Genomic DNA, 114401 nt, shown 5'->3' on the forward strand with positions numbered 1-114401 from the left:
GCGCTGCCCCGGCCAGGCATGAAAGACTTCTTTGCTGACGTTCCGGCGCTGTGCCGACATGGGTGTGCGCGAAGTGAAAAACGAAACGTAAGCTGTCGTAGGGGATTCTAAAGTTCGGATAAATTCGAAGTCAATAATGATTTTATGGTTTTCGAATAATGCTCCGGAATGAGGTCGCAATTATTGCTTGTTAGGCCGGTAAAATGTGCGAATTCATGGGGAAATAGAGAGGCGTTGATTGTCGAATTGAGTGAAAATCGATTGGCAATCGATGTCGGTATGGGTGATTGATTCCGAACCGGGATTGAATCGTGGCGGTTTGCCTGTCGCCGTGTCTCGGGTGGTGCAAACGAAGCCGTGGAATGTGGTGGATTCGGCAATACGGAGCGGTGAGCAATCGGCGTTCCTGGGACCGGGCTGGCGCGTGACTCCGTGAACTGGACTCCATGCGATCGCGCCAGCGGTGTCGGCAAGTTTGGTAGGCTTGGGAACCGCTTCCGTTTACCGAATTGCCGCACTCGGTCATTGATGCGATTCGACATCCGTCTTTTGCGGGACCGACGCTCTTGCGACAGAGCGCCTTTTCATCGATGGCCGACGGTGGTTGACCTCGCCTTCACCCCGGAGAATGCACCGTGCTGCACGTGTCCGACGATTCAGTGGTCGTATTGGTTGATTTTCAGACGCGGCTGATGCCGGTGATTCACGAAGGGTCATCCGTCGTCACGCAGGCTGTCCGACTTGCCCGTATTGCGCAGATACTCGGGGTGCCGGTGACGGGTACCGAGCAGAGCCCCGTCCAGTTGGGCCGGAACCTACCGGAGATCAAGGACCTGTGCTCCAGCACCGTCGTCAAGGATCATTTCGACGCATGCGCGGAGGGCCTGGTCGAGGCATTGCCGGCCGGGCGCAACAGCGTCATCGTCGCCGGTTGCGAGGCGCACGTGTGCGTGTTGCAAACGGCGCTCGGGCTGTTGCGCAGCGGCCGCAAAGTCACGGTGGTCAGCGATGCCGTGGGGTCGCGCAGGACGATCGACCGGGACGCGGGGATCGCCCGGCTCGGGGCGGCGGGAGTGCAAATCGCGACGGTCGAGATGATCGGGTTCGAATGGCTGGGCTCCAGCCGGCATCCGCGTTTTCGCGATGTGCTGCGCCTGATCAAGTGAGTCGCGGCGCGCGTGCGCTGACGGAAACAGCGTTTCGGGAGCCGGATCCGTGTACCTTGGAATGTCGGCGCATCGGCGCCGTCAGGCTTGGCCGGTCGGCTGCCGGCGGTCGTGGGCGGAATCCTCGCGTCGGCGGGCGACACGGAGAAGAATCGTGCGCGAGCGCCTGGTCGCGACCCTCCGACCGCGCGACGACCGTTCTCGTCGAACTGTCGCGCCGGCTCGAAACCTCGCCGTCGTTGGTGGCGAGGTTTCTCGGCCGCCGACGGAGCTCAGGCCGCTGCCGCCTGATGCGCCGAGTCACGCTGCTCGCCGCCCAGGATGTCGATGAGACTGGCCAGCATTCGCTCCAATTCACCGGTCATCAGCGCGACATCCGAGTCGAAGCGTTCATCGTCGTTCTGCGCGGTCGGATCCGCCGCTTCCTTGATCACGTCGAGCGGCGTCACGCGCTTGATCGTCAGCGACGGCGTCAGCACGAAGGAGATCCGGTTGTCCCAGGTCATCGCCAGGCGCATGCATTGTTTGCCGGCCTCGATGTGCCGGCGCATGTCGTTCGCTTCCAGCGCGTGGCCGACGTATCGCACCGTGGCGCCGCCTTCGCCGCTCGAGCGCAATTCGGCGTCCTGATCCACGGTGAATCCGCCCGGCGCCTCGCCGGACAACAGCCAATCCGTCATCGCGGCGACCGGCGAACGCACCACCTGAACACCGGCGAGCGGCAACTGATCGATCGATTTGACAAGCAGGCCGCGAACGTCGTCGGCAACAGCCTGTGAAGCCGCATCGATGACGAGCCAGCCGTTCACCGTATCGATCCACACGCGGGTATCGCGCTGAATGGTGAACGCGCGCGGGAGCAGTTCGTCGGTCACCTGCTCCTTGAGTTCGCGCATCTGCTTTCGCCCGACCTTGAAGCCCTGCTGCTCCTCGATTTCAAGCGCGCGTGCCTTGGTCACCTGAGTGACGACCGACGCCGGAAGCAGCTTCTTCTCCGCACGAAACGTCAGCAACATCTGCCGGTTGATCGAATACACGAGTGCGCCGTCGTCACGCGGCGACGCCCATCCGTGGCTCTGCATCTCGACGCTGGTGCCCGGCTGAAACGCGTGGGGCGCCAGCCATTTTTCCATCTGATCGGGGGTAACGGCCCAAGGTGCCGGAAGACGATGAAGCTGAAGGTTCTTGAACCACATAGGAGTACGGGCAAAGCGCACCATTCTATATGACGGTGATGCTTCGGGTGCGGATTCGGTTGCTCGAGGTGACGGTCCGATCGTTGATCGAGGTCGTGTTGAGTAGGGGGGCATCGCTCGCCAAATTCGCCACGGAACGGGAGCCGCGCCCTGCTCGAAAAGCTGCTTTGCCTTTGCCGATAGCAACGCGATTCTCCGTCCCGGCAATGCTGTACTTGTACCGGCAGAGCCTGGCGCCGGACAGTTGCACCAGCAGATCCAGCCCATCGAAGTCGGCAAGTTTGGTAGGCTTGTCGTCTGCCTTCGCTGGTCGGAACTTGATGGCATCAAGTGACACGGTGAAAAAGCGGGAATCGCCTTCGGGTGATCGAAACGATACCCGCTTTGTCACCCGCATCTCGCTCGGCCGGATGCCACTTCCGGCGAACGCAAGCGAACGGTGAAAGGGCGTAAGATGCCCGATTGGCAAGGGTGACAGGCAAGTCGCCGAACCGGAACGAACAGGAGCAACCGAAGTGATCCGTCATATCGTCATGTGGAAGTTGAAAGAATCGGCCGAAGGCGCGACGCGCGCACAGAACGCGCTGAAGCTGAAGGAAAAGCTCGAAGGCTGTCGCGATCTCGTGCCGGGCACGCTGCAGATCGACGTCGGCGTGGCGACGCCGGGCCTCGATGCAACCGCCGACATCGTGCTGGTATCCGATTTCGCGGACAAGGCCGCACTCGATGCCTACCAGATGCATCCGGTTCACCAGGAAGTGAAGAAATTCGTCGTCGCGGTGGCCGAATCGCGCGAGTGCGTCGACTACATCGTCGACAGCCCACGATGAGCGACGCGGCAACCCCGACGGACGGCCCGTCGATCGAAAGCCCGTTCGTCGACATGCTCGGCGTGCAGCTCGTGTCCGCGAAAGACGGCGCAAGCGAGATTGTGCTGCCGCTCGAAGAGCGGCACATGAACACGTGGAGCATCGCGCACGGCGGCGTGACGATGACGCTCGCGGACATCGCGCTCGCGATGGCCGCACGCAGCCTGACCGACGACGGTATCGGCGTCGTCACGGTCGAGATGAAGGTGAACTTCATGCAGCCGGGGCGCGGTGAGCTGCGCGCTTACGGGCGCGTGATGCATCGCTCGACGACGATGGCCTACTGCGAAGGCGAAGTGCGCGACAGCGACGGCAATTTCGTCGCGAAGGCGCTCGGCACGTTCAAGTACATGCGGCGGCTCGCGGTGGGCCGCGACATCAAGCGGCAACGTTCGCGCACGGCGCCGGACGCCCAGCCCGGCCCGAGCGACGCATAAGCGCCCGGACGCACGGCGGCCCTGCCTCTTCACCGGCAGGGCCGTTTTGTTTGGCGACATGCATTGCCCACCGCCCACCGTGGCATGTCGCAACGCACGGCGCATCACGCCCGCCGGACGCGTGCATGGCATCATGCACGCTTGTCCGTTCACGGTGCCCCGCAGGCGCCGTCCTCACCGATGCCGCTGAATCCGAAGATCGCCCAAGTGCTCGACATGATCGAGCGCGCGAAACGTCCGTCCTATCACCATCAGACGCCGCAGCAGGCGCGCGCCGCGTACGAGAAGAGCGCGCCGATCCTCGACGTCGCACCGGCGCCGATGCATTCGGTCGAGGCGTGCGTCGTGCCGACGCGCGATGGCCGCACGATCGGTGCGAGGCTGTACCTGCCGGTCGCGCCGAGCCTCGCGGAGCCGCTGCCCGCGCTCGTCTACTACCACGGCGGCGGCTTCACGGTCGGCAGCGTCGATACGCACGACGCGCTGTGCCGGATGTTCGCGCACGACGCGCAATGTGCGGTGCTGTCGGTCGGCTACCGGCTCGCGCCCGAACACAGGTTTCCGACGGCGGTGAACGACGCCGCCGACGCGTTGCAATGGCTGCATCGCGAAGCGGCCACGTTCGGCATCGATGCCGAACAGTTGGCTGTCGGCGGCGACAGCGCGGGCGGCACGCTCGCGACCGTCTGCGCGGTGCTCGCACGCGACGCGGGCATGCGCCTTGCGCTGCAAATGCTGATCTACCCGGGCGTGACGGGCTTCCAGGACACCGAATCGCACGCACGGTTCGCGAACGGCTACCTGCTGACACAGGACACGATCCAGTGGTTCTTCACGCAATACGTGCGGGATCCGGCGGACCGCGACGACTGGCGTTTCGCACCGCTCGACGGCACGCGCGATGCGCCGTCGTTCGCGGGCGTCGCACCGGCATGGATCGCGACGGCCGAATACGATCCGCTGAGCGACGAAGGCGCCGCGTATGCGGAGAAGTTGCGCGCGGCGGGAAACGCGGTCACGCTGGTCTGCTATCCGGGGATGATCCACGAATTCTTCAAGATGGGCGGCTACGTGCCCGAAGTGCGGGCCGCGCATGCCGACGCGGTCGCGGCGTTGAAGGCCGCATTCGACGACGTTTGACGGTGGTTGTTTGGCGGCGTACGCGCCACATGGGAGCTGCGATGACGAACGGCGTGGTGGAAACGGGCGACTGGACGGTACTCGGCGGCGACGCCGCGCGGATCCGCGACGCGGTGTTCGTGCGCGAGCAGCAGATACCGCCGGAATGGGAACTCGACGACGACGATCCGCTGTCGCTCCATGCGGTGGCGTACCGCGTCGATGCGGCGACCGGCGCGCGCCGCGCGGTCGCGACGGGGCGGCTGCTGCCGTCCGGCACGATCGGTCGCGTCGCGGTGCTGGCCGATGCGCGCGGGCAGGGCGTCGGGTCAGCCGTGCTGAACGCGCTGCTGGAGGCGGCGCGGCGCCGCGGCGAAATCGTCGTGCGGCTCTACGCGCAGGATTCGGCCGTGTCGTTCTACCTGCGGCACGGCTTCGCGGCGGTCGGTGAACCGTTCGTCGAAGCCGGTGTGCCGCACGTCGAGATGGCGCGCGCGCCGTAGCGCGGCACCTGCTCGCGGGCTCAGCGCGGCGGCGTCGCGTCGACGTCGAACGTGAGCGCGCGCTCGAACGTGCCCGGGCGAACGGTGCGGTGCGAGCCGTCGTCGTCGCAGCGTTCCTTGATCTCGACCGTCAGCCGCACACCTTCCTTCATCGTGACGCGCAGCGCGGTCGTGCCGCGCGTACCGTATTCGGGTGTCTCGATGAACGCAGCCGACAGCGCGCGCTCGCGCTCGATCGGAATGCCGGTGTGCGGCAGGGCGTCGTCGTCCGCGACATGCGGGTCGCGCATCAACGCGATCAGTTCGTCGAGCGACGGGGTGGGATTGTCGGTGAGTAGCGTGCCGAGCTCCGCGCGCTTGCGCACCACTTTCGGCCAGGGCGTATCGAGCCGCGCATTCGACAGCGCGTGCACGCCGGGCGCGATCGCGACGGGCGCGGCGACAGCACTCTCACCTTCGGGCGCGCGATTGCAGAACCATGCGAGCTCACGCCGACGCCAGTCGCCGACGAGCAGGTTGAAGCCGTTGTAGACGGCCGCATGCTCCGCGAGCCGCCCGAGATAGTCGAGCGGCGCGACGGACGGGCCGCCGAGGAAGTCGGACACGAGCTTGCCGCGGGTCGGTGCGCCCGCGCGGATGTCGAACGGCGCGCGGTAGTTCGTCAGCGCGGCGAAACGGCCGTCGCGCGACACGCCGAGCCACGTGCCGCCCGCTTCGAGATCGCGGCCGGCCAGCACGCCCGGTACATCTTCCCACCACGAGAGCGGCGCGCTGGTTCGACGAAAGAACTCGTCGCGGTTGGCGGTGAGGGTAAAGACGGGACCGGCGGCGACATCGGGCTGCCAGTCGAAGGCAATCAGACACATCGGGCGAATCTCTCGCAGGAAACATCGGGCGCCGGCTGCGACTCGCGAGCCGGCGCGCGAACGGGTTGTCAGTGCATCACGCTTCCGTCGGCCACGCGTACGGCAGCGTATCGAACGCGAGCGCCGGGCCGTCGGCCGAACCGAGGTGTACCGTGCCGCTGTCGAGCGCGGCGAGCTTGATCTCGACGAGCGCGTCGACACCGCCCGCGGGCGCGGCCGCCGCGTTGACGATCATCCCGCAGGGCTGGCCGGGATCGTCGCTGTGGAACAGCTCGACGCCGGCATGCACGGTAGCGGTCTCGCCGGCGACGTGCGCGAGCGCCGTGCGGCGCTTGATCGTGCCGCGGTACTGGCTGCGCGCGACGATTTCCTGGCCCGGGTAGCACCCTTTGCGAAAGTTGACGGCGCCGATCACGTCGAAATTGACCATCTGCGGCACGAACTGTTCGACGGCAGGCTGCGTGATGCGCGGTTCGCCCGCGCGGATGTCGAGCCAGTCCCACACGGCCGGCGACACGACCGGCAGCGACCCGCCGAGCGCGGCGATGCGCGCGTCGACTTCGGCGCGCGGGCCGATCCACAGATAACGCTTGCGGCCGGCTGCGTCGGGTACGCGGATCAGCGTGCCGGCGGGGCCGTCGACCTTCACGTGCACGCCGTCCGGCAGCGCGTCGAAGATGCCCGACAGCGCGTCGCGCACGTCGCCCGCGAAACCGACCACCGCGAGCGTGTCGCTCGCATCCGTCAGCTTCGCCTTGGCGCGCAGCACGAACATCGACAGCCGCTTCTGCACGGCGGCCTGCACGTCCTTCGACACCAGCAGGCGCACGCCGTGGCCGGCGCGCCACGCGAGGAACGAGCCGAGGAGGCGCCCCTTCGGCGAGCAGTAGCCGGACAGCCGCGCGCTCGCGGCGTCGAGATGTTCGATGTCGTTGGTGAGCTGGCTGTGCAGGAACGTCGCGGCATCATCGCCGGCCACGTCGATCACGCCGAACTGCGGCAACGGCATGCAGGCGCCCGGCGCATCGAAATCGGCGGCGGACGGGCGGGGGAAAACGGGGAGCGAGGCGGGTGCGGCCTGGACTGCCGGTGAAGCGAACGGTGTGCTCATGGAATGAGGGAACAGTCAACCCTGACTTTGACGGAGGCGAGCAAGTATTATATGGGTCTTACCTGAGTCACGTTTCCATGTCCCTACTGAAGAAATGCGCCGCGACGATCGTGGCGCTGGCCGTCGTCGTGGCCGCTGCCGGCGCGGGCGGCGGATATTACTGGGCAACCCGGCCGCTGCTGCTGGGTTCGGCATCGCTCGACGTCACGATCAAGCCGCGCAGCAGCGTGAAGAGCGTCGCGCTGCAGTTGAAGCGTGGCGGCGTGCCGGTCGAGCCGCTCGGCTTCGTCGCGATGACGCGCGTGCTCGGGCTGTCGAGCCGGCTCAAGTCCGGCAACTACGAATTCAAGACCGGCATCACGCCTTACGAGGTGCTGCAGAAGATCGCGCGCGGCGACGTGAACGAGTATGTCGCGACGGTCATCGAAGGCTGGACCTTCAAGCGGATGCGCGCGGAACTCGACGCGAACCCCGATCTTGCGCACGCGACGGCCAGCATGAGCGACGCCGAGCTGCTGCGCGCGATCGGCGCGCCGGACAGCGCGGTGCAGCGCGGCAGCGGCGAGGGGCTGTTCTTCCCCGACACCTACCTGTTCGACAAGGGCACGAGCGACCTGAACATCTACCGGCGCGCGTACCATCTGATGCAGACGCGTCTCGACGAGGCCTGGGCCGCGCGCGTGCCGGGCCTGCCGTACAAGACGCCTTACGAAGCGCTGACGATCGCGTCGATCGTCGAAAAGGAAACGGGCCATGCGGCCGACCGCGCGTTCGTCGCGGCCGTGTTCGCGAACCGGCTGCGCATCGGCATGCCGCTGCAGACCGATCCGTCGGTGATCTACGGGCTCGGCGATGCGTACGACGGCCGCCTGCGCAAGCGCGACCTGCAGGCCGACACTCCTTACAATACCTACACCCGACGCGGGCTGCCGCCGACGCCGATCGCGTTGCCGGGCGTGGCCGCGCTGCAGGCGGCGATCAATCCGGCACCGACGAGCGCGCTCTATTTCGTCGCGAAAGGCGATGGCACGAGCGTGTTCTCGGACACGCTCGGCGACCACAACAAGGCCGTGGACAAGTACATACGAGGTCAATAATGGCGAGCGGTAAATTCATCACGTTCGAAGGCATCGACGGGGCGGGGAAGACCACCCACCTGCAATGGTTCTGCGAACGCCTCCAGGGCAAGCTGGCCGCGGCCGGCCGGCAAGTCGTCGTCACCCGCGAGCCGGGCGGCACGCAGCTCGGCGAGAAACTGCGCGAGATCCTGCTGAACCAGCCGATGGATCTCGAGACGGAGGCGCTGCTGATGTTCGCCGCGCGCCGCGAGCATCTCGCGCTCGTGATCGAGCCGGCGCTCGCGCGCGGCGACTGGGTCGTATCCGACCGCTTCACCGATGCGACGTTCGCGTACCAGGGCGGCGGCCGCGGGCTGCCGCGCGACAAGCTCGAGACGCTCGAGCGCTGGGTGCAGGGCGGGTTCCAGCCCGACCTGACGGTGCTGTTCGACGTCGCGCCGCAAGTCGCGAGCGAGCGCCGCGGCGCCGCGCGCATGCCCGACAAGTTCGAGAGCGAATCCGACGCGTTCTTCTCGCGCACGCGCAGCGAGTATCTGCGGCGCGCGGAAGAGGCGCCGCACCGCTTCGCGATCGTCGATGCGACGCAGACGATTCCCGAGATCCGCCAGCAGCTCGAACGCGTGCTCGCCGCGCTGTAATTCGCAAGGAACGCACCCCATGATCTATCCGTGGCAAACCGACGACTGGAACCGCCTGCAGCAATTGCGCGCGCAATGGCCGCACGCGCTGCTGCTGCATGGCCAGGCCGGGATCGGCAAGCTGCAGTTCGCGCAGCATCTCGCGCAGGGCTTCCTGTGCGAATCGCCGCAGCCGAACGGCGAGCCGTGCGGCGCCTGCGCGGCCTGCACGTGGTTCTCGCAGGGCAACCATCCGGACTACCGGATCGTGCTGCCCGAGGCGCTGGCGGGCGAGGCGCCGGGCGCCGCCGACGACGCGAAGGCGGCCGACGCGGACGAAGGCGGCAAGAAGACGCGGGCGCCGAGCAAGGAAATCAAGATCGAGCAGGTGCGCGCGCTGCTCGACTTCTGCGGGGTCGGTTCGCACCGTGGCGGCGCACGCGTCGTCGTGCTGTATCCGGCCGAGGCGCTCAACGTCGCCGCGTCGAACGCGCTGCTGAAAACGCTCGAGGAACCGCCGTCCGGCGTCGTGTTCCTGCTCGTGTCGGCGCGCATCGACCGCCTGCTGCCGACCATCATCAGCCGCTGCCGGCAGTGGCCGATGACCGTGCCGGCGCCCGACGCGGCCGCGGCCTGGCTCGCCGCGCAGGGCGTCGAGCATGCGCCGGCGCTGCTCGCCGAGGCCGGCGGTGCGCCGCTCGCCGCGCTGGCGCTCGCGAGCGACGAGAACCGCCCGCTGCGCGACTACACGCTCGGGCAGCTCGCGGCCGGGGCGGCCTGCGACCCGTTCGCGTGCGGCGAGACGCTGCAGAAGCTGCCGGTGCCGCTGGTGCTCGGCTGGCTGCAGCGCTGGCTGTACGATCTGCTCGCGCAGCGGATGGCGGGCGCGCCGCGCTACTTCCCGATGCACGCGGCGGCGCTCGCGCGCTGCGCGGAAGCGGTCGATGCGAACGCGTTCGCCCGCTTCATGAAGGCCGTGACGCGGCAGCGGACGGTCGAGAACCATCCGCTCAACGCGCGGCTCGTATTCGAGGAATTGTTTCTCGGATATCGGGAAATGTTCGCGTGATCCGGCATTGCTTCTCGCGGGTTGCGAAACGATGACCGGCCCACGCCGCGACGCGACCGTGGCCGTCCGGCCCGCGAACGCCGCCCGTTGCCGCATGCCGGTGCGCGCATGAGCGCCCGCCTTACGTATTAGGAAACACGATGTTCGTCGACTCTCACTGCCATATCAATTTCAAGGGCCTGGCCGACCGCCTGCCGGCCGTTCTCGAGAACATGCGCGAGCACGACGTCACGCACGCGCTGTGCGTGTCGGTCGACTTCGAGACGCTGCCGGAGGTCCTGGCGATCGCGGACGCGCACGACAACGTCTATGCGTCGGTCGGCGTGCATCCCGATCACGAGGACATGCACGAGCCGACGCTCGCGGAGCTCGTCGAGCTGGCGGCGCACCCGAAGGTCGTCGCGATCGGCGAAACGGGCCTCGACTACTACCGTCTCGAAGGCCGCTCGATCGACGACATGGAATGGCAGCGCGAACGTTTTCGCACGCATATCCGCGCGGCGACCGCGACGATGAAGCCGCTGATCATCCACACGCGCTCGTCGTCGGAAGACACGCTGCGGATCATGGCCGAGGAGCGCGCGGACGTGCCGGGCGGCGTGATGCACTGCTTCACCGAGCCGTGGCCGGTGGCCGAGCAGGCGCTTGCGCAGAACTTCCATATCTCGCTGTCGGGCATCGTCACGTTCAAGAACGCGACCGACGTGCAGGACGTCGCGCGGCGCGTGCCGCTCGACCGGCTGCTGATCGAGACCGACTCGCCGTACCTCGCGCCGGTGCCGTATCGCGGCAAGCCGAATGAACCTGCGTACGTCAGCCATGTCGGACGCTTTATCGCATCCGAGCGCGGGATCGCCGTCGAGGCGCTCGCCGATGCGACGACGCAGAACTTTTTCCGGCTGTTCAAGATCGCCCGCTAACGACGGGCGCGCAGCCGACAACCCAGGGAAGGAGCCCACAACAATGACGAAGCCGACCAACCATCTGCCGAAACGCGCACTCGTTGCCGCCGCGCTCGTCGCGAGCGGCCTGTTCGCGGCAGCCGGCGCGCATGCCGAATCGCTCGATGCGATCGTCAAGGCCGTCAAGTTCGACGACATCGCCGACATCGGCAAGCAGCTCAAGAGCGGCAAGCTCGACCCGAACACGATCGCGCCGAACGGCGACCCGCTGATCGTGATCGCCGCGCGCGAGAAGTCCGACAAGGTCGCGGCGGCGCTCGCCACGACGCCGAACGTCGACCTCGAGAAGGAAGACAAGGCCGGCGAAACCGCGCTGATGCTCGCGTCGCTGAACGGCGACGTCGGCCTCGCGAAGCTGCTGATCGACAAGGGCGCAGAAGTCAGCAAGAAGGGCTGGGCGCCGCTGCACTACGCGGCGACCAACGGCCAGGATGAAGTGGTGAAGCTGCTGCTCGACCACGACGCGTACATCGATACCGCATCGCCGAACGGGACGACGCCGCTGATGATGGCCGCACGCGGCAACCATCCGTCGACGGTCACGCTGCTGCTCGACCAGGGCGCCGATCCGCAGGTGAAGAACCAGCTCGGCATCACCGCACTCGAATTCGCGAAGCACTACAACGCGCCGGACGCGATCGAGATCCTGAGCAAGCGGACGACCCGCATCGGGGCATCGACGCCGGCAGAGGCGCAAAAGAGTGCAAAATGACGGTTTTCGGTGCGGCAGACGGTGCCCGCCCGGCCGGATTCCGGCCGGAGCAGGGCGTCCCGGCGCCGCGCCGGCCAAGGTAGCAGGCGGTCTCGGGCCGCATTGACATAAGGAACCCCATGTTGCGCGCAATGTTTTGTGCCGCGGTGTTTGCCGTGCCGTTGTCGGCAGCGGCGTTCACGGGCGCTGATCTCGACCGGCTGTGCGCGAAGACGGACGTCAAGTCGCGGGCGTCGTGCGCGGCCTACATCGAAGGCGCCGCCGACGGCGTCTACAACACCATCGATGCGATCGGCGGCACGACGGGGCCGCGGGTCGGCCAGTATTTCTGCCTGCCGCCCGACATCCGGGCGCAGCAGATGACCGACGCGGTGCGCAAGTACATCGCGGAAAATCCGAAGCTGGCCGACTACAACGCGAGCACCGCGGTGTCGCTCGGTCTCGGCAAGGCGTTTCCCTGCAGGAGCGGCAGCTGACCTGACGCCGTGTCCGGGCCCGCGCGCGGCCCGGGCGTCGCCGACGCATCCAGGACGAGGCGTGCGCGCCTCATTACCCAAGGGCGCCGATGATTTCAATCGAGGAACTGCAGCGCATCACCGATGCGCCGCTGCATTCATGGCTCGGCACGCTGGCCGTGTCCGTCATCGTCTTGCTGGTCGTCACGGTCGTGCACCGTCTCGGCGCACGCATCGTCAAGCGCATCGCGCAGCCGTATCCGTTGATGAGCGCGATCCTGCGCTACATCGACAGGCCGTCGCTCGTCGTACTCGCGCTGCTGGCGCTCGAATTCCTGTGGGTCCAGGCCGACGACGGCATGTCGTTCGTGCGCGGCATGCGCACGGCGGCGGCGGTCGGCTCCATCGTTTCGCTCACGTGGCTGCTGGTGCGGCTTGCGGCCGGCGTCGGCGACGCCATCATCCAGGCCCATCCGATCGATACGGCCGACAACCTGCAGGCCCGGCGCATCCATACGCAGGCCAAGGTACTCGTGCGGACCGTGATGGTGCTGATCGTGATCATCGGCACCGGCGCCGCGCTGATGACGTTCCCGAACGTGCGCCAGGTCGGCGCGAGCCTGCTGGCGTCGGCCGGCGTCGCGGGCCTGGTCGCCGGTATTGCCGCGCGGCCGGTGCTCGGCAACCTGATCGCGGGGCTGCAGATTGCGCTCACGCAGCCGATCCGGCTCGACGACGTGGTCGTGATCCAGGGCGAGTGGGGCCGCATCGAGGAAATCACCGGGTCGTTCGTGTCGGTGCGGTTGTGGGACCAGCGGCGCCTCGTCGTGCCGCTGCAGTGGATCATCGAGAATCCGTTCACGAACTGGACGCGCAGCAGCTCGGAAATCATCGGCACGGTCTATCTGTCGGTCGATTACCGCACGCCGCTCGCGCCGCTGCGCGAGGAGCTCGCGCGGCTCGTCCACGCGGCACCGGAGTGGGACGGCCGCGTGCAGGTGCTGCAGGTGACCGACGCGACGGAGCGCACGATGCAGTTGCGCGCGCTCGTCAGCGCGGCCGATTCATCGTCGTGCTGGGATCTGCGCTGCCGCGTGCGCGAAGGGTTGATCGCCTACCTGCAGGACCGCTATCCGCAATGCCTGCCGCGCAGCCGGATGGAACTGTATCCGCACGATGCCGCGCCGGATGCGCCGAATCCCGAACGGCCGCACGCGCGCTCGCCTGCCGCCAGTACGGCGGCCAATACCGCGGCCGACCCGCAGACCGCCGAAGGCCGCTGACAGCGGCCCGCATGCTCACCGTCCATCGTCATGACCGCGCTGAACACGCTCGCCATCGCCAATTACCGCTCGCTGCGCGAGCTGATCGTGCCGCTCGCGGCGCTCAACGTCGTCACGGGGCCGAACGGCAGCGGCAAGTCGAGCGTGTACCGCGCACTGCGGCTGCTCGCCGATACCGCGCAGGGGCGCGTGATTCCGTCGCTCGCCCGCGAAGGCGGGTTGCCGTCGACGCTGTGGGCCGGCCCCGAGCGCTTTTCGCGGGCGATGCTGGACGGCGACGCACCGGTCACCGGCACGGTGCGCAAGGGGCCCGTGAGCCTGAAGCTCGGCTTCGCCTGCGACGATTTCGGCTATGCGATCGATCTCGGCATGCCGGTGAAGAACGACGCGACGCAGTTCTCGCTCGATCCGGTGGTGAAGCGCGAGTGCATCTGGGGCGGCGCGATGTTGCGCCCGTCGACGCTGCTGGTCGACCGTCAGGGCGCGCAGATCCGCGCGCGCACCGCCTCGGGCGACTGGCAGACGATTCCGCAGCCGGTGGCGAGCTTCGACAGCATGATGACCGAGTTCGCCGATCCGACCGGCGCACCCGAGATGATCGCGGTGCGCGAACGGATCCGCTCGTGGCGCTTCTACGATCACTTCCGGACCGATGCGCAGGCGCCGGCGCGACAGTCGCACATCGGCACCCATACGCCGGTGCTCGCGGACGACGGCGCCGACCTGGCCGCCGCGTTGCAGACGATCCGCGAGATCGGCGACGGCGCGGCACTCGATGCGGCGCTCGACGACGCGTTTCCCGGCGCGTCGGTCGAGATCGACAATCCGGGCGGCCGTGGCCGCTTCGACGTGCTGATGCGCCAGCCGGGGCTGCTGCGGCCGCTCGCGGCGGCCGAGCTGTCGGACGGCACCCTGCGCTACCTGCTGCTCGCGGCCGCGCTGCTGACCCCGCGGCCGCCGGCGCTGATGGTGCTGAACGAACCGGAGACGAGCCTGCACCCCGATCTGCTGCCGGCGCTCGGCCGCCTGATCGCGCAGGCGGCGCAGCGTTCGCAGGTGCTCGTCGTGTCGCACGCCGCGCGGCTCATCGCGACGCTCGAGCGCGAGGCCGGCTGCGAATCGCTGGTGCTCGACAAGCAGCTCGGCGCGACCGGGCTCGTCGATGCCGATACGCGCGACCTGCCGCCGTGGAAGTGGCCGTCGCGCTGACGGGCAAGGCGGCGGCGCGCGTTCGGGCGCGATCGGCGCATAGGGGGCCGGATCGGCCCGACAGGCGGAATGTATCCTGCCTGTAACAACACCCATAAAATGAAAGACGGGCGGTTCCGCGCGGCGGGATCGCGAATAATGAAGGGATATCCGGCCGGCGCTGCATGGGGGGCGGGGCGTGAAAGCCCGAAGGCCCGCCGGCCATGCCGCAACGGACAGGACACAGGAGACGTGGACCATGAGAATTGCCCAGATCGCGCCGCTGACCGAATCGGTGCCGCCGAAGCTGTACGGCGGCACGGAGCGCGTCGTGTCCTACATCACCGAGGCGCTCGTCGAGCTTGGCCATGACGTGACGCTGTTCGCGAGCGGCGATTCGACGACGCGGGCGAAGCTCGAGCCGGTCTGGCCGCGCGCGCTGCGGCTCGATTCGTCGATCCGCGACCGGGTCGCGCCGCACATGCTGCTGATGGAGACGGTCGCGCGCCGCGCGAAGGACTTCGACGTGCTCCATTTCCACATGGACTACTACTCGTTCTCGGTCTTCAACCGGCAGGAAACGCCCTACGTGACGACGCTGCACGGCCGGCTCGACCTGCCCGAACAGCAGCCGGTGTTCGATACGTTCAACACGGCGCCGGTGATCTCGATCTCGAACGCGCAGCGCCAGCCGTTGCCGCAGGCGAAATGGCTGACGACGGTCTACCACGGGCTGCCCGATAAGCTGTACATGCCGCAGCCCGTCGAGCCGCGCTATCTCGCGTTCCTCGGCCGCATTTCGCCGGAGAAGCGCGTCGACACGGCGATCCGCATCGCCCGCCAGTGCGGGCTGCCGATCAAGATCGCCGCGAAGATCGACGCGGCCGACGAGGAATACTTCGAGCGCGAGATCAAGCCGCTCTTCGCGTTGCCGCACGTCGAATTCATCGGCGAGATCGCCGATCACCAGAAGGCCGAATTCCTGTCGGGCGCGCATGCGCTGCTGTTCCCGATCGACTGGCCGGAGCCGTTCGGCCTGGTGATGATCGAGGCGATGTCGTGCGGCACGCCGGTGATCGCGTTCAACCGCGGCGCGGTGCCTGAAGTAGTGGACGAGGGCGTGTCGGGTTTCATCGTCGAGGACGAAATCAGCGCGGTGGCCGCCGTGAACCGGCTGCACCTGCTGCCGCGTGCGCGCGTGCGGCAGCGCTTCGAGGAACGCTTCACGTCGCGCCGCATGGCGCAGCAGTACGTCGACGTCTACCAGTCGGTGATCCGCGCGCAGAAGCGCTCGCGCTTCAAGGTGATCGACTCGACGACCTGACACGCGACGCGCACGACGCGCGCGGATGAAAAAACGGCGATGCCCGCAAGGACATCGCCGTTTGTGCATGGCCCGCGCGCGGTGCGCACGGGCGGTACGCGAGCGTCAGATCTTCAGCTTCGTGACCTTCGTGCCGTTGATCGACACGTCGCCCATCAGGCCTGCGTTCGTCAGCACGACGACCTGGACCGGCGCGGTGGCCGTGTTGGAGTCGACCGCGCCGTTCGCGCCCATCTTCACGAGCGCGACCGATGCGCCGGCGCCGGCTGCCCAGCCGTCCGAGCCGCGGAATTCGTCGAGCGCTTCCTGCGTCATGAACAGGAACACGATCGCCTTCGACTGCGCACCGGCCTGCAGGCCGACCGACAGCGACGACGTGTTGTAGTAGCCGACCGTGCTGCCGCCGACGCGCAGTGCGCCGTTGCCGGACTGGCCGCCGACGATGAAGCCCGCCTGGATGACGTCCGGGAAGACGAGCACGCCGCGCGACTTCGCGACGAGTTCGCGCGAACCCTTGACCGTGGAGTACATGCGCGACAGCGTGGCGTCGACGCTCGAGTCGATTGCCTGGCGCTTCGACGCGTTCGTTGCGGCGTTGTCCGGCTTGTCGGGGGTGGTGGTGCAACCGGTGAGCGCGAGGCTACCGACGATGAGCGCAGCGGCGGCTTTCAGCACGAGATTCCGTTTTTGCATCGTTCTTCTCCATCGGATGATGTTCGGAGTGAGTCTCGCTCAGGGAGCGGATCACGTCGGCAGTTATATCACAGCGGATTACAGCCTCTTTTCATTGCGACGTGAAAAAGCGTCAAATCGCGCGGGGATGTCGCGGCGCGCCAACGGACGAACCGGCACCCCCGCGCCGACATTGTGTCGGCATGCGGCAAACACGGGGGGCGATCTGATGTCGGCGCCTGCCGCGCATCAGTGCGTGACGGGGGGAACAGGCGGCTTGATCGGGGGACGGCGCAGCGCGCGGCGGATCAGCGCGATCACGACGCCGCAGGCGAACAGGAACGCGGCCGGCACGACCCAATAGCCGACGAACGCGTGCCACAGATAGCCGGCGAGCGTATTGCGGCGCACCACGTATTCGTCGCGGGCCGCCTGCTGGCGCGGCGCATTGGCGGCGAGCACGTCGGCAGGGCAGCCGGCCGCGCGCGCCTCGTCAGGATCCCCGTGGCACTTCGCGGCGGCGCCGGCGGCCTGCTGCGCATCGGTGAGCTGCCAGGTGGTCAGCGCGAGTTGCAGGTCCGCCTTGTTGTACGCCATCTCCTCGCGGATCTCGCGCACGGCGACGATCGCGACGGGCACGGCCCAGAATACGATCACGATCAGCCAGCGGCGGAACCAGCGGTGTTGTCTCCATGCCATCCATGCCTCCGTTTGACGCGTGTGCGCGTCTGTCTCGAGGGCGGCCCGATGGCGCTTCTTGTACTTGGATGGGCCGCGTTGCAGCCATCATAGAAGAAAACGCGGCGAATTGCCGCACCATGTGGCGGCGCCGGCACGGCGAGCCGGGGAAGCGGGGCGGGAGCCGTCACAAAAGCGCGGAAGAGGCGCGCGGGCGGGGCGCGTCGATGCGCGTGCAACGAAAACAAAAATGCCGCGCCCGCCGAAGCGGTGCGCGGCATTCGATACGGGAGCGCCGGAACTCAGGCGGCCGGCTGGCTGCTCAGGCAGCTCTTCATGAACGCCTTGCGGTCGTCGCCTTTCTTGCCGGTGGCCTGCGTGTTGCACGCCTTCATCTTTTCCTGCTGCGACATCGCCTTCGCGGGCTTCGCCGACAGGCAGTCCTTCATGAACGCCTTGCGTTCGTCGCCCGTCTTGCCGGCTGCCTGGGTGTTACAGGCCTTCATCTTGTCCTGCTGGCTGTTCGCCGCGAACGCGGGGGAAGCCAGCATGCCGCCGAGAAGCACTGCGGCTACGAGCGATTGGATTTTCATTTCGACACTCCCATGGGGTGAATTGCGTGTTATCGACGCCGTCACGAAGCACCGTGCAATGAGGATAGGGTCGCATCGCACAGCGCGCTCCGATTATGGCAAATCAATGTGAAAACACCAAAACGGCACTTTCTATAACGTTGCGGACACCACGGCCGTTGACGGCACGTGTTGCCGAACGATCGGGACAAACCATGATGCGCTGCGGCCGGCGTCGGTCGCCACGCCGGAACCTGGCCGCAAGCCTTTACAATCGCGGCCATGAATACTTCGAATTCCGCATCCCCTTCGTCCGCGGCGGCCCTGCCGCGCATCGCCGTGCTCGCCACCGGCGGCACGATCGCCGGTGCCGCGCCCGACGCGGCCAGCACGGCCGGCTACCAGGCCGGCGCGCTCGGCGTCAATTTCCTGGTCGACGCGGTGCCGGCGCTCGCGTCCGTCGCGCGCGTCGACGCCGAGCAGATCGCCAGCATCGACAGCAAGGATCTCGCGCTGCCGCTGTGGAATACGCTCGCCGCGCGGATCGACGCGCTGATGGCCGATCCGGCGGTCGACGGCATCGTGATCACCCACGGCACCGACACGCTCGAGGAAACCGCGTATGCGCTGCACCTGGTCGTCAACGGCGACAAGCCGGTCGTGCTGACGGCCGCGATGCGGCCGGCAACCGCGCTGTCGTCGGACGGTCCGCTGAACCTGCTGAATGCGGTGACGGTGGCCGCGCATCCGTCCGCGCGCGGGCAGGGCGTGCTGGTCGCATTCAACAACCGGATCCACGGCGCGCGCGACGTCGTGAAGACGAGCACCTATGCGGTCGATGCATTCCAGTCGCCGGAGCTTGGCGCGCTCGGCTGGGTGCAGGATGGCCGGGTCGAATTCGCCCGCCGCGTCACGCGTTCGCGCGACACGCCACTGGCGATCGCCACCGCGTGGCCGCCTGTCGAAGTCGTCGCGAGCTACGCGGGCGTGACGCGCACGGCCGTCGACGCGCTCGTCGCGGCCGGCGTGCGCGGTCTCGTCGTCGCGGGTACGGGCAACGGCTCGATCCATGCGACGCTGCAGGCGGCGCTGGCCGATGCGGTGAAGGCGGGCGTGGCGGTGGTTCGCGCGTCGCGCGTCGGATCGGGGCACGTGATGCGCAACGGCGCCGCGAGCGACGATGCGCTCGGCTTCGTGAGCGCAGGGTCGCTGAACCCGTTCAAGGCGCGCGTGCTGCTGATGCTCGCGCTCGCGAACGGCATTCACGGCCGCGATGCGCTGCAACGCGCGTTCGATACGCTGTGACCGGCTGATCGACGGGCGCGGTGCGGGCCGCGCGCGTCACCATGAAAAAAGGCAGGCCATCGGCCTGCCTTTCTTTGTCCGTCAGTCCGGCAACAATGCTCAGGACTGCGGCGGAATCACGAGCTTCTGGCCCGGGTAGATCCGGTCCGGGCTCGACAGCATCGGCTTGTTCGCCTCGAAGATCACCGGGTACTTGTTCGCGTCGCCGTAGACTTCCTTGGCGATCGCCGACAGCGTGTCGCCCGGCTTCACGTCGTGGTACTGCACTTCCGGATCGTCCGGCTGCAGATCGTCGTCGTTGACGCCCGCGACGCCTTGCACGTTGCCGGCCGCGACCTTGACCTTGGCCTTCGTGTCGAGGTCGGCGACGCTGCCCGACAGCGTCACGGTGCGCGATGCGCCGTCGAACGCCACGGTCAGGTTCGACGTATCGAGACCCTGCGTGTTGATGTAGTTCTTGATGGCATCGGCCGCGGTCTGGTTTGCGGCATTCGGATCTTCCGCGGCTTGCGCATCGGCATGACCCAGCAGTTTTTCGCCCGCCTCTTTGATAAACGAAAGAAGACCCATCGTTGCACTCCTTAGGTGGTTGAAAAGAAAACGCGCCGTGAAGTGGCGAAAAAAACACCGCGCTGGGCGCGGTCACCGGAGGTGAACGCTAGCGCGGCGATTTTCTCGAAAGGCGTGGCGAAAGTGTAGGCGTTCATGACGACGATTGCATGAAAAATCGCACGCTCGAACGTAAAGAAATGTAATACGCGAAATCCGACAGGCGGACACCCGACGACGACGTCTGACCGACCAAGGCTTCCCCGGCGTCGCCGGGTGCCGCTGCGGACCCCACCACGCCGCTCTCAGCCCAGAGCGGCGTTTTTCGCCCCGTCCTGCATGCCATCGGCAGTGCAGGGCGGGGCGCCCCACCGTGATGCGCAAGTGCGTGGCGCCTCGCGCATCGATGCGACCGGCCGTGCCGGTCACGTGTGTCTGTCGCGCGCGTCCGCCATCGCGGCGGAAACGCGCATCGTTGCAGCCGTGTTACGCGGCCGGCGTCTGACCGATCTCGAAGTTCGACATGATCTCGAGCGCGCGCACGAGCGCCGAGTGATCCCAGGCCTTGCCGCCGTGCGACGCACACACGCTGAACAGTTGCTGCGCGCTCGCGGTATGCGGCAGCGCGAGGCCGAGCTTGCGTGCGCCGTCGAGCGCGAGGTTCAGGTCCTTCTGGTGCAGCTCGATGCGGAAGCCCGGATCGAACGTGCGCTTCGTCATCCGCGCGCCGTGCACTTCGAGGATGCGCGACGCGGCGAAGCCACCCATCAGCGCCTGGCGCACACGCTCCGGATCGGCGCCCGAACGAGCGGCGAACAGCAGCGCTTCGCCGACCGCCTCGATGTTCAGCGCGACGATGATCTGGTTCGCGACCTTGCAGGTCTGGCCGGCGCCGTTGTCGCCGACGAGCGTGATGTTCTTGCCCATCTTCTCGAACAGCGGCCTGGCGCGCTCGAATGCCGCCTCCGGGCCGCCGACCATGATCGTCAGCGTCGCTTCGCGGGCGCCGACTTCGCCGCCGGACACCGGCGCGTCGAGGTAGTCGCAGCCGAGTGCGTTGATCTGCTTCGCGAATTCCTGCGTGTCGAGCGGCGAGATCGAGCTCATGTCGATCACGAGCTTGCCGGCCGAGAGGCCCTTCGCGACGCCGTCGTCGGCGAACAGCACGTTACGCACGTCCGGCGTATCCGGCACCATCGAGATGATGATGTCCGCGTTCTTCGCGACTTCGGTCGAGTTCGCGACGACCTTCGCGCTCGTGCGCAGGTCGTCCGGGATCGGGAACGCGCCGTTCACGACGAGCTGGTGGTCGCCCTTGAGCAGGTTGCGCGCCATGTGCGCGCCCATGATGCCGAGGCCGATGAAACCGATGGTTGCCATGTGAAAGTCTCCTATAGGGCTGAAAACGGAAAGGGCGGATCTCAGGCGGCGCGACGCGCCGAGCCCGGTGCGCAGCCGGCGACGCTGTGCAGCCAGCCGAGGCCTTCCGTCGTGGTGGTGCGGGGCTTGTACTCGCAGCCGACGTAGCCGGCATAGCCGAGCCGGTCGAGCAGCGCGAACAGGAACGCGTAGTTGATCTCGCCCGTGCCCGGCTCGTTGCGGCCCGGGTTGTCCGCGAGCTGGACGTGGCCGATCGATGCGAGGTTGCGTTCGATCGTCGCGGCCAGTTCGCCTTCCATGCGCTGCATGTGATAGATGTCGTACTGCAGGAACAGGTTGTCCGAGCCGACCGCGCGGATCACGTCGAGCCCTTCCGACGAGCGGTTCAGCGCGAAGCCCGGGATGTCGAAACTGTTGCACGGCTCGACGAGCAGGCGGATGCCTTCGCGCTTCAACGCGTCGGCGGCAAAGCGCAGGTTGTCGACGATCGTGACGAACGTCTTGTCCCGCGCCGTGCTGGCCGACGGAATGCCGACGAGGCAGTTCAGCTGCGGCACCTTCAGCGCCTTCGCGTACTCGATCGCACGGCCGACCCCTTCCTGGAACTCGCCGACGCGATCGGGCAGGCATGCGATGCCGCGCTCGCCCTGGTCCCAGTTGCCGGCGGGCAGGTTGTGCAGCACGAGGCGCAGGCGATGCGTCTCGAGCCGCTCGGCGAGTTCCTCTTTTGCGTACGGATACGGGAACAGGAACTCGACGGCGTCGAAGCCCGCGTCGGCGGCCGCCTTGAAGCGGTCGAGGAACGGCACTTCGTTGAACAGCATGGTCAGGTTTGCAGCAAACTTCGGCATGAGCTAAGCCTCTTCGGTCGGTCAGTCAAAAATGTCGTGCGGTTCAGTCGAGCATCGAGATCGCGGTCGGTGCGTGCTCGGCCTTTTCGGCGAGATCCTCGAATTCGTTGATCGCGTCGATTTCGGTGCCCATCGAGATGTTCGTCACGCGCTCGAGGATCACTTCCACGACCACCGGCACGCTGAACTCTTCCGCGAGCGTTTGCGCCTGGCGCAGCGCCGGCTCGATCTCTTCCGGCTTGAACACGCGCAGCGCCTTGCAGCCGAGGCCTTCCGCGACGGCCACGTGGTCGACGCCATAGCCGTTCAGTTCCGGTGCGTTCACGTTGTCGAATGCGAGCTGCACGCAGTAGTCCATGTCGAACGCACGCTGCGCCTGGCGGATCAGCCCGAGGTACGAGTTGTTCACGACGACGTGCACGTACGGCAGCTTGAATTGCGCGCCGGCGGCCAGTTCCTCGATCATGAACTGGAAGTCGTAGTCGCCGGACAGCGCGACGATCGGGCGGCTCGGGTCCGCTGCACGCACGCCGAGCGCGGCAGGAATCGTCCAGCCGAGCGGGCCGGCCTGGCCGCAGTTGATCCAGTTGCGTGCCTTGAACACGTGCAGGAACTGCGCGGCGGCGATCTGCGACAGGCCGATCGTGCTGACGTAGCACGTATCGCGGCCGAACACCTTGTTCATCTCTTCGTACACGCGCTGCGGCTTGACCGGCACGTTGTCGAAGTGCGTCTTGCGCTGCAGCGTGCGCTTGCGTTCCTGGCATTCCGAGACCCAGGCGCTGCGGTCCTTCAGCTTGCCGGCGGCCTTCCATTCCTGCGCAACGGCGACGAACAGTTCCAGCGCGGCCTTCGCGTCCGACACGATGCCGAGATCCGGGCCGAACACGCGGCCGATCTGCGTCGGCTCGATGTCGACGTGCACGAACTTGCGGCCCTTCGTGTAGACCTCGACGCTGCCCGTGTGGCGGTTCGCCCAGCGGTTGCCGATGCCGAGCACGAAGTCGGACGCGAGCAGCGTGGCGTTGCCGTAGCGGTGCGACGTCTGCAGGCCGACCATGCCGGCCATCAGCGGGTGGTCGTCGGCAATCGCGCCCCACGACATCAGCGTCGGGATCACCGGCACGCCGATCGTTTCGGCGAACTGGACGAGCAGGTCTTCGGCCGCTGCGTTGAGCACGCCGCCGCCCGACACGATCAGCGGCTTGTCCGCGTCGTTGAGCATCGCGAGCGCCTTCTCGATCTGCGCGCGGGTGGCCGCGGGCTTGTAGACCGGCAGCGGTTCGTACGTGTCGATGTCGAATTCGATTTCGGCGAGCTGCACGTCGATCGGCAGGTCGACCAGCACCGGTCCCGGACGGCCCGAGCGCATCAGGTGGAACGCCTGCTGGAACACGCGCGGCACGAGCGCCGGCTCGCGCACGGTGACGGCCCACTTCGTGACGGGCTTCGCGATCGACTCGATGTCGACGGCCTGGAAGTCTTCCTTGTACAGGCGGGCACGCGGTGCCTGGCCGGTGATCGCGAGGATCGGAATCGAGTCGGCGGAAGCGGAATAGAGACCGGTGATCATGTCGGTGCCGGCGGGGCCCGACGTGCCGATGCACACGCCGATGTTGCCCGGGGCCGCACGCGTGAAGCCTTCGGCCATGTGCGACGCGCCTTCGACGTGGCGTGCCAGTACGTGGCTGATGCCACCCGACTTGCGCATGGCCGAGTAGAACGGGTTGATCGCTGCGCCCGGCACGCCGAACGCGGTCTGGATGCCTTCTTTCTCGAGCACGAGCACAGCTGCGTCGACGGCTCTCATCTTGGCCATGAATGTCTCCTTGAATGGGGTGGATCTTGCAAATGGGTCTGTTGGGGACACTTTAGGGATGCAGGAAAGGTTTGATAAGATCAGCCGAAGTCGCTTTTTTCGAAACTAAAAGTATGGAATGACGGCCGGGCGGGGCTTTCCGCCGGTGCCGGCATAGAGACGGAGACGGGAGATGGATCGCTTCAAGCAGATCGAGACGTTCGTGCGGGTGGCCGATGCCGGCAGCCTCGCGGCGGCGGCGCTCGAGGAGGGCGTGTCGCCGGTGGTGCTCGGGCGGCGCATCGACGCGCTCGAAAAGCGTCTCGGCGTGAAGCTGATGTACCGCTCGACGCGGCGCCTCGTGGTCAGCGAGGAAGGCGCCGCGTTCCTCGAGCGCTGCCGCGGCCTCCTGTCCGAATGGGACCAGGCCGAGAACGAGCTGGCCGCCGGGCGGCGCGCGGTCAGCGGGCACCTGATCGTGTCCGCGCCGGCCGCATTCGGGCGCAAGCACGTCGCGCCGCACGCCCCCGGCTTTCTGGCCGACAAGCCCGAGATGCAGCTGTCGTTCAACCTGACCGACCGCGTCGTCGATCTCGTGCGCGAAGGCTACGACCTGTCGATCCGGATCGGCGGGGCCGTCGATCCGAACTTCGTCGCGGTGAAGCTCGCGTCGAACCGGCGCGTCGTGTGCGGCACGCCCGAGTATTTCCGCCGGCACGGCCGGCCGAAGTCGCTCGACGACCTGCTCAAGCACAACTGCCTGGCGTTCAACCTGCAGGGCGGGCAGAACCGCGGCTGGTATTTCCAGCGCCACGGCAAGATCGCGACGATGCGCGTGGCGGGCAATCTCGACTGCAACGACGGCGAACTGCTGCACCGCTGGGTGGCCGAAGGTCTCGGGCTCGGCTGGCGCTCCACCTGGGAGATCGCCGCGCAGCTCGAGACGGGCGAGCTGGAAACCGTGCTCGACGAATATGCGTTGCCCGACTACGACATCCTCGCGGTCTACCCGCAGCAGCGCTACGTGCCGGCGCGCGTGCGCTACTTCATCGACTACCTGCGCGCCGCTTACGCGAGCCCGGGCTACTGGAGCACCACGCCGTAACGGCGCGGACGGTCGGGCCACCGGGCTGTCCGGTGTTTTTTTACGCTTCGGGCGTGCGGCGCGGGAATAAACTCGACGCAACGACGGTAAGGTCATCGAGCGTGCACGTTGCCAGTCTGTCCGGGCGCCGTGCTCGGAACGGGCGCGGCTTCGGCCGCCGGGACCAGGGAGGCCATGTGGGGCAAGCCGGACAGGCGATCGAAGAGCGGTCGGCGGACGACGCGGTGGCGCGCGGCGAGCGGTTTCGTGCGCTGGTGCTGCCGCATCTCGACGCCGCGTACAACCTCGCGCGCTGGCTGAGCGGCAACGCCGGCGATGCGGACGACGTCGTCCAGGACGCGTGCATGCGCGCACTGCGCTTCGTCGATTCGTGTCGCGGCGACAACGCCCGGCCGTGGCTGCTGACGATCGTGCGCCACACCTGGTACACGGAATGGCGGCGCCGCACGCATGCGCACGAGGTTGCGCTGCCCGACACGCTCGACGACACCGACGTGCCCGACGACTGGCAACCCGCGACCGACGATCCGCTCGCGCACCTGCTGCGCGGCGAGAACGTGCGGCTCGTGAACGAAGCGCTCGCGAAGCTGGCACCCGAATACCGCGAGGTGCTCGTGCTGCGCGAGATGGAGGACCTGAGCTACCGCGAGATTGCGGCGATCGCGGACGTGCCGGTCGGCACCGTGATGTCGCGGCTCGCACGCGGCCGGCGCAAGCTCGCCGCGCTGCTGGGCGGCGAGCCGGCGCCGGCGGCCGCAGGCAGGCCCGGCCGTACGCCGGCTGGCGGAGCCGCATCGGAGGCTATCGATGGACTGTAACGAAGCGCGAGCGTTGCTGGACGCGGACGTCGACCGCGAGCTGTCGGCGCCCGATGCGTTGCGGGTCCAGCAGCATGTCGAAGGGTGCGAAGCGTGCCGTCGTGAGCGCGCGCGGATCGTCACGCTGGTGCAGGCGGTGCGCCAGGCCGACTACCATCGTGCGCCGGATGCGTTGCGGGCCAGCATTCTCGCGAGCCTGCCGGCAGCGGCCGATGCGCCCGTGCGCGAGCAGGCGCAGCCCGAACCGAAGTCAAGGCCGCAGGCGCGTCCGCGTGGCCGCCGCTGGTTTTCGTGGCTGACGGATCAAGGCGGGGCAGCACGCCCGGCGTCGGCCGGCATGGGGCCGCGCGTGGCCGCGCTGCCCGGCCTCGGCTGGGGCGTCGCGCTGTTGGTGGCGCTTGCCGCGGCCGGCGGGATGACGTTGTCCGCCCGCCATGCCGACACCGACCGCACGGTCGACGAACTCGTGTCGAGCCACGTGCGGGCCGACCTGTCGGCGCGGGACATCGACGTGATCTCGACCGACCGGCACACGGTCAAGCCGTGGTTCAACGGCCGGATCGACTATGCGCCGCCGGTCGAGGATCTCGCGGCGGACGGCTTCGCGCTGGTCGGCGGCCGGCTCGACTACGTCGGGCGGCGTCGCGTCGCGGTGCTCGTCTACCGTCACCGGCAGCACGTGATCGACGTCTACGTGCGGCCGGCCGGCGAGGGGCCGGGGGCGCCGTACACGACCGTGTCGCAAGGCTACGCGCTCGACCGCTGGGAGGCGGCCGGCATGACCTGGTGGGCCGTGACCGACGCCGAACCGTCGGCGCTCGCGGCATTCAGGACCGCGCTCGATGCGCGACTCGGCGTGACACGCACCGAGTGACGGCGGCGGGCGCGGCCTGCCGCTTGCCGCGCGTTTTTCCGTTCCGACCCTGATCGGGAAAAAAGCCGAAACGCGGCCGACCTGCCGGGTTCGCCCCTTCAAGTCTTTGAAAACATGGCCGAATCCGTGCACGAGCCGTCGATTGGCCTTGCACGCGCCCCGTATCCGGGTTAGAATCTTCGGCTTCTCACTTGCCACACCGGTTCAGACGCCCGGGTGGCTTTAATCCACAAGGAGTGTGTAATGCGTCATTACGAAATCGTATTCATCGTGCACCCCGATCAGAGCGAGCAAGTGCCCGCGATGATCGAGCGTTACAAGACCACGATCACGTCGCACGGCGGTCAGATCCACCGCGTCGAAGACTGGGGCCGTCGCCAACTGGCCTACATGATCGAGAAACTCGCGAAGGCTCACTACGTCTGCATGAACATCGAGTGCGACCAGACGACGCTCGACGAACTCGAACACGCGTTCAAGTTCAACGACGCCGTGCTGCGCCACCTCATCGTCAAGATGAAGAAGGCCGAAACCGGCCCGTCGCCGATGATGAAGGAAGTTCAGCGCGAAGAAGCCAAGAAGGCGGCTGCAGCTCAGCCGACCGAAGCGCAGGCTTAAGTTCGTCATTCATTAAGCCATCAAGGAGCGCGTCACTCACGTGAACAGGTTGCAATTGACGGCGAGCGTCGTCGAACGCGCACCGGTGCGATATACGCCGGCAGGTGTTCCGATCGCAAGCGCCACATTGCATCACCGCACGGAAGTCGTCGAGGCAGGCATTCCCCGTCAGGTCGAAATGACGATCGAGGCGGTGGCGGCCGGTGAGGCGAGCGGCAGGCTGGAAAGCCGTGAAATGGGCGTCGAAACGCTGTTCACGGGCTTCCTGGCAAAGAAAAGCCGCAACGCGAGAACCTTGGTGTTTCACATCACAGCATTGCAGGACATTGGAAAGGACTGAAATCATGCCCCGCCCGACTGGTAAGAAATTCGACAAGCGTCGTCAGCAACAAAACCCGCTCTTCAAGCGCAAGAAGTTCTGCCGTTTCACGGCCGCAGGCGTCGAGCAGATCGACTACAAGGACACGGAAACGCTGAAGGACTTCATCGGCGAAAACGGCAAGATCACGCCGGCTCGTCTGACGGGTACGAAGGCGCACTATCAGCGTCAGCTGGATACGGCCATCAAGCGTGCGCGTTTCCTCGCGCTGCTGCCGTACACCGATCAGCACAAGGCGTAATCAGGCGACGCAATAAGGAGAATTCGAATGCAAATCATTCTGTTGGAAAAAGTCGCCAATCTGGGTAACCTCGGCGACATCGTCAAGGTCAAGGACGGTTACGCTCGCAACTTCCTGATCCCGAACCGCAAGGCTCGCCGTGCAACGAAGGAAGCGATCGCCGAATTCGAAGTTCGCCGCGCGGAACTCGAAAAGATCGCCGCTGAAAAGCTGGCAGCATCGCAGGCAGTCGGCGAGAAGCTGAACGGCCAGTCGTTCGAAATCACGCAGAAGTCGGGCGTTGACGGCCGTCTGTTCGGCTCGGTCACGAACGGCGACGTCGCGGAACTGCTGAAGAAGGCAGGTTTCGAAGTCGAGAAGCTGCAAGTTCGCATGCCGGAAGGCCCGCTGAAGATGATCGGCGAGCACAACGTCCAGGTCGCGCTGCATACGGACGTCGTCGTCGACGTCACGATCAACGTGATCGGCGACCACGCGTAAGCGTACGCAAGCTTTCCGGGCGGCTTCCGCCGTCCGGACAAGGGCAGGCGCCCGGGCAACCGGGGCCTGCCTTTTTTATTGCTCGTTCGCCGGTGGCCGGTATGGCGCCGTCCTGTGTAATTCGCGATAATCCCAACCCATGAACGCGCCGCAAGATCCTCAAATCGAATCGCTGAAAGTCCCGCCGCATTCGGTCGAAGCCGAGCAGTCGGTGCTCGGCGGCCTGTTGCTCGACAACGCGGCCTGGGACCGGATTGCCGACTTCCTGTCGCAGGGCGATTTCTACCGCTACGACCACCGGATCATCTACGAGCACATCGGCCGCCTGATCGCGTCGACGCGCCCGGCCGACGTCGTGACCGTGTACGAAGCGCTGACCACGTCCGGCAAGGCCGACGACGTCGGCGGGCTGGCCTACCTGAACGCGCTCGCACAGAACACGCCGAGCGCGGCGAACATCCGCCGCTATGCGGAAATCGTGCGCGACCGCGCGGTGCTGCGCCGGCTCGTGTCGGTTGCCGACGAAATCTCGGCCGATGCGTTCAACCCGCAGGGCAAGGAAGTCCGCCAGCTGCTCGACGAGGCCGAGTCGAAGGTGTTCTCGATCGCCGAAGAGGGCGCGCGCGGCAACCAGGGCTTCCTCGAGATCGGCCCGCTGCTCACGCAGGTCGTCGAGCGCATCGATACGCTGTACCACACGGCGAACCCGAGCGACGTCACGGGCACGCCGACGGGCTTCGTCGACCTCGACCGGATGACGTCCGGGATGCACGGCGGCGAACTGATCATCGTCGCAGGGCGCCCGTCGATGGGTAAGGCGCAGCCGCTCGATGCTCGCGTCAGGACGCTCGCCGGCTGGAAGCGGATGGGTGAGCTGGCGGTGGGCGATCAGCTGGCTTCGGCCGATGGCGCGCCATCGGCGGTGACCGGCATCTATCCGCAGGGGGAGCGGCAGGTGTACCGCGTCCGCTTCTCGGACGGTCGTTCTGCCGAGTGCTGCGACGAGCATTTGTGGTGCGTCCATTACCGGGAGTGGGCGAAGCCTCGCATCCTGAGCACGGCGGAAATCCGTACGCTGCTGACGCGCGAGCGCTATCGCAACCGTTTGTGGATCGACATGGCGAGCGGTGATTTCGGGCATACGGAGGCACTGCCCGTCGACCCGTGGGTACTCGGCGCTTTGCTCGGCGACGGCTCGATGGGGGGTACGGCGGTGCGATTCAGCGTCAAGGCCGAGGAGACGCTGGAGCGGATGCGTGCGCGGGTCGATGCGACGCTCGAACTCGAACATGCGGGGCGGTACGACTGGCGAATCAAGCGCCGGCCGGCCGGTTCGGTATCGCGGCCGACGGTCAACCCGTTGAAGGCGGCGCTCGAGCGGCTTGGTGTCTGGGGGCGCACGAGCTACGACAAGTTCATTCCGCGCGAGTACCTCGACGCGGGCAAGGACGCGCGACTTGATCTGTTGCGTGGGTTGCTCGATACCGATGGCTGGGTCGAATCCTGGGGCACGGTGCGTTACTCGACCGCGAGTCCGCAACTTGCGCGCGACGTCCAGGAGCTGGCGCGCTCGCTCGGCGCCTGGTGCCAGATTTCGGAAAAGGCGACCAGTTTCACGTCGCATGGCCAGCGCGTGGCCGGCGTGACGGCGTACGTGTGCACGATCAGCCATCCGGATCCTCAGGATCTTTTCCTGTTCGAGGGTAAGCGTGAGCGGCTGGCGAGCGGGCGTTCGCGCCGCAAGATGCCGGTGATCGTCGGCATCGAGCCGACGCGTCGCACGGCGACGCAGTGCATTTCGGTGTCGCATCCGTCGCGCTTGTACGTGACCGACGACTATGTCGTGACGCACAACACCGCATTCTCGATGAACATCGGCGAATACGTCGCGGTCGAGTACGGGCTGCCGGTCGCGGTGTTCTCGATGGAAATGCCGGGCACCCAGCTCGTGATGCGGATGCTCGGCTCGATCGGCCGGCTCGACCAGCACCGGATGCGCACGGGCCGCCTGACGGACGAGGATTGGCCGAAACTGACGCACGCGGTGCAGAAGATGAGCGAGGCGCAACTCTTCATCGACGAAACCGGCGGCCTGAACCCGATGGAATTGCGCTCGCGCGCCCGGCGGCTGGCGCGGCAATGCGGCAAGCTCGGCCTGATCATCGTCGACTACCTGCAGCTGATGTCGGGTTCGTCGCAGGGCGAGAACCGCGCGACCGAAATCTCGGAAATCTCGCGATCGCTGAAGAGCCTCGCGAAGGAACTCGACGTGCCGGTGATCGCGCTGTCGCAGCTGAACCGCGGTCTCGAACAACGCCCGAACAAGCGCCCGGTGATGTCGGATTTGCGTGAATCCGGCGCAATCGAACAGGACGCGGACGTGATCCTGTTCATCTACCGTGACGAAGTCTACAACCCGGACAGCCCCGACAAGGGCACGGCCGAAATCATCATCGGCAAGCAGCGTAACGGCCCGATCGGCCCCGTTCGGCTCACGTTCCTGGGGCAATACACGAAGTTCGACAACTTTGCCGGGGCGCAGACGTTCTACGGCGAGTAACGCCGGTTGTAAAGCCCTAAATCGCCAAACGTTGTATCCAATCCCGGCGCGCGCATGTGCGCGCGTCGCGGCGCGACCGAAAACGGTACAATGTCGCCCGTTTTCGTGACAGTAGTTTGACAATCTCTCAGGAATCCCATGTTCGGTCGATTCATGCCCACCGAGGGCAAGTTCTTTGAACTCTTCAACGCGCACGCGAAGCACATCGTTTCCGGTGGCCGCGAGCTCGAACTGCTGATCGACAATCTCGCCGACGCCGAGATTCACAAGCAAAACGTGCAAACCGCCGAGAAGGCCGCCGACAAGCTCACGCACGAGGCGATCGATCTGCTGCACAAGACCTTCATCACGCCGCTCGATCGCGACGAGATCCACAAGCTGATCACGACGATGGACGACATCCTCGACCTGATGGAAGACGTCGCGACCGCCGTGTCGCTGTACGACGTACGTTCCGTCACGTCGGAAGCGAGCCAGCTCGCGCACATCGTCACGCAGTCGGCCCAGCACGTGCAGCAGGCGGTCGGGTTGCTGTCCGACATGAAGCAATCGGCACAGATCCTCAAGCAGTGCGAGGAGATCGACCGCTGGGAGTCGGAAGCCGATCGCGTGCTGCGCGCGGCCATGTCGAAGCTGTTCCGCGAGGAAGACGACGTGAAGACGCTCATCAAGCTGAAGGCGATCTACGAGCTGCTCGAAGAGATCACCGACAAGTGCGAGGACGTCGCGAACATCATCGAAGGCATCGTGTTGGAAAACGCCTGAGCGGACCACGATGCATTCGATACAACTCGCCCTATGGATGGTCGCGGCACTCGTGCTCGTCGCGCTCGTATTCGACTTCATGAACGGCTTTCACGACGCGGCGAACTCGATCGCCACCGTCGTGTCGACCGGGGTGCTGAAGCCCCAGCAGGCCGTCGTGTTCGCGGCCGCGTTCAACGTGATCGCGTACTTCATCTTCCACCTGAAAGTCGCCCAGACCGTCGGTAAAGGCACGATCGACCCCGAGATCGTCGACCACTACGTCATCTTCGGCGCGCTGGTCGGTGCGATCGGCTGGAACGTGATCACGTGGTACTACGGGATCCCGTCGAGCTCGTCGCACGCGCTGATCGGCGGCCTCGTCGGCGCGGCGCTTGCGAAGTCGGGCTGGAGCTCGCTGAACATCGACGGGCTGCTGAAGACCATCGCGTTCATCTTCATCTCGCCGCTGCTCGGCTTCATCCTCGGCTCGCTGTTCATGCTCGGCGTGTCGTGGCTGTATTTCCGTACCGCGCCCAGCAAGGTCGACCGGCGCTTCCGCCGGCTGCAACTGCTGTCGGCCGGGCTATACAGCCTTGGCCACGGCGGCAACGACGCGCAGAAGACGATCGGCATCATCTGGATGCTGCTGATCGCGTCGGGCTATGCGTCGGCGACCGCCGATGCGCCGCCGGCGTGGGTAATCGGCGCGTGCTACCTGTCGATGGGCCTCGGCACGCTGTTCGGCGGCTGGCGCATCGTGCGCACGATGGGCCAGAAGATCACGAAGCTCAAGCCGGTCGGCGGTTTCTGTGCGGAAACCGGTGGCGCGATGACGCTGTTCCTCGCGTCGTTCCTCGGCATTCCGGTATCGACCACGCACACGATCACCGGCGCGATCGTCGGTGTCGGCGCGACGCAGAAGCTGTCGGCCGTGCGCTGGGGCGTGGCCGGCAACATCGTGTGGGCATGGGTGCTGACGCTGCCTGCGGCTGCGTTGTTCGCGGCCGGCGGATGGTGGCTCGGGCACCAGATCTTCTGATCGCCGACGTAGCCGGATCGACATCCGATGCGCCGCCAGCCGAAAGGCTGCGGCGCATTTTCTTTTGGAACGGGGAGTTCGCGGCGGAACGGGCGGGGTGGCGGCGGATACCGCCAATGTGATTGACTGTCGAGGTTCGGGCAACCGGTCAGTAGCTTCCGTTCGCAAACCGCGCGATCGGATCGTCTGCCGTACTGGTGCGCGGGCTGACGGGCGCGGATTGCGTCGATGCGCGCCATACCTGCACAGGTGCGGGTTCGATACCGCGCGGAGACGCCGCCGCGGTGGCAGGCGGCGGTTCGGCATCGAACGCGGCGGCCTGGGCGGCCGTGAGCGCCGTCGTCGGAATCTGCGTGCCGGACTCGACCGGGGCGGCAGGCGCTGCATTGGCCGTCATCGCGGTCATCCCATCATTCACTGACGTTGCCTGTTGCTGCGCGGCCTGCCTGCGCGGTGGCGGCGGTTCGTACGGATCGGCGGCCGGGGCCGTGGGTGCGGCTGCGGCGGTCGTCACGACCGGCGCGGCAGCGATGACCGGCGCAGGTGCAGGCGCCTGCGCGGTTCTCGCTTGCGACGAGGCATAGGCAGGCGGCCGCGGCGCGGCGGCAGTCACGACCACCGGGGCCGGTGCGGCAGCCGGCGCGCTGCGCGGCTCGTCGCGCTTCGCCTCGTAGGTCGGTGCATCGAACGGCGTCGGCGCCCCGCGCGGCGGCGCGACGCGGCGAATGCCGTCGAAACGCTTGGCCCAGTACGGGTTCGTCAGGTAGTCGAGCCGAACGGTGCCGCCCGTCGACGGTGCGTTGACGAAGCGCAGCTTGCCGACATAGATGCCGACGTGCGAATGCGGCCGTCCGGTCGTATTGAAGAAAATCAGGTCGCCCGGCGCGATCTGGTCGGGCTCGATCGACACGCCGCGGCCGCTCATGTCGGCCGTCGTGCGCGGCAGGTTCACGTCGGCCGCGCGGCCGATCACGTAGCGCACGAGCCCGCTGCAGTCGAAGCCGCTCGTCGGCGTGTTGCCGCCCCAGCGATACGGGACGCCGACGAGGCTCATCGCCTGGATCGAGATTTCTTCCTGGCCGACGCTGTGATCGACGAACTTCGGGAAATTGGCGGGGGCGGGGAACGCGCGCGGCGTCGTGATCCTCATGCCTGAATCGGAGCGCGATGCCGACTGCGGCGGCACGCTGGAGCAGGCCGCAAGCAGGGAAACGACGGCGACGGGAACCCAAATTCGAAGCATGGCAAGGCGGGCAAGCGCGGCGCGCTCGCGAATCGTATGACAACAGACAGACCCGATGGTAGACGCTCCGGCGGGGCTTAAGCAACCATTCTTGAGAATTTACTCGAAGTTTCGCGCGTAAACTGCGTTGTTGCGTGACGAAGCGTTACTTACGTCTTCGACCCCAAATAAAAACGGCGCTCCTGAGAGGAGCGCCGCGAGGCGTCGACAGCCGGCCGATCGGCCGGCCAGCCGCGTTACAGGATGTCCGACGCGTAGTCGGCGAGCCGCGAGCGTTCACCGCGCGCGAGCGTCACGTGGCCGCTGTGGCCCCAGCCCTTGAAGCGGTCGACGACGTACGTGAGGCCCGAGCTGCCTTCGGTCAGGTAAGGCGTGTCGATCTGCGCGATGTTGCCGAGGCACACGATCTTCGTGCCCGGGCCGGCGCGCGTGACGAGCGTCTTCATCTGCTTCGGCGTCAGGTTCTGCGCCTCGTCGATGATCAGGTACTTGTCGACGAACGTACGGCCGCGCATGAAGTTCATGCTCTTCACCTTCAGGCGCGAACGGATCAGTTCCTGCGTCGCGGCACGGCCCCATTCGCCGGCCGCGTCGTCGGTCTTCTGCAGCACTTCGAGGTTGTCGTCGAATGCACCCATCCACGGCTGCATCTTCTCTTCCTCGGTGCCCGGCAGGAAACCGATATCCTCGCCGACCGGCACGGTCGCGCGCGTCACGATGATCTCGTTGTAGCGCTTGTCGTCGAGCACCTGCGCGAGGCCGGCCGCGAGCGCGACGAGCGTCTTGCCGGTGCCGGCCTGGCCGAGCAGCGTGACGAAGTCGATCTCGGGGTTCATCAGCAGGTTCAGCGCGAAATTCTGCTCGCGGTTGCGCGCGGTGATGCCCCACACGTTGTTCTTGTGGTGGCTGTAGTCGCGCAGCGTCTGCAGCAGCGCCGTCTTGCCGTTCAGCTCGCGGACGATCGCATGGAACGTCGGCTCGCCGTTCTGCGGCTCGAGATAGACGAACTCGTTGACGAGCATCGACGCGACGAGCGGGCCGGTCACGCGGTAGTACGTGGTGCCCGTCTTCGTGTCCTGCCAGCTCTCCATGCCCTTCGCGTGCTTGGTCCAGAAGTCCTGCGGCAGTTCGCGCACGCCGTTGTACAGGAGGTCCTTGTCCTCGAGCACCTGGTCGTTGAAGTAGTCTTCCGCGGGCAGGCTGAGCGCGTGCGCCTTGATCCGCATGTTGATGTCTTTCGACACCAGCACGACCTGGCGATCGGGCCGGTCGCGCTGCAGCGCGCGCACGACGCCGAGGATCTGGTTGTCGGCCTTGCCTTCGGGCAAGCCTTCGACGGGCGCGATGTCCGCCAGCTTCGTCTGGAAGTACAGGCGGCCGAGCGCCTCGCGGCTGCCGAGGCGCGACAGCGGGATGCCGGCCGTGATCGGGCCGGCATCGGCGACGAGCGCGTCGAGCGTGCGGCTGACCTGGCGTGCGTTGCGCGCGACTTCGGACATCCCCTTCTTGTGGTTGTCGAGTTCCTCGAGCGTCATCATCGGCAGATAGACGTCGTGTTCCTCGAAGCGGAAGAGGCTGCTCGGATCGTGCATCAGCACGTTGGTGTCGAGCACGAACAATTTCTGCAGTTCGGCTTCGGCGGGCTTGCGGCTGCGCGACTTCGTCGCGGCGCCGGTATCGCGCGCGGGTGCGGCGGCCGGTTTGTCGGCAGCCGGTTTGTCGTTGCGTGCAACGACGGGTACCGCGGGTTCGGCGGGAGCCGGCATCGGCTGCAGCAGGGCGGCCGTCTGCTTGGTCTTGCGGCCGCGTGCGGGTGCGCTCGCGGCATCTTGCGCCGAAGACGCGACGGCGCGCAAGGGCGCGGCCGTGTTCGCGGCTTCGGTCATCGGTTGGGCCACGCTCGCCGGACCAAAGTCACCGGCTGTGGATGCGTCCCCTTCGGCGGATTTCTTCGCGGCTTTCGCGGGCCGCGCTTTCGCCTTGTATTCGTCGGGCGGCAGCAGGCTGCCGAGCTTGCTGGGGGGAGTAGGCAAAGGCATGGTGTCCCTCGGGAGGAATCGTGTCGCATGGCGTGCGCCGCTGATCGCATCCTGCGTGACGTAGACGCATGCAGTTTGCGCGCGGTGGCGCACAGGAAGTTCGTCTAGCCGGTTCGCCTAAGTGTCGATCAGCTCCTTGACGCGGTGAGGGCCGGACCGAGGCCCGGCGCGCAATCCATAAAAAAAGCCGCTGCCCCGTCGATAGAGGCATGCGGCTCAGCTGATACGGTCGTAATGCGCGTCAGGTGCCGGCAAGCATCGCAACGAGCACCGGCGCAGCTACGAGAAATATGGGGCGAACTGGCATTCATTGCGGCCCAATATAACGCGCCTCAAAGCGCTTGTACAGCACTTAGCACGTCGTCCACATGACCCGGTACCTTGATGCCGCGCCATGCCTGGCGAAGCACGCCGTCGGCGTCGATCAGGAACGTGGAGCGCTCGATTCCGCGCACTTCCTTGCCATACATTTTCTTCATCTTGATGACATCGAACAGCGCGCACAGCGCCTCGTCGGCATCGGAAATCAGCGGGAACGGCAGTTCGAGCTTTGCCTTGAAATTGTCATGCGAGCGCAGGCTGTCGCGCGACACGCCGATGACTTCCGCACCGGCTTTCTTGAACTTCGGATACAGATCGCGGAACTGCAGCCCTTCGGTCGTGCAGCCCGGCGTGTTGTCCTTCGGATAGAAGTACAGCACGAGTTTCTTGCCCTTCAGGTCGGACAGCGAAATGTCGCCGCCCGTGGCCGGTGCGGTGAAATCGGGAACTTGACGGTCAACTTCGACGGACACGTGTTTCTCCTGTTGTTATGGAAAGGCGCCGCTGCGGCGGCGCGGTACGGCGGGGCGTCGCGGCAGCGCGCCGCAAGGGCGGTGCGGCGACGCCGGCTCGTGCGAACTCAGTCGGGCTGGATGATCAGTTCGCCGGAGCGGCCGGGGATTTCGCCCCACGTGACAGGGTACGATGGCAGCGAGTCGCGGTCCAGCGTCGCGTGGTAGTCGCCCATCGTCGCGAACGTGTGGCCTTGCGCGCGCCAGCCGGCGAGCAGTTGCTCGAACACGGGCGCGAGCTTCTGGCCTTCCAGCTCCGCATGCAGCGTGAACACCTGGTCGTGCGGATTGGTTTCGGTGAACTTGAGGATGTGCGCGGCGACGTTGTGCGTGTCGATGCCGTCGATGCCGAGCACTTCGTCGAGCGTCGGCAACGTGGTGGGCATCTGCACGTGCGACAGCGTGCGGCCGTTGACGACGGGCAGGTACGGCGAATGACCGCGGCCGTCGGAGGCGTAGCGCATCCCCCATGCGTCGATCTGCTCGAACGCGGAATCGTTCATCTGCCAGCCGGCCGCGCCGTGCGTGACGGGCGGCGCGCCGAAGACCTCGATGAAGCGCGCGTGACTCTTCTGCATTTCACGCGCGGTCCAGTCGCGATCGCGTGCACGGACGTTGTCCTGCCAGTACACGTGATCCCACGTGTGGATCCCGCATTCGAAGCCGGCCTCGTGGATCGCGCGCATGTCGGCGATGGCACGACGGCCGATGTCGGGGCCCGGCAACAGCACGCCGTACATCAGCTGCTTCACGCCGTAGTGCTCGACCACCGACGTGCGCGACACTTTCTTCAGGAAGCCGGGGCGGAACACGCGCCGCAGCGCCCAGCCCGTGTGATCGGGCCCGAGGCTGAAGAGGAAGGTCGCGCGCGCATTGAAGCGGTCGAAGATGCGCGCGAGGTTCGGCACGCCTTCGCGCGTGCCGCGCAGCGTGTCGACGTCGATCTTGAGGACGATGCGAGCCAAGCGGACGTCCCGATCAGCCTTGCTGTTCGACGAGCGCGCGCGCGTCGGCGACGTGGCCGCGATACGCTTCGAAGATGTTGCGCAGCGCGTCGTCGAACGTCGCTTGCGGCGCCCAGCCGAGTTCCTGCATCGTGTTGTCGATCTTCGGCACGCGGTTCTGCACGTCCTGGTAGCCGTTGCCGTAGTAGGCGCCGGACGTCGTCTCGACGAGCTTCACCTGCTTGGCCGAATCGGCGTACTCGGGGAATTCCGCCGCCAGTTCGAGCATCTTGTGCGCGAGTTCGCGAACCGAGAAGTTGTTCTTCGGATTCCCGATGTTGTAGATCTTGCCCGACGCGACGCCGTCCTTGTTCTCGATGATCTTCATCAGCGCGCTGATGCCGTCGCCGATGTCGGTGAACGCGCGCTTCTGCGAGCCGCCGTCGACGAGGCTGATGTTCTCGCCGCGCACGATGTGGCCGAGGAACTGCGTGACCACGCGCGAGCTGCCTTCCTTCGGCGTGTAGATCGAGTCGAGGCCCGGGCCGATCCAGTTGAACGGGCGGAACAGCGTGAAGTTCAGGCCTTCCATCCCGTAGCCCCAGATCACGCGGTCCATCAGCTGCTTCGAGCACGCGTAGATCCAGCGCGGCTTGTTGATCGGGCCGTAGGTGAGGGCCGATGCATCCGGGTCGAACTGCTCGTCCGAGCACATGCCGTAGACCTCGGAGGTCGACGGGAACACGAGGTGCTTGCCGTACTTGACGGCCGAACGCACGATCGGCAGGTTCGCCTCGAAGTCGAGTTCGAACACGCGCAGCGGCTGCTGGACGTAGGTGGCGGGCGTCGCGATCGCGACGAGCGGCAGGATCACGTCGCACTTCTTCACGTGATACTCGACCCACTCCTTGTTGATCGTGATGTCGCCTTCGAAGAAATGCATCCGCTCGTGGTTGACGAGGTCGCCCAGCCGATCGGTCTGCATGTCCATGCCGAACACTTCCCAATCGGTGGTTTCAAGAATGCGCTTCGACAGGTGATGGCCGATGAAGCCGTTCACACCCAGGATCAGGACTTTTTTTGCTTTCATGAATGACGGGAAGAATGAATGAACTGCGCGAATTCCGCGGGCGTCACGACGGTTTCGCTGCCGTCGCGCTGCTGCCACAGCTCGAGAATGGATAGGGCGCGGCTGTCGCCGCAGACGCCGAATAGCGCATTATCGCTTACGTGCAGGCCGGGCGGCAAATCTGCCGCGGCGGCTGCCGCCGCGCTGCCGGGCGCCGCCAGGCGCGCGCGCGCGATCACGAAACGCGTGCCGTCGACGTCCGTGAACGCGCCCGGATACGGGGGCGCGACCGCGCGCACCAGGTTGTAGACCTGCGCGGCCGGCTTCGACCAGTCGATGCGGCCGTCCTCGGGCTTGCGCCCGCCGTAGTAGCTGCCGCTCGAGAGATCGTTCGGCAGGTGCGGCGCCTCGCCCGCGAGCAGCGCGGGCAGCACGCGCCAGAGCGTCTGCTCGGCGGCTACCGTGACCTTGTCGAACACCTGCGTGGCCGTGTCGTCCGGCAGGATCGGCACCGCGGTCTGGCCGATGATCGCGCCGGCGTCGGGTTTCGCCGCCATCTCGTGCAGCGTCGCGCCGGTTTCGGTTTCGCCGTTCAGCACCGCCCAGTTGGTCGGTACCCGACCCCGGTATTTCGGCAGCAGCGACCCGTGCATGTTGTACGCGCCCTTCGGCGCGATCGCGAGCAGGTCCACCGGCAGCATGTGCCGGTAGTAGAACGAGAAGATGAAGTCCGGCTGCGCGTCGGATACCGCGCGGCGCAGCGCCGGATCGGCGGGATCGGCCGGTGTGAGCACCGGAATGCCGTGCTCGGCCGCGACGGATGCGACGCTGCCGAACCAGATGTTCTCGTTCGGGTTGTCCTCGTGCGTGACGACGAGCGCGACGTCGACGCCGCGCGCGAGCAGCACCTGCAGGCAGCGCACGCCGACGTTGTGATAGGCGAAGACGACTGCGCGCGGCTTCATTGCGCGGTACCCGTGCGGTTCGCGCCGGCCGGCACCGGCGGCACGCCGTCGTGCTGCTCGAGCACGGCCTGGATCAGGTAGCGCGGCCGTGCACGCACCTGCTGGTAGATGCGGCCGACGTATTCGCCGAGCAGGCCGAGCGCGAAGATGATCACGCCGAGCAGGAAGAACGTGATGGCGAACAGCGTGAACACGCCTTGCACTTCCGCGCCGACGATGAAGCGTCGCACGAGCAGCAGCACGAACAGCGCGGCGGAGCCGAGCGACAGGATCACGCCGATGAACGACAGCCACTGCAGCGGCACGACCGAGAAACCCGTCACGAGGTCGAAGTTCAGCCGGATCAGGCTGTACAGCGAGTACTTCGACTCGCCGGCGAAGCGCTCCTCGTGCGCGACCTCGATCTCGGTCGGTTTCTGCGCGAACGTGTACGCGAGGGCCGGGATGAACGTGTTGACTTCGCCGCACACGTTGATCGTGTCGATGATGCGGCGGCTGTACGCGCGCAGCATGCAGCCCTGGTCGGTCATCTTGATGCGCGTGATGCGCTCGCGCAGGCGGTTCATCATCTGCGACGCCTTGCGCCGCCACAGGCTGTCCTGGCGCTGCTTGCGGATCGAGCCGACGTAGTCGTAGCCCTCGCGCATCTTCGCGATCAGCTTGCCGATTTCCTCGGGCGGGTTCTGCAGGTCGGCGTCGAGCGTGATGACGATCTCGCCGCGCGATTGCGCGAAGCCGGCGAGGATCGCCATGTGCTGGCCGTAGTTGCCGTTGAGCAGCACGACGCGTGTCGTGTCGGGACGGACGTGGAACTGATCGGCGAGCATCGCCGCCGAGCGGTCGCGGCTGCCGTCGTTGATCAGGATCACTTCGTATGACGTGTCGAGTGCGTCGAGCGCCGGATACAGCCGCGCGAACAGCGCAGCGAGGCCGTCTTCCTCGTTGTACACGGGGATGATGACCGATACTTCGGGCCGGCCGGCGTCCAGGTGCCCGGCGGCCGGATGCCCGGCGCGTGCTTCAAGGTGACTCATGTACGCTTATTTTCCGTATTGTTCACAAATCTGGTTGATGGCGTCGACCACGCGACGCACGTCGCCGTCCGTCATCTGCGTGAAGAGCGGCAGCGTGACGGTCGACGCGCCGTACCGTTCGGCGTGGGGGAACATGCCCTCCTTGAAGCCGCGTGCACGGTACAGCGTGAAAAGATGGATCGCCGGGTAGTGGATGCCCGTGCCGATGCCGCGTTCCTTCATCTGCGCCATGAACTCGGCGCGGGTGATCGTCAGGCGCTCGAGCGGCAGCGTGATCAGGAACATGTGCCAGTTGCCGTTCTCGAATTCGGCGATCGGCAGGCCGACGCCGAGCTTCACGGCCGCACTGCCGTCGAATGCGGCGAAGTAGGCACGCGCAAGCGCGCGGCGCTGCGCGGTGAAGCGTTCGATGTGCGGCAGCTGGCCGAGGCCGACGCGCGCGGCGACGTCGGTCAGGTTGTACTTGCCGCCGAGCACGTCGCAGTCCATCCCGTCGAAGCCCGTGCGCGTGATGCCCTGCAGCCGGTACTTCTGCGCGAGCGTCGCTTCTTCCTCGTTGTTCAGCACGAGTGCGCCGCCTTCGATCGTCGTCAGGTTCTTGTTCGCGTGGAAGCTGAACGACACGATGTCGCCGATCGCGCCGATGCGCTTGCCGTTCCACGTCGAGCCGAACGCCTGCGCCGCATCCTCGATCACGCGCAGCTTGTGTGCGCGCGCAATGGCGTACAGGCGGTCCATGTCGACCGGCAGGCCGGACAGGAACACCGGGATGATGGCCTTCGTGCGCGGCGTGATCGCCTGCTCGAGCTTGTCGAGGTCGATGTTGCGCGTGACGGGATCGATGTCGGCGAACACGGGCGTCGCGCCCGTCTCGAGGATCACGTTGCTGGTCGAGACCCACGACGCCGGCGTCGTGATGACTTCGTCGCCGGGGCCGACGCCCGCGATGCGCAGGCCGATCTCCAGCGTGCAGGTGCCCGAATTGAACGCGCGGACCGGACGGCCGCCGCAGTATTCGGACAGCGCCGCTTCGAATTTCTGGCTCTGCGGGCCGGTGGTGATCCAGCCCGAGCGCAGCACGTCGACGACGCCCTGGATGGTTTCCTCATCGATCTCGGGGCGGGTGAACGGCAGAAACGGAGCGGTAGTCTGGCTCATGAACGCTTTGGCCTGTAATGGCGTGTAATAAAAGGGTCGGGCGATCCCGGCCGAAACCGGCATTAAACACCGGTTGGCGGAATCGCACCGTGATTTTTTGTAGGCAGACGCTTAATGCGCGCGGCGGCCGGCTCAGCTTCGCGCGAGCACCAGCACGCCGATCAGGATGATGCCGATGCCGACGAGCCGCTGGACCGACAGCACTTCGCCGAACAGGTACCAGGCCGCGAACGCGTTGACGACGTAGCCGAGCGACAGCATCGGGTACGCGATCGACACGTCGACCCGCGACAGCCCGACGATCCAGACCACGACGCTCAGCACGTAGCAGCCGAGGCCGCCGATGATCGGCAATTGGGTCGCGATCTTCAGGCCGACCGGGATGATGTTCGCACGGCTGAATTCGAAGTGTCCAACGGCGTTGACGCCGGCTTTCAGCAGAAGTTGCGCACAGGCGTTGAGCATTACGCCGGTGATGATGCAGACGAACGAAACGGGATTCATGCAGCGGGCGTCCTTACGATTGCGGTTTCTCGACGATCACGCGGCGGTTGTCGCGTGCAATCACGCGCATCGGCACGCCTTGCTTGACCAGGGTGTCGTACTCGCCGGGCGGCATGATCGCGAGCGCATGGGTTTCCTGCTTCCAGCGCGTGATCCACTCGTCGACGGTCGGAATCCACTTGTTCGGCTCCATCGAGATCCCGAACGCGAGTTCGTCCTGGCGCTGGACCATGATCGTCGTGTGGCCCATGTAGAACGGGAACGTGTGATCGAGCATCTCGATCGAGTAGAACGGCGTGTCGGCCGGCAGTTTCGCCAGTTCGGCGCGCACGGTGGGCGCGAGCAGCGCGCCGGAGCTGTAGCGCCCGAATTCGTCGTGACCGGTGCCGCCGATCGTGCCGAACGCGAGCCAGGCGGCGCCGAATGCGGCGAGCGCGGCGGCCACGCCCGCGCGGCGGTTCAGCCATGCGGCCGCGAGCGTCAGCGCGGCCGCGACCGCGAGGCCCGCGTATAGCCACATCTGGAACGCGCGGTACAGCGCGTTCGGCGTGCGGGCATCGCCCTGGTACGCGAGGAAGATGATCCCGAACGCCGCGACGACGAGGAACACGAGGTTGCCGAGCAGGTGGCGGCGGAACCGGTCGGCGCTCATCAGCGGCAGGTATGCGCCGATGATCAGCGCGAGCGCCGGCGCGACCGGCAGCACGTACGAGATCAGCTTCGAATGCGACGCGCTGAAGAACAGGAAGATGAATGCGCTCCAGATCAGCAGCACGAGCATCGGCGAGAAGCCGTTCGGCTGGCGCGGCATCCGCAGCGCATGGCGGATGCTCTGCCATGCGACCGACAGCCACGGCAGGAAGCCGACCAGCAGCACGGGCACGAAGTAGTAGAGCGGGCCCGGGCGGTTCTGTTCCGGGGTCAGGTACCGGCGGAACTGCTGGACGATGAAGAAGAAGTTGAAGAACTCGGGGTTGCGCTGCTGGACGAGCACGAACCACGGCGTGACGATCGCGAAGAAGATCACGAGGCCGCTCACCAGGTACAGGCGCTTCCACAGCGCCCAGTCGCGCGCGATCAGCGTATAGAGCACGAGCACGGCGCCGGGCAGGATCAGGCCGACGAGGCCCTTCGACAGCACCGCGAACGCCATCGCGGCCCAGCATGCCCACATCCAGCCGCGTGCCGCGGCCGGGCGCAGCCCGGGCCGCTGCGCGAGCAGCAGCGAGCACAGCGACAGCGCCATCCAGAACGCGAGCCCCATGTCGAGCGCGTTGAAGTGGCCCATCAGGTTCCAGTACGGCGACGACGCGAGCACGACGGCGGCGAGGAAGCCCGACAGCGGGTTGAACAGGCGCGCGCCGGTGTAGCCGACCAGCAGGATGCCGGCGAAGCTCGCGACGGCCGTGTAGAGGCGCGCCTGCCATTCGCCGATGCCGAACCACGCGAACGTGAGCGCGTTCAGCCAGGTCTGCAGCGGCGGCTTCTCGAAATACTTGTAGCCGTTGTAGCGCGGCGTGATCCAGTCGCCGGTGACGAACATCTCGCGCGCCATTTCCGCATAGCGACCTTCGTCGCTCGGGATCAGGTGGCGCAGCCCGAGCGGCGCGAACCAGACGATCGCGAGCGCGATGACGAGGAGGACGAGCGTGATGCGATTGAGCGGTAGCCTCGACGGCGTATCGTTCATGGATTTTCAGCCTGTTGGTTGTTGTGACGGGCCGCCGGCGGGTTGCGCCGGGGGCGGGCGGCCTGGCCGGGCCGATCCGGGGGATCGACCCGCTGCGCCGGCCCGAGTTTTACCGCATCCGGGATTAACGTTCAATTAAGAGCGCGGCGGCGACTTTGCGGCCCTCGGCCATCAGGATGTTGTAGGTGCGGCAGGCGGCCTGGAAATCCATCGTCTCGACGCCGATCCGCTTCGCCGTGAGCGCCGCGACGAGCCGCGGGTGCGGGAAGCGCAGCCGCGCGCCGCTGCCGAAGATCACGAGTTCGGGTGTCGGGTCGAGCAGCATCGCGAAATGCTCGGGCGCGAGCGCGTCGAACGACGACACGGGCCATGCCTGGACCGGCGCGCCGGGCAGCACGATGACGCTCGTTTCATGGCGTTCGAGATTGACGTCGACATAATCGGGGCCGTAGCCGGTGACGGTGTTGAGCGCGCCGCTCGTGTCCTGGTGCAGTTTCAAATCGGTATTCCGCGGTTCCGTAGGGGAATGTATCGCAGGGCCACACGGGCCCGGACGGCCGGTTTCGCTTGCCCGGGCACGCGGGACGCCCGACGGTGCGGGCCCGGCGCGGCTATGGTGCATTGCGAAAGTCAGCCAAAATCCGCTAAATTATAACTTTTTGGTCGCCCCCGGGCGCCATTTGCGTCGCGCGTCGCCACAAGCCGCGCCCGACCGCCCGCTTTTTCCCAGTCTAGACAGCGCGCACAGACCGGCCGCTTTCCAGTTTTGATCCCGTCCCCCCGGCCGCAAGGCCAATCCAGGAACCGTGTCGTCGTGAAACCGATTCAGAAGTCGAACAAGCTGCTCAACGTCTGCTACGACATCCGTGGCCCGGTGCTCGAGCACGCGAAGCGCCTCGAGGAAGAAGGCCACCGCATCATCAAGCTGAACATCGGCAACCTCGCGCCGTTCGGTTTCGACGCGCCGGACGAGATCATCCAGGACATGATCCGCAACCTGCCGACATCGTCAGGCTATTCGGATTCGAAGGGCGTGTTCTCGGCGCGCAAGGCCGTAATGCACTACACGCAGGAAAAGGGCGTCGTGGGCGTCGGCCTCGACGACATCTACATCGGCAACGGCGCGTCCGAGCTGATCGTGATGGCGACCCAGGCGCTCCTGAACGACGGCGACGAAGTGCTGCTGCCCGCGCCCGACTACCCGCTGTGGACGGCGGCGGTCAGCCTGTCGGGCGGCACGCCGGTGCATTACGTCTGCGACGAGCAGAACGCGTGGATGCCCGATCTCGACGACATCCGCCGCAAGATCACGCCGAACACGAAGGCGCTCGTCGTGATCAACCCGAACAACCCGACGGGCGCGCTTTATTCGGACGAATTACTGCTCGAACTGCTCGAGATCGCGCGCCAGCACGGGTTGATCGTGTTCGCCGACGAGGTGTACGACAAGATCGTCTACGACGGCCTCGAGCACACGGCCCTGGGTTCGCTGTCGGAGGACGTGATCACCGTCACGTTCAACAGCCTGTCGAAGAGCTATCGCTCGTGCGGCTACCGCGCGGGCTGGATGGCCGTGTCCGGCCTCGGCGGCGACAACCGCCGGCACGCGAAGGATTATCTCGAGGGGCTCGGGATCCTGTCGTCGATGCGCCTGTGCGCGAACGTGCCCGGGCAGTTCGCGATCCAGACGGCGCTCGGCGGCTACCAGAGTATCAACGAGCTGATCGTGCCGAGCGGGCGCCTGTACAAGCAGCGCGAACTCGCGTACGACATGCTCACGTCGATCCCGGGCGTGACCTGCGTGAAGCCGCAGGCCGCGCTGTACATGTTCCCGCGCCTCGACCCGAAGCTTTATCCGATCCAGAACGACCAGCAGTTCATTCTCGACCTGCTGCTCGAGGAGCGCGTATTGCTCGTACAGGGCACGGGCTTCAACTGGGCGACGCCGGATCACTTCCGCGTGGTCTTCCTGCCGAACTTCGACGACCTGACCGATTCGATCAACCGGATCGCACGCTTCCTCGACGGCTACCGCAAGCGCCATTCGGCCTGAGCGGCACGGCCACACGGACTCACTCATTCTTACTCATTCGATCACACGCAGCATGGAACCGATCAAAGTTGGCCTGTTGGGCTTCGGCACGGTGGGCAGCGGCACCTTCACGGTGCTGGGCCGCAACCAGGAAGAAATCAAGCGACGCGCGGGGCGCGGCATCGAGGTGACGCGCATTGCGGTGCGCACCCCGGCCAAGGCGCTGGCCGCGCTCGGCGGCGACGCCGGCGCCGCGCAGATCACCGACGATTTCAATTCGGTCGTCGATGATCCGTCGATCGCGATCATCGCCGAGATGATCGGCGGCACGGGCATCGCGCGCGAGCTCGTGCTGCGCGCGATCGCGAACGGCAAGCACGTCGTGACGGCCAACAAGGCGCTGCTCGCGGTGCACGGCACCGAGATCTTCGAGGCCGCGCGCGCGAAGGGCGTGATGGTCGCGTTCGAGGCGGCCGTCGCCGGCGGCATCCCGATCATCAAGGCGCTGCGCGAAGGCCTGACCGCGAACCGCATCCAGTACATCGCGGGCATCATCAACGGCACGACCAACTACATCCTGTCGGAAATGCGCGATCGCGGGCTCGACTTCGCGACCGCGCTGAAGGCGGCGCAGGAGCTCGGCTACGCGGAAGCCGATCCGACCTTCGACATCGAAGGCGTCGACGCCGCGCACAAGGCGACGATCATGAGCGCGATCGCGTTCGGCGTGCCGGTGCAGTTCGAACGCGCGTACGTCGAGGGCATCAGCAAGCTCGACGCGACCGACATCCGCTACGCGGAAGAACTCGGCTACCGGATCAAGCTGCTCGGCATCACGCGCCGCGCCGAAAACGGCATCGAGCTGCGCGTACACCCGACGTTGATCCCGGAGAAGCGCCTGCTCGCGAACGTCGAAGGCGCGATGAACGCGGTCGTCGTGCACGGCGACGCGGTCGGCACGACGCTGTACTACGGCAAGGGCGCGGGCGCGGAGCCGACCGCATCGGCCGTGGTCGCGGATCTCGTCGACGTCACGCGCCTGCACACGGCGGACCCCGAGCATCGCGTGCCGCACCTCGCGTTCCAGCCCGACAGCCTGTCGAACACGCCGATCTTGCCGATCGAGGAAGTGACGAGCGGCTACTACCTGCGCCTGCGCGTCGCCGATCAAACCGGCGTGCTCGCCGCGATCACGCGCATCCTCGCCGAATCGGGCATCTCGATCGACGCACTGCTGCAGAAGGAGTCGGAGCAGGTCGACGGTGCGAATGGCGAAACCGACATCATCCTGATCACGCACGTCACGGTCGAGAAGAACGTGAATGCGGCGATCGCGCAGATCGAGAGCCTCGCGACGGTGGTCTCGAAGGTGACGAAGCTGCGCATGGAAGCGCTGAACTGAGCTGAGGACGACATGAACTACATCTCCACGCGCGGCGCCGGCATCGGCGAGCGCCACACGTTCTCCGACATCCTGCTCGGCGGTCTCGCGAAGGACGGCGGGCTCTACCTGCCGGCCGAGTATCCGACGGTGTCCGCCGACGAGCTCGCGCGCTGGCGCACGCTGTCGTACGCGGATCTCGCGTTCGAGATCCTGTCGAAGTTCTGCGACGACGTGCCGGCCGACGACCTGCGCGCGATCACGCGCCGCACGTACACGGCCGATGTGTACCGCAACACGCGCCATGGCGAGAACGCGTCCGACATCACGCCGCTGAAGGCGCTCGGTACCGAGAACGGCGCGCCGCTCTCGCTGCTCGAACTGTCGAACGGCCCGACGCTCGCGTTCAAGGACATGGCGATGCAGTTGCTCGGCAACCTGTTCGAGTACACGCTCGCGAAGCACGGGCAGTCGCTGAACATTCTCGGCGCGACGTCCGGCGACACGGGCAGCGCGGCCGAATACGCGATGCGCGGCAAGGCCGGCGTGCGCGTGTTCATGCTGTCGCCGCACAAGAAGATGAGCGCGTTCCAGACGGCCCAGATGTTCAGCCTGCAGGATCCGAACATCTTCAACCTCGCGGTCGAAGGCGTGTTCGACGATTGCCAGGACATCGTGAAGGCCGTGTCGAACGATCACGCGTTCAAGGCGCAGCAGAAGATCGGCACGGTCAATTCGATCAACTGGGCACGCGTCGTCGCGCAGGTCGTGTACTACTTCAAGGGTTACTTCGCGGCCACCCGGTCGAATGACGAACGCGTGTCGTTCACGGTGCCGTCGGGCAACTTCGGCAATGTCTGCGCCGGCCACATCGCGCGGATGATGGGGTTGCCGATCGCGAAGCTCGTGGTCGCGACCAACGAGAACGACGTGCTCGACGAGTTCTTCCGCACGGGCGCGTATCGCGTGCGCAGCGCGGAGAACACCTATCACACGAGCAGCCCGAGCATGGACATCTCGAAGGCGTCGAACTTCGAGCGCTTCGTGTTCGACCTGCTCGGCCGCGACCCGGCGCGCGTGATGCAGCTGTTCCGCGACGTCGAGGAGAAGGGCGGCTTCGATCTCGCGGCGAGCGGCGATTTCTCGCGCGTCGCCGAGTTCGGTTTCGTGTCGGGGCGCAGCAGCCACACGGACCGCATCGCGACGATTCGCGACGTGTTCTCGCGCTACGACACGATGATCGATACGCACACCGCCGACGGCGTGAAAGTCGCGCGCGAGCATCTCGACGCGGGCGTGCCGATGGTCGTGCTCGAGACGGCGCAGCCGATCAAGTTCGGCGAGACGATTCGCGAGGCACTCGATCGCGAAGCCGAGCGGCCGGCCGCATTCGACGGGCTCGAGGCGCTGCCGCAGCGTTTCGAGGTCGTGAAGGCCGACGCGCAGCAAGTGAAGGACTTCATCGCCGCCCATACGGGCGCATGACGCACGGCCGGGCCTGCGGGCCCGGCTGCGCAGGACGGCCGGAACGCCGATTCGTCGAACGGATCGGGGTTCCGGCCGTTTCGTTTGGCAACTGCCAAGCGGCGGTCGTCACAATGCGTTCGAAACAAGTGTCAGACCGGCGCGTTCGCGCGAATCACAGTTTCCGCATGGCCGCCATATCGCGCGCCCGCGCGACGGCGTCGCTACAATGACGTATTGAATTCAACGATCCCCGATTCCATCGATGTCGAACCCGAATCCCGCGGCGCCGCGCGCGCCGATGCTGTCGACCGCCGAGGCGCTCGCCGCGCTGCTCGATGCCGCGAAGCCGTTGCCCGGCGCCGAAACCGTCGCCACGCTCGACGCGCTCGGCCGCGTGCTGGCGGCCGACGTGAGCTCGCCGCTCGACGTGCCGCCGATGCATACGAGCGCGATGGACGGCTATGCGGTGCGCGTCGCCGACCTGCTGCATGGCGAGCGGCGCTTGCCGGTGTCGCAGCGCATTCCGGCCGGTCATCCGGCCGCGCCGCTCGCTGCCGGCACGGCCGCGCGGATCTTCACCGGCGCGACGGTGCCGCCCGGCGCCGACGCCGTCGTGATGCAGGAGCAGACGTCGGCCGACGGCGATGCGGTCGAGATCCTGCACACGCCGAAGGTCGGCGAATGGATCACCGCGCAGGGCGCGGATATCCGGCAGGGTTCGGTGATCCTGCCGGCCGGCACGCGACTCACGCCACAGGCGCTCGGCCTCGCCGCGTCGGTCGGCTGCGCGCAACTGCCGGTTGCGCGGCGAATTCGCGTCGCGGTGTTCTTCACCGGCGACGAACTGACGATGCCGGGCGAGCCGCTGAAGCCCGGCGCGATCTACAACTCGAACCGGTTCACGCTGCGCGGGCTGCTGGAGCGGCTCGGCTGCCACGTGACCGACTACGGGATCGTGCCCGATTCGCTCGCCGCGACCCGCGACACGCTGCGCGCGGCCGCGCGCGATCACGACGTGATCCTGACGAGCGGTGGCGTGTCGGTCGGTGACGAGGACCACGTGAAGCCGGCCGTCGAGGCCGAAGGGCGGCTCGCGCTTTGGCAAATCGCGATGAAGCCCGGCAAGCCGCTTGCGTACGGCGCGGTGCGCCGCGGCGACGATCGCCCCGACGCGCACTTCATCGGGCTACCCGGCAACCCGGTGTCGAGCTTCGTCACGTTCCTGCTGTTCGTGCGGCCGTTCCTGCTGCGCCTGTCCGGCGTGCGCGACGTCGCGCCGCGCGCGCTGTCGCTGCGCGCCGACTTTTCGCAAAACAAGGGCGACCGGCGCAACGAATTCCTGCGTGCGCGCGTCAACGCGGCGGGCGGCCTCGATCTGTTCCCGAACCAGAGCTCGGCGGTGCTGACGTCGACGGTGTGGGGCGACGGCCTCATCGACAACCCGCCGCAGCACGCGATCAGTGCCGGCGAGACCGTGCGTTTCATTCCGTTTTCCGAACTGCTGTCGTAATGCGACGGCTTCCCGAACCATGAAGATTCAACTGAAATTTTTTGCAAGCGTACGCGAGGCATTGGGCGTTGCCGACGAGCAGGCCGACGTGCCGGACAGCGTCACGACCGTGGGCGACGTGCGCGCGTGGCTGCGCGTGCGCGGCGGGGCATGGGCCGAGACGCTCGCCGAAGGGCGCGCGCTGCGCATGGCGTGCAACCACGAGATGACCGATCCCGACACGCGGCTCACCGAAGGCTGCGAAGTCGCGTTCTTTCCGCCGGTCACGGGCGGTTGAGGCGCTGGCGATGGCAACGGTACGAATCCAGACCGACGACTTCGACCTGAACGTCGAGGTCGCGGCATTGCGCGCACGCAACCCGAAGATCGGCGCGCTCGCGTGCTTCGTCGGCACGGTGCGCGACCTGAACGAAGGCGATTCGGTGGCCGCGATGGCGCTCGAGCACTATCCGGGGATGACCGAGAAGGCGCTCGAGAAGATTGCCGCCGAGGCCGGCCGGCGCTGGCCGGGCATCGATGTCGCGATCGTGCACCGCGTCGGCACGCTCCTGCCGCTCGACCAGATCGTGATGGTCGCAACGGTCGCATCGCACCGCGGCGACGCGTTCGCGTCGTGCGAGTTCGTGATGGACTACCTGAAGACCGAAGCGCCGTTCTGGAAGAAGGAAACGACGCCGGATGGCGAGCGCTGGGTCGATGCGCGCAGCACCGACGATGCCGCGCTCGCGCGCTGGGGCATCGAATCGGGCAATACGCGGCGCTGAGCGTGGCGCCACGGTAATGCGGCGCGATGCCGCATGCGCGCGAAGCCTCGCGCGCGCCGGCGGCCCGCCGGTGGCCCGTTACGCGTCCGGATCGCTGCTGCGCCCGATGATCTTCGTCGGAAACGGCTCGCCGCGGGCGCGCGACGGCAGCGCGTGCGGATCGTCACCTGCATCGCGACGGCGCGGCGCGATCGCGTCGAGCAGCGCCTGCTGCTCGGGCGGAATATGATAGTCCCAGCCGAACCGGCTCAACTGGAGGCTCTGGGCGATCCGCAGTGCCGGCTCCATGAAGCGGATCGCCGCGGGCGGCGCGTAGCGCGCCTCGACGGTCTTCAGGAACAGCGACAGCCAGCGGCTGAAATGGGCGGGCTCGATCCCGTCGAGCGGCTGGTGCGCCTGCTGCACGTTGCCGCGATAGCCCTTGGTGCCGAGCACGAGGCTCGACCAGAACGTGACCATCTTCGGCAGGTGGTCGTCCCAGCGGCCGGCCAGCTTTGCGTCGAACACGGGCCCCAGCAGCGGATCGGCGCGTACGCGGTCGTAGAACGCGTAGACGAGATCGCGAATGTTCCCTTCGGTCGGCTCGGTGTCGCGAGGGCGGGCCGGGGCGGTATCGGGCGAGGCGGGCAGGACGGTCATGGCAAAAGGGCCGGCAGAAATAGGCAACGACAGGGGCGGCGCGGGCATCGAGTAGGACGCCGACCGAATTTTGACGCAAAATAGCGTCCAACACCCCTGAAAAACGTGCAAGTGTCACGCATCTTATTGCGCGCACGCCATCCCGGCAACCCGGGGCCGCGGAGCAGGGTCGCCAACCGGCCTCGTGCGCATCCCGGTCGGCCCGGCTCACGTAATCGGGGTACGATCGATTTTTTCCGTATTCGCCCATGAGACTCACCGACTACACCGACTATTCGCTGCGCGTGATGCTGTACCTTGCCGTGCGCGGCGAGGGGCTCGCTACGATCCAGGAGATCTCGGACGCCTACGGCATCTCGAAGAACCATCTGATGAAAGTCGTGCAGCAGCTCGGCGAGCTGGGGTGGGTCGACACCGTCCGCGGTCGCAATGGCGGGCTGCGGCTGTTCCCCGAATCGTTGCAACTGACCGTCGGCCAGGTCGTGCGTGCGACCGAGAGCGATTTCGCGCTGGTCGGCTGCTTCTCGGCCGACGACGAATCGCGCGGCTGCGTGATCGAGCCGCATTGCCGGTTGAAGGGCGTGCTGGCGGCCGCGCGCGACGCGTTTTTCGCCGAACTCGACCGTCACACGCTCGGCGCACTGATCGAGCCCGCGTCGCCGCTCGCCGCGTTGCTCGGCATTCATTCGGTCGTGCGCCTGCATGCCGAGCCTTTACCGGAAGACGCACCGGCGTCCGTCGAGCCGCCGTCGACGGCGCGCTGAGACGCGCTCGCCGCGCGTCTCGATCCGGCCGTGGCCCGTCCCGGGGCCGCTTCAAGGATATCCATCGATTTTTGCGCTGAATCAACCCGAATTTCGCTTGAAAGCCGCATAACCATCCTCATCTTGGTGTTAATCGAAAATTGGAGGTCTCGACTAAATGAGAATCGACAAGCTCACCACCAAGTTCCAGGAAGCACTCGCGGACGCGCAAAGCCTCGCGGCAGGCCGCGACAATCAATACATCGAACCCGTTCACGTTCTCGCGGCGCTGGTCGCGCAGCAGGACGGTTCCGCCCGCTCGCTGATGTCGCGCGCGGGTGTTCACATTCAGGCGCTGCAAGGCGCGCTGAACGAGGCCATCTCGCGCCTGCCGCAAGTGACGGGCACGGGCGGCGACATCCAGATCGGCCGTGAACTGGCCGGGCTGCTGAACCAGGCCGACAAGGAAGCGCAGAAGCTCAACGACACGTTCATCGCGAGCGAGATGTTCCTGCTCGCCGTGTCCGACGACAAGGGCGACGCCGGCAAGCTCGCCCGCCAGCACGGCCTCACGCGCAAGGCGCTGGAAGCCGCGATCGCCGCCGTGCGCGGCGGCTCGCAGGTGCACAGCCAGGACGCGGAAAGCCAGCGCGAGGCGCTGAAGAAATACACGGTCGACCTGACCGAGCGCGCCCGTGCGGGCAAGCTCGATCCGGTGATCGGCCGCGACGACGAAATCCGCCGTTCGATCCAGATCCTGCAGCGCCGCACCAAGAACAACCCGGTGCTGATCGGCGAGCCGGGCGTCGGCAAGACGGCGATCGTCGAAGGGCTCGCACAGCGGATCGTCAACGGCGAAGTGCCCGAGACGCTGAAGGGCAAGCGCGTGCTGTCGCTCGACATGGCCGCACTGCTCGCCGGCGCGAAATATCGCGGCGAATTCGAGGAGCGCCTGAAGGCGGTGCTCAACGACATCGCGAAGGACGAAGGCCAGACGATCGTCTTCATCGACGAAATCCACACGATGGTCGGCGCAGGCAAGGCCGAAGGCGCGATGGATGCGGGCAACATGCTGAAGCCGGCGCTGTCGCGCGGTGAGCTGCACTGCATCGGCGCGACCACGCTCGACGAATACCGCAAGTACATCGAGAAGGATGCCGCGCTCGAGCGCCGCTTCCAGAAGGTGCTCGTCGACGAGCCGAGCGTCGAGGCGACGATCGCGATCCTGCGCGGGCTGCAGGAGAAGTACGAACTGCACCACGGTGTCGACATCACCGACCCGGCGATCGTCGCCGCGGCCGAGCTGTCGCATCGCTACATCACCGACCGTTTCCTGCCGGACAAGGCCATCGACCTGATCGACGAAGCCGCTTCGAAGATCAAGATGGAAATCGATTCGAAGCCCGAAGAGATGGACAAGCTCGATCGTCGCCTGATCCAGCTGAAGATCGAACGCGAAGCCGTTAAGAAGGAGCAGGACGAAGCGTCGCAGAAGCGCCTGCAGCTGATCGAGGAAGAGATCGAGCGTCTCGGCCGCGAGTACGCGGACCTCGAGGAAATCTGGACCGCCGAGAAGGCCGCGGTGCAGGGTAGCGCGCAGTTGAAGGAAGAGATCGAGAAGGTGCGGGCGGACATCGCGCGGCTGCAGCGTGACGGCAAGCTGGAGAAGGTGGCCGAGCTGCAGTACGGCAAGCTGCCGCAGCTCGAGGCGCAGCTGAAGCAGGTCACGCAGGCCGAAGAGCAGGAGCAGCACAACCCGACGCGCCCGCGCCTGCTGCGCACGCAGGTCGGCGCCGAGGAAATCGCGGAAGTCGTGTCGCGTTCGACCGGGATTCCGGTGTCGCGGATGATGCAGGGCGAACGCGAGAAGCTGCTGCACATCGAGGAAAAGCTGCATGAGCGCGTGGTCGGCCAGCACGAGGCGATCAGCGCGGTGGCCGACGCGATCCGCCGTTCGCGCGCCGGTCTCGCCGATCCGAACCGTCCGTACGGCTCGTTCCTGTTCCTCGGCCCGACGGGTGTCGGCAAGACCGAGCTGTGCAAGGCGCTGGCGTCGTTCCTGTTCGATTCGGAAGAGCACCTGATCCGCATCGACATGAGCGAGTTCATGGAGAAGCACAGCGTCGCGCGGCTGATCGGCGCGCCGCCGGGCTATGTCGGCTACGAGGAAGGCGGCTACCTGACGGAAGCCGTGCGCCGCAAGCCGTACAGCGTGATCCTGCTCGACGAGATCGAGAAGGCGCATCCGGACGTGTTCAACGTGCTGCTGCAGGTGCTCGACGACGGCCGCATGACGGACGGGCAGGGGCGCACGGTCGACTTCAAGAACACGGTGATCGTGATGACGTCGAACCTCGGCTCGCAGGTCATCCAGGCGATGACGGGTGCGCCGCAGGAAGAGATCAAGGACGCGGTGTGGCTCGAGGTGAAGCAGCATTTCCGCCCCGAGTTCCTGAACCGGATCGACGACGTCGTCGTGTTCCATGCGCTCGACCGCAGCAACATCGAGTCGATCGCGAAGATCCAGCTCGCCCGCCTGCACGACCGGCTCGCGAAGCTCGACATGGCGCTCGACGTGTCGGAAGCGGCGCTCGAACAGATCGGCAAGGTCGGCTACGATCCGCTGTTCGGTGCGCGTCCGCTGAAGCGCGCGATCCAGCAGGAGATCGAGAACCCGGTCGCGAAGCTGATCCTCGCGGGCCGCTTCGGTCCGAAGGACGTGATCCCGGTCGACGTCCAGGACGGCAAGTTCGTGTTCGACCGCGTCGTTCACTGATCGCAGGGCTCCGGCCGCCGCCCGGTTCGCGCCGGGCGCACAAAAACAAACACCCCGCCTCGGCGGGGTGTTTGCTTATGGCGCGTCGCAACGACGCAGCGTGTCAGCCCTGCTTGTTGCCGCCGAACATGCCGGCGATCTGCGACAGCGAGCCGAGCACGTTCGACGGGTCGACCTGTGCCTGGCCGTCGGCCGGCACCGCACCGTCCGGCGTCGCGTGGTTGACGACGTGCGGCAGCACCTGCGCGAGGACGGTCGACGCCGTCGACGGATCGACGCCGAACTTGCTCGCGAGCGCACCGATCGCGTCCGAGCCGAGCACGTTCTGCAGCGTGTCCGGCGAGATCGGCTGGTTCTGGCCGTTGCCGACCCACGAGCCGATGATGTCGCCGGCGCCGCCGGCCTTGAACTTCTCGATGAGGCCGTTCAGGCCGCCCGGCTGGTTGTTGATGAATTCGAGCGCGGTCGTGATCAGCGCGCTTTGCGAGTTGCCGCCGGCCTGGCCGCCGATCAGACCGCCAACGATGTCGAGAAGACCCATGGTTCTTCACCTTTACCGATAAGGGCGCCACACAGTGGGCGCCCGTTGAACGAATGCCGCGCACACGCCGTCGCGCGCGCGGCGCACATCAGGCGCCCGACGCCGCGGCGGCGGAGGCTGCCTTGTCCTTCTTGCCTTTCTTCTTCGAACCCTTCGTCGCTTTTGCCGACGACGCGGCGGCCGGTGCGCTCGCACCCGCATCGGCGGATGCCGCCGCTGCTGCGGCCGCCTTTTCCTTCTTCGTCATGCGCTTGGCCTTGGCCGGCTTCGCCGTATCCGGCGCGCTTGCCGCCGGTGCCGGTGCGGTGGCCGTCGTGCCGGCCGTCGCGGTCGTGGACGTCGACGCCGTGCCTGCCGACGTCGTGGTCGACGTGGTGGCCGATGTCGTCGCGGCCGGCTTCGACAGCTTCACGCCCTTCGGCGGCGTCGACGCGCCGCCGATCGTCAGGCCGTTTTCCTCGAGATGCCCGACCGACTTCGTGCCGAGGCCCTTGACGCGGTTTGCGAGATCGTCCGCGTCCTTGAACGGGCCGTTCTTGGTGCGTTCGTCGATGATCGCCTTCGACTTCACGGGTCCGAGACCCTTCACGGATTCGAGCGCGGCCTGGTCAGCCGTGTTGACTTCGACGGCCGCGGCAACGCCTGCGGCGAGCGACAGCGATAGCGCGACGAACAGCATCAGCAGCTTTTTCAGCATGGCAAAGGCTCCCTGGTTCTGACGGATGAATGGCTGTTGCAACGGACGGCGGCGTGACGCCCGGCCGGACGTCGCCGTTAAGCATAGGACAAATGCGTGCCCTTTTTAAGACAGGCTGACCGAATCTTGCTGAAGGCTTGCGGCGCTGTAAAGACCGAACCCTGCGCCGGGCGGCGGTTTTGACCATTCTTTACGGTGTCGCCGGGGTGTCGCTGACGATCGTTGCACTGGCCGTTCGACAGGGCTTGACTTAGAGTGAACTCTAACTCCTAACCTTGTTGCTGCCATGTCGAACACCGTATCCCAATCTTCCTCCGCCGGCCCGCTGACGATCGGCCAGGTCGCCGAAATGACCGGCTTGTCGACGCATACGCTGCGGTACTACGAGCAGGCCGGCCTGCTGCGCGCGATTTCGCGCACGGCGGCCGGGCACCGGCTCTATGCGCCGGCCGACCTTGACTGGCTGGCCTTCGTGATGCGCCTGAAGGCGACCGGCATGCCGATCGCGCAGATGCAGGCGTTCGCGGCGCTGCGTGCGCAAGGCGAGTCGACCTTCGGTGCGCGGCGCAGCCTGCTCGTCGCACATCGCGACGCAGTGCGCGCGCATATCGCGGAGCTGCAGGCGAGCCTCGACGTGATCAGCGACAAGATCGCGTATTACGAGGCTCAGGAGCGGGATACGGCGCGACGGGCGAAACCTTCTCACTCTCCCTCGGAACAGGACGGACACAATGGAACGACTCGTTGAAGACCGCTACACGCGCGGCTGGAACAAACTGAAGGAAATCGACGGCGAAGTGGGCGAACGCGTGATCGCGGCGCTCGCGCCGATCGCACCGGATTTCGGGCGGCTCCTGGTCGAGTTCGGTTTCGGCGACATCTACAGCCGGCCGCAGCTCGACCTGAAAGCGCGCGAGATCGCGACGATCGCGGCGCTGGCCGCGCTCGGCAATGCGCAGCCGCAACTCAAAGTGCATGTCGAGGCCGCGCTGAACGTCGGCTGCACGCGCGACGAGATCGTCGAGGTGTTCATGCAGATGGCCGTCTACGCGGGTTTTCCGGCCGCGCTCAACGCGCTGTTCGCCGCGCACGAAGTGTTCACGCGGCGCGATGAGGCGGCCGGTAACGCGGCAGATGCGAACGAAGCAGCTATGCAGCCCGCATGACGAAGCACGCGCCCGCGCGTCACGCGCGGTGCGGCGCGACGATCCGGTGCTTCGCAATGCGCCGGTACAGCGTCGCGCGCGAGATGCCGAGCGCCTGCGCGGCCGCGTCGGGCCGCCAGCGATGCGCGGTGAGCGCCGCGACGATGCGGCCGCGTTCGTCGTCGGGCAGCCCGCCGGGCGACGTGCCGCCAAGCTGCGTGGCGATATCGGCCGGCAGATCTCGCCGCGTCACGCGCGCGGCGTCGCACACCGCGCACGCATAGCGCAGCACGTTGCGCAATTGCCGCACGTTGCCGGGCCACGGATACGCGGCGAGTTGTTCGGCGAGCGTCGCATCGAGCGTCAGCACGTGGCCGGTGGCCTGCGCCTCCTCGGCGAACACGGCGGCGATCACGTCGCGCACGTCGGCACGCTCGCGCAGCGGCGGCAGTTCGAACGTCGCGCCGCTCAGCCGGTAGTACAGATCCTCGCGGAACGTGCCCTCGGCCACCATCCGCGCGAGATCGCGGTGCGTCGCGCAAATCACGTCGAGATCGACGCGGACCGGCGTATCGCTGCCGAGCGGCACGACTTCGCCGTCGGCGAGCACGCGCAACAGGCGCGTCTGCAGCGCGAGCGGCATGTCGCCGATTTCATCGAGGAACAGCGTGCCGCCGTCGGCGAGCGCGATCTTGCCGCGCGCGCCGTGCTTGCGTGCGCCGGTGAACGCGCCGGCCGCATAGCCGAACAGTTCGCTCTCGATCAGCGCTTCGGGCAGCGCGCCGCAGTTGACCGCGACGAACGGCCGCGCACGCCGCGCACCGGCATCGTGGATCGCGCGCGCGAATACTTCCTTCCCCGCACCGGTTTCGCCGAGCACGAGAATCGGCAGCCGCTTGCTTGCGACACGCAGCGCGAGTTCGGCCTGCTGCGCGATATGCGCGTCGCTGCTTTGCAGAAACGGCGCCAGTGCGCCGACGTGGCGTTGCGCGCTTCCCGGGCGGCGCGAGGCCGTGCCGGGCTCCCGGCCGGTGCGCCGTAGCGGCGCACGCAGCCGTGCATAGAGCGGCGCGCCGGTCGCGCGCAGCCGCAGCGCGACGATCGCATCGAGCCGCGCGGCATCGCGCAGCGGCATCTCGGTCGCGTCGAAGATCTCGTCGATATGGCGCGGTTCGCGCAGCGCCGGCAGTGCGTCGCGCGCCTGCCGGTTCGCGGCGACGATGTTGCCGCATTCGTCGAACGCGATCAGCCATTCGGGTTGCGCTTCGACGTAGTGACGATTCGGATGACCGAACAGGATCCAGTGCTGCGCGGTGCTGTGCACGAAGTAGCCGTCCTCGATCAGCGCCGCGCTCTGCCGCACGAGCTGATAGACGAGACGCTGGCTGTCGCGGCCGTCGGGCGAATGAACGGCCGACGCGTCGAGCACGCCGATCAGCTCGCCGCCCGGCGAGAAGATCGGTGCCGCGCTGCAGGTGAGCGTCGTGAACGCCGCACGAAAGTGATCCGTCTTGTGCACGGTGATCGGCGCGAGATCGGTCAGCACGTTCGCGACACCGCAGGTGCCTTCCTCGCTTTCCGACCAGCATGAGCCGATGTGCAGCCCCGCATGACGGAAGTCGTTGCGGCGCTCGCGGTCGATCCGGTAGTCGATCGTCACGCCGTGCGCATCGGTCAGCATCACGCAGTAGTCGGCGACGCGGATCATGTCGTGCAGCCGCGTCAGGCACTGGCCCGACGCGCGCAGGAAGGCCTCTTCCTTGTCGCGTACTTCACGGAGCTCGGCTGCGGTCAGCACGCGCGGGCCGATCGACGAAGCGGGGTCGAGGCTGTAACGCTCCAGCGACCGCTGCCACGACGACACGAGGCGCGTGGAGTCGGCCGGCGCGGGCAGGCGTCCGGCGAGCGCGCCGAGCACGCGGTCGGCGTGCTGGGCCTGGGGGACGGCGTAGGGCATGGTCGGCTCCGGTTCCGTACGGCGGGGATGCGATGTTCTTGTAGCACATCCCGTTCGTCGGATCACATTGCATCGCAGCACGCGGCGGGCCTGAGACGTTCGTCTCACGGTATCGCGAGCTGTCTCGTGTCGTTGAGACGCGTGCGTGTGCGACAGGCGGGGATCGTCCGGTATGACGCGGCCTGCGCGGCGCCGCGCAATGGCGGGGGTTTGCGGGCAGGGCGGTGCGCTTGCACCGGCGTCGCGGCAGCCGTTTCGCCGTATCGACGCGGTGAGACGAGCGGGCCGAATGGCCGCGCACTCCGTCCTTCCAGCAGCGATTGCGGAACACCGGCATCCCCGTCGCTTCAGCATTCACAAGGGTTTTACGTTCATCGTATGTAGGGTGGCACGCCGCTTGCAGAGATCACGGGCAAGTCGGCGCGGTCGCGTCGACGACGATCCGCCGCCCGGCGATGGCAGCGGACGAGACAGGCAGGGCCGCGGCACGCCAACGCGCCGCGGCCGGCCAACTGGATGGAGACGAACCCGTGACGATGCCCGTTACCGTCGGCGTGATCGCGAACCCCGCATCGGGGCGCGACATCCGCCGCCTCACGACGCATGCCTCCGTCTTTCCGACGGCGGAGAAGGCGAACATGATCGTGCGCCTGCTGGCCGGCCTCGGCGCGATGGGCGTCGAGCGCGTGCTGACGCTGCGCGACCGGACGGGCATCGCGACGCTGCTGCTGCGTGCGATCGACACGCACCGTGCGGTCGCGCCGCACGAGCGCTGGCCCGACGTCGAATTCGTCGACCTGCCGATCACCGACACCGTCGCCGATACGCAGGCCGGCGCCGCGTACCTGCACCGGATGGAAGTCGCGCTGATCGTCGTGCTCGGCGGCGACGGCACCCATCGCGCGGTGGCCGCGCACTGTGGCGCGACGCCGCTCGTCGCGCTGTCCACCGGCACCAACAACGCATTTCCCGAACATCGTGAAGCCACGGTCGCCGGCGTCGCGGCAGGACTCGCCGCGACCGGCGCGGTGCCGGCCGACGTCGCGTTCACGCGCAACAAGCGGCTCGTCGTGCGCTGCGTGGCGGGCGCGCAGCCGGGGCGCGAGGAGGTCGCGCTCGTCGACGTGTGCGCCGCGCGGCAGCGCTTCATCGGCGCCCGCGCGATCTCGGGGGCCGACGACATCGATTCGCTGTACCTGACGTTTGCGGAGCCGGACGGGATCGGCCTGTCCGCGCTCGGCGGCGCGTGGGCGCCGCTCGAACGCAGCGCGCCGCACGGGTTGGCGATGCGCTTTGCGGCCGAAGGCATGACCGCCGGCACGCCGCTCGTCGCGCCGATTGCGCCGGGCCGCGTCGACCGCGTCGTGATGCGCAGTTGCGAGCGGCTCGAGCCGGATGCGTGGCAGACGATTCCGTTCGAGCACGGCACGCTCGCGTTCGACGGCGAGCGCGAGATCGAGGTCGCGCGCGGCGATCGCTACGAGATCTCGCTCGACTGGCGCGGGCCGCTGACGGTCGACGTCGGCCGCACGCTGCGCTATGCGTCGTCACGCCAGCTGCTGCGCGATGCCGGCGAGTGGCGCTATTGAGACACCGCTTTACCGAGTGACATTTCGGCATCCATAACGATCGACAAGGAGACATTGCCATGACAGCCCCACTCGAAGGACAGGTCGCCATCGTCACGGGCGGCGCGCGCGGCATCGGCCGCGGCATTGCCCTGACGCTCGCCGGCGCGGGTGCCGACATCCTGCTGGCCGACCTGCTCGACGACGCACTCGACGCCACCGCGCGCCAGGTACGCGCGCTCGGCCGCCGGGCGGCGGTGGCGAAGGTCGACGTCACGCAGGCCGCGCAGGTCGACGCAATGGTTGCGCAGGCGCTCGCGGATCTCGGCCGGCTCGACATCCTCGTGAACTGCGCGGGCGTGATCAGCATTCATCCGGTCGGCGAACTGACCGAGCGCGACTGGGATTTCGTGATGGACGTGAACGCGAAGGGCACGTTCCTCGGCTGCCGGGCGGCGCTCGCGCCGCTGAAGGCGCAGGGCCGCGGCCGGATCATCAACGTCGCGTCGATCGCCGGCAAGGAAGGCTTTCCGAATCTCGCGCATTACAGCGCATCGAAATTCGCGGTCGTCGGCTTCACGAACGCGCTCGCGAAGGAGGTCGCGCGCGACGGCGTGACCGTCAACGCGATCTGCCCCGGCATCGTGCGGACCTACATGTGGGACCGGCTGTCCGACGAATGGAAGACCGACGGCGAATCGGTCGAGGAATCGTGGCAGCGGCACCAACTGACGCTGATTCCGCAGGGTCGCGCGCAGACGCCGGAGGACATGGGCCGGCTTGCGCTGTTCTTCGCGACGATGGACAACGTGACGGGCCAGGCCGTGAACGTCGACGGCGGCTTCACGTTCCACTGACGGCCGCCGGCCGTGCAATCCGTCGCCGCGGCCCGGCCGCGGCGGCATTCGCAGTCAGACCTACCCAGGAGACACACATGACCGCTTCGACACAGCTCAGCAGGGACAAACTGCTGGACGCGTACCGGCTGATGCGCACGATCCGCGAATTCGAGGAGCGCCTGCACGTCGAATTCGCGACCGGCGAGATCCCCGGCTTCGTTCACCTGTATGCGGGCGAGGAGGCGTCCGCGGTCGGCACGATACTGCACCTCGGGCTCGACGACTACGTTGCGACCACGCACCGCGGCCACGGCCATTGCATCGCGAAGGGCGTCGACGTGCACGGGATGATGGCCGAGATCTACGGCAAGAAGACGGGCGTCTGCCACGGCAAGGGCGGTTCGATGCACATCGCCGACCTGTCGATGGGGATGCTCGGCGCGAACGGGATCGTCGGCGCGGGCGGCCCGCTCGTCTGCGGCGCGGCGCTCGCGGCGAAGCACAGGAAGACCGGCGGCGTCGGCGTGTGCTTCTTCGGTGACGGCGCGTCGAACCAGGGCGTGATCTTCGAATCGATGAACCTCGCGTCGGTGTGGCGGCTGCCCGCGATCTTCGTGGCCGAGAACAACGGCTATGCGGAAGCGACGTCGTCGAGCTGGTCGGTCGCGACCGACAACATCGCCGATCGCGCGAACGGGTTCGGGATGCCGGGCGTGATCGTCGACGGTTTCGACTTCTTCGCGGTGCATGAAGCGCTCGGCGAAGCCGTCGAGCGCGCACGCAACGGCGGCGGCCCGACGCTCGTCGAGGTGAAGTTCACGCGCTATTTCGGCCACTTCGAAGGCGATGCGCAAACCTATCGTGCACCGGGTGAGGTGCAGAAGCTGCGCGACGAGAAGGACTGCCTGAAGCATTTCGAAACGCGCGTCGTGCGGGCCGAAGCGCTGACGACCGCCGACCTGCGCGCGGTCGATGCGCAGGTGAAGGCGCTGATCGACGATGCGGTCGCGCAGGCCAAGGCCGCGCCGGTACCCGACGCCGCCGACCTGCTGACCGACGTCTACGTGTCGTACCCGTGAGCGCGGCCTGATACCGCGGCCGACACGGCGAACCGAACATTCCAGGAGACAGACATGGCAAGGAAAATCACTTATTCGCAGGCGATCAACGAGGCGCTCGCGCAGGAAATGGCGCGCGACGACAGCGTGATCGTGATGGGCGAGGACAATGCGGGCGGCGCGGGCGCGCCGGGCGAGGACGACGCGTGGGGCGGCGTGCTCGGCGTGACGAAGGGGCTGTTCCACAAGTTTCCGGGCCGCGTGCTCGATACGCCGCTGTCGGAGGGCGGCTACATCGGCGCGGCGGTCGGCGCCGCCGCGTGCGGGATGCGGCCCGTCGCGGAGCTGATGTTCATCGATTTCATGGGCGTGTGCTTCGACCAGATCTTCAACCAGGCCGCCAAGTTCCGCTACATGTTCGGCGGCAAGGCCGTGACGCCGGTCGTGATCCGCGCGATGTACGGCGCCGGCCTGCGGGCGGCCGCGCAGCACTCGCAGATGCTCACGTCGCTGTTCACGCACATTCCGGGGCTGAAGGTCGTGTGCCCGTCGACGCCGTACGACGCGAAGGGGTTGCTGATCCAGGCGATCCGCGACAACGATCCCGTGATCTTCCTCGAGCACAAGCTGCTCTATACCCGTGAAGGCGACGTGCCGGAGGAGTCCTATGCGATTCCGTTCGGCGAAGCGAACGTGATGCGCGACGGCGACGACGCGACGATCGTCACGTACGGCCGGATGGTGCATCTCGCGATGGACGCGGCCGCGAAGCTCGCGAAGGACGGGATCCAGGTCGACGTGATCGATCTGCGCACGACGTCGCCGCTCGACGAGGACACGATCCTCGAAAGCGCGGAGCGCACCGGGCGCGTGGTGGTCGTCGACGAAGCGAACCCGCGCTGCTCGATTGCGACCGATATCGCCGCGCTGGTCGCGCAGCGCGCGTTCCATGCGCTGAAGGCGCCGATCGAGCTCGTGACCGCGCCGCATACGCCCGCGCCGTTCGCGAGCGTGCTGGAAGACCTGTATATCCCGTCCGCCGATGCGATTGCGCAGGCGGTCCTGAAGACGAGGAGCTGACACGATGTCGATTCACATGATCACGATGCCCAAGTGGGGGCTGTCGATGGAGCAGGGGCAGGTCAACGGCTGGCTGAAGGCGCTCGGCGAACGCGTGACGAAGGGCGACGAAGTGCTCGACGTCGAGACCGACAAGATCTCGTCGGGCGTCGAATGCGCGTTCGACGGCACGCTGCGCCGGCAGGTCGCGCAGGAAGGCGAGACGCTGCCGGTCGGCGCGCTGCTCGGCGTCGTCGCGGCCGCCGACGCGAGCGATGCCGACATCGACGCGGCGATCGCCGAATTCCAGCGCGATTTCGTGCCGAGCGCGGCGTCCGACGAAGCCGCGGGCCCGCAGCCCGAGAAGGCGCAGATCGGCGGCCGGACGGTACGCTTCCTGAAGCTCGGCGAAGGCAGCGGCACGCCCGCCGTGCTGATCCACGGCTTCGGCGGCGATCTCAACAACTGGCTGTTCAATCACGCGGATCTCGCCGCGCACCGGCCGGTGTGGGCGCTCGACCTGCCCGGTCACGGCGAGTCGGGCAAGGCGGTCGAGACGGGCAGCCTCGATGAGCTGGCCGACGCGGTGCTCGCGCTGCTCGATGCGAAGGGCATCGACCAGGCCCACCTGATCGGCCATTCGATGGGCGGTGCGGTGGCGATGGCGGCGGCCGAGCGCGCGCCGCAACGCGTCGCGTCGCTGACGCTGATCGCGAGCGCGGGGCTCGGCACCGACATCAACCGCGCTTACATCGACGGCTTCGTCGCCGGCAACAGCCGCAACACGCTGAAGCCGCACCTCGGCGCGCTGTTCGCGGACAACGCGCTGGTCACGCGGCAGCTCGTCGAGGATCTCGTCAAGTACAAGCGGCTCGAAGGCGTGCAGGCCGCGCTGGAGAAGATCGCGCATGCCGCGTTCGACGGCGCTGCCCAGCGGCGCGTGTTCCGCGACCGGCTCGCGACGCTTGCGCCGCGCACGCTCGTGATCTGGGGCGAGCGCGACCAGGTGATCCCGGCGCAGCACGCGCAGGGTTTGCCTGACGGCGTGCGTGCCGAGGTGATCGCCGGCAGCGGGCACATGGTACAGATGGAGGCGGCCGCCGACGTGAACCGCCTGATCGTCGCGTTTCTCGGAGACTGACGATGGCCGCCGCGCTCGAACGACCCAGCCTCACGGCGCTCGGCCAGCCGGGCGCGAGAAGCCGTGACAAGCTCGCGCGCATTCCGGTGCGCGTCGAGCCCGCGGCCGGTGCGGCGTTGCCGAAGCCGCCGTGGCTGCGCGCGCGGCCGATGATGAGCGCGGCGGTCGCCGACATGGCGGCCGTGTTGCGCGACCATCGGCTGCATTCCGTCTGCGAAGAGGCGATGTGCCCGAACATCGGCGAATGCTTCGCGCAGCGCACGGCGACCTTCATGATCATGGGCGGCCTGTGTACACGGCGCTGCCCGTTCTGCGACGTCGCGCACGGCCGCCCCGACCCGCTCGACGCCGACGAGCCCGCGCGGCTGGCCGATGCGGCCGCGGCGCTCGGGCTGCGCTACGTCGTGATCACGTCGGTCGATCGCGACGACCTGCGCGACGGCGGCGCCGCGCATTTCGCCGCCTGCATCGCGGCGGTGCGCGCGAGCGTGCCGGGCATCGGCGTCGAAGTGCTGACACCGGACTTCCGCGGCCGCGTGGCCCGCGCGCTCGATGCGCTGTCGACGGCCTGGCCCGACGTGTTCAACCACAACATCGAGACGGTGCCGTCGCTGTATCGCGCGGCGCGGCCGGGCGCCGACTATCGCGGCTCGCTCGAACTGCTCGCGCAGGCGAAGCGGGCACGGCCTGAGCTGGTGACGAAATCGGGATTGATGTTCGGGCTCGGCGAGTGCGACGACGAAGTGCGCGACACGCTGCGCGACCTGCGTGCGCATGACGTCGACGTGCTGACGCTCGGCCAGTATCTCGCGCCGTCCGCGCACCATCTGCCGGTACGGCGCTACGTCAGCCCGGACGCATTCGCCGCGTGGCGCGACGAGGCGCTGTTGCTCGGTTTCAGGGAAGTCGTCGCCGGCCCGCTCGTGCGGTCGTCGTATCACGCGGCCGACGTGCTGGAAGAGACGTAACGGGCGGCGCGTCAGGCGGACGTGGAAGCGGCGGCATGCGCACGACTGACGCGGCGCAGGTACAGCACGAGCCCGGCGCCCGCGAGCATCAGGCTGATCGTGTTCGCGAACCAGAAGCCGCGCGCGCCGGTCAGCCACGCGGGCGCGATGCCGCCCACGTCGAAACCGAGCGCATAGCCGCCGCTGAGCCCGACGCCCCACAGCGCGACCGCATAGATCACGGTCGGCACGACCGCGACCTTGTAGGCGCGCAGCACGAACGCCGACGTGACCTGCAGCGCATCGAAGACGTGGTAGCACGCGACGATCGCGACGAGCGGCATCGCGGCCGCGGCGACGGCCGGGTTCGGCGTATAGCCGCCGATGATCAGCGGGCGCAGCACGAACACGAGCAGGCCGTAGGTCGCGGCAATGCCGCACGCGAAGATCACGCTGTGCCGGCCGAGCAGCCGGGCTTCCTCGGGCCGTCCGGCGCCGAGCGCGCGCGCGACCAGCGTCGACGCCGCCACGCCGATCGACAGCGGCGTCATGTACAGCACCGCGCCGATGTTGCCGGCGATCTGGTGGCCGGCGAGCGTCGTCGTGCCGAACTGCGCGATGAACAGCGCCATGCACGTGTACGACGTGACCTCGATCAGGTACGACAGGCCCATCGGCACGCCGAGTTTCAGGATCGCCTTCTGGCGCGCCCAGACCGGCCAGCAGAAGCGCGAGAAGATCGCGAGCGGCGCGAATACGTCGAGCTTCGCGAGCAGCGTGTAGCCGATCAGCGCGAGCGCCCAGTTGATCAGCGTGCTGGCGAGCCCGCAGCCGGGGCCGCCCAGGGCCGGCACGCCGAATCCGCCGAAGATGAACCACACGTTGAGCGGAAACTTGAGCAGCAGCGCGCCGATCTGCAGGATCATCGCGAGGCGCGGCTTGCCGGCCGCGTTGGTCAGCGCGTTGTAGATGCGGAAGACGAGGCTGGCGGGCAGCCCGTACGACAGGATGCGCAGGTAGTCGACGGTGCGGTCGTGCAGCGCGGCGGGCGTGTGCGCGACGCGCAGCAGCGGTTCGGGAAAATGCAGCAGGAGAAAGCCGGGCACCGCGAGCAGCAGCGCGAGCCACAGCGCCTGGCGCACTTCTTCGCCGATCTCGGCGTAGCGGCGCGCGCCGTACAACTGCCCGGTAATCGGCTGCAGCGCCGACAGGATGCCCGTCAAGCCGATATAGATCGAAATGTAGATCGACGAACCGAGCCCGAGCGCGGCGAGATCGACGGCCGAGTAGCGCCCGACCATCGCGGTGTCGATCACGCCGAACGCGATGATCGCGAGCTGGCCGACGAGCACCGGCCACGCGAGACCGACGATCCGGCGGATGTCGCCAAACATCGTCAATCGGCCGGCTGGCGGCGCGGCGGACGCCGCTTGACGGGCGTCTTCGGCCGTTCGATGCGCTCGTACAGGCGGAAGCGCTCGTCACGGTCGGCGGCGCGGCGGCCTTCCCACACGAGACGCCACACGTATTGCGACATCGAGCTCGGCTCGCCGAAGTCCGAGCGGTCCTGGCGCAGGATCACGTCGCAGTCGCCGGAGAAGTCGAAGCGCATGTTGCCGAAATACGCGAAGGTCGCGATCTGCGCGTCACCGAGCCGCACCGGCGAGATGCACTCGTAGTCGGACGGCAGGTGCACGGCGATCTGCTGCGCGACGTCGCGATAGGTCCGGCCGTAGTTGACGATCGGCAGCCACAGCGTCATCAGCAGCACCCACATCAGCGTGGTGCCGGCACCCGACAGCACGACGCTGCGCCACAGCACTTTCGGCTGCCGCGAGATGCGCCAGCGCACCAGGAAGCACCAGCATACGGTGGCGATCACCGCGCAGATGAACGACAGGATCTTGAAGTGCGGCTCGTAGCCGGGCACGAGGCGGGCGAGGTTGCGCGCGAGCGGATGCGGGAAGCCCGTGATCGAGGCGAGCCACACGAGCCACACGAAGGTGCCGAGGATCGTGAAGCTCAGCACCGCGAACCAGTCGATCGCGTTGATCGCGCCGCGCTTGAGGGTCGGCAGCGCGAACGTCGCGAGCACCGCGAGCGGCGGCAGCAGCAGCATGTACATGCGGTTCGACTGCTGGCTCTGCAGGATCACGAGCGCGACGAGCGGCACCGCGACCGACAGCGGAATCGCGATGTGCGCACGGCGGCGCATGCCGGCCCAGCTCCACCATGCCCAGATCGCGAGCGGCCACGCGGGCCACGTGAACAGCGGCAGGTTCTTCGCCGCATAGCCGAGCACCGCGGTCGGCGGGCCCGAGAAACGCATCAGGCTGCCGTGGATCCACTGGTTGAAGAACCATGCGGCATCGTCGGGCGCCGCGACGTACGCGGCCAGCGGCCACAGCGCGAAGATCGCGGCCGCGAGCGGCACGCCGATGAGCGGCAGGCGCAGGTTGCGCATCTCGGGTGTGACCAGCCACAGCACGGCCGTGCCGGCGAGCAGCGCGACGACCAGCACCGGATTGCCGGACAGCGCGACGAGGCCCATCGCGAGGCCCCACCACAGCGCGCCCTGCATCGGCTTGTCGATGCCGCGCACGATCCCGTAGACGAGCATCGCGATCCACGCGAACTGCGCGAGCTGCGGCGTCGTTTCGTGCCCGCGCTCCGCGAGGCCGAAGCAGGCGACGAGCACCAGCAGCGCGCCGTCGGCGAGCGTGCGGCCGTAGTCGCGCGGCTCGGGCTCGCCGCCGAATGCGTACTTGAACGGCTGGACTTCGGCGCGCCGGCCGAGCAGGTAGGCCGCGTACCAGACGAATGCGCATGCGACGCAGAACAGCAGGCCGGTATCGACGCGCGACGCGTTGCTTGCGTCGACCCACGGGCCCAGGCCGCGGATCGACAGCGCGCCGAGCCAGTAGCCGAGCGGCCCGTCGGTCGTGATGAACTTGCCGACCAGATTCGGCAGCAGCCAGTCGTGCCAGCCGCCCTTGGCCATCGTCCACATCACGCCAAAGCCTGCTGCGTCCTCGTTCTTCCACGGGGCGCGGCCGAACAGGCCGAACGCGGCGTAGACGAAGCAGAGCGTGAGCAGCAGCCAGCGCGGTAGCGCGCGCGTGGCGGAGGCGGTGAGACGGACGACAGGCTTCATGCAGATGAGCGATTTGTTATGGGCGGGTGGCCGGCGCGGATGCGCGCGGTCGAGCCGGTTTCGAGCATCCGGCATTGTAGACGCGCCCGCTGTTGCGCGTCAGGTCGATGCCCGGGCGCCGGCTGGCGCCTGCCGGGCGAGCAGAGACAAAAAAGGGCAGCCTGGGCTGCCCTTTTGTGCGGTACCGGTGCAATGCAACCACCGGATGCAATGCGAAGCTTACTTCGCCTTGCCGCTGGCGCGAACGCCGAACTTGTTCTTGAACTTCTCGACACGGCCTGCCGTGTCCATGATCTTTTGCTGACCCGTGTAGAACGAGTGCGATTCCGACGACACTTCGATCTTGGCGAGCGGGTAGGTCTTGCCGTCGAGTTCGATGTTTTCGCGCGTCTGGATCGTCGAGCGCGTGATGAACTTGAAGCCGTTCGACATGTCTTGGAAGACGACTTCGCGGTAGTTCGGGTGGATGCCTTCTTTCATGGTCTTTCCTTGGTGAGAGCGGTAGCCAACCCGCCGCTTGCCGTGCCGGAACGCGCATATTGCGCAAACCGGAGGACGCCAAGCCCGGCGCGAGCCACTTGCCTAAGGTCGAAAAACGGCGATTATGCCAGAAAATCAGATGGTTGACGAATAATTTTCACGGTGCGTCGAGCGCGCCGGTGCTGGCCGGATCCTGCCGGTAGTAGCGCGCGAGCAGCCGGTACAACTCCGGAAATTCGGACTCGAACGCTTTCGGCCGGACGAACAGCGCTTCGCTGCATACCGCGAAGAATTCCGACGGGTGGTCGGCGGCATAGGGATCGATCAGCGAATCCCGCTCGAAGCGCGCCCACGCTCGGTCCGGCACGGCGTCCACGCGCGCGCAGAACTGGTCGTACGCGTGCTCGAACACGTCGGCCCAGGCCTGCGCATCGAGGTGCGGCGCGTGCCAGCGGCGAAATAGGGGCGGATAGCCATCGGCCGCGCCGTTGACCATGTCGATCTTGTGCGCGAACTCGTGGATCACGACGTTGTACGCGTCGTGGCCGTCCGTCATCTGCGCGTCTTCCCAGGACAGGATCACGGGGCCGCCTTCCCAGGCTTCGCCGCTCGCATCCTGCTCGACTTCGTGCACGACCCCGTCCTCGTCCTGCACCGTCTTGCGGATCACGAATTCGCCCGGATACACGACGACGCCGACCCAGCCGTCATACAGCGACAGATCGAGATTCAGCACGGGCAGGCAGGCCTGCGCGGCGATCGAGACGATCATCGCATCGGTCAACTCGAGCCCGTGCGCGGTCGAGAACGATTTCTTCGCGACGAACAGGCTCGTCAATTCGCGCAGCCGGCCGAGCGCGTCGGGCGGCAGTGCCGCGAGGAACGGCAGGCGCTCGACGGTGTCCTGCCACAGCGCGTCGGGAATCGGGTGGCTGCGCAGCGCGCGGTTGCGGCGGCGGTCGTCGAACCAGCGGGTCAGTTTCGAGAGCATGAAGGCGGTTCGCGGAAATCCAAAGCCTGTCTTTTAACTCAATCGATCTCTTTTTGCCATGCCGCAAAAAGGCCGCCGACGAGCGCCACGCCCGCCAGGAAGTAAAAGCCGTCGAGCGACGCGAGGAACGACGCCTGTTGCGCGACCATGCGCGCGATCGACGCGATCGCGAGGCCGTGCGCCTCGTTCAACGCGTGGCCGGCGGCGGCATAGCTGCGCGTCAATGCATCGACGGTCTGCTGGAACAGCGGGTCGAACACGTTGGCACGCTCGACGAGCCGCGTCTGGTGCACGGCCACGCGGTGCTGTTCGACGATGATCACCGACGACGTCGCGACCGAGATCGTCAGTTGCCGCACGATGTTCTTCAGCCGGTAGCCGTGCGTATATTCGTCGATCGCGAAGATCCGGAACGTCAGGTTGGCCACCGGCAGCACGATGAAGAGCAGCAGCAATCCGCGCAGCAGCAGCGGGACGATCAGCGCGGCTTCGCCGACCTGCGGCGTCATCCGCGTCATCCACAGCGCGGCCGTGATCGCGATCGCGAACCCCGGCACGACGAACCACTTCTTGTGCGTGACGAATTTCGCGTAACGCAGGTACGCGAACAGCGCGGTGGCCGAAATCAGCGACATCGTGCCCACCAGCCGCCCGGCGTTCTCGACCGGATAGCCGAGCCCGCTTTCGAGAAAGCGCGACGTCAGGTAACTGAAGCCCGTCGACTCGTAGTAATAGAACATGTAGAGCAGCAGCCCGACCTGGAACGTCCGTTCGCGGAACGCGTGCAGGCGCACGAGCGGCGTCGGGTGGTTCCACTGGTGATACGCGAACCACGCAAGCGCGCCGATCCCCGCGATCGTCAGCAGGATCAGCATCGGCGAGCCGCTGTAGAGCTGGTAATGCACCTGCTGCAGCACGATCTGCAGCGCGCCTTGCGCGAGCGCGAACACGACATACGGCCAGAAGTGTCCGGAGCCGCGTTCGTCGTCGGGTGTCCGGCCCGAATCGGGCAGCGTGAGCAGCGCGAGGATCGCGAACGCGATGCCGGCCGGCGCCGAGCACGCGAACAGCGCGCGCCACGTCGAATGTGCGACGAGCAGGCCGCCCACAATTGGCGCGAGCGCGCTGCCGAGCAGGATCATGATCAGGAACGCCCGTGTCGCGGGCGGCCGTTCCTGCGGCTTGAAGCTGATCTGGATCAGGATCCGGCACGCGCCCATCATCGGGCCGATGAAATAGCCCTGAAAGCCGCGCGCGAACGCGAGTTCGAGCGACGTGTCGGCGAGCGCGGCCGCGATCGCGCCGAACGAGAACATCAGCATGCAGCCGGCGACGTAGCGGCGATGGCCTAGCCGGTCGACCCACCATTGCTGCTGCAGGATGCCGAGCACGGCCGTGACCGCGTAGGCGCTCGACGACCACACGAGTTCATCGGGCGATGCGTTGATGCCGCCGGCGATGTAGCTCGCGAAGAACGAGAAGATCGCGTTGTCGAAGTAGTCGATGCCGGTAACGAGCGCGAGCGCCCACGGGAACAGGTCCGCGCGCAGGTTCGCGCGGCTCCACAGCGGCGAGCGACCGGGCATCGCGCTCACTCGCGCGCCTTGCGCGTGCGCCGCGTGCCGGCTTCGGCTTGCCGCTGCGCGATCAGCGCATCGGCGTTTTCGCCGGCAAGACGCCGTTCGACGTAGTCGATGTCGTGCTGCAGTTCCTTGCGCAGCGCGACGGCTTCCTTCAGTTCGCGCTGGACGGCCGCGATCCGCCGGTCGAGCGTGTCGACCTGCTCGGCCAGGCCGGTGCGGATGTCGCGCAGCGACGCGTCCGAATAGCGGCGCCGGCCGTCGCCCGTTTCTTCCAGCGGGCGCTTCAGCATCTCGGTGATGCCGTGCAACGAGAAACCGAGCGCGCGCAGCCGCAGGATGCGTGAGAAGCGCTCGAGATCGGCCTCGTCGTAGAGGCGGTAGCGGCCTTCGCTGCGTGACGGCGTGACGAGCCCGCGCTCCTCGTAATACTTCAGCGTGCGCGGCGTGACGCCGAGTCGTGACGCCGCATCGCTCACGGTCAGCAGCGGAGTGGAGGTGTCATTCGGCATCGGGAGGAGGATGGGATTCGGGCGATGACGCGATTATAGATCAACCTGTACGTTCACGTTCAGGTTGACACCGAAAAACGGCCGCCGGGCAGGATGCGCGGGCGGCCGTCTTTTGGGTGCGGGGCGGGGCGATTATCCGCCGCGGCGCATCAGGTCGAAGAATTCGGAGTTGCTCTTCGTCTGGCGGATCTTGTCGAGCAGGAATTCCATCGCTTCGACTTCGTCCATGTCGTGGATGAACTTGCGCAGCACCCAGATCTTCTGAAGGATCTCGGGCTTGATCAGCATTTCTTCGCGACGCGTGCCCGACTTGTTCAGGTTGATCGACGGATACACGCGCTTTTCCGCGAGGCGGCGCTCGAGGTGCACTTCCATGTTGCCGGTGCCCTTGAACTCTTCGTAGATCACGTCGTCCATGCGGCTGCCGGTTTCGATCAGCGCGGTGCCGATGATCGTCAGCGAACCGCCTTCCTCGATGTTGCGCGCCGCGCCGAAGAAGCGCTTCGGACGCTGCAGTGCGTTCGCGTCGACGCCACCCGTCAGCACCTTGCCCGATGCCGGGATCACGGTGTTGTATGCGCGTGCGAGACGCGTGATCGAGTCGAGCAGAATCACGACGTCGTGCTTCATTTCGACGAGGCGCTTGGCCTTCTCGATCACCATTTCGGCGACCTGGACGTGGCGCGTGGCCGGTTCGTCGAACGTCGATGCGATCACTTCGCCGGCGACCGAGCGCTGCATTTCGGTCACTTCTTCAGGGCGCTCGTCGATCAGCAGCACGAACAGGATCACGTCCGGGTGGTTCTGCTTGATCGCGTGGGCGATGTGCTGGAGCATCACGGTCTTGCCCGACTTCGGCGACGCGACGAGCAGGCCGCGCTGGCCCTTGCCGATCGGCGCGATCATGTCGATGATGCGGCCCGTGACGTTTTCCTCGCCGCGCATTTCGCGTTCGAGCGACAGCGGCTTGTTCGGGTGCAGCGGCGTGAGGTTCTCGAACATGATCTTGTGTTTCGAGGCCTCGGGCGGCTGCCCGTTGACTTTGTCGACCTTCACCAGCGCGAAGTAGCGCTCGCCGTCCTTCGGCGTGCGGACTTCACCTTCGATGGTGTCGCCGGTGTGCAGGTTGAAGCGGCGGATCTGCGACGGGCTGATGTAGATGTCGTCGGTGCTCGCGAGGTACGACATTTCCGGCGAGCGCAGGAAGCCGAAGCCGTCCGGCAGCACTTCGAGCGTGCCGTCGCCGAAGATCGTCTCACCCGTCTTGGCGCGCTTTTTGAGAATGGCGAACATCAACTCCTGCTTGCGCAGGCGGTTCGCGTTTTCGATCTCCAGGCCATTGGCCATTTCGATCAGTTCGGAGACGTGCAGAGACTTGAGCTCGGATAAATGCATACGGAGAACCCGCCAGGGAGGAGACGACGAAAGAAATAAAGGGAGGAGGGCGAGCGGAAGCGCTCAGAGACTTAAATGCGTCTTGTAGACGTTTTTTAATTCTAGCATAGGCCGATTCGCGCTTGAGCGAGCGATCGGCGGCTTGTCGACGGACGTGTTGCCGGCTGACAACACGTCCGCGGAACTGCCTGTATTACAGGTGGCTGTCCAGGAATGCGGTGAGCTGCGACTTCGACAGCGCGCCGACCTTCTGCGCGGCGGCCGCGCCGTTCTTGAACAGGATCAGCGTCGGGATGCCGCGCACGCCGAACTTCGCAGGCGTTGCCTGGTTGTCGTCGACGTTGATCTTCGCGATCTGCAGCTTGTCGCCGTAGTCCTTCGCGACTTCGTCCAGGATCGGGGCGATCATTTTGCACGGGCCGCACCATTCGGCCCAGAAATCGACGAGCACGGGCTTGTCGGATTTGACGACGTCCTGTTCGAACGATGCGTCGCTGATGTGTTTGATCTGTTCGCTCATTGGGTCAATACCTCTTACGGTTCGGGGACTGCCTGCTTGCGCGTTGCGGCGTACCGGCCGCCGTTGGGGGCCGGCCGCTGCGGCAGGTCACTCCACTCTCCGGAAAGGAGGCGTGTAAGCGCTGCATGCCGCGGCTCGCGGGTCGTTCGGGCGTCATATTAGCCTAAATTGCTATCTGCTGCGGGCGGCGATAGTAGCCGCTACGCGAGTAGGGGTACGACGCGGCGTTCGACCGTTGTGTCCAGCAGGTGGAGGCCGGCTCGCAAATTACAAGGGGCGGACGCGCAGGTCATTCGCGTCGGGTGGGCTGCATGGCCCGATGCGCGTCGGTTTGTCGGGTCATATTCGCATTGATGCGAACAAACGGTCGCATTCATCCGGAAGCGGTGATAGAATATGCCGTGACGGGCCTCCTCGCATGGTGGGGCGGTGAACCTGGTCAGGTCGGGAACGAAGCAGCCACAATCGTTTTCCGCCAGTGCCGAGGGTTGGGCTCGTCACCTTCCATCTCGCCCCGTTCGCCGGGCGTTTTTTATTTCTGCACCCCGCTCCGTTTTACCTGCGCGTTTGCCTGTCTTCCGCACCGTTTCGCGTGTCGGCGCGACGCAGCGTTACTGATACAATTTCCCGATGACCTATCAAGTTCTCGCACGCAAGTGGCGTCCGAAGGATTTCGCTTCGCTCGTCGGCCAGGAGCACGTCGTCAGGGCGCTTACGCACGCGCTCGACGGCGGGCGTCTCCATCACGCCTATCTGTTTACCGGAACCCGCGGTGTCGGCAAGACGACGCTGTCGCGGATCTTCGCCAAGGCACTCAATTGTGAAACCGGCATCACGTCGCAGCCGTGCGGCGTGTGTCGCGCCTGTCGCGAAATCGACGAAGGGCGTTTCGTCGATTACGTCGAGATGGATGCCGCGAGCAACCGCGGCGTCGACGAAATGGCCGCGCTGCTCGAGCGCGCGGTGTACGCGCCCGTCGATGCGCGCTTCAAGGTCTACATGATCGACGAAGTGCACATGCTGACGAATCACGCGTTCAACGCGATGCTGAAGACGCTCGAGGAGCCGCCGCCGCACGTCAAGTTCATCCTCGCGACCACCGATCCGCAGAAGATCCCCGTCACCGTGCTGTCGCGCTGCCTGCAGTTCAACCTGAAGCAGATGCCGGCCGGGCACATCGTGTCGCATCTCGAACGGATCCTCGGCGAAGAGCAGATCACGTTCGAGCCGCAGGCGCTGCGCCTGCTCGCGCGCGCCGCGCAGGGCAGCATGCGCGATGCGCTGTCGCTCACCGACCAGGCGATCGCCTATTCGGCGAACGAGGTGACCGAGTCGGCCGTGTCGGGCATGCTCGGCGCGCTCGACCAGACTTACATGGTGCGTCTGCTCGACGCGCTCGCCGCAGGCGGCGGCCCGGAAATCCTCGCGATTGCCGACGAGATGTCGCTGCGCAGCCTGTCGTTCTCGACCGCGCTGCAGGATCTCGCGAGCCTGCTGCATCGCATCGCGTGGGCGCAGTTCGCACCGGGCTCGGTGCTCGACGAATGGCCCGAAGCGGGCGACCTGCGCCGCTTCGCCGAGACGCTGAGCCCCGAGCAGGTCCAGTTGTTCTATCAGATCGCGACGGTCGGTCGCGCCGAGCTCGGCCTGGCGCCGGACGAGTACGCCGGTTTCACGATGACGCTGCTGCGGATGCTCGCGTTCGAGCCGGCGGTTGCCGCCGGCAGTGCGCCGGTCGGGCAGCCGTCCGCGCCGCGCGCGGTGCCGGGCCCGCGCGTGGCGGCGGCATCGGCCGCTACGGCGAAGCCGGTATCGGCCGCACCTGCCGCAGCAGCGCGGCCGCAGGCAATTGCCCCGGCAGCGCCGGCGGCACCCGTTGTGCGCGCAGCGCCGGTGCAGTCCGGCGACGAAACAGACCGGCCGGCCGTGAAACCGGCTGTCGTCGAAGCAGCCGCGCCGGCCCCGGTTGACGCGCCAGTCATCGAAACGCCGCAGCCGCAGACGGCTGCAGCACCGCAAGCGGAGCCGGCCGGCGATCACCCGACGCCTGTCCGCAAGGAACCGGAGCCGCCCGCCGCCGTTGCGCAGCGAAGCGACGAGCCGGCTGCGCCGGCCGAACCGATGCCGCGCGCTGCGCCGCCTGAGCCCGCCGCGCGTCCGTCGGCGCGTTCCGGAGGCGCCGCCGCCGCGCTCGACGTGCTGCGCAATGCGGGGATGCGCGTGTCGTCCGATCGCGGGCGCGCAGGCGCCGCCGCCGTGAAACCGGCAGCCCAGCCGGCCGTCGAGAAGCCGGCCGCTCCGCGTCCTGCCGCCGTCCAGGTGCCGACGCCGCGCGCAGCGGCCCGTGCACCGCAGGCAGCCGATTCGCGCCAGGCGTCGCCGCCGTGGGAGGACATCCCGCCCGACGACTACGTGCCGCTCAGTGCCGACGAAATGTTCGGCGGCCCGCCCGACGATGGCTTCGTGCCGGTGTTCGACAGCGGCCCCGACGACGTACGCGTCACGCCCAAGCCGGCGGAAACCCGTCCGTCCGCACCGGTCGACACGCGTCCGTTGCCGCCCGCGATCGCACTCGATCCGGTCGGCTTCGACGGCGAATGGCCGGCGCTGGCCGCGCGGCTGCCGCTCAAGGGCGTCGCGTACCAACTCGCGTTCAACAGCGAACTGACGGCCGTAGACGCGACGACGTTGAAACTTTCCGTGCCGGTGCCGCAATATGCGGACGCCGCGCAGGTGGCGAAGCTGAAGGCCGCGCTGGCCGATGCGCTCGGCAAGCCGGTCGAGGTGGCCGTCGAAGTCGGGCCCGCACGGCGTACGGCGGCGGCGCTCGATGCGGCCGCGCGCGCGGCTCGCCAGCGCGAGGCCGAGCAGGAGATTCATGGCGATCCGTTCGTCCAGCAGCTCGTGCGCGACTTCGGTGCGCGCATCGTCGAGGGTTCGGTGCGTCCGCTCGCCGATGCGGCGCCGGACGGCCCGCCGCCGACGCTGCATTGAACTGAGCGCCCCGCGACAGGCACAATCACGCCCATATATTGGCCGGCACGCGCCGCGTGCCGGTTTTCACACGATCAAGAAGGAGTATTCCCATGTTGAAAGGCAACCTCGCCGGACTGATGAAGCAAGCGCAGCAAATGCAGGAAAACATGAAGAAGATGCAGGAGCAGCTTGCGCTGATCGAAGTCGAAGGGCAGTCGGGCGCCGGCCTCGTCAAGGTGACGATGACGTGCCGCAACGAAGTGCGTCGCGTGTCGATCGACCCGAGCCTGCTCGCGGACGACAAGGACATGCTCGAGGATCTCGTCGCGGCTGCGTTCAACGACGCCGTGCGCAAGGCCGAAGCGACGTCGCAGGAAAAGATGAGCGGCATGACGTCGGGCCTGCCGCTGCCCCCGGGCTTCAAGCTGCCGTTCTGAGCGTAGCGTCCGTGTCACTTTTTGCTGCCGTATGAAACAGCCGTCCGCCCTGTCCGCGCTCGTCGAAGCGTTGCGCGTGCTGCCCGGCGTCGGGCCGAAATCCGCCCAGCGCATGGCGGTCCACCTGATGCAGCACGATCGGGAGGGCGCGGAGCGGCTCGGCCGGTCGCTGCTGTTCGCGACCGAGCACCTGCAGCACTGCGAGAAGTGCAACACGTTCACCGAAGCGCAGATCTGCGAGGTCTGCAGCGACGAAGAGCGTGATCCGACGCTGCTGTGCGTCGTCGAGACGCCTGCCGACCAGATCATGCTCGAGCAGACGATGACTTACCGCGGGCTGTATTTCGTGCTGATGGGCCGGTTGAGCCCGCTCGACGGGATCGGCCCGAAGGAAATCCATTTCGACCGCCTCGTGCGGCGCGCGTCCGACGGTGTCGTCAAGGAAGTCGTGCTCGCGACCAATTTCACGAACGAAGGCGAAGCCACCGCGCACTACCTCGGCCAGACGCTGAAGGCGCGCGGGCTCGCGGTCACGCGCCTCGCGCGCGGCGTGCCGGTGGGCGGCGAGCTCGAATACGTCGACGCGGGCACCATCGCCCGCGCGATGCTCGACCGCCGCACGATGTAAGCCGGGCGCCGCCGGCCGGCGGCGTCGCGCGCCTCTCGAGCGGCCGTTCTCGTGGCAACGCATGCACGTTCCATATGTAAACAGACCCTAGGAGACACATGAGCACCAGCCAGGGCCCGCTCGCGGGCGTCAAAGTGCTCGAATTCGGAACGCTGATCGCGGGGCCGTTCGCGTCGCGGCTGTTCGCCGAATTCGGCGCGGAAGTGATCAAGATCGAGGATCCGAACGGTGGCGACCCGCTGCGCAAGTGGCGCAAGCTCCATCCGGAGCAGGGCGGCACGTCGCTGTGGTGGTCCGTCCAGGCGCGTAACAAGAAATCGGTCACGCTCAACCTGAAGGCCGACGCCGGCAAGGCGATCGCGCGGCAGCTCGCGCGCGAGGCCGACATCGTGATCGAGAATTTCCGCCCGGGCCTGCTCGAAAAGCTCGGGCTCGGCTACGACGTGCTGTCGGCCGAGAACCCGGGCCTCGTGATGGTGCGCCTGTCCGGTTACGGGCAGACCGGCCCGTACCGCGACCGGCCCGGCTTCGGCGCGATCGCCGAATCGATGGGCGGGCTGCGTCACATCACCGGCTATCCCGAACTGCCGCCGCCGCGCATCGGCATCTCGATCGGCGATTCGATCGCCGCGCTGCACGGCGTGATCGGCGCGCTGATGGCGCTGCATCACCGCAAGGTCAACGGCGGTGCGGGGCAGGTGGTCGACGTTGCACTGTATGAAGCCGTCTTCAACATGATGGAAAGCGTGGTGCCCGAATACGGCGTGTACGGGATGGTGCGCGAGCGCACCGGCGCGTCGCTGCCGGGCATCGTGCCGTCGAATACGTATGCGTGCCGCGACGGCAGCATCGTGATCGGCGGCAACAGCGATCCGATCTTCAAGCGGCTGATGAAGGCGATCGAGCGCGACGACCTCGCGGACGATCCCGCGCTCGCGCAAAACGACGGGCGCGTGCCGCGCACGCAGGAGATCGACGACGCGATTGCCGCGTGGCTCGCGCCGCGCACGATCGAAGAAGCACTCGTCGTGCTCAACGCGGCCGACGTGCCGGCCGGGCGCATCTACAGCGCCGCCGACATGTTTACCGATCCGCAGTTCGTCGCGCGGCAGATGATCCAGCGCTTCAAGCTGGCCGACGGCACCGACATTCCGCTGCCGAACATCACGCCGAAGCTGTCCGACACGCCGGGCGAAACGCGCTGGCTCGGGCCCGAGCTCGGCGAGCATACGGACGAGGTGCTGCGCGGCCTCGGCTACGACGCGCCGGCGATTGCCGCACTGCGCGAAGCGGGCGCGATTTGAGCACCCTCGGGCCTGTGGCTTCGCGCCGGGCTCCCGAGGTTGAGCATTTCCCCAAGGCGCCCCGTTCGCGGCGGGAAACCCGGGGCGGCGCGGCGTTTTCCTGAGCATGCGGAACGCCGCGCCGCAACGCGGCGGCGCAGCGTGTCCGGGTGCCGGCAGCCGTCCATCCGCAGTCGCCGGACTGTCGCTCTCGCGCCATCTTTCCTCGGTTACAATCGCCGGATGCGAATCCTACTCAGCAACGACGACGGCTATCTCGCCCCCGGTCTCGCCGCGCTCAGCGACGCGCTGCAGCCGCTGGCCGAGCTCACGGTGATCGCGCCCGAGCAGAACTGCAGCGGCGCGTCGAATTCCCTCACGCTGTCGCGGCCGCTGTCGGTGCAGCGCGCGGCGAGTACGGGTTTCTTCTACGTGAACGGCACGCCGACCGATTCGGTCCACGTCGCGTTGACGGGGATGGCCGACGCCAGGCCCGACCTCGTCGTTTCCGGGATCAACAACGGCCAGAACATGGGCGAAGACACGCTCTATTCGGGGACAGTTGCGGCCGCCACCGAAGGCATCATGTTCGGCGTGCCGGCCATCGCATTCTCGCTGGTCGACAAGGGCTGGGCCCATCTGGCGGACGCCGCGCGCGTCGCCGCGGAAATCGTCGAGCACTATCTCGCGCATCCGCTGCCGGGCCAGCCGCTGCTCAACGTCAATATTCCGAACCTGCCGTACAACGAACTGAAAGGCTGGAAGGTCACGCGCCTCGGCAAGCGTCATCCGTCGCAGCCGGTGATTCGCCAGACCGACCCGCGCGGCGAACCGATCTACTGGATCGGCGCGGCGGGCGAAGCGCTGGACGCCAGCGACGGCACCGATTTTCATGCAGTGGCAAACGGTTTCGTGTCGATCACGCCGCTGCAGCTTGACCTCACGCACACGCAGATGCTGCCTGCGACGCGCGAATGGGCGCGCGCCGGAGGGCGGGCTTCATGAGCGGCGAGCGCGCGAAGCGGTTCCCGCTCGCGCTCGAAGATCTCAAGCGAGCGCCACGCAAGTCGGAAGGTCGGGCCGGCGAACGCCATGCGGCGGTCTCGGCATCGAAGGCCGCCGACAAGCCTGCGGCCGTGCTGAAACCGGTTGCGGTGAAGCCCGCTGCGACGCGATCGGCCTTGCCCGGCTCCGCCGCCGCGAAGCCGGCGACCGCACCGAAGCCGACCGCACTGAAGCCCGCGATGCCGAAGCCGGCCGCGCCGAGCGTCGCGCCGGCCGGCACGTTCGCGCTGACGTCGGAACGTGTGCGCGAACGGATGGTCGAACGGCTGCGCGCGAACGGTGTGACCGACGCGCGTGTGCTGGAAGCGATGGCCGCGGTGCCGCGACACATGTTCGTGGATCCGGGGCTCGCAACGCAGGCCTACGAGGATTCGGCGTTGCCGATCGGCCACCAGCAGACCATTTCAAAGCCGTCGGTCGTCGCGCGCATGATCGAGCTCGCGATGGCCGGCCGCACGCTCGAGCGCGTCCTCGAGATCGGCACGGGCTGCGGCTATCAGGCCGCCGTGCTGAGCCACGTGGCACGCGACGTGTATTCGATTGAACGCATCAAGCCGCTCTACGAGCGCGCGAAGCTGAACCTGCGGCCGCTGCGCGTGCCGAATATCCGTCTGCACTACGGCGACGGGCGTGTCGGCCTGCCGTCCGCGGCCCCGTTCGACGCGATCGTGATCGCGGCGGCAGGGCTCGACGTGCCGCAGGCGCTGCTCGAGCAGCTCGCGATCGGCGGGCGGCTCGTCGCGCCGGTCGGCGCGCAGAGCGGGCAGCACCAGGTGCTCACGCTCGTCGAGCGCGTCGCGCACGCGCAATGGCGAGAGTCACGGCTTGATCGCGTTTTCTTTGTCCCTTTAAAATCCGGAGTAATTTGAAACCGATGAGTATGTTGCGCGCGATGCAAAACAACCGTTCCAGGGAACCGCTCACGCTCGCCCAGCGGGCGATCTGCGTAGCTGCGTTCTCCACGCTTCTGGCCGCCTGTGCGACGCGGCTCGACAACGCGCCCGTCGTCGATCGCTCCGGTTCGCTCGGCACGACCGGCACCGCGCAGCCCGCGGCGCCGCTTCCGCCGGCGCCACCGGGTTACTACCGGGTGAAGCCGGGCGACACGCTGTACCGGATCGCACTCGAAAACGGGCAGAACTATCGCGACATCGCCGCGTGGAACAACCTGGCGAATCCGAATCAGATTGAAGTCGACCAGTTGCTGCGCGTTTCGCCGCAGGCCGGTGCCGCCGTGGCGGGCACGCAGGTCGCCGCGCCGATCGCGGGCGCCGCCGTTGCGACCGCGCCGCTCAGCAGCGGCCCGGCAGCGCCGGCCGCCGGCACGTCGTCGTCGGTCGCGACGCCGCCTGCCGCAGCAGCCGCATCGAGCGATACGGCAGCCGCGCCGAGCGGCCCCGTGACGTTCGCATGGCCCGCGCGCGGCCCCGTGCTGAACGGTTTCGACGACGCGAAGAACAAGGGCGTCAATATCGGCGGGTCGGCCGGCGAGACCGTGAAGGCGGCGGCCGACGGTCGCGTCGTCTACTCCGGCAATGGCCTGCGCGGCTACGGCAACCTCATTATCATCAAGCACGATGCAACTTACCTCACGGCGTATGCACACAATCGCGCTTTGATGGTAAAAGAGGGGGACGCGGTAACGAAGGGGCAGAAGATCGCCGAGATGGGGAACAGCGATTCCGACCGCGTGATGCTGCATTTCGAGGTTCGCCGGCAGGGTAAACCTGTCGATCCGCTGAAGTATTTGCCGCCTCAATAACCGAGACGACCATGCCGAAATCGAAGCGCCACGAGCCGCAAGCCGAATCTGAGAAAATCAGTCGAGCCACGCAAGCATCGGTGGGGCGAGCTGGTGCTTCGACGGACGACGAAGACGACGTCGCGGACAACGAGCGTGACCTCGAGGCACGCGACGCCGACGCGGACGGTGGCGACGACGAGCGCGAAGGCCGTGTCGAGGCGGCGCCCGATGTCGACGATTTCCGCACGATACTGCAGGCCGAGCTCACGGCCGACACGATCCAGCATTACCTGAACCGCATCAGCGTGAAGCCGCTGCTCACCGTCGAGGAGGAGCAGCGCTATTCGCGTCTGGCCAAGGCCGGCGAATTCGAGGCGCGGCAGGTGATGATCGAGCGCAACCTGCGTCTCGTCGTCAGCATCGCGAAGGGGTATCTGAACCGTGGCGTGCCGCTGCTCGACCTGATCGAGGAAGGCAACCTCGGCCTGATGCATGCCATCGAGAAATTCGACCCGACGCGCGGCTTCCGTTTCTCGACCTACGCGACGTGGTGGATTCGGCAGAGCATCGAGCGCGCGATCATGAACCAGGCCCGCACGGTGCGCCTGCCGGTGCACGTGATCCGCGAACTGAACCAGGTGCTGCGCGCGAAGCGCCACCTTGAAAAGAACTCGATGTCGACGGGTGAAGCGGCCGAGCGCCGCGAAGCCAGCATCGACGACATCGCCTATCTCACCGGCAAGACCGCCGAAGAAGTCACCGACATCCTTGCGCTCAACGAGCACACGGCGTCGCTCGACGCGCCGCTCGACCTCGATCCCGCGAGCAGCCTGCTCGACCTGCTGCCCGACGACCAGAGCCAGTCGCCCGACGCCGAGGTGCAGCACCGCGAGCTCGAGACGCTGACGCGCGCGTGGCTGTCGCGGCTGTCCGACAAGCATCGGCACGTGATAGAGCGCCGCTTCGGCCTGAACCACATCGAACCGGCAACGCTCGAGGAGCTGGCCGACGAGATGGGGCTCACGCGCGAGCGTGTGCGCCAGATCCAGCAGGAAGCGCTGGTGCGCCTCAAGCGGTTTTTCGCCTCCAACGGCGTGCGCAAGGACGCCGTTCTGTAACTGATGACTCCGATTCTTGTTTTTGACATCGAGACGATTCCCGATGTCGACGGCATTCGCCGTCTGGAAGACCTGCCCGCGACGCTCGACGATGCCGCCGTGGCCGAGCATGCATTCGCCGCCCGTCGCGAGAAGACCGGCGGCGATTTCCTGCCGCACCACCTGCAGCGCATCGCGGCGATTTCCTGCGTGTTCCGCGACAACAACGGGTTTCGTGTGCGCTCGCTCGGCACGCCGCAGGACAACGAAGCGACGCTGATCCAGTCGTTCTACCGCGTGATCGAGAAATACACGCCGCAACTCGTGTCGTGGAACGGCGGTGGCTTCGATCTGCCGGTGCTCCATTACCGCGCACTCGTGCACGGTATCCCTGCGAGCCGCTACTGGGATCTCGGCGAGGACGACCGCGATTTCAAGTGGAACAACTACATCTCGCGCTACCACTCGCGGCATACCGACCTGATGGATGTGCTCGCGATGTATCAGGCGCGCGCGAATGCGCCGCTCGACGCGCTCGCGAAGATGTGCGGTTTTCCGGGCAAGCTCGGGATGGACGGCAGCCAGGTGTGGCCGGCGTTCCAGGCCGGGCGGATCGAGGAAATCCGCAACTATTGCGAAACCGACGTCGTCAATACTTACCTGTTGTACTGCCGGTTCCAGTTGATGCGCGGCGGCCTGACGCCGAGCGAGTATGCGGACGAGATCCTGCTCGTGAAGAACTCGCTTGCACAGGAGCCTGCGTCGCACTGGGCCGAATACCTGGCCGGATTCGACGCCTAGCGCGGGCGAGGTGCGCTGCGGCCGGCGGCGCGATCATGCCAGTTCGAGCAGCACCGGCTGGTGATCGGACGCGCGCACGTCGCCGTCGATCTCGCAGCGCGTGACGCGCGGCATCAGCGTATCGGTCACGAACACGAAGTCGCACGCGAGCGGCCCCTCCGACCATTGCACCGTATCGTAGACACCCGCCGTCGGCGGTGGCATGCGGCCCGGGTGTCGAGCGACCCATGCGTCGATGAAGCGCGGCGCGTCCGGGATCGGCTCCAGGAGTCGGCAATAGGCGTCGCTGCCGAACGCGCTGTTGAAGTCGCCACAGACGATTGCATCGCATGGCTGGCCGGTTGCGCTGAATGGCCCCTCGGCGGTTTCGGCGGGCGCCGGTCGTGCCGCGTGCGCGCAGGCCTCGCGGTGCCGGTCGCGCAATGCGTCGACCTGGGCGAGCCGCTGGCGCGCCGAATAATATTCCAGATGCGTGGTGACCACCCGCAGTGGCCCAAAGGGCGTCTGCAACTCGACGTCGAGCGCGACGCGCGGCATCGACGGCGCGCCGGCGTCGGCCGGCCACGGCAGCAAGCGGCGGAGCACGCGCCCGACCGGCAGCCGGGTCGCGATTGCGTTGCCGAACTGGCGGCGCGGTGCGCCGGTTTCAATGGGTGGCAAGTCGGCGCCGATCGCGTCGACGATCGTATATCCGGGCAGCAGCGCCGCGAGTTCGGCGAACTGGTCTGCCCCGGGCCGGCCGGGCAGTGCGCCAAAGCCGCGCGTGACTTCCTGCAGGCACAGCACGTCGAAGTCGCCGAGCGCGCGGATCGTGGCGACGGTGCGTGACAGATCGACGCTGCCGTCCGCGTCCCGACCCCATTGGATGTTCCAGTCGATCAGTTGCATGGTCGAATCTCCTGTCGGGCGGATCTCGGCCCAGGGCGGTTCCTGAGTCGGCGCCACGGGGCACGTGGCCGCTGGCGCTCTCGGCCCCGCCTGTCTGGCCGTTCCGGCGCAATGCCGGGCCGTCTATGCTTAAGTATCGACGCTTGGCGCATGCAAAGCGGGCGATGCGGGCCCGCGTCGTCTACAATCTCGCCTTCTTCAACGTTTGTCAGGAAAAGCTGGTGTCCGAAGCCGTCCCCACTTCTGCGCGCAAATCAAGAAATGCGCCCGTCGCGCCCGGAATCGCCCCGGTTCTCGAGATCGAATCGCTCGACATGGAAGCGCGCGGTGTCGGCCGCACGATCACCGAGGACGGCGAGCCGGGCAAGGTCATCTTCGTCGAGGGCGCGTTGCCGGGCGAGCGCGTGACCTATTCGAGCTTCCGCCGCAAGCCGAGCTACGAGCAGGCGACGGTCGTCGACATTCTGCGCCCGAGCGTGATGCGCACGAAGCCGAAATGCGCGTTCTTCGGCACCTGCGGCGGCTGCTCGATGCAGCATCTCGACATGCGGGCGCAAGTGGCGGTCAAGCAGCGTGTGCTTGAAGACAACCTGTGGCACCTGGCGAAGCTGCGCGCGGAAACGATGTTCGCGCCGATCCACGGCCCGTCGTGGGGCTATCGCTACCGCGCGCGCTTGACCGTGCGCAACGTCGCGAAGAAGGGCGGCGTGCTGGTCGGGTTCCACGAGAAGAAGAGCAGCTACGTCGCCGACATGACGAGCTGTGAAGTGCTGCCGCCGCACGTGTCGGCGATGCTCGTGCCGCTGCGCCGCCTCGTCGAGGGGCTGTCGATCCGCGATCGGATGCCGCAGATCGAGCTCGCGGTCGGTTCGGAAGTCACGGCGCTCGTGCTGCGCGTGCTGGAGCCGATCAACGCGGACGACGAAGCGCTGCTGCGCGCGTTCGCGGACGAGCACAAGGTACAGTTCTGGCTGCAGCCGAAAGGGCCGGACACGGTGACGCCGTTCTATCCGCTCGACGTGTCGCTCGACTACACGCTGCCGGAATTCGGCATCCGCATGCCGTTCAAGCCGACCGATTTCACGCAGGTCAACCATCAGATCAACCGCGTGCTGGTGGGTCGCGCGCTGCGTCTGCTCGCGCCGTCGCGCGACGACCGCGTGCTCGACCTGTTCTGCGGGATCGGCAACTTCACGCTGCCGCTCGCGCGCCTGTCGCGCGAGGTGATGGGCATCGAAGGCAGCGATACGCTGACGACGCGCGCGCTGGCGAATGCGCGCGAGAACGGTGTCGACGGCCACACGACGTTCGCATGCCGCAACCTGTTTGAGGTGACGGGCGACGACATGCGTGCGCTCGGCGCATTCGACAAGTTCCTGATCGACCCGCCGCGCGAAGGCGCGCTCGCGGTGTCGAAGGCGCTGGCCGAGATCGCGCAGAGCGGCGAAGGTCCGCTGCCGAAGCGCATCGTCTACGTGTCGTGCAACCCGTCGACGCTGGCACGCGACGCGGGCCTGCTCGTGCACGAAGCCGGCTACCGCCTGAAGGGCGCCGGTGTCGTGAACATGTTCCCGAATACGTCGCACGTCGAATCGATCGCGCTGTTCGAGCGCGACTGAGTCGGGCGGCGGACGTAAAAAAACCGGCCCGCGGGCCTAATGCCGTTCAGTTAAGACCTGAACGGCATTTTTGTTTTCGGGGTTTGGAGTTGTAAACGGGGCGGCAAGCTGTTAACTTTGGTCGCGATGCTAAGCGACCACCTGACCTTCCTGTTGGATGCAGCGCCCGCCGACCTAAGTCGGCTGGGCGAGCATCTGCCGCAGGAGTGGATCGAGCAAGCCATTGATGCCACGGGCACGGCCAGCATTCGTCGCCGACGCTTACCGGCCGAACAAGTCGTGTGGTTGGTCATCGCGCTGGCGATCTACCGCCACTGGTCCATCAGTGAGGTGGTCGATAGCCTGGATCTGGTGTTGCCCAACGAAGCGACGTTCGTCAGCAAGAGCGCCATCGCTCAGGCTCGGCAGCGATTGGGTGATGCGCCCATGGCGTGGTTGTTCGAGCGAACCGCGCAAGCCTGGTGCCAGCAAGACGCGGCACGCCACGCCTTCAAGGGGTTGAGCTTGTGGGCCATGGATGGCACCACGTTACGCACGCCAGACAGTCCGGCCAATCGCGAACACTTCGGCGCTCAGGGCTATGCCAGCGGCAAGGTGGCGAGCTATCCGCAGGTGCGAGCCGTGACCCTGAGCTCGCTTCCGACTCACCTCGTTGCAAACATTGCGTTTGGTCGCTACGACACGAATGAGATGCTGTATGCCAAGCAATTGCTGGAACAGATTCCGGATCATTCGCTGACGGTCTTCGACAAGGGCTTTCTATCCGCCGAGATCCTGTGCGGCCTGAGCGCAGGCGAACGTAATCGCCACTTCCTGATTCCCGCCAAATCCAATACGCGCTGGGAAGTCGTGTCTGGCAAATCCGAGGATGCCTTGGTGCGAATGCGTGTTTCACCGCAGGCGCGGCAGAAGTGCCCGGAGTTGCCTGAATGGTGGATGGCTCGCGCGATTCGCGTGCTTGATGCGGCGGGCCGTGAGCGGGTGCTGCTGACTTCGCTGACCGATCGACGTCGATTCAAGGTGGCGGATTTGAATGCCTGCTACGAACGTCGCTGGCAGGTTGAAACCAGCTATCGCGAGCTCAAGCAATCCATGCTTGGCAGCGCACTGACGCTACGCAGCCGGACTGTCGAAGGCCTTTATCAGGAAATCTGGGGCGCTTTGATCGCCTACAACCTGATCCGTCGCGAAATGGCCTGCGCTGCCTTCGAGGCCAAGTGCGAGCCAACCGAACTCAGTTTCGTGCGCTCCTTCCACCTTATCCAGCACGAGATGATGTGGGCCGCGCGTACGCCAGCATTGGCAAAGCTCCCCGCCGTTCTGAAACGACTACGTGAGCACCTCAAACTGCTCATCAACGTAAAACGGCCCGATCGTAAATGCGATCGGGCCGTCAAATCCCTTCCGGCTCGTTATGCCGTTCGATATCTTCGGAAAGACCTTAACTGAACGGCATTAGGCCCGCGGGCCGGTTTTTTCATGGGGGGTAGCGAACGTCAGTTGCGGTTGCCGCCAAAGATGCCGAGCAGCGCGAGCAGGTTCGTGAACACGTTGTACAGGTCGAGGTAGATCGCGAGCGTTGCCGAGATGTAGTTCGTCTCGCCGCCGTTCACGACGCGCTGGACGTCGAACAGCATGTAGGCGGAGAAGATCGCGATCGCGAGTACCGACACGGTGAGCATCAGCGCCGGGAGTTGCAGGAAGATGTTCGCGACCGATGCGAGCAGGATCACGATCACGCCCATGAACAGCCACTTGCCGAGCCCCGAGAAGTCACGCTTGCTGACGGTGGCGATCGTCGCCATCGCGGCGAAGATGATGCCGGTGCCGCCGAACGCCAGCATGATCAGCGACGGGCCGTTTGAGAAGCCGAGGATGAAGCTCAGCAGCCGCGACAGCATCAGGCCCATGAAGAACGTGAAGCCGAGCAGCACGAACACGCCGGCCGCGCTGTTTTTGGTCCGCTCGATCGCGAACATGAAGCCGAACGCGATCGCGAAGAACGCGAGCAGGCTCATCATCGGGCTCGTGGCCGCGAACAGCGAGAAGCCTGTCGCGACGCCGACCCAGGCGCCCAGCACGGTCGGCACCATCGACAGCGCGAGCAGCCAGTACGTGTTCCGCAGCACGCGGTTGCGAACCTCGGCGGTGCTGACGGAACCGCCGCGGCCGAAATTGTACGGATAGTCGTTCATGGTTTCTCCTAACATTGAACGCGTGGGCGTCCGGGGCCGGTTCGGCACACGCGGTGTGCGGCGCAGCAAACCGGAGCAGCTATGGCTAAGATACGTTCCGTGCCGGGAGGTTTCAATGGCCAGGCGGCACAAAACACATGGATTCGGAACCTTTCACGTGTGTAAGGGTTCAATCGCAATGATACACGGGATCGTGCTACAATAGCGGATTCATTTGAACCTGTAACTTCTTAATTTTTTGGAGTTTTTATGGCAATCGAGCGCACCCTGTCGATCATCAAGCCGGATGCGGTGGCAAAGAACGTGATCGGCCAGATCTACAGCCGTTTCGAAGGCGCCGGCCTGAAGATCGTCGCATCGCGCATGGCACACCTGTCGCGTGCTGACGCAGAGAAGTTCTACGCGGTTCACGCAGCGCGTCCGTTCTTCAAGGACCTCGTCGATTTCATGATCTCGGGCCCGGTGATGATCCAGGTTCTGGAAGGTGAAGGCGCGATCCTGAAGAACCGCGACCTGATGGGCGCAACGGATCCGAAGAAGGCAGAAAAGGGCACGATCCGCGCCGACTTCGCCGACAGCATCGACGCGAATGCCGTGCACGGCTCGGACGCTGCTGAAACGGCAGCGGTCGAAATCGCGTTCTTCTTCCCGGAAATGAACGTTTACTCGCGCTAAGCCCTGGCTGGCAGCAAGTAGGCAGGATTCAGCGCACGCGGCAAGGCAGCACATCATGACGAGCGAAACTTCCGTCAATCTTCTCGACTTCGATGCCGAGGGTCTTGTCGCGTACTGCGGCAGCCTCGGCGAGAAGCCGTTCCGCGCCAAGCAGTTGCAGCGCTGGATCCACCAGTACAACGCTGGCGACTTCGACGGCATGACCGATCTCGCGAAGTCCTTGAGAGAAAAACTCAAGGGCCGCGCGTCGATCGGCATGCCCGAGATCGCCAGCGATCACGTTTCCACCGACGGCACGCGCAAGTGGCTGATCGATGTCGGAAACGGCAATGCGGTCGAAACCGTGTTCATCCCGGAAGAGACGCGCGGCACGCTGTGCGTGTCGTCGCAGGCCGGGTGTGCGGTCAACTGCCGCTTCTGTTCGACGGGCAAGCAGGGCTTTTCCCGCAACCTGTCGACAGCTGAAATCATCGGCCAGCTCCGGATGGCCGAATTTGCATTGCGAGCGTCACTGGGCCGCGCGCCCGGCCCGAACGGCAAGGCCGAACGGGTCGTCACCAACGTGGTGATGATGGGCATGGGCGAGCCGCTGCTGAATTACAGCGCGGTCGTGCCGGCGATGCGGCTGATGCTCGACGACAACGCGTACGGCCTGTCGCGCCGCCGCGTCACGCTGTCGACGTCCGGCGTGGTGCCGATGATGGACCGCCTCGGCGCCGAGCTGCCGGTCGCGCTGGCCGTGTCGCTGCACGCGCCGAACGATCCGTTGCGCGACGAGCTGGTGCCGCTCAACAAGAAGTATCCGCTGCGCGAGCTGATGGCGGCTTGCCAGCGTTATCTGAAAGTCGCGCCGCGCGACTTCATCACTTTCGAATACTGCATGCTGGACGGCGTCAACGACACCGAAGCGCATGCACGCGAACTGCTGGCCGTCACACGCGACGTGCCGTGCAAGTTCAATCTGATCCCGTTCAATCCGTTTCCGGAATCGGGCCTCATCCGCTCGAAGCCGGAGCAGATCAAGCGCTTTGCACAGGTCCTCATCGACGCGGGTGTCGTCACGACCGTGCGCAAGACGCGCGGCGACGACATCGATGCCGCGTGCGGCCAGCTGGCCGGTGCAGTGAAGGACCGCACGCGCCTCGCGGAACGGACGGGCGCAGCAGGAAAAATCATCGAAGTTCGGGCGATTTGACAGGGATGCCTGGCCGGGGATGCCAGGGCCTTTAAGCGGTACAACACGCGAATAGCGATCGGTCGCGGCGCCTCGGCGTCGCGCATGGTATGGACAGTTGCGGGTGCCGGCCGGCGGGAACCGGCGGCGGCCGCCAGTGAAGAAGAATCGACGCGAGGACAAGGATGAGTGAGCCGCAGCCGTCTAACGGCGCAGAGACGAATGGCGCGAAGCCGGCACCGGCAGGGTTGGAATCGCTTGCGGCAGTCGGCAGCCGACTGGCGCAGCTTCGGGAGACCAGGGGTTGGACCGTCGACGACGTGTCGGCGCGACTCAAGGTCGCACCGCAGAAGCTTCGGGCACTCGAGGCCGGTGACATCAGCCATTTGCCCGGCGTGACGTTCGCGCTCGGTGTCGTGCGCAGCTACGCGAAGATGCTCGGCGTCGATCCGGAACCGTTCGCGCAGGCGTTGCGCCGTGAGCGCGGGGTGCCGGAAGTCGACCTGTCGATGCCCGCGTCGTCGGGGACGGATCTGCCGCGCGGCCGCGTGTCGATTCCGCTGGGCGGGTCGTCGCGGCATCACCCGTGGCTCTGGGGCACGGGGATCGTCGTCGTCGCGGTGGTCGCCGTACTGATGTGGCACACTGGCGGCGATTCGTCGAGCCTGCTCGCGCGCTTCAAGAGCGGCGATGCCGAGCATGCGTCGGCCGCAAGCGCGCCGGCGGCATCGTCGTCATTCGTCGAAGGGGCAGCCTCGAGCGGTGCGTCCGCGGCAGTCGCGAATGAGGTTCCGGCCCCGGCTGTTGCATCTGCAGCCCCGGCGCCGGCAGTTGCGTCGGCTGCTCCGGCACCCGCGCCCGTGGCGCCGGTCGTGACGGCAGCCGCATCGCAGCCCGTCGTGGCAACGACGGCGGCAAGCGCCGCCGTGCCGGCCCAGCCGGCGAGCGTCGCGGTGGCGGCCGGCCAGTCGATGATCGAACTGAAGGTCAAGCAGGACAGCTGGTTCAGCGTGCGTGACAAGAGCGGCAAGGAGCTGTTCTCCGGGCTGGTGCACGGCGGCGAGGCGAAGCAGGTCGCCGGCGACGGCCCGTTCAAGGTCACGATCGGCAACAAGGCGGGCCTCGACGCGATCGCGTTCGACGGAAAACCTGTCGATCCGGCAAAATATTCGGCAGCGCGGGGTAATGTGGCGCGGTTCACGTTGCCCTGACGTCAAGCGCCGTGGCGAAGGCCTGTCGTCGATATCGGCAGGCCGCGAGGGCACGGCGCTTTTTCAATTCATGCGCCGCGTCGCGGCGCATTCCGCGTAAATGGATCTATCGATGCAATCCGAAGCTCAATCCCCACGCAGCAGTCAGATTTGTTCAACCGAGCCGGTGTTCGGCGGGCACCAGCCGCGCCGCGTATCGCATGCGGTGGATGTCCGCTGGGGCGGGCAGCTCGTGACGATCGGCGGCGACGCGCCGGTGCGCGTGCAGTCGATGACGAATACCGACACGGCCGACGCGATCGGCACGGCAATCCAGATCAAGGAACTCGCGAACGCGGGCTCCGAACTGGTGCGCATCACGGTCAACACGCCCGAGGCCGCGGCCGCCGTGCCGGCGATCCGCGAGCAGCTCGATCGCATGGGCGTGACCGTGCCGCTCGTCGGCGATTTCCACTACAACGGCCACCTGCTGCTGCGCGACTACCCGGGCTGCGCCGAGTCGCTGTCGAAGTACCGGATCAACCCGGGCAACGTCGGCCAGGGCGCGAAGCGCGATACGCAGTTCGCGCAGATGATCGAGGCGGCGGCCAAGTACGACAAGCCGGTGCGGATCGGCGTGAACTGGGGCAGTCTCGACCAGGACCTGCTCGCACGCATGATGGACGAGAACGGGGCGCGTTCGCAGCCGTGGGACGCGCAGAGCGTGATGTACGAGGCGCTGATCCAGTCGGCGATCGGCTCGGCCGAGCGTGCGGTCGAGCTGGGCCTCGGCCGCAATCGCATCATTCTGTCGTGCAAGGTCAGCGGCGTGCAGGACCTGATCGCCGTCTACCGCGAACTCAGCCGCCGCTGCGGCTTCGCGCTGCACCTCGGGCTGACCGAGGCCGGCATGGGCTCGAAGGGCATCGTCGCATCGACGGCTGCACTCGGCGTGCTGCTTCAGGAAGGGATCGGCGACACGATCCGCATCTCGCTGACGCCGGAACCGGGCGCGTCGCGCACGGGCGAGGTGATCGTCGGCCAGGAAATCCTGCAGACGATGGGCCTGCGCTCGTTCGCACCGATGGTGATCGCGTGCCCGGGCTGCGGCCGTACGACGAGCACGCTGTTCCAGGAACTGGCGATGCAGATCCAGACCTACCTGCGCGAACAGATGCCGGTCTGGCGCAAGGCGTATCCGGGCGTCGAGAAAATGAACGTCGCGGTGATGGGCTGCATCGTCAACGGCCCGGGCGAATCGAAGCACGCGAACATCGGCATCAGCCTGCCGGGCTCGGGCGAGAACCCGGCCGCGCCTGTCTTCATCGACGGCGAGAAGGTCAAGACGCTGCGCGGCGAGCGGATCGCCGAGGAATTCCAACAGATCGTCAGCGACTACGTCGAACGCAACTACGGCCGCGCTGAGGCCACGAACTAATTCGTCCACACACACGATGACTGAACAAAAACGCAAGATCGAGAAGCTCACCGGCGTCAAGGGCATGAACGACATCCTTCCGCAGGATGCCGGCCTTTGGGAGTTCTTCGAAGCTACGGTGAAATCGCTGCTGCGCGCATACGGTTACCAGAACATCCGCACGCCGATCGTCGAGCACACGCAGCTCTTCACGCGCGGTATCGGCGAGGTCACCGACATCGTCGAAAAAGAGATGTACAGCTTCACCGACGCGCTGAACGGCGAGAACCTGACGATGCGCCCGGAAAATACCGCGGCGGTCGTGCGCGCGTCGATCGAGCACAACATGCTGTACGACGGCCCGAAGCGCCTGTGGTACATCGGCCCGATGTTCCGTCACGAGCGTCCGCAGCGCGGCCGCTATCGCCAGTTCCACCAGGTCGGCGTCGAAGCGCTCGGCTTCGCGGGTCCTGATGCGGATGCCGAGATCATCATGATGTGCCAGCGCCTGTGGGACGACCTCGGCCTGACCGGCATCAAGCTCGAGATCAACTCGCTCGGCCTTGCCGAAGAGCGTGCCGCGCATCGCGTCGAACTGATCAAGTACCTCGAGCAGTTCGCCGACGTGCTCGACGAGGATGCGAAGCGCCGCCTGTATACGAACCCGCTGCGCGTGCTCGACACGAAGAACCCCGCGCTGCAGGAAATCGCGCAGAACGCGCCGAAGCTGATCGACTTCCTCGGCGACGAGTCGCGCGCGCACTTCGAAGGGCTGCAGCGCCTGCTGCTCGCGAACAACATTCCGTTCAAGATCAACCCGCGTCTCGTGCGTGGTCTGGACTACTACAACCTGACCGTGTTCGAGTGGGTCACCGACAAGCTCGGCGCGCAGGGCACGGTTGCAGCCGGCGGCCGCTACGATCCGCTGATCGAGCAGCTCGGCGGCAAGCCGACCGCCGCATGCGGCTGGGCGATGGGCATCGAGCGGATCCTCGAGCTGCTGAAGGAAGAGGATCTCGCGCCCGAGCAGGAAGGCGTCGACGTGTACGTCGTGCACCAGGGCGAGACCGCGCGCGAACAGGCGTTCATCGCGGCCGAGCGCCTGCGCGACACGGGCCTCGACGTGATCTTCCACTGCAGCGCCGACGGCGCGCCGGCGAGCTTCAAGTCGCAGATGAAACGGGCCGACGCAAGCGGCGCCGCGTTCGCGGTGATCTTCGGTGAAGAAGAGGTCGCAAACGGCACGGTGGGCGTGAAAGCGCTGCGCGGTGCGGGCGGAGACGGGGAAAAGAACGTTCAGCAGACCGTACCGGTCGAAGGCTTGACCGAATTCCTAATCAATGCGATGGTTGCATCCGCCGAAGACGGCGACGACTGATCGCGCTGGCATCCGCTCGACAAGAAAAGCCTGAACAGGAAGGAATCGCTCGCCGATGAGTTACCACGACGAACAAGAATCGATTGAAAGTGTCAAGGCGTGGTGGGCCCGCTGGGGCAACCTCACCACGTGTATCGTGCTCGCGGCGCTCGTCGTCGCGGCCGGTTTCAACGGCTGGAACTACTGGCAGCGCCGTCAGGCTGCCGAGGCGTCCGGGCTGTACGAACAGGTCCAGAAGGCCGCCGCCGCGAACGACAAGGCGACGATCGCGCGCGCGGCCGCCGACATGGAAGACAAGTTCGGCAGCACGCCGTATGCGCAGATGACTGCACTCGCCGCTGCGAAGACGCTGTACGCAGCCGGCGACTCGGCTGGTGCGAAGGCGCAGTTGCAATGGGCCGCCGATCACGCCAAGGATGACGAGTACAAGCAGATCGCGAAGCTGCGCCTCGCGTCGCTGCTGCTCGACGAGAAGGCGTACGATGCGGGCCTCGCGCTGCTGTCGGGTACGCCGGTCGATGCATTCAAGGGCCTCGTGGCCGATCGCCGCGGCGATCTGCTTGCCGCGCAAGGCAAGACCGACGATGCGCGCGCGGCGTACAAGCTCGCGCTCGACGGCCTGTCGAAGGACGACCAGTCTGCGCGCCAGCTCGTGCAGTTCAAGCTGGACGCGCTCGGCGGCTGAACCCCGGTCCCCTCAACCTCTTAACTCTGCTTCGCTAACCGATGAATTTGCTGAAACGTTACGCTGTGCCCGTTGCCTGCGCGGCGGCTGTCCTCGCACTGGCGGCCTGCTCGTCGTCGAAGGACGCGCGCCGCGTGCCGACGCCGCTCACCGAGTTCAAGCCCGTGATGGACGTGCAACAGGTCTGGAAGGCGAGCGTCGGCAAGGGCGGGCGCTACCTGTTCTCGCCGGTGGCCGTGGGCGACGCCGTCTATGCAGCGGGCGAGAACGGTTCGGTCGAGAAGATCGACGCGAAGACGGGCCAGACGCTCTGGCGCGCGAAGGTCGGCTCCGACCTGTCGGCCGGTGTCGGCAGCGACGGCAACCTGACCGCGGTCGGTGCGTTGAAGGGCGGCGTGTTCGTGCTGGGCCCGGACGGCAAGCAACTGTGGAAGACCACCGTGCAGGGCGAGATCTTCTCGCCGCCGCTCGTCGGCAACGGCCTCGTGGTCGTCCGCACGATCGACGGCCAGGTGATCGCGTTCAACGCGCAGACGGGCGAGCAGAAGTGGAACTACCGCAACCGCGCGGTGCCGCTGAACCTGCGCGTGTCGGCCGGCATGACGTTCGCGGGTGACGCGGCGGTGCTGGCGGGCTTCCCCGGCGGTGGGCTGGTCGCGATCAACCTGCAGACGGGCGAGCCGTTCTGGCAGACGCCGGTGTCGTTCCCGAAGGGCGTGACCGAAGTCGAGCGCATCAACGACGTCAGCGGTCCGCCGACGCTCGTGGGCGCGGAAGCCTGCGCGGTGACGTTCCAGGGTCAGCTTGGCTGCTTCGATGCGAACTCGGGCCGCCCGCTGTGGGAAAAGGCGTTCTCGAGCCGCAGCGGCCTCGCGCAGGACGATTCGGTGGTCGCCGGCGGCGACGACTGGTCGGTCGTGACCGCGTACGACGCTGCGTCGGGCAACCAGCTGTGGCGCAACGACAAGCTGAAGAGCCGTGACGTCGGCGTGCCGTACCTGCTCGGGCACGCGGTCGTGTTGGGCGACTACAAGGGCTTCGTGCACTTCCTGTCGCGCGAAGATGGCAGCTTCATCGCACGGATGAAGACGGACGGCAGCGCGATTACGGCGGCGCCGGTCCTCGCGGGCAATACGCTCGTCGTGCAGACGAAGGACGGCGGCCTGTACGGATTCCGTCCGCGCTGACGCGCAGGAAACATGCGCGGCCGCGGCGCGACGGGCTTGTCCCGTGCGCCGCGGCCGCGTGACTTGAAGGCGGCCGGTGCTCCCGGCCGCTCGGTATTTGAAAGGCAGTTCGAGACGAAAGACGATGGCGCGCAGCGCGCGCCAGGCGCGCGCATCCGGCGCGGCGCGAATTCGTGATATTTTCATTCAGCGCAGCCGCCCGCAGCAGCGGGCCTCCCGCTGCTGCGCTTCACCGTAGAAAACACAGATGAAACCGGTCATTGCCCTCGTTGGGCGCCCCAATGTGGGGAAATCCACGCTGTTCAACCGGCTCACGCGCTCGCGCGATGCGCTGGTCGCCGACTTGCCGGGCCTGACGCGCGATCGCCATTATGGCGAAGGTCGCGTCGGCGAGCGGCCGTACCTGGTCGTCGACACGGGCGGCTTCGAGCCCGTCGCGAAGGACGGCATCCTGCACGAGATGGCACGCCAGACGCGGCAGGCCGTCGAGGAAGCCGACGTCGTCGTGTTCATCGTCGACGGCCGTAACGGCCTCGCGCCGCAGGACAAGTCGATCGCCGACTACCTGCGCAAGACCGGCCGGCCGATCTTCCTCGTCGTCAACAAGGCCGAGGGGATGAAGTACACGGCGGTCGCGACGGACTTCTACGAGCTCGGGCTCGGCGATCCGCGTGCGATCTCGGCTGCGCACGGTGACGGCGTCACCGACATGATCAACGAGGCGCTGGATGTCGCGTATGCGGACCGTCCGGAGGAAGAGGACGAGAACGATCCTTCGCGCGGCATCAAGATCGCGATCGTCGGCCGCCCGAACGTCGGCAAGTCGACGCTCGTGAACGCGCTGATCGGCGAGGATCGCGTGATCGCGTTCGACATGCCGGGTACGACGCGCGATTCGATCTACGTCGACTTCGAGCGCAACGGCAAGAAATACACGCTGATCGACACGGCCGGCCTGCGCCGCCGCGGCAAGGTGTTCGAGGCGATCGAGAAGTTCTCGGTCGTGAAGACGCTGCAGTCGATCTCCGACGCGAACGTCGTCATTCTTCTGCTGGATGCGCAGCAGGACATTTCCGACCAGGACGCACACATCGCCGGCTTCGTCGTCGAACAGGGCCGCGCGCTCGTGATCGGCGTCAACAAGTGGGACGGGCTCGACGAGCATGCGCGCGATCGCGCGAAAGCGGATTTGACCCGCAAGCTGAAATTCCTCGACTTCGCGAAATCGCACTTCATTTCGGCCACGAAGAAGACGGGTATCGGCACGCTGATGCGCTCGGTCGACGACGCGTACGCGGCGGCGATGGCGAAGCTGCCGACGCCGAAGCTCACGCGCGCGCTGATCGAGGCGGTAGAATTCCAGCAGCCGCGCCGTCGCGGCCCGGTGCGTCCGAAGCTGCGCTACGCGCACCAGGGCGGCCAGAATCCGCCGATCATCGTCATCCACGGTAACGCGCTCGACGCCGTGACGGAAACGTACAAGCGCTACCTGGAAAACCGGTTCCGCGAAACTTTCTCGCTGACAGGGACTCCATTGCGCATAGAGTTCCGTTCGTCGAACAATCCGTACGCGGACAAGAGCTGAAGACGTCTGTTACACGCGTCACGCAAGGGGTTGGCCGCAAGGCCTATGCCCCCGGCGAGCCAGGCAAAATCGGCTATAGTGTAGCGATTGGCGCCGGATCTCTTTTTCTTCGCCGCCAGTCCAGATCAACCTGCAAAAAAAGATGGAGTACGCCATGAGCAACAAAGGGCAATTGTTACAAGACCCGTTTTTGAACGCACTGCGCAAAGAGCACGTTCCCGTTTCGATCTACCTCGTCAACGGCATCAAGCTTCAAGGGAACATTGAATCGTTCGACCAGTACGTCGTGTTGCTCCGTAATACGGTGACCCAGATGGTGTACAAGCACGCCATCTCGACGGTCGTGCCGGCGCGCCCGGTGAATTTCCACCCGGACGCGGAAGCCTCGTCCTAACCTATCGCAGCGGCCGGCATCCGGTCGCCGCGAGCGACCGATGCCAGCCGCCTTATCTTGACACCTGAAAATTTGATCAACGCAGCGCTCGTCGGCATCGATTTCGGCAAGACCGATTTCGAAGCCAGTCTCGAAGAACTCAGTCTTCTCGCCTCCAGCGCGGGGGCCCGTCCCGCAGTCACCCTCACGGGGCGTCGTTCCAGTCCCGATGCCAAGATGTTCATCGGCAGCGGCAAGGCCGAAGAACTCCGGCTCGCCTGCGACGCGCACAACGTCGAAATCGTCATCTTCAACCACGCACTGGCGCCCGCCCAGCAACGTAATCTGGAGCAGGCACTTAACAGGCGCGTGGTCGATCGCACCAGCCTCATCCTCGACATCTTTGCCCAGCGTGCCCGCAGCCACGAAGGCAAGCTGCAGGTCGAGCTCGCGCAGCTTCAGTACCTGTCGACGCGGCTCATTCGCGCATGGACCCACCTTGAACGGCAGAAGGGTGGTATCGGCCTGCGCGGCCCCGGTGAAACCCAGCTCGAAACCGACCGCCGCCTGATCGGCGAACGCATCAAGATGCTGAAGTCGCGGCTCGACCGGCTGCGCCGGCAACACAGCACGCAACGCCGCCAGCGCGCGCGCAGCGGCACGATGTCGGTGTCGCTCGTCGGCTATACGAACGCGGGCAAGTCGACGCTGTTCAATGCGCTGACGAAAGCGCAGGCCTACGCGGCCGACCAGCTGTTCGCCACGCTCGATACGACGTCGCGGCGCGTGTACCTCGGCGACGAGGTTGGCCAGATCGTCGTGTCGGATACGGTCGGGTTCATCCGCGAGTTGCCTCACCAGCTGGTCGCCGCATTCCGTGCGACCCTCGAGGAAACGATCCACGCGGATCTGCTGCTGCACGTGGTCGATGCGTCGAGCGCGGTCAGGCTTGAACAGATCGAGCAGGTCAATGGCGTGCTGCACGAGATCGGCGCGGACACGATCCGCCAGGTGCTGGTGTTCAACAAGATCGACGCCGTGCCTGAGCTGGCGGCCCGCGGCGACGCGGTCGAGCGGGACGAGTATGGTAATATTTCGCGCGTCTTTTTGAGCGCGCGCACCGGTCAGGGTCTTGATACGTTGCGTGCCGCCATCGCCGAAATCGCCTCCGCGGAACACCTTTCCAGCGCGACGTTACCCAACGGCGCGCTCGACGGCGCCCCCGCTGAACCACACGAAGACCACACGATTTCCGAACACGGGCGCTAACCGGTCCCGGCCGGTTCGTCGGCGTCTAATCTGGTGAACAAACTCTGGTGAACGAATACAACGAGCGGAGTACCTGGCGGCGGATGCGCGCCTTGCTGTCGATCAACGATCCCCGCTGGGGGCGCGGTGAAGGCAATGGCAAAGACGGATCCCGTCCCCGCCCGAACGAATCGAAGCGTCCGCAAGGCGGCGACGGCGATGGTCCGCCCGATCTCGACGAGATGTGGCGCAACTTCAACCGGCGCCTGAACGGCCTGTTCGGCGGCAAGGGCGGCAACGGCTTCCGTCCTGACAACGGGCGAGCCGCGCGCGTCGGCGTGGGCATCGTGATCGGCGTGCTGGTCGCGGTCTACGCAGGCAGCGGGCTGTTCGTCGTGCAGGAAGGGCAGACGGGCGTCGTGCTGCAGCTCGGCAAGCTGTCGGGCACGGTCGGTCAGGGCGTGCACTGGCGCGCGCCGTATCCGTTCGCGTCGCACGAGATCGTGGATACGTCGCAGGTTCGCTCGATCGAGATCGGCCGCAACAACGTCGTGCGTCTCGCGAACGTGAAGGAAGCGGCGATGCTGACGCGCGACGCCGATATCGTCGACGTGCGCTTCATCGTGCAATACCACATCCGTTCCGCGACCGATTACCTGTTCCGCAGTGTCGACCCCGAGCGCAGCGTCTCGCAGGCCGCCCAGGCCGCGGTACGCGCGATCGTCGGTACGCGCAGCGCGGCCGACGTGCTGAACCAGGACCGCGACGCGCTGCGCGAGCAGCTCTCGGCCGCGATCCAGCGCGATCTCGATCGCTATCAGTCGGGGCTCGAGGTGACGGCCGTCACGATGCAGAGTGTTGCGGCGCCCGAGCAGACGCAAGCCGCGTACGGTGAAGTCGCGAAGGCACGCGACGAGCGCGAGGCCGCGAAGCGCGCCGCGCAAGCGTATGCAAACGACTTGCTGCCGAAGGCGCAGGGCGATGCGGCGAAGCTCGTCGACGAAGCGAAGGCGTATGCCGATCGCGTGGTCACGGAAGCCGAAGGCGATGCCGACCGCTTCAAGCAGGTCTATGCGCAGTACTCGAAGGCGCCTGCGGTGATCCGCGAGCGGATGTATCTCGAGACGATGCAGGAAATCTATTCGAATTCGACGAAAGTCTTCGTCGGCAACAAGGGCGGCAACAGCGTCGTGTATCTGCCGCTCGACAAGCTCGTCGAGCAGGGGCGACAAAACGCCGCGACGTCCACGGGCGCATCCGCGCCCGACGCGGCATCGGCACCGGCGGCTGCCGCGCCGGCTGCGGCGGCGCCCGCGAGTGCGGCGTCGGCCGTGGCGGCGTCGGGCGCCGACGTGCTGCGATCGCGCGAGGCGTTTCGCAGCCGGTCGCGCGAAGACGATCTGAAGTAACGGGGAGCGCAGAACATGAACCGAATCATTGCGCTCGTCGTCGCAATCGTGATCGTTGCCTTCGCGGCATCGTCGACCGTCCTTACCGTCGATCCGCGCCATGCGGCCGTGCTGTCGGGGCGCGACGGCGCGCAACCCGAATTGGCCGGCCCTGGCATCCATTTCAAATTGCCGCCGCCGCTGCAGACGGCCACGCTGATCGACACGCGCCTGCAATCGCTCGAGTCGTCGGATCCGCTGCAACTGGCAACGGAAGACAAGCGCGACCTGCTCGTCGCCTATGCGGTGAAGTACCGGATCAGCGATCCGATGAAGTATTTCACGACGACGGGCGGTGACCCGTCGGCAGCCGGTGATCGTCTCGCCGGCGCGCTGAAGAGCGCACTCGGTGACGCGTTCGGCAAGCGCGCGCTCGACGACGCGCTCGGCGGCCAGCGTGCGATCGCCGATGCGGCCCGCGACGAGGTGAAGGCGAAGGCGTCCGGTTTCGGCGTCGATGTGGTCGATGTCCAGCTGACGCGCGTCGATTTGCCGGCCGCGCAGACCGATGCCGTCTATCAGCGGATGATCGGCGCGCTGCGCGATCAGGCGGCGCAGGTGCGTGCGCAAGGCGCGGCCGACGTCGAGCAGATCAAGGCGGACGCCGAGCGCGAACAGCAGGCCGTGCTTGCGAACGCGTACAAGTCCGCACAGACGATCAAGGGCGAGGGCGACGCGAAGGCCGCGACGATTGCCGCCGACGCGTTCGGCCGCGATCCGCAGTTCTACCAGTTCTACGCGAGCCTGCAGGCTTACCGGAACACGTTCAAGCGCAACGACATCATCGTCGTCGATCCCGACAGCGAGTTCTTCCGCTTCATGCGCAGCCCGACGGGCGGTCCCGCACCGGCGGCGCCTGCTCCCCGCAAACACTGACCTTGGGGCGCCGCGTCGAGCGGCGCCGTCGCTCGCATGGACCTGGCTGGCTCGTTGTTGCTCGCAGTAGCGCTGATGCTGATCATCGAGGGGGCGTTCCCCTTCGTGTTTCCCGTCGCCTGGCGCGACACGTTTCGTAGAATAGCTGAGCGGCCGCCGCATCATATCCGGATCGGCGGGCTGATCGTGATGGTGCTCGGGCTCATACTGCTGCTGCTCGCCACCTGACCGGAGACCTGATCCGGACGGCTTATCCGCCGTTCGTCCCGCCCGAATTCAGAATTTCCGATTCACATCGCGGCGCGCGTGTCGCGCGCTGTTTCCCGTCGTAGGACCGTACCGATGTCGACCTGGTTACTTCCCGAGAATATCGCCGACGTACTGCCGTCGGAAGCGCGCAAGATCGAGGAGCTGCGCCGCAGGCTGCTCGACCGCTTCCGTTCGTATGGCTACGAAATGGTGATGCCGCCGCTGCTCGAGTATCTCGAATCGCTGCTGACGAGCGGCGGTGCAGATCTGCGCCTGCGCACCTTCAAGCTGGTCGACCAGCTGTCGGGTCGCACCCTCGGGCTGCGTGCGGACATCACGCCGCAGGTCGCGCGGATCGACGCGCACCTGTTGAACCGCCAGGGCGTGACGCGCCTCTGCTATGCGGGCCACGTGATGCATACGCGTCCGCGCGGTCTGCACGCGACGCGCGAGCAGATCCAGATCGGCGCCGAAATCTACGGGCATGCCGGGCTGGAAGCCGACCTCGAGATCCAGCAACTGATGCTCGACGCGCTGCATCTCGCGGGCCTGTCGCGCATCCGTCTCGACCTCGGCCATGCGGGCGTGCTCGCGGCGCTGCTGGCGCGCGATGCGCAGGCCGCCGAGCGTGGCGAGTCGCTGTACGACGCGCTGTCAGGCAAGGACGTGCCGCTGCTGAACGAGCTCACCGACGATCTCGGTGCCGATACGCGCGCCGCGCTGCGCGCGCTGCCGCATCTCTATGGCGACGCAAGCGTGCTCGCCGAGGCGCGTGCACGCTTGCCGGTGCTGCCCGAAATCACGCGGGCGCTCGACGATCTGGCGCAGCTCGCGGCGCAGGCGAAAGGTGCCGAAGTGGCGATCGATCTCGGCGACCTGCGTGGCTATGCGTATCACAGCGGCGCGATGTTCAGTGCCTACATCGATGGCGTGCCGAACGCGATCGCGCGGGGCGGCCGCTACGACCACGTCGGCCAGGCGTATGGCCGTGCCCGTCCCGCTACGGGCTTCTCGCTCGACCTGCGCGAGCTCGCGCGGATTTCGCCGGTCGAGGCGCGCGGCACCGCGATTCTCGCGCCGTGGGCGCAGGACGACGCACTGAGCGCGGCCGTCGCGGCGCTGCGCGATGCGGGTGAGGTCGTGATCCAGGCGCTGCCGGGCCACGATCATGTGCTCGACGAGTTCGCATGCGACCGTTCGCTCGTCGAGCGCAACGGTGCATGGGTGGTCGAACCCCGATAAACAGGCGTTCGCGGGACGTGCTTCGGCGTGCATATCGTTGAAGCGAAACGGAAAAATTCGGAATCGCCCGCGAACATAGGTAGAATACGTTTTTAACCAGCTAACGAATCAACATGTCTGCCAGCGCAGTGAACGTGACTCCCGGGCGCAATGTCGTCGTCGTGGGAACGCAATGGGGTGATGAAGGCAAGGGCAAGATCGTCGACTGGCTGACGGACCACGCTCAGGGCGTCGTGCGTTTCCAGGGCGGTCACAACGCCGGCCACACCCTCATCATCGGCGGCAAGAAAACGATCTTGCGCCTCATTCCGTCGGGCATCATGCGTGAAGGCGTCGCCTGCTACATCGGCAACGGCGTCGTCCTGTCCCCCGAAGCACTGTTCAAGGAAATTGGCGAGCTGGAAGAAGCCGGCGTGAACGTGCGCGACCGCTTGTTCATTTCCGAAGCCACGACGCTGATCCTGCCGTACCACATCGCGATCGACCAGGCGCGCGAAGCGCGCAAGGGCGCCGGCAAGATCGGTACGACGGGCCGCGGCATCGGCCCTGCGTACGAAGACAAGGTTGGCCGCCGCGCGCTGCGCGTGCAGGACCTGTTCGACGCGAAGACCTTCGCTGACCGCCTGCGCGAAAACCTCGATTTCCACAACTTCGTGCTGACCCAGTACCTGGGCGGCGCGGCTGTCGATTTCCAGGCCACGCTCGACACGATGCTGGGCTATGCCGACCGCCTGAAGCCGATGGTGGCCGACGTGTCGCGTCGCCTGTACGACGCGAACAATGCGGGCCAGAACCTGCTGTTCGAAGGCGCACAAGGCACGCTGCTCGACATCGATCACGGCACCTATCCGTTCGTCACGTCGAGCAACTGCGTCGCAGGTGCGGCGTCGGCCGGCGCGGGCGTGGGTCCGCAGAAGCTCAACTACATCCTCGGCATCACGAAGGCCTATTGCACGCGCGTCGGCTCGGGCCCGTTCCCGAGCGAACTGTACGATGCTGATAACCCGCAGCGTCAGGACCAGGTTGGCGTCACGCTCGCGAACGTCGGCAAGGAGTTCGGTTCGGTCACCGGCCGTCCGCGCCGCACCGGCTGGCTCGACGCCGCCGCGCTGCGCCGCTCGATCCAGATCAACGGCGTGTCGGGCCTGTGCATGACGAAGCTCGACGTGCTCGACGGCCTCGACGAAGTCAAGCTGTGCGTCGGCTACAAGATCGACGGCAAGGATGCGGACATCCTGCCGCGCGGCGCCGCTGACGTGGCCCGTTGCGAGCCTGTTTACGAAACGTTTGCCGGCTGGAAGGAAAGCACGGTCGGCATCAAGACGTGGGAAGCCCTGCCGGCGAACGCGCAGGCTTACCTGACCCGCGTCCAGGAAGTGGCTGGCGTGCCGGTCGACATGGTGTCGACGGGTCCGGACCGCGACGAAACGATCCTGCTCCGCCATCCGTTCAAGGTGTAATTTTCAGATGACGCAGCAAATCACGATGACGGCGGCAGACTTGATGACCGATCCGCGCAACGACGACAAGAACCTGTGGGTAGGCTGGGACGAGTATCACCGTCTCATCGAGCTGCTCGCGCTCCAGGTGCATGCATCGGGCTGGAAGTTCGACCAGATCCTGTGCCTCGCGCGCGGTGGCCTGCGCGTCGGCGATCAACTGTCGCGCATCTACGACGTGCCGCTCGCGATCCTCGCGACGAGTTCGTACCGCGAAGCGGCCGGCACGGAGCAGGGCGAACTCGATATCGCGCAGTACATCACGATGACGCGCGGCAACCTGGCGGGCAACGTGCTGCTGGTCGACGATCTCGTCGATTCGGGCGTCACGCTTGCGCGCGTGCAGGAGCACCTGAAGGAGCGCTATCCGTCGGTAACGGCCGTGCGCTCGGCCGTGCTCTGGTACAAGGGTTGCTCGAAGGTCAAGCCCGACTATCACACGCAGTTCCTGCCGACGAATCCGTGGATTCATCAGCCGTTCGAGGAGTGGGACACGGTTCGCCCGCACAACCTCGAGGCGTGGATCAAGCGCGGTCGCGCACAGCGCGACGGCTCGGGCGCGTAAGCGGCCGGCCAATCGAAGGAAAGCCTTGTACGGCGCCGCTTGCGGCGCCGTTTTTCGTTGGGGCGCCATACGCGCCGGCGCCGCGCGTGCCGCGGATCCGGTAGGCAGACCGCGCTGCCCCGGCTATGATTGGCAGCCCTGCCACAGCTCGCGCCGGATTGCATGCGCAGCGTGGATCACGTGGTGACAAGGCAACAGAGCAGGGCGGCGTTTCACGGGGGCGCGAGTAGAATAGCGCTCGTTTTGTCCGACCCGGACCCGATTATTACGCTTCATATGAACGACACGATCCACGCGACCGACGCAGCACACGCGCCGCATTCGACGCAACAACACTCGATGCGGGCGCTAGCGATAGCAGCCATCGGCGTCGTGTTCGGCGACATCGGCACCAGCCCGCTGTATTCGCTCAAGGAGGCGTTCAGCCCCGCACACGGCATTCCGCTCACCGAAGGATCGATTCTCGGCGTGATCTCGCTGCTGTTCTGGGCAATCATCCTGGTGGTCGGCATCAAGTACCTGCTGTTCGTGATGCGGGCGGACAACAACGGCGAAGGCGGCGTGCTCGCGCTGATGGCGCTGTCGTTGCGGCCGCTCGACTCGAAGACCCGCGTCGCGGGTGCGCTGATGGCGCTCGGGATCTTCGGCGCGTGCATGTTCTACGGGGACGCGGTGATCACGCCGGCGATCTCGGTGATGTCGGCGGTCGAAGGCCTCGAAATCGCGACGCCGCACCTGTCCCATCTCGTGCTGCCGATCACGATCGTGATCCTGATCGCGCTGTTCTGGATCCAGCGTCACGGTACCGCACTGGTCGGCAAGCTGTTCGGCCCCATCATGGTGCTATGGTTCGTCGTGATCGCGGCGCTCGGCGTGTACCACATCGTGCGCGTGCCGGGCATCATGGCCGCCATCAACCCGTATTACGCGGCGTCGTTCATGGCCGATCACCTGCTGCAGGCGTACGTCGTGCTCGGCTCGGTCGTGCTGGTGCTGACCGGTGCGGAAGCGCTCTACGCGGACATGGGGCACTTCGGCGCGAAGCCGATCCGCATCGCCGCCTACGGGCTCGTGATGCCGTCGCTGGTGCTGAACTACTTCGGCCAGGGCGCGCTGCTGATCCAGAACCCGAAGGCGATCGAAAACCCGTTCTTCCTGCTGGCGCCCGAATGGGGGCTGCTGCCGCTCGTCGTGCTGTCGACGGTCGCGACCGTGATCGCGTCGCAGGCGGTGATCTCGGGCGCGTATTCGCTGACGTCGCAGGCCATCCAGCTCGGCTACGTGCCGCGCATGAAGGTGCTGCATACGTCGGAGCTCGCGATCGGCCAGATCTACGTGCCGGTCGTGAACTGGCTGCTGCTGTTCGTGATCCTCTGCATCGTCATCGGCTTCAAGAGCTCCGACAACCTCGCGGCCGCGTACGGTATCGCGGTGACGGCGACGATGGTGATCACGACCGTGCTCGCCGCGGTCGTGATGGTGAAGGTGTGGAACTGGAACCGGCTGCTGGTCGGCGCGATCATCGCGGTGTTTCTCGCGGTCGACCTCGGCTTCTTCGGCGCGAACCTGCTGAAGGTCGCGCAGGGCGGCTGGCTGCCGCTCGGCATCGGCGCGCTGCTGTTCTTCCTGCTGATGACCTGGTACAAGGGGCGTCACATCGTCAAGGAGCGCACGGCGGCCGACGGTATCCCGCTCGAGCCGTTCCTGCAGGGGCTGCTCGCGCATCCGCCGCATCGCGTGTCGGGCACCGCGATCTACCTGACCGGCAACGACAAGCTCGTGCCCGTCAGCCTGCTGCACAACCTGAAGCACAACAAGGTGCTGCACGAGCGCACCATTTTCCTCACGTTCGTCACGCGCGACATTCCTTACGTGCGCGACGACAAGCGTCAATCCTCGCGTGATGCGGGGGGCGGCCTGTATATCGTCAAGGCCGAGTACGGCTTCAACGAGACGCCGGACGTGAAGGCCGTGCTCGAGGAATTCGGCCGCACGCACGACATGACGTTCGAGCTGATGGATACGTCGTTCTTCCTCGCGCGCGAAACGGTCGTGCCGACGCATCTGCCCGGGATGTCGATCTGGCGCGAGCGCGTGTTCGCCTGGATGCACCAGAATGCCGCGAAGCCGACCGACTTCTTCTCGATCCCCGCGAACCGCGTGGTCGAACTCGGGACGAAGATCGAGATCTGACGCAACGTATGGCGCGCGGGCCGTCCGGCCGCGCGCCGTGTTTGCCGAAGTCGTAAAAAAGCCCGCCTTTCGGCGGGCTTTTTTATCTGTCGCGCAGCGGCTTGCGGGTGCTCAGCGCTTCAGCTTCGCGAATGCCGCGGCCATCGCGCCTGCCGGTTCCGGCTCGCGCGAACGCTGCTGCGGGCGGGCCGCGCCGCGCCCCGCGTTGCCGCGATCCTGGCTGCCGCGCGACGCCATGCCGGGTGCCGCCGCATCGTCGTCGAGGCGCATCGTCAGCGCAATGCGCTGACGCTTCACGTCGACGTCGAGCACCTTCACCTTGACGACCTGGCCGGCCTTCACGACTTCGTGCGGATCCTTGATGAACTTGGTCGACATCGCGGATACGTGGACGAGGCCGTCCTGGTGGACGCCGATGTCCACGAACGCGCCGAACGCGGCGACGTTCGTCACGACGCCTTCGAGCGTCATGCCGGGCACGAGATCCGACACTTTTTCGACGCCTTCGCGGAACGTCGCGGTCTTGAATTCGGGGCGCGGATCGCGGCCCGGCTTCTCCAGTTCGGACAGAATGTCGCGCACGGTCGGCAGGCCGAAACGTTCGTCAACAAATTCCGTCGGGGACAGGCCCGACAGTGCTTCGCGGTTGCCGAGCACGTCGTCGATGCGCTTGTTGATCTTCGCGAGCATCCGCTCGACGACCGGATACGCTTCCGGGTGCACCGACGAGCGGTCGAGCGGATTCTCGCCGCCGTTGATGCGCAGGAAGCCGGCGGCCTGTTCGAAGGTCTTGTCGCCGAGGCGGGGCACCTTGCGCAGGTGCTCGCGCGACGGGAACGGGCCGTTCGCATCGCGGTAGTCGACGATGTTGCGCGCGAGCGTCGCGTTCAGGCCCGATACGCGGGCGAGCAGCGGGGCCGACGCGGTGTTCGCGTCGACGCCGACCGCGTTCACGCAGTCCTCGACGACCGCGTCGAGCGAGCGGGCGAGTTCGCGCTGGTTCACGTCGTGCTGGTACTGGCCGACGCCGATGGCCTTCGGCTCGATCTTCACGAGCTCGGCGAGCGGATCCTGCAGGCGGCGTGCAATCGAGACGGCGCCGCGCAGCGACACGTCGAGCTCCGGGAATTCCTTCGCGGCCAACTCGGACGCCGAATAGACCGAAGCGCCGGCTTCCGACACGACGATCTTCTGCAGGCGCAGCTCCGGGTGCTTCGCGATCAGTTCGCCCGCGAGCTTGTCGGTTTCACGTGACGCCGTGCCGTTGCCGATGCTGATCAGCTCGGCCTGCGTCTGTGCGGCGATGCGTGCGAGTTTCGCGATCGAGCCATCCCAGTCGCGGCGCGGCTCGTGCGGGTAGATCGTGTCGGTCGCGAGCACCTTGCCGGTGCGGTCGACGACCGCGACCTTCACGCCCGTGCGCAGGCCGGGGTCGAGACCGATCACGGCCTTCGGGCCGGCCGGCGCGGCCAGCAGCAGGTCGTTCAGGTTGCGCGCGAACACGCGGATCGCTTCCGTTTCGGCCGTTTCGCGCAATTGCGTGAGCAGTTCGTTCTCGATGTGCGGCTGCACCTTCACGCGCCAGCACCAGCGGCATACGTCGGACAGCCACTTGTCGGCCGGGCGGTTCTGGTTCGCGATGCCGAAATGGCGCGCGATCATCGCCTCGCCGGGATGCGGCACCTGCGCGTCGAGTTCTTCGCCGAGGCCGAGCTTGATCGTCAGCACGCCCGCGTTGCGGCCGCGGAACAGCGCGAGGGCGCGGTGCGACGGCACGGTCTTGATCGTTTCCGCGTAGTCGTAATAGTCGCGGAATTTCTCGCCTTCCTCGTTTTCCTTGCCCTCGACGACGGCCGACGACACCACACCCTGGTTGTGCAGGTAGTCGCGCAGCTTGCCGAGCAGCTCGGCCGTCTCGCCGAACTGTTCGGACAGGATGTCGCGCGCGCCGTCGAGCGCGGCCTTCACGTCGGCCACGCCCTTCTCGGCGTCGACATACGCGGCTGCCTCGGCCTGCGGGTCGAGCAGCGGGTTCGCGAGGAGCGCCTGGGCGAGCGGCTCGAGGCCGGCTTCACGGGCGATCTGCGCACGCGTACGGCGCTTCGGCTTGTACGGCAGATAAAGGTCTTCGAGCACCTGCTTGCTGTCGGCCGCGTCGATCGCGGCGCGCAGTTCGTCGGTCAGCTTGCCCTGTTCGTCGATGCTCGACAGGATCGACGCACGGCGATCCTCGAGTTCGCGCAGATACAGGAGGCGTTCCTCGAGCTGGCGCAACTGCGTGTCGTCCAGGTTGCCGGTCACTTCCTTGCGGTACCGGGCAATGAACGGAACGGTCGAGCCTTCGTCGAGGAGTTGCACGGCCGCCGCGACCTGGCGCGGCTGGACGGACAGTTCGGTGGCGATGCGCTGTACGATCTTGAGTGCTACGGTTTCCGTCATGTCGTGGATGATCTGCCTGCTGAAATCGCGGCGGGGGCCGGCAGGCCCGAAGCGGCGGGCTGCGTGGCGGGCCCGACGGGCCGGATGCCGCGGGTGAGTGAAGCGGGGCATTTTGCCATAAATGGCGGAGCGCCCAGCCGGGGGTGATAGAATTTGACACATGTCCCGCAGCTTTCCTACGACGTTGCCAACTTCCCGAATTTCTCTCGTCGCGCTCGGCGCAGCGCTCGCCGCAGCTTTGTCTGCCGGGCCTTCCGGCGCGTTCGCGCAAGCGTCGGACGCAACCGTGCCGGCCGCCGCCGCGGCTGCGCCCGTGACGGCCACCGCCGCACCGGATTTCGACGCCCGTCAAAAAGTGCTCAATCAACGTTCCGCAGAAAACGATTATCGTTATGCAGTGGCCGAGCACGATTGCTACAGCAAGTTCTTCGTCAATCACTGTCTCGGCAAGGCACGTGAACAGATGCGCGACGAGCGGGCGAGCATCCGCCAGGAGCAACTCGCGCTCAACGACGAGCAACGGGCCGTGCGTGCGCAGCAGCGCGACCAGCAGCAGGCGCTGAAGGCGGCGCAGAACGCGGCGGAAGCACCGCAGCGCGCGGCGAACAAGCAGGCATACGACCAGAAGCAGGGCGACTTCCAGCGCAAGCTCGACCAGGCGCACCAGCAGGCCGCGCAGAAGGCGCAGGAGCGCGCGGACAACGCCGCGCGCTACGAGCAGAAGCAGAAGGAAGCCGTGCAGCACAAGGCCGATGTCGAGCAGCGTCAGAAGGAAGCGGCCGAGAAGGCGCAGCAGAAGCAACAGCAGGGGCAGTAACGTGTTGGATTGATCGGGATCAGTCTCGGGCGCGCTGGCACGCCAGTCGGCGCGCTGCTTCGATGAGGAGGCAAGTATGCAAAACCGTCACACGGAACAGCAGCAGGAATTGCACAACCGTTTGGCTGCATTGCAGGAGCAGCACCAGCAGCTCGCTCGGGAGATCGAGCTGAAGGAAGGGCACTCCGACATCGACGACATCACGCTGCACCGGCTGAAGAAGGAAAAGCTGGCGGCCAAGGACAAAATCATTTTGCTGCAATCGCAGCTGGAACCGGATAAGCGCGCCTGAGCGCGGCCTGGCAAGCGCCGGCGCCGCCCGGGCGCTGGACACAGGAACGCTTGCCTTGAATTCACCGCTTGAAGCCACCCCCGATGCCCGGCGCGACGTGTCGCCCGCCGGGCGCGCTCGTGCGCCCGAAGGCACCTTTGAGCTGAGCCGCAAGCGCGTCGACGAACTCGACACGATCTTCGGCGAAGGCGGATTGCTGGCGCGTGCGCTCGACGGCTACCGGCCGCGACAGTCGCAGATCGAGATGGCGCGCGCCGTCGCGTCCGCGATGGAAGCGTCCGCGCGCCGGATGCCCGAACCCGAGATCTTCGAAACCCGCAAGCGGCCGGCGCGGCGCCTCGGCGACGGCGACAAGGCGGCCGAAACGGGCGCGGACGCCGCCGCGGCAGCCGAAGTCGACGGCGATGCCGGCGACAACACGCTGATCGTCGAGGCCGGCACGGGTACCGGCAAGACCTACGCATACCTCGTGCCCGCGATGCTGTGGGGCGGCAAGGTGATCGTGTCGACCGGCACGAAACACCTGCAGGACCAATTGTTCGCGCGCGACATCCCGACCGTGCGCAACGCGCTGGCGGTGCCGGTGTCGGTCGCGATGCTGAAGGGCCGGGCCAACTACCTGTGCCACTACTACCTGCAACGCACGGCCGACAACGGCCGGTTGCCGTCGCGGCAGGATACGGCCTATCTGCAGGAAATCGTCCGCTTCGCGAAGATCACGAAGAGCGGCGACAAGGCCGAGCTCGCGAGCGTGCCGGAAACGGCGCCCGTGTGGTCGATGGTCACGTCGACGCGCGACAACTGCCTCGGCCAGGAATGCCCGCATTACAAGGATTGCTTCGTGATGCAGGCGCGGCGCGAGGCGCAGCAGGCCGACATCGTCGTCGTCAACCACCACCTGTTTTTCGCGGACATCATGCTGCGCGATACGGGGATGGCCGAGCTGCTGCCGAACGCGAACACGGTCATCTTCGACGAGGCGCACCAGTTGCCGGAAACGGCGACGCTGTTCTTCGGCGAAACGCTGTCGACGACGCAGATTCTCGAGCTCGCCCGCGACACGGTGGCGGAAGGCCTGAGCCATGCGCGCGACGCGGTCGAGTGGGTGAAGCTCGGCGGCGATCTCGAGCGTGCGGCGCGCGACTTGCGCCTGGCGTTCGCGAACGACCAGATCGTCCGCATGTCGCTCGCCCAGCTCGGCGACGATCACCCGATGTTCGGTGCGCTCGACGCGCTCGAGGCTGCGCTCGACGCGCTGGCGTCGGCGCTCGCCAGCCAGGCGGAACGGGCGGAATCGCTCGGCGCGTGCCTGCGGCGCGCCCGCGAGCTGCAGGACCTGCTGGCCGGCTGGGTCGCACCCGGCGCGACGGAAGCGGCGGCGAAGGCCGACGCAACGGCGGCCGGCGACAAGGCGGCATCCGACGGCGATCCGAACGAGAAGGTGCGCTGGGTCGAAGTGTTCGCGCATACGGTCCAGCTGCACGAAACGCCGCTGTCGGTCGCGCCGATCTTTGCCAAGCAGCGCGCGGGCGTGCCGCGTGCCTGGGTGTTCACGTCGGCCACGCTGTCGGTGCGCGGCGACTTCACGCACTATGCGGCGCAAATGGGCCTCAGCTCGCGTCGCTCGATGACGCTCGCAAGCCCGTTCGACTACCAGTCGCAAGGGTTGCTGTACGTGCCGCGTAACCTGCCGCAACCGTCTTCGCCGGTGTTTACCGATGCCGTCTTCGACGCCGCGCTGCCGGCGATCGAGGCGTCCGGCGGCGGCGTGTTCATGCTGTGCACGACGCTGCGCGCGGTCGACCGGATCGCGTCGAAGCTGCGCGACGTGATCGAATCGCGCGGCTGGAATACGCCGCTGCTCGTGCAGGGCGATGCAAGCCGCACCGAACTGCTCGACCGTTTCCGTGCGTATGGCAACGCGATCCTGGTCGGCAGCCAGAGTTTCTGGGAAGGCGTCGACGTGCGCGGTGACGCGCTGTCGCTCGTCGTGATCGACAAGCTGCCGTTCGCGCCGCCGGACGATCCGGTGCTGGCCGCGCGGCTCGACGCGCTGACGAAGAAGGGGCTGAGCCCGTTCGCCGTGCACCAGTTGCCGCAGGCCGTGATCACGCTGAAGCAGGGCGCGGGCCGGCTGAT

General features: G+C 66.6%; 110 protein-coding genes, 1 other RNA gene and 1 pseudogene (1 of these 112 cut by a window edge). 74 read left to right on the forward strand and 38 right to left on the reverse strand.

All coding sequences use genetic code 11. From position 1 onward, the window contains the following. Positions 1–635: 635 nt before the first annotated feature. The gene (locus CFB34_RS31360; RefSeq protein WP_089440285.1) at positions 636–1166 is read left to right on the forward strand and encodes an isochorismatase family protein; all 531 of its coding nucleotides are present in this window, start codon (positions 636–638) and stop codon (positions 1164–1166) included. 272 nt (positions 1167–1438) lie between these two features. Here CFB34_RS31360 and CFB34_RS31365 read toward each other — a convergent pair whose 3' ends face one another. Together CFB34_RS31365 and CFB34_RS31370 are read right to left on the reverse strand one after the other, a co-directional pair. Next, positions 1439–2362: a recombination-associated protein RdgC gene (locus tag CFB34_RS31365; protein ID WP_089440284.1), complete on the reverse strand. Its 924-nt coding sequence runs from the start codon at positions 2360–2362 to the stop codon at positions 1439–1441. A gap of 25 nt (positions 2363–2387) precedes the next feature. After that, positions 2388–2753: an Arm DNA-binding domain-containing protein gene (locus CFB34_RS31370; protein WP_143329447.1), complete on the reverse strand. Its 366-nt coding sequence runs from the start codon at positions 2751–2753 to the stop codon at positions 2388–2390. Between the two features lie 124 nt (positions 2754–2877). Here CFB34_RS31370 and CFB34_RS31375 point away from each other — a divergent pair, with 124 nt between their 5' ends. The 4 genes from CFB34_RS31375 (at position 2878) to CFB34_RS31390 (ending at position 5290) form a co-directional block, all read left to right on the forward strand. Continuing rightward, complete coding sequence (locus tag CFB34_RS31375; RefSeq protein WP_089440283.1) at positions 2878–3192, forward strand: Dabb family protein; 315 nt, start codon at positions 2878–2880, stop codon at positions 3190–3192. Then, the gene (locus CFB34_RS31380) at positions 3189–3668 is read left to right on the forward strand and encodes a PaaI family thioesterase (protein WP_046545900.1); all 480 of its coding nucleotides are present in this window, start codon (positions 3189–3191) and stop codon (positions 3666–3668) included. The genes CFB34_RS31375 and CFB34_RS31380 overlap by 4 nt, the downstream gene beginning before the upstream one ends. Positions 3669–3848: 180 nt before the next feature. Continuing rightward, complete coding sequence (locus tag CFB34_RS31385; protein ID WP_089440282.1) at positions 3849–4808, forward strand: alpha/beta hydrolase; 960 nt, start codon at positions 3849–3851, stop codon at positions 4806–4808. Positions 4809–4849: 41 nt separating this feature from the next. Continuing rightward, a complete protein-coding gene (locus tag CFB34_RS31390) occupies positions 4850–5290 on the forward strand; it encodes a GNAT family N-acetyltransferase (protein ID WP_069248160.1) in 441 nt (146 codons plus the stop codon). Positions 5291–5310: 20 nt separating this feature from the next. Here CFB34_RS31390 and CFB34_RS31395 read toward each other — a convergent pair whose 3' ends face one another. Next, positions 5311–6156, reverse strand: a complete 846-nt coding sequence (locus CFB34_RS31395) for an NRDE family protein (protein WP_089440281.1) — start codon at positions 6154–6156, stop codon at positions 5311–5313. A 76-nt stretch (positions 6157–6232) separates the two neighbouring features. Continuing rightward, positions 6233–7267 (reverse strand): folate-binding protein YgfZ, encoded by a 1035-nt coding sequence (locus CFB34_RS31400; RefSeq protein ID WP_089440280.1) that lies wholly within the window; start codon positions 7265–7267, stop codon positions 6233–6235. A 77-nt stretch (positions 7268–7344) separates the two neighbouring features. Between CFB34_RS31400 and mltG the strand changes: the two genes are divergently transcribed. The 9 genes from mltG (at position 7345) to CFB34_RS31445 (ending at position 15956) form a co-directional block, all read left to right on the forward strand. Next, positions 7345–8364, forward strand: a complete 1020-nt coding sequence (mltG, locus tag CFB34_RS31405; protein ID WP_089440279.1) for an endolytic transglycosylase MltG — start codon at positions 7345–7347, stop codon at positions 8362–8364. Beyond that, entirely contained in the window at positions 8364–8984 is a 621-nt protein-coding gene (tmk, locus tag CFB34_RS31410) for a dTMP kinase (RefSeq protein WP_039367036.1), read from the forward strand. Before mltG ends, tmk begins: the two co-directional genes overlap by 1 nt. Positions 8985–9003: 19 nt before the next feature. Next, entirely contained in the window at positions 9004–10032 is a 1029-nt protein-coding gene (locus CFB34_RS31415; protein ID WP_089440278.1) for a DNA polymerase III subunit delta', read from the forward strand. 140 nt (positions 10033–10172) lie between these two features. Beyond that, entirely contained in the window at positions 10173–10952 is a 780-nt protein-coding gene (locus CFB34_RS31420; RefSeq protein WP_069248154.1) for a TatD family hydrolase, read from the forward strand. A 43-nt stretch (positions 10953–10995) separates the two neighbouring features. Next, positions 10996–11706 carry an ankyrin repeat domain-containing protein gene (locus tag CFB34_RS31425; protein WP_089440277.1) on the forward strand — a complete coding sequence of 237 codons (711 nt, stop codon included), beginning with the start codon at positions 10996–10998 and terminating at the stop codon, positions 11704–11706. Positions 11707–11825: 119 nt separating this feature from the next. Next, positions 11826–12182, forward strand: coding sequence for a Rap1a/Tai family immunity protein (locus CFB34_RS31430; protein WP_089440276.1), 357 nt, complete (start codon positions 11826–11828; stop codon positions 12180–12182). 89 nt (positions 12183–12271) lie between these two features. Then, positions 12272–13444: a mechanosensitive ion channel domain-containing protein gene (locus CFB34_RS31435; RefSeq protein ID WP_089440275.1), complete on the forward strand. Its 1173-nt coding sequence runs from the start codon at positions 12272–12274 to the stop codon at positions 13442–13444. Between the two features lie 30 nt (positions 13445–13474). Then, positions 13475–14653 carry an AAA family ATPase gene (locus CFB34_RS31440; RefSeq protein WP_089440274.1) on the forward strand — a complete coding sequence of 393 codons (1179 nt, stop codon included), beginning with the start codon at positions 13475–13477 and terminating at the stop codon, positions 14651–14653. A 238-nt stretch (positions 14654–14891) separates the two neighbouring features. Further along, positions 14892–15956 carry a glycosyltransferase family 4 protein gene (locus CFB34_RS31445; protein WP_089440273.1) on the forward strand — a complete coding sequence of 355 codons (1065 nt, stop codon included), beginning with the start codon at positions 14892–14894 and terminating at the stop codon, positions 15954–15956. A 105-nt stretch (positions 15957–16061) separates the two neighbouring features. On the opposite strand, the gene CFB34_RS31450 is transcribed toward CFB34_RS31445, so the two are convergent. The 3 genes from CFB34_RS31450 to CFB34_RS31460 form a co-directional block, all read right to left on the reverse strand. Further along, positions 16062–16649, reverse strand: a complete 588-nt coding sequence (locus CFB34_RS31450; protein ID WP_069248150.1) for a YSC84-related protein — start codon at positions 16647–16649, stop codon at positions 16062–16064. 228 nt (positions 16650–16877) lie between these two features. Beyond that, positions 16878–17327: a hypothetical protein gene (locus CFB34_RS31455; RefSeq protein ID WP_050013249.1), complete on the reverse strand. Its 450-nt coding sequence runs from the start codon at positions 17325–17327 to the stop codon at positions 16878–16880. Positions 17328–17608: 281 nt separating this feature from the next. Further along, the gene (locus CFB34_RS31460) at positions 17609–17899 is read right to left on the reverse strand and encodes a PsiF family protein (RefSeq protein ID WP_043188161.1); all 291 of its coding nucleotides are present in this window, start codon (positions 17897–17899) and stop codon (positions 17609–17611) included. A 261-nt stretch (positions 17900–18160) separates the two neighbouring features. On the opposite strand from CFB34_RS31460, the gene CFB34_RS31465 reads away from it, so the two are divergent. Continuing rightward, entirely contained in the window at positions 18161–19183 is a 1023-nt protein-coding gene (locus CFB34_RS31465) for an asparaginase (protein ID WP_179243637.1), read from the forward strand. A gap of 99 nt (positions 19184–19282) precedes the next feature. Here the strand turns inward: CFB34_RS31465 and lysM are convergent, their stop codons facing one another. The 5 genes from lysM to gcl all read right to left on the reverse strand — a co-directional run bounded on the left by lysM (position 19283) and on the right by gcl (position 23782). Then, positions 19283–19753: a peptidoglycan-binding protein LysM gene (gene lysM / locus CFB34_RS31470; RefSeq protein ID WP_039367010.1), complete on the reverse strand. Its 471-nt coding sequence runs from the start codon at positions 19751–19753 to the stop codon at positions 19283–19285. A gap of 11 nt (positions 19754–19764) precedes the next feature. Next, positions 19765–19890, reverse strand: a complete 126-nt coding sequence (locus CFB34_RS39110) for a hypothetical protein (protein WP_256940921.1) — start codon at positions 19888–19890, stop codon at positions 19765–19767. A gap of 328 nt (positions 19891–20218) precedes the next feature. Continuing rightward, entirely contained in the window at positions 20219–21112 is an 894-nt protein-coding gene (locus tag CFB34_RS31475; protein WP_089440271.1) for a 2-hydroxy-3-oxopropionate reductase, read from the reverse strand. Between the two features lie 41 nt (positions 21113–21153). Beyond that, entirely contained in the window at positions 21154–21963 is an 810-nt protein-coding gene (hyi, locus tag CFB34_RS31480; protein WP_021162122.1) for a hydroxypyruvate isomerase, read from the reverse strand. A gap of 43 nt (positions 21964–22006) precedes the next feature. Next, the gene (gcl, locus tag CFB34_RS31485; RefSeq protein WP_089440270.1) at positions 22007–23782 is read right to left on the reverse strand and encodes a glyoxylate carboligase; all 1776 of its coding nucleotides are present in this window, start codon (positions 23780–23782) and stop codon (positions 22007–22009) included. A 172-nt stretch (positions 23783–23954) separates the two neighbouring features. Between gcl and CFB34_RS31490 the strand changes: the two genes are divergently transcribed. From CFB34_RS31490 to CFB34_RS31535, 10 genes are all read left to right on the forward strand, one after another. Beyond that, on the forward strand, positions 23955–24866 hold the full coding sequence (locus tag CFB34_RS31490; protein ID WP_085039475.1) for a LysR family transcriptional regulator: 912 nt from the start codon (positions 23955–23957) through the stop codon (positions 24864–24866). A 176-nt stretch (positions 24867–25042) separates the two neighbouring features. Beyond that, entirely contained in the window at positions 25043–25684 is a 642-nt protein-coding gene (locus CFB34_RS31495; protein WP_089440269.1) for an RNA polymerase sigma factor, read from the forward strand. Beyond that, complete coding sequence (locus CFB34_RS31500) at positions 25674–26558, forward strand: anti-sigma factor (RefSeq protein WP_089440268.1); 885 nt, start codon at positions 25674–25676, stop codon at positions 26556–26558. Before CFB34_RS31495 ends, CFB34_RS31500 begins: the two co-directional genes overlap by 11 nt. 243 nt (positions 26559–26801) lie before the next feature. After that, on the forward strand, positions 26802–27176 hold the full coding sequence (gene rpsF / locus CFB34_RS31505) for a 30S ribosomal protein S6 (RefSeq protein ID WP_006402295.1): 375 nt from the start codon (positions 26802–26804) through the stop codon (positions 27174–27176). A gap of 40 nt (positions 27177–27216) precedes the next feature. Then, positions 27217–27516: a primosomal replication protein N gene (gene priB, locus CFB34_RS31510; RefSeq protein WP_011657069.1), complete on the forward strand. Its 300-nt coding sequence runs from the start codon at positions 27217–27219 to the stop codon at positions 27514–27516. Positions 27517–27520: 4 nt separating this feature from the next. Then, positions 27521–27796, forward strand: coding sequence for a 30S ribosomal protein S18 (rpsR, locus tag CFB34_RS31515; RefSeq protein WP_006486248.1), 276 nt, complete (start codon positions 27521–27523; stop codon positions 27794–27796). Between the two features lie 27 nt (positions 27797–27823). Next, a complete protein-coding gene (rplI, locus tag CFB34_RS31520; RefSeq protein WP_021156519.1) occupies positions 27824–28276 on the forward strand; it encodes a 50S ribosomal protein L9 in 453 nt (150 codons plus the stop codon). A 139-nt stretch (positions 28277–28415) separates the two neighbouring features. Further along, the gene (dnaB, locus tag CFB34_RS31525) at positions 28416–30836 is read left to right on the forward strand and encodes a replicative DNA helicase (protein ID WP_089440267.1); all 2421 of its coding nucleotides are present in this window, start codon (positions 28416–28418) and stop codon (positions 30834–30836) included. A gap of 138 nt (positions 30837–30974) precedes the next feature. Then, a complete protein-coding gene (locus tag CFB34_RS31530; RefSeq protein ID WP_034188683.1) occupies positions 30975–31601 on the forward strand; it encodes a DUF47 domain-containing protein in 627 nt (208 codons plus the stop codon). Positions 31602–31611: 10 nt separating this feature from the next. Continuing rightward, positions 31612–32622, forward strand: coding sequence for an inorganic phosphate transporter (locus tag CFB34_RS31535; RefSeq protein WP_046543500.1), 1011 nt, complete (start codon positions 31612–31614; stop codon positions 32620–32622). Between the two features lie 148 nt (positions 32623–32770). Here CFB34_RS31535 and CFB34_RS31540 read toward each other — a convergent pair whose 3' ends face one another. Together CFB34_RS31540 and CFB34_RS31545 are read right to left on the reverse strand one after the other, a co-directional pair. After that, the gene (locus CFB34_RS31540; protein WP_089440266.1) at positions 32771–33865 is read right to left on the reverse strand and encodes a C40 family peptidase; all 1095 of its coding nucleotides are present in this window, start codon (positions 33863–33865) and stop codon (positions 32771–32773) included. Between the two features lie 236 nt (positions 33866–34101). Beyond that, the gene (locus CFB34_RS31545) at positions 34102–35904 is read right to left on the reverse strand and encodes a PhoH family protein (protein WP_089440265.1); all 1803 of its coding nucleotides are present in this window, start codon (positions 35902–35904) and stop codon (positions 34102–34104) included. Here CFB34_RS31545 and CFB34_RS31550 point away from each other — a divergent pair. Beyond that, a pseudogene (locus CFB34_RS31550) lies at positions 35800–36044 on the forward strand (hypothetical protein); the annotation flags it as partial. The gene CFB34_RS31545 and the pseudogene CFB34_RS31550 overlap by 105 nt on opposite strands. 192 nt (positions 36045–36236) lie before the next feature. Here CFB34_RS31550 and CFB34_RS31555 read toward each other — a convergent pair. The 9 genes from CFB34_RS31555 to CFB34_RS31595 all read right to left on the reverse strand — a co-directional run bounded on the left by CFB34_RS31555 (position 36237) and on the right by CFB34_RS31595 (position 44600). Beyond that, entirely contained in the window at positions 36237–36698 is a 462-nt protein-coding gene (locus CFB34_RS31555; protein ID WP_006756046.1) for a peroxiredoxin, read from the reverse strand. Between the two features lie 107 nt (positions 36699–36805). Then, positions 36806–37702, reverse strand: a complete 897-nt coding sequence (locus CFB34_RS31560; protein ID WP_089440264.1) for a polysaccharide deacetylase family protein — start codon at positions 37700–37702, stop codon at positions 36806–36808. 13 nt (positions 37703–37715) lie between these two features. Next, a complete protein-coding gene (locus tag CFB34_RS31565; RefSeq protein ID WP_006482864.1) occupies positions 37716–38771 on the reverse strand; it encodes a bifunctional UDP-4-keto-pentose/UDP-xylose synthase in 1056 nt (351 codons plus the stop codon). Next, positions 38768–39715, reverse strand: coding sequence for a formyltransferase (locus tag CFB34_RS31570; protein ID WP_089440263.1), 948 nt, complete (start codon positions 39713–39715; stop codon positions 38768–38770). The genes CFB34_RS31565 and CFB34_RS31570 overlap by 4 nt, the downstream gene beginning before the upstream one ends. Continuing rightward, positions 39712–40749: a glycosyltransferase gene (locus tag CFB34_RS31575; RefSeq protein ID WP_089440262.1), complete on the reverse strand. Its 1038-nt coding sequence runs from the start codon at positions 40747–40749 to the stop codon at positions 39712–39714. The genes CFB34_RS31570 and CFB34_RS31575 overlap by 4 nt, the downstream gene beginning before the upstream one ends. Before the next feature lie 6 nt (positions 40750–40755). Then, a complete protein-coding gene (locus tag CFB34_RS31580; RefSeq protein WP_089425586.1) occupies positions 40756–41907 on the reverse strand; it encodes a DegT/DnrJ/EryC1/StrS aminotransferase family protein in 1152 nt (383 codons plus the stop codon). Positions 41908–42039: 132 nt separating this feature from the next. Then, positions 42040–42411, reverse strand: a complete 372-nt coding sequence (locus tag CFB34_RS31585) for an EamA family transporter (protein WP_011352303.1) — start codon at positions 42409–42411, stop codon at positions 42040–42042. A gap of 13 nt (positions 42412–42424) precedes the next feature. Then, positions 42425–44101 carry a glycosyltransferase family 39 protein gene (locus CFB34_RS31590; protein ID WP_089440261.1) on the reverse strand — a complete coding sequence of 559 codons (1677 nt, stop codon included), beginning with the start codon at positions 44099–44101 and terminating at the stop codon, positions 42425–42427. 124 nt (positions 44102–44225) lie between these two features. Then, complete coding sequence (locus CFB34_RS31595; protein WP_012328660.1) at positions 44226–44600, reverse strand: Mth938-like domain-containing protein; 375 nt, start codon at positions 44598–44600, stop codon at positions 44226–44228. A gap of 315 nt (positions 44601–44915) precedes the next feature. Between CFB34_RS31595 and CFB34_RS31600 the strand changes: the two genes are divergently transcribed. The 6 genes from CFB34_RS31600 to CFB34_RS31625 all read left to right on the forward strand — a co-directional run bounded on the left by CFB34_RS31600 (position 44916) and on the right by CFB34_RS31625 (position 51255). Then, positions 44916–46154, forward strand: a complete 1239-nt coding sequence (locus tag CFB34_RS31600) for a pyridoxal phosphate-dependent aminotransferase (RefSeq protein ID WP_089440260.1) — start codon at positions 44916–44918, stop codon at positions 46152–46154. Positions 46155–46206: 52 nt separating this feature from the next. After that, positions 46207–47535 carry a homoserine dehydrogenase gene (locus CFB34_RS31605; RefSeq protein ID WP_089440259.1) on the forward strand — a complete coding sequence of 443 codons (1329 nt, stop codon included), beginning with the start codon at positions 46207–46209 and terminating at the stop codon, positions 47533–47535. A 12-nt stretch (positions 47536–47547) separates the two neighbouring features. Next, positions 47548–48999 (forward strand): threonine synthase, encoded by a 1452-nt coding sequence (thrC, locus tag CFB34_RS31610; protein WP_089440258.1) that lies wholly within the window; start codon positions 47548–47550, stop codon positions 48997–48999. 244 nt (positions 49000–49243) lie between these two features. After that, positions 49244–50491 carry a gephyrin-like molybdotransferase Glp gene (gene glp / locus CFB34_RS31615; protein WP_089440257.1) on the forward strand — a complete coding sequence of 416 codons (1248 nt, stop codon included), beginning with the start codon at positions 49244–49246 and terminating at the stop codon, positions 50489–50491. Positions 50492–50510: 19 nt separating this feature from the next. After that, positions 50511–50768 carry a molybdopterin converting factor subunit 1 gene (gene moaD, locus CFB34_RS31620; RefSeq protein ID WP_011352296.1) on the forward strand — a complete coding sequence of 86 codons (258 nt, stop codon included), beginning with the start codon at positions 50511–50513 and terminating at the stop codon, positions 50766–50768. A gap of 10 nt (positions 50769–50778) precedes the next feature. Next, entirely contained in the window at positions 50779–51255 is a 477-nt protein-coding gene (locus tag CFB34_RS31625) for a molybdenum cofactor biosynthesis protein MoaE (RefSeq protein WP_089440256.1), read from the forward strand. A 78-nt stretch (positions 51256–51333) separates the two neighbouring features. Here CFB34_RS31625 and CFB34_RS31630 read toward each other — a convergent pair whose 3' ends face one another. Further along, positions 51334–51894, reverse strand: coding sequence for a group III truncated hemoglobin (locus CFB34_RS31630; RefSeq protein ID WP_089440255.1), 561 nt, complete (start codon positions 51892–51894; stop codon positions 51334–51336). Positions 51895–52142: 248 nt separating this feature from the next. Between CFB34_RS31630 and CFB34_RS31635 the strand changes: the two genes are divergently transcribed. Together CFB34_RS31635 and clpB are read left to right on the forward strand one after the other, a co-directional pair. Continuing rightward, the gene (locus tag CFB34_RS31635) at positions 52143–52658 is read left to right on the forward strand and encodes an Rrf2 family transcriptional regulator (protein ID WP_089440254.1); all 516 of its coding nucleotides are present in this window, start codon (positions 52143–52145) and stop codon (positions 52656–52658) included. A 157-nt stretch (positions 52659–52815) separates the two neighbouring features. Further along, positions 52816–55413 carry an ATP-dependent chaperone ClpB gene (clpB, locus tag CFB34_RS31640; RefSeq protein WP_089440253.1) on the forward strand — a complete coding sequence of 866 codons (2598 nt, stop codon included), beginning with the start codon at positions 52816–52818 and terminating at the stop codon, positions 55411–55413. Between the two features lie 103 nt (positions 55414–55516). Here the strand turns inward: clpB and CFB34_RS31645 are convergent, their stop codons facing one another. Both CFB34_RS31645 and CFB34_RS31650 read right to left on the reverse strand, forming a co-directional pair. Next, on the reverse strand, positions 55517–55954 hold the full coding sequence (locus CFB34_RS31645; RefSeq protein WP_089440252.1) for a YidB family protein: 438 nt from the start codon (positions 55952–55954) through the stop codon (positions 55517–55519). Between the two features lie 88 nt (positions 55955–56042). Beyond that, positions 56043–56651: a helix-hairpin-helix domain-containing protein gene (locus CFB34_RS31650; protein WP_089440251.1), complete on the reverse strand. Its 609-nt coding sequence runs from the start codon at positions 56649–56651 to the stop codon at positions 56043–56045. 286 nt (positions 56652–56937) lie between these two features. On the opposite strand from CFB34_RS31650, the gene CFB34_RS31655 reads away from it, so the two are divergent. Continuing rightward, entirely contained in the window at positions 56938–57399 is a 462-nt protein-coding gene (locus CFB34_RS31655; protein WP_089440250.1) for a MerR family transcriptional regulator, read from the forward strand. Then, positions 57383–57817, forward strand: a complete 435-nt coding sequence (locus CFB34_RS31660) for a carboxymuconolactone decarboxylase family protein (protein ID WP_089440249.1) — start codon at positions 57383–57385, stop codon at positions 57815–57817. The genes CFB34_RS31655 and CFB34_RS31660 overlap by 17 nt, the downstream gene beginning before the upstream one ends. Positions 57818–57836: 19 nt before the next feature. Here CFB34_RS31660 and CFB34_RS31665 read toward each other — a convergent pair whose 3' ends face one another. Continuing rightward, positions 57837–59753, reverse strand: a complete 1917-nt coding sequence (locus CFB34_RS31665) for a sigma-54-dependent Fis family transcriptional regulator (protein WP_089440248.1) — start codon at positions 59751–59753, stop codon at positions 57837–57839. Between the two features lie 530 nt (positions 59754–60283). Between CFB34_RS31665 and CFB34_RS31670 the strand changes: the two genes are divergently transcribed. The 6 genes from CFB34_RS31670 (at position 60284) to lipA (ending at position 66386) form a co-directional block, all read left to right on the forward strand. Further along, complete coding sequence (locus tag CFB34_RS31670; RefSeq protein WP_089440247.1) at positions 60284–61342, forward strand: NAD(+)/NADH kinase; 1059 nt, start codon at positions 60284–60286, stop codon at positions 61340–61342. Positions 61343–61401: 59 nt separating this feature from the next. Then, positions 61402–62178: an SDR family NAD(P)-dependent oxidoreductase gene (locus CFB34_RS31675; RefSeq protein ID WP_089440246.1), complete on the forward strand. Its 777-nt coding sequence runs from the start codon at positions 61402–61404 to the stop codon at positions 62176–62178. 77 nt (positions 62179–62255) lie between these two features. Next, positions 62256–63239, forward strand: a complete 984-nt coding sequence (locus CFB34_RS31680; protein ID WP_089440245.1) for a thiamine pyrophosphate-dependent dehydrogenase E1 component subunit alpha — start codon at positions 62256–62258, stop codon at positions 63237–63239. 54 nt (positions 63240–63293) lie between these two features. Then, positions 63294–64298: an alpha-ketoacid dehydrogenase subunit beta gene (locus CFB34_RS31685; RefSeq protein WP_089440244.1), complete on the forward strand. Its 1005-nt coding sequence runs from the start codon at positions 63294–63296 to the stop codon at positions 64296–64298. Positions 64299–64302: 4 nt separating this feature from the next. Beyond that, positions 64303–65418: an acetoin dehydrogenase dihydrolipoyllysine-residue acetyltransferase subunit gene (locus tag CFB34_RS31690; RefSeq protein WP_089440243.1), complete on the forward strand. Its 1116-nt coding sequence runs from the start codon at positions 64303–64305 to the stop codon at positions 65416–65418. A 2-nt stretch (positions 65419–65420) separates the two neighbouring features. Continuing rightward, entirely contained in the window at positions 65421–66386 is a 966-nt protein-coding gene (gene lipA, locus CFB34_RS31695) for a lipoyl synthase (protein ID WP_089440242.1), read from the forward strand. Between the two features lie 11 nt (positions 66387–66397). Here lipA and CFB34_RS31700 read toward each other — a convergent pair whose 3' ends face one another. From CFB34_RS31700 to trxA, 8 genes are all read right to left on the reverse strand, one after another. Beyond that, positions 66398–67759 (reverse strand): MATE family efflux transporter, encoded by a 1362-nt coding sequence (locus tag CFB34_RS31700; RefSeq protein WP_089440241.1) that lies wholly within the window; start codon positions 67757–67759, stop codon positions 66398–66400. Between the two features lie 2 nt (positions 67760–67761). Continuing rightward, entirely contained in the window at positions 67762–69594 is a 1833-nt protein-coding gene (locus CFB34_RS31705) for a UDP phosphate-alpha-4-amino-4-deoxy-L-arabinose arabinosyl transferase (RefSeq protein ID WP_089440240.1), read from the reverse strand. Positions 69595–69738: 144 nt separating this feature from the next. After that, a complete protein-coding gene (locus tag CFB34_RS31710; protein WP_006753671.1) occupies positions 69739–69999 on the reverse strand; it encodes a type B 50S ribosomal protein L31 in 261 nt (86 codons plus the stop codon). Between the two features lie 157 nt (positions 70000–70156). Beyond that, positions 70157–70990 (reverse strand): M90 family metallopeptidase, encoded by an 834-nt coding sequence (locus CFB34_RS31715; RefSeq protein WP_089440239.1) that lies wholly within the window; start codon positions 70988–70990, stop codon positions 70157–70159. A 38-nt stretch (positions 70991–71028) separates the two neighbouring features. Then, a complete protein-coding gene (locus CFB34_RS31720) occupies positions 71029–72585 on the reverse strand; it encodes an MFS transporter (protein ID WP_089440238.1) in 1557 nt (518 codons plus the stop codon). Then, complete coding sequence (locus CFB34_RS31725) at positions 72582–73082, reverse strand: MerR family transcriptional regulator (protein WP_089440237.1); 501 nt, start codon at positions 73080–73082, stop codon at positions 72582–72584. Before CFB34_RS31725 ends, CFB34_RS31720 begins: the two co-directional genes overlap by 4 nt. 132 nt (positions 73083–73214) lie before the next feature. Continuing rightward, a complete protein-coding gene (gene rho / locus CFB34_RS31730) occupies positions 73215–74477 on the reverse strand; it encodes a transcription termination factor Rho (RefSeq protein WP_006478662.1) in 1263 nt (420 codons plus the stop codon). A 193-nt stretch (positions 74478–74670) separates the two neighbouring features. After that, positions 74671–74997: a thioredoxin TrxA gene (trxA, locus tag CFB34_RS31735; RefSeq protein WP_006402348.1), complete on the reverse strand. Its 327-nt coding sequence runs from the start codon at positions 74995–74997 to the stop codon at positions 74671–74673. 403 nt (positions 74998–75400) lie between these two features. On the opposite strand from trxA, the gene ffs reads away from it, so the two are divergent. From ffs to CFB34_RS31785, 10 genes are all read left to right on the forward strand, one after another. Then, positions 75401–75499, forward strand: an RNA gene (gene ffs / locus CFB34_RS31740) — signal recognition particle sRNA small type. A gap of 128 nt (positions 75500–75627) precedes the next feature. Further along, positions 75628–77991 (forward strand): DNA polymerase III subunit gamma/tau, encoded by a 2364-nt coding sequence (locus tag CFB34_RS31745; RefSeq protein ID WP_089440236.1) that lies wholly within the window; start codon positions 75628–75630, stop codon positions 77989–77991. Between the two features lie 92 nt (positions 77992–78083). Then, entirely contained in the window at positions 78084–78410 is a 327-nt protein-coding gene (locus CFB34_RS31750) for a YbaB/EbfC family nucleoid-associated protein (RefSeq protein WP_006482124.1), read from the forward strand. A gap of 31 nt (positions 78411–78441) precedes the next feature. Beyond that, complete coding sequence (gene recR / locus CFB34_RS31755; RefSeq protein ID WP_006478665.1) at positions 78442–79038, forward strand: recombination mediator RecR; 597 nt, start codon at positions 78442–78444, stop codon at positions 79036–79038. A gap of 98 nt (positions 79039–79136) precedes the next feature. After that, positions 79137–80342, forward strand: coding sequence for a CaiB/BaiF CoA-transferase family protein (locus tag CFB34_RS31760; protein WP_089425563.1), 1206 nt, complete (start codon positions 79137–79139; stop codon positions 80340–80342). 222 nt (positions 80343–80564) lie between these two features. Next, on the forward strand, positions 80565–81326 hold the full coding sequence (surE, locus tag CFB34_RS31765; RefSeq protein WP_089440235.1) for a 5'/3'-nucleotidase SurE: 762 nt from the start codon (positions 80565–80567) through the stop codon (positions 81324–81326). Next, complete coding sequence (locus CFB34_RS31770; protein ID WP_089440234.1) at positions 81323–82255, forward strand: protein-L-isoaspartate(D-aspartate) O-methyltransferase; 933 nt, start codon at positions 81323–81325, stop codon at positions 82253–82255. The genes surE and CFB34_RS31770 overlap by 4 nt, the downstream gene beginning before the upstream one ends. A gap of 5 nt (positions 82256–82260) precedes the next feature. Beyond that, on the forward strand, positions 82261–83148 hold the full coding sequence (locus CFB34_RS31775) for a peptidoglycan DD-metalloendopeptidase family protein (RefSeq protein ID WP_089440233.1): 888 nt from the start codon (positions 82261–82263) through the stop codon (positions 83146–83148). An 11-nt stretch (positions 83149–83159) separates the two neighbouring features. Further along, on the forward strand, positions 83160–84248 hold the full coding sequence (rpoS, locus tag CFB34_RS31780; RefSeq protein ID WP_089440232.1) for an RNA polymerase sigma factor RpoS: 1089 nt from the start codon (positions 83160–83162) through the stop codon (positions 84246–84248). 3 nt (positions 84249–84251) lie between these two features. Then, a complete protein-coding gene (locus tag CFB34_RS31785) occupies positions 84252–85028 on the forward strand; it encodes a 3'-5' exonuclease (RefSeq protein WP_039360281.1) in 777 nt (258 codons plus the stop codon). Between the two features lie 33 nt (positions 85029–85061). On the opposite strand, the gene CFB34_RS31790 is transcribed toward CFB34_RS31785, so the two are convergent. Then, a complete protein-coding gene (locus CFB34_RS31790; RefSeq protein ID WP_089440231.1) occupies positions 85062–85916 on the reverse strand; it encodes an endonuclease/exonuclease/phosphatase family protein in 855 nt (284 codons plus the stop codon). Positions 85917–86080: 164 nt separating this feature from the next. Between CFB34_RS31790 and rlmD the strand changes: the two genes are divergently transcribed. After that, complete coding sequence (gene rlmD / locus CFB34_RS31795; RefSeq protein ID WP_069248106.1) at positions 86081–87535, forward strand: 23S rRNA (uracil(1939)-C(5))-methyltransferase RlmD; 1455 nt, start codon at positions 86081–86083, stop codon at positions 87533–87535. 126 nt (positions 87536–87661) lie between these two features. Continuing rightward, positions 87662–88984, forward strand: coding sequence for an IS4 family transposase (locus CFB34_RS31800; protein WP_089439146.1), 1323 nt, complete (start codon positions 87662–87664; stop codon positions 88982–88984). A gap of 47 nt (positions 88985–89031) precedes the next feature. On the opposite strand, the gene CFB34_RS31805 is transcribed toward CFB34_RS31800, so the two are convergent. Continuing rightward, positions 89032–89730, reverse strand: a complete 699-nt coding sequence (locus tag CFB34_RS31805; RefSeq protein WP_006761414.1) for a Bax inhibitor-1/YccA family protein — start codon at positions 89728–89730, stop codon at positions 89032–89034. Positions 89731–89979: 249 nt separating this feature from the next. Here CFB34_RS31805 and ndk point away from each other — a divergent pair, with 249 nt between their 5' ends. The 17 genes from ndk to CFB34_RS31890 all read left to right on the forward strand — a co-directional run bounded on the left by ndk (position 89980) and on the right by CFB34_RS31890 (position 108714). Beyond that, the gene (ndk, locus tag CFB34_RS31810; RefSeq protein ID WP_006478674.1) at positions 89980–90405 is read left to right on the forward strand and encodes a nucleoside-diphosphate kinase; all 426 of its coding nucleotides are present in this window, start codon (positions 89980–89982) and stop codon (positions 90403–90405) included. Positions 90406–90460: 55 nt separating this feature from the next. Continuing rightward, positions 90461–91600, forward strand: coding sequence for a 23S rRNA (adenine(2503)-C(2))-methyltransferase RlmN (gene rlmN / locus CFB34_RS31815; protein ID WP_069248105.1), 1140 nt, complete (start codon positions 90461–90463; stop codon positions 91598–91600). A 164-nt stretch (positions 91601–91764) separates the two neighbouring features. Next, the gene (locus CFB34_RS31820; RefSeq protein ID WP_089440230.1) at positions 91765–92790 is read left to right on the forward strand and encodes a helix-turn-helix domain-containing protein; all 1026 of its coding nucleotides are present in this window, start codon (positions 91765–91767) and stop codon (positions 92788–92790) included. A gap of 112 nt (positions 92791–92902) precedes the next feature. After that, complete coding sequence (gene ispG / locus CFB34_RS31825; protein WP_089425933.1) at positions 92903–94207, forward strand: flavodoxin-dependent (E)-4-hydroxy-3-methylbut-2-enyl-diphosphate synthase; 1305 nt, start codon at positions 92903–92905, stop codon at positions 94205–94207. A 16-nt stretch (positions 94208–94223) separates the two neighbouring features. Then, positions 94224–95564, forward strand: a complete 1341-nt coding sequence (hisS, locus tag CFB34_RS31830) for a histidine--tRNA ligase (protein ID WP_039360260.1) — start codon at positions 94224–94226, stop codon at positions 95562–95564. 55 nt (positions 95565–95619) lie between these two features. Continuing rightward, positions 95620–96249, forward strand: coding sequence for a tetratricopeptide repeat protein (locus CFB34_RS31835; protein ID WP_089440229.1), 630 nt, complete (start codon positions 95620–95622; stop codon positions 96247–96249). A gap of 41 nt (positions 96250–96290) precedes the next feature. Next, the gene (gene bamB / locus CFB34_RS31840; protein ID WP_089425558.1) at positions 96291–97436 is read left to right on the forward strand and encodes an outer membrane protein assembly factor BamB; all 1146 of its coding nucleotides are present in this window, start codon (positions 96291–96293) and stop codon (positions 97434–97436) included. A 247-nt stretch (positions 97437–97683) separates the two neighbouring features. Continuing rightward, on the forward strand, positions 97684–99021 hold the full coding sequence (gene der, locus CFB34_RS31845) for a ribosome biogenesis GTPase Der (RefSeq protein WP_046197066.1): 1338 nt from the start codon (positions 97684–97686) through the stop codon (positions 99019–99021). Between the two features lie 154 nt (positions 99022–99175). Beyond that, positions 99176–99415 carry an RNA chaperone Hfq gene (gene hfq / locus CFB34_RS31850; protein WP_006399927.1) on the forward strand — a complete coding sequence of 80 codons (240 nt, stop codon included), beginning with the start codon at positions 99176–99178 and terminating at the stop codon, positions 99413–99415. 72 nt (positions 99416–99487) lie between these two features. After that, positions 99488–100663, forward strand: coding sequence for a GTPase HflX (gene hflX / locus CFB34_RS31855; RefSeq protein WP_171026909.1), 1176 nt, complete (start codon positions 99488–99490; stop codon positions 100661–100663). A gap of 47 nt (positions 100664–100710) precedes the next feature. Beyond that, complete coding sequence (hflK, locus tag CFB34_RS31860; RefSeq protein ID WP_089440228.1) at positions 100711–102051, forward strand: FtsH protease activity modulator HflK; 1341 nt, start codon at positions 100711–100713, stop codon at positions 102049–102051. A gap of 15 nt (positions 102052–102066) precedes the next feature. Then, positions 102067–102966 (forward strand): protease modulator HflC, encoded by a 900-nt coding sequence (locus CFB34_RS31865; RefSeq protein ID WP_089440227.1) that lies wholly within the window; start codon positions 102067–102069, stop codon positions 102964–102966. Positions 102967–103002: 36 nt separating this feature from the next. Beyond that, positions 103003–103194, forward strand: coding sequence for a DUF2065 domain-containing protein (locus CFB34_RS31870; protein ID WP_011352254.1), 192 nt, complete (start codon positions 103003–103005; stop codon positions 103192–103194). A 114-nt stretch (positions 103195–103308) separates the two neighbouring features. Next, positions 103309–104457, forward strand: coding sequence for an ATP phosphoribosyltransferase regulatory subunit (locus CFB34_RS31875; RefSeq protein ID WP_089440226.1), 1149 nt, complete (start codon positions 103309–103311; stop codon positions 104455–104457). A 113-nt stretch (positions 104458–104570) separates the two neighbouring features. Further along, on the forward strand, positions 104571–105917 hold the full coding sequence (locus CFB34_RS31880; RefSeq protein WP_011352252.1) for an adenylosuccinate synthase: 1347 nt from the start codon (positions 104571–104573) through the stop codon (positions 105915–105917). A 7-nt stretch (positions 105918–105924) separates the two neighbouring features. Then, entirely contained in the window at positions 105925–106521 is a 597-nt protein-coding gene (locus tag CFB34_RS31885; protein ID WP_006485899.1) for a phosphoribosyltransferase, read from the forward strand. 276 nt (positions 106522–106797) lie between these two features. Continuing rightward, complete coding sequence (locus tag CFB34_RS31890; protein ID WP_089440225.1) at positions 106798–108714, forward strand: potassium transporter Kup; 1917 nt, start codon at positions 106798–106800, stop codon at positions 108712–108714. A gap of 111 nt (positions 108715–108825) precedes the next feature. On the opposite strand, the gene CFB34_RS31895 is transcribed toward CFB34_RS31890, so the two are convergent. Then, positions 108826–111153: a Tex family protein gene (locus tag CFB34_RS31895; RefSeq protein ID WP_089440224.1), complete on the reverse strand. Its 2328-nt coding sequence runs from the start codon at positions 111151–111153 to the stop codon at positions 108826–108828. 160 nt (positions 111154–111313) lie between these two features. Between CFB34_RS31895 and CFB34_RS31900 the strand changes: the two genes are divergently transcribed. The 3 genes from CFB34_RS31900 to CFB34_RS31910 form a co-directional block, all read left to right on the forward strand. Continuing rightward, complete coding sequence (locus CFB34_RS31900) at positions 111314–111970, forward strand: hypothetical protein (RefSeq protein WP_089440223.1); 657 nt, start codon at positions 111314–111316, stop codon at positions 111968–111970. 76 nt (positions 111971–112046) lie between these two features. Then, positions 112047–112262 carry a YdcH family protein gene (locus CFB34_RS31905; protein WP_006478692.1) on the forward strand — a complete coding sequence of 72 codons (216 nt, stop codon included), beginning with the start codon at positions 112047–112049 and terminating at the stop codon, positions 112260–112262. A gap of 55 nt (positions 112263–112317) precedes the next feature. Then, positions 112318–114401, forward strand: the 5' portion of a protein-coding gene (locus CFB34_RS31910; RefSeq protein WP_089440222.1) for an ATP-dependent DNA helicase. Its footprint extends 166 nt past the window's final position; 2084 of the gene's 2250 nt are visible here — the first part of the coding sequence; the start codon lies at positions 112318–112320; its stop codon lies off the right edge, out of view.

This window comes from Burkholderia sp. HI4860 (assembly GCF_002223045.2).
In the GTDB taxonomy this organism is placed as follows: domain Bacteria; phylum Pseudomonadota; class Gammaproteobacteria; order Burkholderiales; family Burkholderiaceae; genus Burkholderia.

Bases quoted from the DNA above. Each gene is read 5' to 3' on its own strand.
- CFB34_RS31365 (WP_089440284.1), bottom strand. From the start codon at position 2,362: ATGTGGTTCAAGAACCTTCAGCTTCATCGTCTTCCGGCACCTTGGGCC.
- CFB34_RS31380 (WP_046545900.1), top strand. From the start codon at position 3,189: ATGAGCGACGCGGCAACCCCGACGGACGGCCCGTCGATCGAAAGCCCG.
- CFB34_RS31385 (WP_089440282.1), top strand. From the start codon at position 3,849: ATGCCGCTGAATCCGAAGATCGCCCAAGTGCTCGACATGATCGAGCGC.
- CFB34_RS31390 (WP_069248160.1), top strand. From the start codon at position 4,850: ATGACGAACGGCGTGGTGGAAACGGGCGACTGGACGGTACTCGGCGGC.
- CFB34_RS31395 (WP_089440281.1), bottom strand. From the start codon at position 6,156: ATGTGTCTGATTGCCTTCGACTGGCAGCCCGATGTCGCCGCCGGTCCC.
- CFB34_RS31400 (WP_089440280.1), bottom strand. From the start codon at position 7,267: ATGAGCACACCGTTCGCTTCACCGGCAGTCCAGGCCGCACCCGCCTCG.
- mltG (WP_089440279.1), top strand. From the start codon at position 7,345: ATGTCCCTACTGAAGAAATGCGCCGCGACGATCGTGGCGCTGGCCGTC.
- tmk (WP_039367036.1), top strand. From the start codon at position 8,364: ATGGCGAGCGGTAAATTCATCACGTTCGAAGGCATCGACGGGGCGGGG.
- CFB34_RS31415 (WP_089440278.1), top strand. From the start codon at position 9,004: ATGATCTATCCGTGGCAAACCGACGACTGGAACCGCCTGCAGCAATTG.
- CFB34_RS31420 (WP_069248154.1), top strand. From the start codon at position 10,173: ATGTTCGTCGACTCTCACTGCCATATCAATTTCAAGGGCCTGGCCGAC.
- CFB34_RS31425 (WP_089440277.1), top strand. From the start codon at position 10,996: ATGACGAAGCCGACCAACCATCTGCCGAAACGCGCACTCGTTGCCGCC.
- CFB34_RS31430 (WP_089440276.1), top strand. From the start codon at position 11,826: ATGTTGCGCGCAATGTTTTGTGCCGCGGTGTTTGCCGTGCCGTTGTCG.
- CFB34_RS31435 (WP_089440275.1), top strand. From the start codon at position 12,272: ATGATTTCAATCGAGGAACTGCAGCGCATCACCGATGCGCCGCTGCAT.
- CFB34_RS31440 (WP_089440274.1), top strand. From the start codon at position 13,475: ATGACCGCGCTGAACACGCTCGCCATCGCCAATTACCGCTCGCTGCGC.
- CFB34_RS31445 (WP_089440273.1), top strand. From the start codon at position 14,892: ATGAGAATTGCCCAGATCGCGCCGCTGACCGAATCGGTGCCGCCGAAG.
- CFB34_RS31450 (WP_069248150.1), bottom strand. From the start codon at position 16,649: ATGCAAAAACGGAATCTCGTGCTGAAAGCCGCCGCTGCGCTCATCGTC.
- CFB34_RS31455 (WP_050013249.1), bottom strand. From the start codon at position 17,327: ATGGCATGGAGACAACACCGCTGGTTCCGCCGCTGGCTGATCGTGATC.
- CFB34_RS31460 (WP_043188161.1), bottom strand. From the start codon at position 17,899: ATGAAAATCCAATCGCTCGTAGCCGCAGTGCTTCTCGGCGGCATGCTG.
- CFB34_RS31465 (WP_179243637.1), top strand. From the start codon at position 18,161: ATGAATACTTCGAATTCCGCATCCCCTTCGTCCGCGGCGGCCCTGCCG.
- lysM (WP_039367010.1), bottom strand. From the start codon at position 19,753: ATGGGTCTTCTTTCGTTTATCAAAGAGGCGGGCGAAAAACTGCTGGGT.
- CFB34_RS39110 (WP_256940921.1), bottom strand. From the start codon at position 19,890: ATGAACGCCTACACTTTCGCCACGCCTTTCGAGAAAATCGCCGCGCTA.
- CFB34_RS31475 (WP_089440271.1), bottom strand. From the start codon at position 21,112: ATGGCAACCATCGGTTTCATCGGCCTCGGCATCATGGGCGCGCACATG.
- hyi (WP_021162122.1), bottom strand. From the start codon at position 21,963: ATGCCGAAGTTTGCTGCAAACCTGACCATGCTGTTCAACGAAGTGCCG.
- gcl (WP_089440270.1), bottom strand. From the start codon at position 23,782: ATGGCCAAGATGAGAGCCGTCGACGCAGCTGTGCTCGTGCTCGAGAAA.
- CFB34_RS31490 (WP_085039475.1), top strand. From the start codon at position 23,955: ATGGATCGCTTCAAGCAGATCGAGACGTTCGTGCGGGTGGCCGATGCC.
- CFB34_RS31500 (WP_089440268.1), top strand. From the start codon at position 25,674: ATGGACTGTAACGAAGCGCGAGCGTTGCTGGACGCGGACGTCGACCGC.
- rpsF (WP_006402295.1), top strand. From the start codon at position 26,802: ATGCGTCATTACGAAATCGTATTCATCGTGCACCCCGATCAGAGCGAG.
- rpsR (WP_006486248.1), top strand. From the start codon at position 27,521: ATGCCCCGCCCGACTGGTAAGAAATTCGACAAGCGTCGTCAGCAACAA.
- rplI (WP_021156519.1), top strand. From the start codon at position 27,824: ATGCAAATCATTCTGTTGGAAAAAGTCGCCAATCTGGGTAACCTCGGC.
- dnaB (WP_089440267.1), top strand. From the start codon at position 28,416: ATGAACGCGCCGCAAGATCCTCAAATCGAATCGCTGAAAGTCCCGCCG.
- CFB34_RS31530 (WP_034188683.1), top strand. From the start codon at position 30,975: ATGTTCGGTCGATTCATGCCCACCGAGGGCAAGTTCTTTGAACTCTTC.
- CFB34_RS31535 (WP_046543500.1), top strand. From the start codon at position 31,612: ATGCATTCGATACAACTCGCCCTATGGATGGTCGCGGCACTCGTGCTC.
- CFB34_RS31540 (WP_089440266.1), bottom strand. From the start codon at position 33,865: ATGCTTCGAATTTGGGTTCCCGTCGCCGTCGTTTCCCTGCTTGCGGCC.
- CFB34_RS31545 (WP_089440265.1), bottom strand. From the start codon at position 35,904: ATGCCTTTGCCTACTCCCCCCAGCAAGCTCGGCAGCCTGCTGCCGCCC.
- CFB34_RS31565 (WP_006482864.1), bottom strand. From the start codon at position 38,771: ATGAAAGCAAAAAAAGTCCTGATCCTGGGTGTGAACGGCTTCATCGGC.
- CFB34_RS31570 (WP_089440263.1), bottom strand. From the start codon at position 39,715: ATGAAGCCGCGCGCAGTCGTCTTCGCCTATCACAACGTCGGCGTGCGC.
- CFB34_RS31575 (WP_089440262.1), bottom strand. From the start codon at position 40,749: ATGAGTCACCTTGAAGCACGCGCCGGGCATCCGGCCGCCGGGCACCTG.
- CFB34_RS31580 (WP_089425586.1), bottom strand. From the start codon at position 41,907: ATGAGCCAGACTACCGCTCCGTTTCTGCCGTTCACCCGCCCCGAGATC.
- CFB34_RS31585 (WP_011352303.1), bottom strand. From the start codon at position 42,411: ATGAATCCCGTTTCGTTCGTCTGCATCATCACCGGCGTAATGCTCAAC.
- CFB34_RS31590 (WP_089440261.1), bottom strand. From the start codon at position 44,101: ATGAACGATACGCCGTCGAGGCTACCGCTCAATCGCATCACGCTCGTC.
- CFB34_RS31605 (WP_089440259.1), top strand. From the start codon at position 46,207: ATGGAACCGATCAAAGTTGGCCTGTTGGGCTTCGGCACGGTGGGCAGC.
- thrC (WP_089440258.1), top strand. From the start codon at position 47,548: ATGAACTACATCTCCACGCGCGGCGCCGGCATCGGCGAGCGCCACACG.
- glp (WP_089440257.1), top strand. From the start codon at position 49,244: ATGTCGAACCCGAATCCCGCGGCGCCGCGCGCGCCGATGCTGTCGACC.
- moaD (WP_011352296.1), top strand. From the start codon at position 50,511: ATGAAGATTCAACTGAAATTTTTTGCAAGCGTACGCGAGGCATTGGGC.
- CFB34_RS31625 (WP_089440256.1), top strand. From the start codon at position 50,779: ATGGCAACGGTACGAATCCAGACCGACGACTTCGACCTGAACGTCGAG.
- CFB34_RS31630 (WP_089440255.1), bottom strand. From the start codon at position 51,894: ATGACCGTCCTGCCCGCCTCGCCCGATACCGCCCCGGCCCGCCCTCGC.
- CFB34_RS31635 (WP_089440254.1), top strand. From the start codon at position 52,143: ATGAGACTCACCGACTACACCGACTATTCGCTGCGCGTGATGCTGTAC.
- clpB (WP_089440253.1), top strand. From the start codon at position 52,816: ATGAGAATCGACAAGCTCACCACCAAGTTCCAGGAAGCACTCGCGGAC.
- CFB34_RS31645 (WP_089440252.1), bottom strand. From the start codon at position 55,954: ATGGGTCTTCTCGACATCGTTGGCGGTCTGATCGGCGGCCAGGCCGGC.
- CFB34_RS31650 (WP_089440251.1), bottom strand. From the start codon at position 56,651: ATGCTGAAAAAGCTGCTGATGCTGTTCGTCGCGCTATCGCTGTCGCTC.
- CFB34_RS31655 (WP_089440250.1), top strand. From the start codon at position 56,938: ATGTCGAACACCGTATCCCAATCTTCCTCCGCCGGCCCGCTGACGATC.
- CFB34_RS31660 (WP_089440249.1), top strand. From the start codon at position 57,383: ATGGAACGACTCGTTGAAGACCGCTACACGCGCGGCTGGAACAAACTG.
- CFB34_RS31665 (WP_089440248.1), bottom strand. From the start codon at position 59,753: ATGCCCTACGCCGTCCCCCAGGCCCAGCACGCCGACCGCGTGCTCGGC.
- CFB34_RS31675 (WP_089440246.1), top strand. From the start codon at position 61,402: ATGACAGCCCCACTCGAAGGACAGGTCGCCATCGTCACGGGCGGCGCG.
- CFB34_RS31680 (WP_089440245.1), top strand. From the start codon at position 62,256: ATGACCGCTTCGACACAGCTCAGCAGGGACAAACTGCTGGACGCGTAC.
- CFB34_RS31685 (WP_089440244.1), top strand. From the start codon at position 63,294: ATGGCAAGGAAAATCACTTATTCGCAGGCGATCAACGAGGCGCTCGCG.
- CFB34_RS31690 (WP_089440243.1), top strand. From the start codon at position 64,303: ATGTCGATTCACATGATCACGATGCCCAAGTGGGGGCTGTCGATGGAG.
- lipA (WP_089440242.1), top strand. From the start codon at position 65,421: ATGGCCGCCGCGCTCGAACGACCCAGCCTCACGGCGCTCGGCCAGCCG.
- CFB34_RS31700 (WP_089440241.1), bottom strand. From the start codon at position 67,759: ATGTTTGGCGACATCCGCCGGATCGTCGGTCTCGCGTGGCCGGTGCTC.
- CFB34_RS31705 (WP_089440240.1), bottom strand. From the start codon at position 69,594: ATGCCGGATGCTCGAAACCGGCTCGACCGCGCGCATCCGCGCCGGCCA.
- CFB34_RS31710 (WP_006753671.1), bottom strand. From the start codon at position 69,999: ATGAAAGAAGGCATCCACCCGAACTACCGCGAAGTCGTCTTCCAAGAC.
- CFB34_RS31715 (WP_089440239.1), bottom strand. From the start codon at position 70,990: ATGCTCTCGAAACTGACCCGCTGGTTCGACGACCGCCGCCGCAACCGC.
- CFB34_RS31725 (WP_089440237.1), bottom strand. From the start codon at position 73,082: ATGCCGAATGACACCTCCACTCCGCTGCTGACCGTGAGCGATGCGGCG.
- rho (WP_006478662.1), bottom strand. From the start codon at position 74,477: ATGCATTTATCCGAGCTCAAGTCTCTGCACGTCTCCGAACTGATCGAA.
- trxA (WP_006402348.1), bottom strand. From the start codon at position 74,997: ATGAGCGAACAGATCAAACACATCAGCGACGCATCGTTCGAACAGGAC.
- CFB34_RS31745 (WP_089440236.1), top strand. From the start codon at position 75,628: ATGACCTATCAAGTTCTCGCACGCAAGTGGCGTCCGAAGGATTTCGCT.
- CFB34_RS31750 (WP_006482124.1), top strand. From the start codon at position 78,084: ATGTTGAAAGGCAACCTCGCCGGACTGATGAAGCAAGCGCAGCAAATG.
- recR (WP_006478665.1), top strand. From the start codon at position 78,442: ATGAAACAGCCGTCCGCCCTGTCCGCGCTCGTCGAAGCGTTGCGCGTG.
- CFB34_RS31760 (WP_089425563.1), top strand. From the start codon at position 79,137: ATGAGCACCAGCCAGGGCCCGCTCGCGGGCGTCAAAGTGCTCGAATTC.
- surE (WP_089440235.1), top strand. From the start codon at position 80,565: ATGCGAATCCTACTCAGCAACGACGACGGCTATCTCGCCCCCGGTCTC.
- CFB34_RS31770 (WP_089440234.1), top strand. From the start codon at position 81,323: ATGAGCGGCGAGCGCGCGAAGCGGTTCCCGCTCGCGCTCGAAGATCTC.
- CFB34_RS31775 (WP_089440233.1), top strand. From the start codon at position 82,261: ATGAGTATGTTGCGCGCGATGCAAAACAACCGTTCCAGGGAACCGCTC.
- rpoS (WP_089440232.1), top strand. From the start codon at position 83,160: ATGCCGAAATCGAAGCGCCACGAGCCGCAAGCCGAATCTGAGAAAATC.
- CFB34_RS31785 (WP_039360281.1), top strand. From the start codon at position 84,252: ATGACTCCGATTCTTGTTTTTGACATCGAGACGATTCCCGATGTCGAC.
- CFB34_RS31790 (WP_089440231.1), bottom strand. From the start codon at position 85,916: ATGCAACTGATCGACTGGAACATCCAATGGGGTCGGGACGCGGACGGC.
- rlmD (WP_069248106.1), top strand. From the start codon at position 86,081: ATGCGGGCCCGCGTCGTCTACAATCTCGCCTTCTTCAACGTTTGTCAG.
- CFB34_RS31800 (WP_089439146.1), top strand. From the start codon at position 87,662: ATGCTAAGCGACCACCTGACCTTCCTGTTGGATGCAGCGCCCGCCGAC.
- CFB34_RS31805 (WP_006761414.1), bottom strand. From the start codon at position 89,730: ATGAACGACTATCCGTACAATTTCGGCCGCGGCGGTTCCGTCAGCACC.
- ndk (WP_006478674.1), top strand. From the start codon at position 89,980: ATGGCAATCGAGCGCACCCTGTCGATCATCAAGCCGGATGCGGTGGCA.
- rlmN (WP_069248105.1), top strand. From the start codon at position 90,461: ATGACGAGCGAAACTTCCGTCAATCTTCTCGACTTCGATGCCGAGGGT.
- CFB34_RS31820 (WP_089440230.1), top strand. From the start codon at position 91,765: ATGAGTGAGCCGCAGCCGTCTAACGGCGCAGAGACGAATGGCGCGAAG.
- ispG (WP_089425933.1), top strand. From the start codon at position 92,903: ATGCAATCCGAAGCTCAATCCCCACGCAGCAGTCAGATTTGTTCAACC.
- hisS (WP_039360260.1), top strand. From the start codon at position 94,224: ATGACTGAACAAAAACGCAAGATCGAGAAGCTCACCGGCGTCAAGGGC.
- CFB34_RS31835 (WP_089440229.1), top strand. From the start codon at position 95,620: ATGAGTTACCACGACGAACAAGAATCGATTGAAAGTGTCAAGGCGTGG.
- bamB (WP_089425558.1), top strand. From the start codon at position 96,291: ATGAATTTGCTGAAACGTTACGCTGTGCCCGTTGCCTGCGCGGCGGCT.
- der (WP_046197066.1), top strand. From the start codon at position 97,684: ATGAAACCGGTCATTGCCCTCGTTGGGCGCCCCAATGTGGGGAAATCC.
- hfq (WP_006399927.1), top strand. From the start codon at position 99,176: ATGAGCAACAAAGGGCAATTGTTACAAGACCCGTTTTTGAACGCACTG.
- CFB34_RS31865 (WP_089440227.1), top strand. From the start codon at position 102,067: ATGAACCGAATCATTGCGCTCGTCGTCGCAATCGTGATCGTTGCCTTC.
- CFB34_RS31870 (WP_011352254.1), top strand. From the start codon at position 103,003: ATGGACCTGGCTGGCTCGTTGTTGCTCGCAGTAGCGCTGATGCTGATC.
- CFB34_RS31875 (WP_089440226.1), top strand. From the start codon at position 103,309: ATGTCGACCTGGTTACTTCCCGAGAATATCGCCGACGTACTGCCGTCG.
- CFB34_RS31880 (WP_011352252.1), top strand. From the start codon at position 104,571: ATGTCTGCCAGCGCAGTGAACGTGACTCCCGGGCGCAATGTCGTCGTC.
- CFB34_RS31885 (WP_006485899.1), top strand. From the start codon at position 105,925: ATGACGCAGCAAATCACGATGACGGCGGCAGACTTGATGACCGATCCG.
- CFB34_RS31890 (WP_089440225.1), top strand. From the start codon at position 106,798: ATGAACGACACGATCCACGCGACCGACGCAGCACACGCGCCGCATTCG.
- CFB34_RS31895 (WP_089440224.1), bottom strand. From the start codon at position 111,153: ATGACGGAAACCGTAGCACTCAAGATCGTACAGCGCATCGCCACCGAA.
- CFB34_RS31900 (WP_089440223.1), top strand. From the start codon at position 111,314: ATGTCCCGCAGCTTTCCTACGACGTTGCCAACTTCCCGAATTTCTCTC.
- CFB34_RS31905 (WP_006478692.1), top strand. From the start codon at position 112,047: ATGCAAAACCGTCACACGGAACAGCAGCAGGAATTGCACAACCGTTTG.